Genomic DNA, 115,343 nt, shown 5'->3' on the forward strand with positions numbered 1-115,343 from the left:
TTTAAGACTCGGCCAAACGATTTCAAAAGGAGCCGCTAACACATGCTCTTTTCCGTTTTCATCTTTAAAGTGCTGAACAAAACGGTACTTTCCTACTTTGTAGTTAGGAGTTGCGATATCTAGTTTGAGTGATTTCCCTGGCTTCAGCATGACAGTTTTATCAGGGAACTCTAATCCGTTTAGAACAACTTTGTACCACTTGCCGTCTTTTAAGTGATCCGCCGTATTTTCGTAAGGAATCGTTAAGGTATGCGTCGAATTGTTTTGAATAACAAAAAAGCCAAACTGCGTTTTATCGTATTTTTTACTGACAGCAGATAGCGTAATAGTTCTCCCATCAATGCTTATGGAAGAAGGAATGTTTTTTTCTTGTTTGGGTCCTAGTTCCATTTTTTGACCGTTATAATCGATATAGCCAAAGATACAAAACAAGATAATAAAAATGCCTAGTATTAGTAAAAGTGTTCGTACTATTTTCAAAAGCTTTGCACCACCTTTTTATCACTCTTCAATTATACGGAAAAATTCTCGTTTGAAATAGTATGAATTTACATTTCCTATATCACTTTTTTGAAAGGAATGATTGAATTGAGACAAATTATAGCCATGGGCGGCGGAGGTTTTTCGATGGAGCCGGATAACTTGCTTCTGGATCAATACATACTTTCACAAGCTCATATAGATGTGCCGAAAACCTGTTTTATCCCTACAGCCAGCGGAGATGCCGATAATTATATAGAAAGGTTTTATGAAGCGTTTGAGGAGTTGGTATGTACACCGTCTCATTTATCGCTGTTTTCACCAAACTTTATAGATTTAAAAGCATATGTGCTGCAGCACGATATTTTGTATGTAGGCGGCGGTAATACAAGGAATATGCTTTCTTTATGGAAAGAGTGGGGACTGGATACGATTTTAAAAAAGGCTTATGAAAAAGGAGTGATCTTAGCAGGAATAAGCGCAGGTTCGATTTGCTGGTTTGAAGAAGGCGTCACTGATTCAATGAACAATAAACTGTCTAAAATCGACTGTTTAGGATTTTTAACGGGAAGTAACTGTCCTCACTACGATGGAGAAAGCAATCGAAGACCGTCGTATCGTGAGTTAATTGCAAGCGGGGAAACGAAAGAAGGCTATGCTGTAGATGATGGAGTTGCGCTGCATTTTAAAAATGAGAAGCTATCCGCATCAGTTAGCTCAAGACCAACAGCAAAAGCATATGCTGTTGGTCGAAAAGAGGAAGAAGTAGTTGAACGTGAGCTTCCGGTGACCTATTTGGGTGATCGCAAGCAATAAATGGCTGCTTTCCATGTTTCTCTGTATAAAATGGAGCTTATTCGTACATACATAAGCAGAGATTCTATCTAGGAGGGTACTTCAGTGAGCTATAAACAATACTGGGGAAACATACATGAACAAAGCGATAAGCTGCAGAAGTTATTATCGTCGTATTGGCATCAGTATTCAGATTTTGGAAACTGGCAGTTTTGGGTGGTGCTTGCTTCGCTCGTTCTTCCTCTTGTGTTGTTGTATTTTACCGTAGACCGGACGCGGATCTTTGAGGTGTTTTTCTTCGGTTATACAGTTCACGTGCTTTGGGCATATACGGATACTGCACTTGGAAGAACCGGTTATTTAACACACACGTTTTTCTTAACGCCGCAGCTTCCAAACGCAACGAATATTACCGCTTCTATTTTGCCGGTAGGCTTTCTGCTGCTTTATCAATATTGTACGAATCACCAAAAGAATTTTTATCTGTATACGATTCTGCTGAGCGCTGTTTTTTCATTTGGACTGGCGCCCCTTGAACACCATTTTAAATTTATTGATTCAGGAAAAGGAATGAGCTTATTTTATATTTTTCTGATTGATATCGGAATAACGTTAGTAGCGTATTGGTTCACAAGGCTTCTTGTAAAAGCAAAAGCCGCAGCCTATCGTAAAGTGGAAAAAGAACGTTGAAAAAATGTTTGAAGGTTATTAGTTAGGGGTATACATGTATTTAAGATAAATTGAGGTGAAAAAATTGTATTACTACCGCATTTCAGAAGGGCAAGATGAAACGTACTCTGAGACAATTGTTGTTCATGAAGAACAGTTTGATCAAGGTACGTTTGAAAAAATGGTGAAAGAAGCGATGGTCGATAAGCCTGGCAAAATTGATCAAGTGGACATTGTGAAATATTTAATTGGACATTATCATTTCCAAGTTGCATATATTGAAGCAGCCTTTCATAGTACATATACAGACTAATAATGTTATGTATTCAACAAAAAAAACCGTTGCGTTGGCAGCGGTTTTTTTGTTTCTACCAGTACCGATAGTGATAGGGGCTTTGAGGGTGATAGTAGGGATTCTGAGGCGGAGGATACGTACAAGGAGACGTGTGATGGTAGGCTGGACCAGCTTGTTTTTCCTTTTTATAGTGTTCTTTTTCTCTACATTCGTCCGTTGGTCCAATCACGATGGTTTGATTTTTTAACGGAGCCAGCGTTTTCTTTAGTTGCTCTGGATCTAAGCAGTACGTGTGAGCAAGGACTTCAATAGGCGTTTTATTTAAAATGTCCGATCCAAAAATATATTCCGGGTAAGGGGCGTCAAAAATGGCAAGTAAATGCGTATTGTCTTCAGACGCAATTTCCCAGTGCCACCAGCCTTGAGGGATATTGGCTACTTGACCGGGAGTAATCGGAATATTTGTGACTTCGTTGTTAAACGGATTGATTAATGAAACGACGGCCGAGCCTGCAATGCAGTAGACAAGCTCAGCGGCATTTTGGTGATAGTGCGGTTCGACTACGCGGCTTTTGCTTAAGTAAATATCAAGTAATGATACGTTTCCTAATGTGTTGAGCACATCCCGGCCTAATCGGTTAATGTAATTTTGATCGTTTCGCGTATTAAGTCTGTTTTTATTCACATCAGAAAAGTATTGTACGTTTGGATTATTGTAATCCATATAGGGCGTTGACAAGGGTCTCCAGCTCCTATCCTTGAATTTTTTATGATGCTGTATCGTATGTGAAGAGTTTTATTTCGTGACAGAAGCCTAGGAGGATATGTAGGTAAGGCCTATTTTTGATAACGTGTACAAACATTTGTCCACTGATTTTCATACACTGTAACAGGTTCTTTTTTTACAGAGCCATGATCAATGTCAGACGCATACGACAGATCATTTTAAGGAAAGTGAGTTGCAGAGCTGTTGCTTGATCAATATGAAAAAATAACTAGTACGTATGAAAAGCTAGACGAACTTCACCTGCCGTTTGACAAGCCCGTGTTGGTAGGGATTAAGTGGAACGGAGTGCTGTTTGAGTTTTTAGTGAGATTAAAAAAAGAGTCTTCTCATTTGCTTGTGTTTGGCTCAGGAGGAGGGGCAAGTCAGGAAATGCCTGCAGGCCCTCCATATTTTCAGCGCCATTCGTGGATGAATGAATTCCAAGATTCAATTATTTACTATAACGATCCTACGCTTTATTTAGGGAAGGTGTCGCTTGCGTGGGGACAAGGGACAAGCGATCGTTTTTATTTAAAAGATATTGCGGTTTTAATTGAAAAGTTCATGAAAAAAGCACAGGTGAATTCGTCTAACGTATTGTTTTACGGATCTTCAGGCGGCGGCTTTATGTCGATGTTTTTAGCGGGATACGTAAAAGGAGCAAAAGCGCTTGTCAACAATCCGCAGACTTGCTTGACCAAGTGGCTGAAAACGCCGGTTCGGCAAGTGTTTAATTTATCTTATCCGAACTTGACAGAAGATGAAGTGATCGCCTCATACGGTGAGAGAATCAACGTAGTGAAGTTTTTTCGCCATATTAACTATGTGCCAAAGGTGTATTACTTGCAAAATGGGGCGTTTGAATACGATATGAACAATCACTTGCTGCCGTTTTTAACGGATTTGCAGGATATGCCAGATGACTGTGAAATCAATAATATAAAAGTCGAGCTCTATTATAATCCAAAGCTGAAGCACGCGGCTGTTAGCAAGCAAGAAACGATTGATTATGTGAATATGGCAAAGAAGATATAAGAAAAAAGGCAAGAGTTTATCCTTTAAGGAGCTCTTGCTTTTTTATGTCGAATTTTCTAACTCAATAGATACAAGTAGGAAGTTATGTTGCTTTTTCTTTTGAATATGATAGTGAAGATGAGGTGTAAGGAGGGGAAGTATGGCCGATCAAGATGAGAGAAAAAGATACTTGATGGAAGTTCAGACCTGGCTTGAACAAGTATGTGATCCTGTATTTGAAGAAGCCTTTACAGAAGTAGATATAACGTCATATATCACGCGCACGCAAGAAGACGTTCTTGAATATTTAAGTGAAGAAGATGTGAACGAATATACGTTAGAAGAAATCAATAATGCGGTACGGCACATTGATAAAATCTTAAAAGAGCGGCTTGGAGACGACGGCAGGGAGAGGGAATCGATAGCGCCGGGGCAGCATGAGCTGCCGCCGCTTGGTTATAGTTACTCAGCTCTTGAGCCGTATATTAACCGGGAAATTATGCGCCTTCATCACAGCAAGCATCACCAAAGCTATGTCGATGGATTAAATAAAGCAGAGCTCATGCTGCAGCAAGCCCGTAACACAAATAATTTTGACCTCATAAAACATTGGGAACGGGAAGCTTCTTTTCATGGCTCCGGTCATTATCTGCATACAATCTTTTGGGAAATCATGAGTCCAGAAGGAGGAGGAAGGCCGAGGCGCCAGCTGCTGCAGCAGCTTCAAAAAGACTTTGGCAGCTATGAGAAATTTGTGATGCACTTTTCTCAAGCCGCAAAAAAAGTAGAAGGTGTGGGCTGGGCTATCTTAGTATGGTCGCCGCGTTCGCGAAAGCTTGAAGTCTTGCAAGCGGAGCGCCATCAGCTTCTCACACAGTGGGATACCATTCCGCTGCTCGTATTAGACGTATGGGAACACGCTTATTATCTGCAGTACAAAAATGAACGTGATCCCTACGTTGATAATTGGTGGAAAATCGTTTACTGGCCAAATGTAGAAAAAAGATTTGAGGCAGCCAGAATGCTTCAGTGGCAGCCGTATTAACAAGTATTGCAGGTATTTTAATTTCAAATAAAAAGGCTATGATAAAAGCATTTTAGTTGAAGGAAAATCCGAACGGTGAATTGAGATTCTTGATGGAGAATCCAACTCGTTCGGATTTTTTATTGTTATGACGGTGATATCTGTATACGCTTCTAGCAGTTGATTGGAGAGCAAGACGAAGACTCCTGCGGAAATAGTGGAATAGATGAGACCCCGCAGGAGCGCAAGCGACGAGGAGGCTCATCGGCCACCCGCGGAAAGCGAAGTCTTGCACGGAAATCAACTGCGGTGTAAAAAGTGATTTATATTAAGCTCCTTTAGCTACTTTAACGCATTTATTTATTTTTAAATAAACTATGTTCTAAATAACCAATATAAAAATAAAGTATAAGCCTCTAGAACCAATTAAATGTTACAAATGAAATAATCTAATATAAATGTGTGTAAAAGCACCGTTATATGCCTAAATATGTATGTTTTTGAAATGTTAAGGTGATTAATTTACTAGTTTAAAAGGAAGAATATTTATTTTTACTGTAACTAAACTATCAAACTATTGACATGCTACTGAAATATAACTGTAATATTCATGTGTTATTTTTTATGTATTGGTAGATAAAGGGGAAATCAATTACATGAAAAAGACAATGATTACGTTCAGTTTAGTTCTAATGTCACTGTTCGGTGTGGCAAGTGGTGCATCAGCTGCAACAAATACATATACAGTAAAAAGCGGAGATTCGCTATATAAAATTGCAAAGACATATAAAGTATCGGTTAGTCAGCTGAAACAGTGGAATAACTTAAAGTCAGACAGCATTCATCCGAAACAAGTATTAAAAGTATCTCAAGTAAAATCAAGCACGCCTGCTAAAGCAGCGCCTGCGAAGTCTTCAAACGTTGTGAAAGAATTTAAAGTAACAGCAACAGCGTACACAGCGAACTGCAAAGGCTGCAGCGGAAAAACGGCGATTGGAATCGATTTGAAAAAGAATCCAAATCAAAAAGTTATTTCTGTCGATCCAAAAGTGATTAAGCTTGGTTCAAAAGTATACGTAGAAGGTTATGGCACGGCAATCGCAGCTGATACAGGAGGCGCGATTAAAGGAAATAAAATTGATGTTCTTCTTCCTTCTCAAAAAGAAGCGTTAAAATGGGGAAGAAAAACAGTAAAAGTTCAAATCTTAAAATAAGTATTTCTTAAGAGAATGAGAGCCTTCGTTGAAGGGCTCTCATTTTTTTCTTCATTAAAGGGTATGCTACTTTATATATACTGATGGAAAAGTTTTACGAAAATGATCATATTTGTTGACAAATATTTCGGAAACAGATATATTTATCCGGTATATAATTAAGTTCATTAAATATTCGTGACATAAATTAATAGAATGAACACATAAACTATATTCTTAACCTGTTTGTCATCTGAAGATTTACATACAGATAATTTTAAAGGGAAAGGTCTTGTTAAAATGAATACACAAACACAACAGTCCGATCAAGCCCGAACTCGGTCTATTTTTGGCGTAATGATAATGGGAGCGCTCGTCGCTTTTTTAAATCAAACGCTGATTAACATTGCGCTTCCGCAAATGATGGATCACTTTCAAGTAACGGCGGCTACGGGCAACTGGTTAACAACCATCTTTATGCTAGTAAACGGAATTGTTATTCCAATTACAGCATTTTTAATGAATCGATTTACGACAAGGCAACTGTATATTACAGCAATGGGGCTGTTTACAGTAGGAACACTGCTTTGCGGTATCGCACCGACATTTTCCGTTATTTTAGTGGGACGCGTCGTGCAAGCAGCAGGAGCGGGAATTTTATTTCCGTTAATTACAAACGTTATTTTTACGCTATTCCCGCCTGACCGCCGCGGCTTTGCGATGGGGATTTTTGGGGTAGCAATGAACTTTGCACCGGCAGTAGGGCCGACGCTTTCTGGTTTAATCGTTGAGCACTACTCATGGCGCGTTTTATTCTTTATGATGTTTCCAATTGCACTTATTAACGTAATTGCGGCGATTATTTTAGTGAAAAACGTGACAGAAACAAGCCGACCTAAGCTAGACGTGCTTGGCGTTATTTTGTCAACAATTGGATTTGGCGGCTTGCTTTATGCGTTCGCTACGGGCGGTACAAAGGGTTGGACCAGCACCGAAGTGTTAGCCATGTTCATTGTAGGCGGTATTTCAATTCTGTTCTTTATTTTCCGTCAGTTAAAAATTGATCAGCCGCTTCTTGAATTCCGTATTTTCCGTTACCGTATGTTCACGCTGACAACAATCATTAACGTAATTGTGACAATGGCAATGTTTTCAGGTATGATTTTAATGCCGATTTATATGCAAAACGTACGCGGCTTTTCACCGTTTCTTTCAGGCCTGCTGTTACTGCCAGGGGGAATTGTAATGGGGATTATGTCTCCGATTACAGGAAGACTGTTTGATAAGTTCGGCGCAAGATGGCTTGCTGTTATTGGTTTAGCAATTACCGTTGTGACAACATATGAATTAACAAAGCTTGAAACAACCACAACATTTATGTATGTCATGATTGTCTATACTGTTCGTATGTTTGGGATGTCGCTGCTTATGATGCCGATCTTTACAGCTGGATTAAATGAGCTTGCGCTTAGTCTAAATAAATACGGCACGGCAATGGTTAATACGCTTCGAATGGTTGCCGGAGCTGTAGGAATGGCGTTCTTTGTATCCATTATGATGAATCAAGGTGAAAAACACGTGAAAAACATCGTAACGAATCAGCAAATTTTGCCGACAGATAAAGGCAGTATGGCTGAAGCTGTGAATCAAGGTACAGCAATGGGTATTAACGATGCGTTTATGATCGCAACGATTTTAAGTGTGATCGCGTTTGTTTTAGCCTTCTTTATTCGCAAAACATCACCAAAAGAAGATACCATTACAAATCGTGTGAAAAAAGCAAGCTAATAAAAAATCCGTGCCTTATATGGTACGGATTTTTTTTATGAGTTAAATTTATCTTTTTTATAGTCAATATAAAGCGATCCGTCCGACTGAACCTCAGCGTAAAAGACGTCATCAATTGAGTTGACTCCCGCTTTTTCTAGCTGCTTATGCAGCCAGTTATGGTCTACGTGCAGGTCCTTCAAAGCATCTTCATTCGCTTTCCCATCGTAAATAACGCCGGTTGAAGTGGGAAATAAAAGCGTTTTTGACCATGCGTTTGGCTTTTTATCTTGTTTTTGCATAACGGAAAGGTTTCCGTTGATTTCTAATATGGCGTATTCTACATCTTTTATGGAAAATACGTTTTGCTGCCTCAGCATGCCCAAAAGAGATTCAATATCTAGCCGGACTTGTTTTAATGCCTTTTCCATCACTTTCCCTTGCTTAATCACAATTTTAGGCTCACCGGTAATAAGATGCCGCGCTTTTTTCGATTTCATTCCAATATAGCCCATAGCGATTGTTAAAAATGTCCATCCTAGCAGTGAATAAACTCCTTTATCAATTTCCACTCGCTTATCAGTGGAGAGGGAAGAAGCAATATTACCAATCGTAATCGCCGTAATAAATGTAAATACATTTAACTGGCTGATTTCTGTTTTTCCCATGAGCCGCGTTAAAAGAAGCAGCACAAAAAATGAACAGGCGATTCGAAACGTCGATTCAGCATAGCCCATACATTTCACCCTTCCTTCATTTCATTGTTTTATGTTGTGAAAAAATAGAAATTTTATGCAGTTAAAAGGATAAATTCCATGCTTCTTTCCCAATCGCTTTTGCTTTTGCGCTACAATAAAGAAGCAACGTGTTTAACTAGACAAAAGAAGGTGAAAAGATGAAACCATTTAAAGCCTCAGCCCTACTAGATGTTATTAGTGAACTGTTTTCCGATGAAGCGTCGATTGCTGTTTCAGATCTAGAAACATACGTGTATTACAGGGCAAGTAAACGAATTAATTTAAAAATTAGCCCTGGAGATCACATTAAAAAAGGAACGATTACATATAAAGCATTAGAACGAAAGCAAAAAGTATCGGAATTTATTCACCGAGACGTGTTTGGCACACCTTACTACGGCATGGCCGTACCTTTCTTAGATGAAGGAGATGTTCAAGGATGCGTAACGGCGATTTTTCCCGCGTTAACGAGCGGAAAGTCAGTTGTGACGTTAAAGGTGAACGAGGGATGGATACCGGTTCCTTTCTCAAAAATCATCTACGTAGAAGCGCGTGACCGAAAAACATATGTGTACGCACAGAAGTATACGGGTACGCATAAATACACGTTAAATGAATTTGATTATGTGCTTCCAAAAGAAGAGTTTGTGCGCTGTCATCGTTCCTTTATCGTCAATGTGACGCAAATCCAAGAAATTTATCCTGATACACATTCAACTTTTTTATTAGTGATGAACAATGGAGAAAAAATTCCGGTCAGTCAGTCGTACGCCAGTTATTTTCGAAAGCTGCTTGGGTTTTAACCGTCATTTAGCTTCATTATCATCAAATATGCTGTTTTGTCGCTATTTTTGTCCATTTCATTCCAAAAACTCTTGTGGACGCTTTCTTTACAGTAAAATGGTAAAAAGAGCAAAAACAAGGAGTGAAGAGAATGGAAAACGTACGTAATCGAATTAAGCATGAAGCATTACAGAATCGCGTTGTCTCTGCTGAAGAAGCAGCGTCTTGGATTCAAGATGGAATGACGCTTGGTCTAAGCGGTTTTACACGCGCGGGCGATGTCAAAGCTGTACCGTTTGCGCTAGCGAAACGAGCGGAAACTGAGGCAATAAAAGTCAGCGTGTATACCGGTGCTTCACTTGGGTCAGATGTTGATAAGCTATTTGCAGAAAAAGGCATGTTAAACAAACGCCTGCCGTTTCAAGCGGACCCGACCATGCGTAAAAAAATTAATGAAGGTGAATTTCAGTTTATCGACCAGCATTTATCCCATACTTCTGAATGGGTGCGTTCAGGCGTGTTAGATCCAATAGATTTCGCTATTTTGGAAGCGGTTTCTATCGCGGATGACGGAATGATGATTCCAACAACGTCAATCGGCAATTCGATGGTGTTTGCCGAGCATGCAAAATCAATTATTATTGAAATTAACACAGCGCAGCCAGAGCTGTTAGAAGGTATTCACGATCTGTATGATCCGGGCGTTCAAGGACAGCGTGATGCAATTCCTTTGAAAAAATCTGATGATCGTATTGGTTCGTTAGGCATACCAATTGATTTAGATAAAGTAAAGGGTATTGTATTTACAAATCAGCTAGATTCACCGTCTACGATTGTAGCACCTGACGAAGAAACGGTTGTAATGGCTAAAAATTTGATTTCATTTTTACGCCAAGAAATTAAAGAAGGACGATTAACTGAATCGCTTGCTCCTTTACAATCTGGAATTGGATCTGTGGCAAATGCTGTTTTCCACGGTTTGTTAGATTCGGAGTTTCATGATTTAGAAGTATATTCCGAAGTATTGCAGGACGCCGTGTTTGATTTATTTGACGCAGGAAAAGTTACGTTTGCTTCCTGCTGCTCGATTACGCTTTCAGCGGATAAAATGAAACAAGTTTTCTCTAATTTTGAAGCCTATCGAGATAAACTCATTCTTCGCCCGCAGGAAATTTCAAACCACCCAGAGGTTATTCGTCGCTTAGGACTAATTTCCATTAACACTGCGCTAGAGCTAGACATTTACGGAAATGTTAATTCAACGCATGTGATGGGAACAAAAATGATGAATGGCATCGGAGGTTCAGGGGATTTTGCCCGAAATGCGCGTCTCGGCATTTTTGTAACAAAATCTATTGCCAAAAACGGTGATATTTCAAGCATAGTGCCGTTTGTTTCACACGTTGATCATACGGAACACGATGTGGATGTAATTGTAACAGAGCAAGGATATGCAGACTTACGCGGACTTGCTCCAAGAGAACGGGCAAAGCGCATTATTGAAAATTGTGCACATCCAATGTACCACGACCAGCTTATGGCGTATTACGAAGAAGCGCTCACGCGAGGCGGCCAAACACCGCACGTTCTTGAAAAAGCCTTTTCTTTTCATACGTCTTATCAAAAAAATGGAACGATGAGAGAAACCGTAGCACAAACAAATTAAAAAAACGCTTTGTCTCATGAGGAGACAAAGCGTTTTTCCACTGAGTAAGAAACTTGTTTTTGGTATCTCTTTGAATTACGATGAAAGGGAATACATAAAGAAAACGAGGTAACTTATCTATGAAAGCATTAGTATTTGAAAGGTTTGGAGGACCTGACGTTCTTCACTATCAAGATATACCGAATCCCTCTATTGGTCCAACAGACGTACTAGTAAGAACAAAAGCAATTGGACTTAATTTTGCTGATGTGTACCGAAGAAAAGGGAACTACCACTTAACGGGTACACTTCCGTATATTTTAGGATATGAAGGAGCAGGTGTGGTAGAAGAAGTAGGAGCAGAAGTAAGTCATGTTAACGTAGGAGACCGCATTGCGTTTGCTGACGTTCCTTTTGCAAATGCAGAGCTTGTTGCTGTGCCACAAGATAAAATAATTGTTGTACCTGACGATATTTCGTTTGACACAGCTGCTTCTGTGCTTTTGCAAGGGTTAACGGCTCACTATTTAACACAAGACAGCTACAGCATTCAGCCGGGTGATTATGTACTTGTGCACGCAGCTGCCGGAGGTGTAGGGCAGCTTTTAGTTCAAATTGCCAAGCTATTAGGCGGACAGGTTATTGGCTTAACGTCATCTTCTGAAAAAGCAAAAGCAGCGGCTCAAGCAGGGGCTGACTACGTCTTTTTATACGAAGATAACTGGGTGGAACAAGTGAAAGAAGTAACGAAGCGAGGCGCAGATGTTGCCTACGAATCTGTAGGAGTTACGCTAGAAAAAAGCTTTGAAGCCGTAAAAACAGGCGGAACCGTGGTATTTTACGGAATGGCAGGAGGCGATCCGGCCCCGGTCGACCCACGTATGCTGATGGATACCTCTAAAACGCTTACAGGCGGAGATCTGTGGAACGTGCTTGTATCTTATGAAGAACGCAAAGTACGCTCACAGCAGCTGTTTGAGTGGATCAGTAAAGGTCAGCTTGTGCTAATCGATCCTGTGGTATTTGACTTAAAAGACGGAGCGAAAGCACATGAGCTTCTTGAAAGCCGAAAAAGTACAGGTAAAATTTTGTTAAGACCGTAAAAGAAAAGCCCTTTCGTCAAGGGCTTTTTTCCGTTAGTAAAGGAGAAATCAAGAAGCTGTCTAATATATATAGTAGAGAAGTAGAGTAAAAGAGGTGAAGGTCGATGAAACATGCATTAATTACAGCAGGTCATAAAGGTATCGGCAAAAAAGTAACAGAACAGTTTCTAAAAAAGCAGTATTCCGTTACCGTCCATTTTCGCAGTGATAAAAATAAAGTGCGAGAACTGCAAGAAGAATGGCATCAATATAGTGATAACGTACAGTTTATAGAAGGAGACATAACAAATAAAGAAGATATTGAACATGTCGTTGCGCAGGCTATGGAGCGGTTTGGACGTATTGATGTTTTAATTAATAATGCAGGTCCGTATGTATTTGAAAGAAAGAAATTAATAGAGTACACAGACAGTGAATGGTATGAAATGGTGGAAGGGAATTTAAGCTCTGTTTTTCACTTTGTCAAAGCTGTTGTTCCTATTATGAAAAACCAGCAGTTTGGACGGATTATTACATACGGCTTTCAAGATGTAGAGCATACCCCTGGATGGATGTACCGCGCGGCTTTTAGTGCCGCTAAGTCAGGGCTAGCTTCTCTGACCAAATCGCTTGCTCTAGAAGTAGCGGAATACGGGATTACGGCCAATATGGTCTGCCCCGGAGATATTGTAGGAGACATGAAAGAAAGTGATATTATAAAAGCAAGATTACTAGAAGACAAAGCAACGCCTGTCGGTCGATCAGGGACAGGAGAAGACATTGCGCGTATTATTGAGTTTCTTTGTGATGAAAACTCAGATATGATTACAGGCAGTATTATATCCGCTTCGGGTGGAGTAGACGTTGTTCATAAAAGCAAAAAACAAGCCCCTGGCAGATAATGCAGGGGCTTGTACGTTACAGCAGCGATTCTCCGCCGTCAATAAACATTTCACTTCCGGTAATATGTTTGGACGCGTCAGAAGCTAAAAAGGAAATTAAATCTGCTACTTCTTCAGGCTTAGCCGAGCGTTTAGCAAGCGGTTGATTGCCATTTGGATATTCAATTGGAATCGCGACTTCTTTTAATTTGTCTTCTTGACGGAATGTATTGCTTTCAATATTTGTATCAACTGCTCCTGGACAAATAACGTTAACGCGTATTCCGTATGTAGAAAGTTCAAGAGCTGCCATTTTGCCGAAGGCCATTTGGCCAGCCTTTGAGGAACTGTATGCGCTCATGCCGATGTTTGAAAAGGTACGGTTGCCGTTAATCGAGCTAGTAATAATAACGCTTCCTCCCTGAGCTTTCAAATAAGGAATAGAATGCTTCACGGTTAAAAAAGTACTTGTTAAATTTGTATCAATTGTTTTTGTCCAATCTTCTGGTGATAGTTCTTCAATAGAAGAGAACGTACCGTTGATGCCTGCGTTAATAGAAACAATATGTAATTGACTCCATAGGCTGCTGATCGTTTCGATACTCTCTTTTATACTTTCAGAGTCGGAGACGTCTGTTTTAATGGCTATACACTCTCCGCCGCTCGACATGATGGTCTCTTTTACTTCATGTAGTTTTTCTTCGTCTAAATCTAAAAGAGCAACGCGCGCTCCTTGTTCAGCTAATGTAATGGCTGAAGCACGTCCAATTCCAGACGCCGCCCCCGTCACGAGCGCAACTTTTCCAGTTAATGCAATCATTCGTAACCCCTCCATATAAAAATGTTGTTTCCTTTCTTTAGCCTATACGGAGGAAATAAAAACCTCTTTTAAAATATTTGTGTTTAAATTTGCTAAAAGATGCCAAAAGGAAAAGAGAAAACAGCGGCGAATTATTAATATGACGCCAGAACATGAAAAAGCTAATGTCAAATGAGCCTACTTGAGTAGCTAAAGATATAGCCTGTCTTTTCAGAAGAATGTTTATATAAAATTTTACATCAGAGGGACTTGCAAATCGTTCCTTGAAAGCTTACACTAGTAAAGCACAGAAAAAGGACGGTGTTTTATGAAGAAGAAAGATAATGTGATTCCATTCCCGCAAAGAAGGGAAGCGGCTGCTTATGTTCCCGCTTCTATTAGTTTAGATAAGGATATTGTGGAATTTTTAGAAATTATGAATTTTGAAGATCGCAATGATTTTTTAAATGAAATGATTGATTCATTTTTTAAATATGTAAAAGGTGAAGAAGACGAAGTAAGATAAAAGGTAACGTTAAAGACATCCAACGAGATGTTTTTTATTTTGTGACCAATTGCTTAAAAGGCATGCTTAAGCCTCGTATAGTTATTTATGGTATAGTATACATTAGATACTATCTAGCAGGTGCAAATGCGAGGAGTGATAAGATGAGTGGATTTAAAAAAGACATTCGTGCCGGATTTGAAGAACCACACTCACTAGAACAATTAAAGCATGAAATGGAGCAAAGCCTGTGGAATTTAAGAAAAGATTTGCGAAATGAAAATCGCTCGGAAACGGAAATGGAAATGATTAAAATTTCGCTGCTGTCACTATTTGAGGAACAGGCAAATAAATTGAGTGAAACTGAGCTTTCTGACTACCTTGCTGATTACCACAAAAGAGTCGAGCAGTTATTCGACAGGTATAGCTATAAATAAGACAAGCATCCTTGCGGGGATGCTTGTTTTTATTTGAGCAAAATTCGCTTGTATTCATTGCGCTTCAGAGGTTTGGATACATACCCGTCGGCTTCTAGCTGATAAATAATGGTCGCAGCTGCATATACGCTAAAGGCATGATCAAGACCAAAGTAGTCTTGCAAAGCGGCGACGCTCACTTCCTCTTGAAAGATTTTACTGCGATTCGATAAGACAATAGGGTAGACGTTTTTAACGATTTGCTTTGAAATTTCGAGTGTTAACATATTAAATCCCTCCCGTGTGAATGTACATAACTAAAGGTATTCAGCACGGTGTACATTCATGAAAAAGGGAGCGATTACATTTTTAAAAGATAAAGAAAAGAGGAGTAAATGCCCATAAAATCAAAGGTTTTATCTCTTTGTGGGGCATGTTTGAAAAACGCAGTATTTTTAGTGTATGACAAACATTTTCAAAAGTTCTATGGAATTATTAGGAGCAATTTAACTAAATCCACATATCTTAAAGTATAGCAAATGGAGGTGAAACACATGGGATACTACGGAGGTTACGGATACGGTTGTGGTTATAGCGGCGGTGGCTGCGGCGGCGGTTTCGCTTTAATCATTGTACTTTTCATCTTATTAATCATCATCGGCGCTTCTTGCTTCGGCGGCGGCTGGTGCTAATTATTAAAAAATGAGGACGACGCAACATCCACACTTTATTTCTTCAACTATTTCTTCCACAAAAGGTCTCTTCGGAATGAAGAGACTCTTTTAGTTTACTATTTATAATAACGTGTACAAACTACATGTTAAAAAAATTTATGCGTAGCTCTACATAAAAAAAAGACTCTGACTGAAATCAGAGTCTTTTTACTACTTATGCTTTTTGAACGTTAGCAGCTTGAGGTCCGCGTTGACCTTCTTCAACGTCGAATGTTACAGCTTGACCTTCGTCTAAAGATTTGAATCCTTCGCTTTGGATTGCTGAGAAATGTACGAATACATCGTCGCCGTTTTCGCGCTCGATAAATCCGAAACCTTTTTCTGCGTTAAACCATTTTACTGTACCTTTTTCCATGAATGTTGCCTCCTCGTGTGCTATGCACACATTGTATTACTATCCTTGCTCATGATCAAAATCTTTAAGACGAAAGTATTCACCTATCGATTGTTGCCGAACAAAAATAATTCTTCTTATAGAATAGCAAAAGATAATGATAATTGCAAGGAATGAAGAAAATTTAACGAAGATGTTGTCTTCCTTTAACGAAAGAAAACGAAAATTATACGGCTGAAAATAAGTAAGAAAGAGCGTATCAGGTCACACTATCTCTATATATAAGAAGAAAGGGGTAGTCATATGTTTAAACAAAAAGCTGGAGAAAAACTGATTGAACTGCTAATTGAATGGGGCGTTGATCATATTTACGGCATGCCAGGAGACTCCATTAATTCAATTATTGAACCGCTTCGCAAAGCCCAGGATAAAATTAAATTTATTCAAGTAAGGCATGAAGAAGCGGGAGCTCTCGCAGCAGCTGCATATGCGAAGCTAACGGGTAAAATCGGTGTATGTACGGCTATTGCCGGACCGGGAGCAATTCATTTACTAAATGGCTTATATGATGCCAAATTAGACAAAGCGCCCGTTTTAGCACTTACGGGGCAAGTAGAATCTGACCTCATCGGCAGCGATGCGTTTCAAGAAATTAATTTAGAGAGAATGTTCGATGATGTGGCTGTATATAACCAGCGAGTCATGTCCGCTGAGCAGCTTCCGACTGTAGTTAATCAAGCGATTCGAACAGCTTATGCTAAAAAAGGTGTGGCTGTGTTAACCATTCCCGATGATATTCCTCGTTTTGAAGTTGGATCAGAAGCACGAGAAACATCAAGCATCATTGTCAAGCAAGACATTTTCCCCCATAGAGAAGATCTTGAAAAAGCAAAAGATTTGATTGGTAAAGCGGAAAGTCCGGTTATCCTAGCCGGTCGAGGCACACATGAAATGAGAGAAGAGCTGCTTGCATTTGCAGAAAAAATCGCAGCACCTATTGTCCTTACGCTTCCTGGAAAAGGCGCAATACCGGATGAGCATCCATATTGTCTTGGAGGACTTGGATTAATCGGGACAAAGCCAGCGTATGAAGCAATGCAAGAAGCGGATACGCTTATCATGATTGGGACGTCCTATCCGTTTACAGGCTTTTTGCCAGACCATGCAAAAACGATTCATATTGATATTGATCCTGCACAAATTGGCAAAAGATATCCTGTAGATGCAGGGCTTGCAGGAGAAGCGAAAGCAACGGTTCAGTGGTTTTTAGAAAACGTTGGCCGCTCAGAGCATCGCCAGTTTTTAGAGCAAAGTCAAGAACGTATGAAAAAGTGGTGGAGTCAGCTTGATACCCAAGAAGCAAAAGAAAGCCTACCTATCAAGCCACAGCGAGTGATTCGAGCGCTTCAGCACGTAGCGGCTGATAACGCGGTCTTGTCCGTAGATGTAGGAAACGTCACAGTATGGATGGCGCGTCATTTTCGTATGACAAATCAGCAGTTTGTGATTTCAAGCTGGCTAGCGACTCTTGGATGCGGGCTGCCGGGCGCACTTGCTGGAAAAATTGCTTATCCCGAGAAGCAGGTATTTGCGGTCTGTGGAGACGGCGGCTTTGCGATGACGATGGCAGATTTTATTACAGCTGTTAAATACAATCTTCCGCTAGTTGTGGTGCTATTTAATAACCATAAAATCGGTATGATTAAATTTGAACAAGAAGTAATGGGAAATGCTGAATTCGGCACAGACTTAACAAATCCGAACTTTGCCAGGTATGCAGATATTTGCGGAGGTGTTGGCTACCGAGTAGAAAAAGAAGAAGAGCTGCTGCCGGCTTTTGAAAGTGCTGTTAGGCAAAACAAGCCGTGTATTATCGATGTAATCGTTGATGCAAACGAAGCGCCTATGCCAGCTAAGATTACGCTAGGACAAGCAACGGGTTATGCCAAGCATATGGTGAAAGAATTGTTTCAAGAAGGCAAGCTAGATTTACCTCCTCTATAAAAAAGAGGCCGTGACGAAAGTAGTTTAGTTGAAGAAAGATCCGAACGATGAATCGAGATTCTTGATGGAGAATCAACTTCGTTTGGGTTTTTTTTATTGGCATGGTGAATGTAGTTTTCATGTATTTCGTTGCTTCTAGCAGTTGATTGGAGAGCAAGGCGAAGACTCCTGCGGGAAAAGCGGAATAGGTGAGACCCCGCAGGAGCGTATGCGACGAGGAGGCTCACCGGCCGCCCGCGGAAAGCGAAGTCTTGCACGGAAATCAACTGCGGTGTACCAAGCAACCCATATGAGCTCATGTATCCCATTTGTTCGTCTTCAGATTGGACTGGTGTGGTTATGTCTCAATCTCTTTTTCATGGTGAAATTCATTCAATATGATTAACTATAAAATTATTATGTAAACTAAAATATCTAAAAATGAAAAATAGCTACTATTATAATTTTTGATACAGTGGATGAGCAAAAAAACACAAAATTGGATGGTCTTTTTTTATAAAACTGCTTTAAGATAAGAGAGATAAAGGATAAACTACTAATAAGAAAGTTTAAATGTAAGGACTGACGCCGCATGAACTGGAGACCAGATCGCGCTAGCAAAAAAGCGATTTATAAACAAATTGCAGAATATATTGAAAGCTGTATTTCATCGGGAGCGTTTCCGCCGGATTCTATGCTGCCATCAGAACGAACGCTTGCTGCTGAGCTAAACGTGAACAGAAGCACGGTAGTAGCTGCTTATGAAGAACTGCAGGCACTTGGAATCGTAGAACGTAAAAAAGGAAGCGGCACGCGAGTTAGTTCAAGCATCTGGGGAATTTCCCGTAAACGTATTCCAAACTGGGGGAGATATGTAGAAGACGGTTCATTTTTGCCTAATTTACCGCTCGTACAACGAATAAGAAGCGAAGCTTTGCGAACAGATTTTGTAAACTTAGCCAGCGGAGAATTGGCTCCTAGCTTATTTCCAAGTGAAGATTTTCAGCGAATATTAGCGGGCATGCCGTTTAATGAGCATTTAGGCTATGATCATCCTCACGGCAATGAACGTCTGCGTGACGCTATTGCTGCTCATGTTCATGAGTACCGGAAAATCTCCACCGATGCTAATTCCATTTTAATTACATCAGGTGCACAGCAAGCACTTCATTTAATTGTTCAGTGTTTGTTAAAACCAGGAGATGCAGTAGCGATTGAAGATCCGTCTTATAGCTATTCACTGCCGCTTTTTCAATCAGCAGGTTTACGAACGTTTTTGCTGCCTGTAGATAAAAATGGAGCCAACCCGGAGGACTTAGTAGAATTACATAAAAAGCATCGTATTCGTATGGTTTTTTTAAATCCGTATTATCAAAACCCGACCGGTATTGTGTTATCAGAAGCGCGTCGAAAGCGGTTTTTAGAGCTTTCTTCAGAATACGGCATTCCGCTTATTGAAGATGATCCTTATTCACTCACGGCATTTGACGGAAATGTACATCAAACGCTGAAATCGATGGACGAGAACGGAAATGTCCTCTATATCAGCTCGCTTTCTAAAATCGTGGCATCGGGCCTTCGAATTGGCTGGATAGTAGGGCCAGAGCAAGTGATTCAGCGCCTGGCAGACGCTAAGCAGCAAATTGACTTTGGCCACAGCATCTTTCCCCAGTGGATTGCTTATCAATTCTTAGATTCTCCTACGTTTTCTTCACATATTGAAAAGCTTAGACAAGAGCTCAAAAAGCAAGAGTATGCCCTGTCGTCGAGTCTGAACGAATTGCTCGGATCAAAAGTATCTTTCGATTCACCTCAAGGCGGGATTCACTTATGGTGCAAAGTAAATCAGCCGGTCGATGACTATCGACTATTGGAAGAATCGCTTAAAAGAGGAGTGGCTTTTGTACCAGGAAGCGTGCTGAGTTCTCAAAGCGGAGCTATTCGCTTTACGTTTGGCAGAGGGGAAGAAGAGGTCATTCGAGAAGGAATCAAACGATTTGCAAGCGCCCTAGAGAGTCTGGAATAGCTATAAACATAGGTAAACGTACCGGATGAAAGTTTTATTTTATTATTTCGTATAGATTGTTATGATCTTGTGCTATACTAAGAGTACCATTAACTTTACTTCTGTATTTGTACCGACTGGTCCTGTTGAAAAACAGGGCTTTTTTTTATGTTTGTACACAAAAAAACAGATCCTTTAAAGGATCTGTTTCTGATATGTTGTGTTTCTTATGCTTTTTGAACGTTAGCAGCTTGAGGTCCGCGTTGACCTTGTTCTACGTCAAATGTTACAGCTTGACCTTCGTCTAAAGATTTGAAGCCTTCGCTTTGGATTGCTGAGAAGTGTACGAATACATCGTCTCCACCTTCGCGCTCGATGAATCCAAAACCTTTTTCTGCGTTAAACCATTTTACTTTACCTTGTTCCATAATTGTTGCCTCCTCGTGCGGACTCGCACATTGTGGTACTATTCTTGCTCAAATCTAAAGACGAAAAGTGACAATACTCATACATCCCCACCGAACAAAAATAATTCTCTTACATCTTAGCAGAAATTTCCTATGTTTGCAAGCGCTTTATTTAAAAACCATTCGTATTTTTTAGACAAGTTTTTTATAAATCATGTCTAAAAAATGTCACATTTTGAACATTATAGAAAGGCTATTCTTTGTATTCGCTTTTACTGTAGTTATATAATAATGAAAATATGCTTTTTCTAAAGATAGACGACATGCATAAGAAACGTACATACTGAGTGCTGAAATGGAGTGGTAAAGATGAAGGTGGGTTTAATTGGTTTAGGAAATATGGGATTACCGATGGCGGAAAATATGATAAAGGCGGGTCATGAACTTGTTATTTATAACCGTACTGCTTCGAAGGCGGAAAGTCTTGTGAAAAAAGGAGCAAAGGTTGTGGAGACACCTGCTCAAGCAGCACAAGAAGCGAATCTTGTCTTTACGATTCTTTCAAACGATGAGGCTTTAGAAGAAGTAACGCTTTCAGAAGCCGGTGTACTTGCAGGCCTTCAAGAAGGTGGTATTCACGTCTCAGTGAGTACTATTAGCGTAGATTTGTCGGAAAAATTAACAAGCGCACATGCTGCATCAGGACAGCATTTTGTGGCAGCGACTGTTTTAGGTCGCCCCGACGCAGCAGCAGCAGCGGCTCTCAAAGTAATAGTTGCAGGTAATAAAGAAGCAAGAGAGCACGTTTGGCCGCTGTTTGAATCGATTGGTCAAACTATTTTCACTGTAGGAGACGAGCCTTACTTATCAAATGTAGCTAAGCTTGGCAATAATTTTTTATTAGTATCGATGTTAGAAGCTGTTTCTGAAGCAGTAGTCATGGTAGAACAGTATGGCATGCAAGCGGAGGAGTTTCTTGAAGTGGTTAATAGCTTATTTGCATCTCCTGTGTATAAAAATTACGGCAATTTAATTGCTAAAAGAGACTTTGATCCAGCCGGGTTCAAGCTGGAGCTTGGCCTAAAGGATGTAAATCTGGCTATTGATGCAGCCAAAAAAGTGTCCGCTCCGCTTCCGTTAGGAGAGCTTGTGAAAGGTCATTATGAACAAGGAATCGAAAATGGCTGGGGTCATTTAGACTGGTCCGCTTTACTAAAAACAGTTGAAGCTCTAAAAAAAGATAACTAAAAAGACGAAAAGGAGTGCAGCCCGTGAAAGCGAAAGGAAAGTGGGTATGGATTGTATCCTTGATTTCGATTATTTCGTGTCTGCTGTTTGCAGCGGGACTTGGAATGTCTATTTATGATTATGTTAGCGCCTCAAAAGCTACTGTAAAAGAAATGCCAAAGCCAAAGCAAGAAACAAGCAGCAGTAACAAAAGTACCAAGAATTATACGATTGTTGCTTTAGGAGATTCACTGACAAGAGGAACAGGAGATGCAGCGGGAAAAGGGTACGTTGGGTATTTAAAAGATAATCTTGAAGAAAAAACGAAGAAGAAAATTCTCTTAAGTAACTTTGGAATAAAAGGTCAAACGTCTTCGCAGCTGGCAAGTCAAGTAAAGCAGCACGAAATTCAGCGGCAGGTTAAGTCGGCAGATACCGTACTGATCACCATTGGAGGAAATGACTTATTTCAAGGCGGACAAACGCTGCAGAACTTAAATAAAAACAATATTCAAAAGCTAGAAAATGACTATTTAAAAAACGTAGACAGCATCTTAAAAAGCATCCGGTCGGCCAATAAAGACGCGACGATTTTTTTAATTGGTTTATACAATCCGTTTAGTAACCTGCAAGATGCAAAAACGACAACGGCTATTGTACGAGAATGGAATTACAAAAGCAGTGAATTAAGTGCTAATTATAAGCAAACTGTTTTTGTTCCGACCTTTGATTTGTTTCAGCTAAAGGTAGATGACTACTTATATACCGATAAGTTTCATCCTAATGCAAAAGGCTACAAGCTGATCGCAGAACGTGTAGCATCGCTTATTACGTGGTGAGGGAGGGAATGATATGAGTGAAGTAACGCTTTCAGTAAAAGGACTGAAAAAAGTAATAGGAAAACGAGAAATTATCAAAAATATTGATTTTGAACTAAAAAGAGGCGAAGTGTTCGGCTTTTTAGGACCCAATGGAGCCGGTAAAACGACAACGATTCGAATGCTTGTCGGCTTGATTCGCCCGACCGCTGGTTCCATTTATATTTGTGGATACAGCGTATCGAAGCAGTTTACAAAAGCGATGGAGCATATCGGCTGTATTGTTGAAAATCCTGAGCTGTATCCATACTTAAGCGGCTGGGAAAATCTGCAGCACTTTTCACGCATGATTCCTTCTATGACAGAAGAACGCATTCATGAAGTGGTGGAATTAGTTGGCTTGCAAGAGCGTATCCACGATTTAGTTCGCACGTATTCGTTAGGCATGAGGCAGCGTTTAGGAATTGCGCAAGCGCTTCTCGGAAAACCAAAAGTGCTTATTTTAGACGAGCCAACGAACGGACTAGACCCTTCTGGGATTCGGGATATGCGTAAATTTATTCGTTTTTTAGCTGAAAGTGAAGGTCTAAGCGTCCTAGTATCGAGTCATTTACTGAGCGAGATTCAGCTAATGTGTGACCGAGTAGCGATTATCGCAAAAGGAGAAGTTATTCACACAGAATCGGTGAAGACCCTGTTAACTCAGCAAGAGCGTTTACTGTGGAAGCTAGATCCGCAGCCTGCAGGAATAGACGTTTTAAAACAAGTGACGGACTTTGTGCAAGTGCAGGGGGAGTACGTCACGACGTTTTATGAAGAAGCTGAAGTGGGAGAGTGGAATAAACAGCTCATTGCAGCAGGAGTAACGGTAAAAGAAATGAATCGAAAGCTTCCAACTCTTGAAGATTTATTTATCGAAATGACAGGAGGCGAATCGATTGATTAGTTTGGTTCAAAATGAAATGATCAAGCTCGTTCGAAAAAAGCGCCTGTTAATCGTTACCCTTATTATGGGCGTTTTGATTTCCATGTTTACCTATGCTCAGCTTCGCGAAACACAGCGCCTTCAAGAAAAGCTAGGAACGACCGATTGGCGCAGTACGCTGCAGCAAGAAATTATCGATACGCAAAACCGGCTGAGCGGAAGCCAAATTTCAGATGATTGGCGCAAGCAGCTTGAAATTCGCGTGGCGCAGCAGCAGTATTATTTAGATAACGATATCAATCCTTCGGAACCAGGGGCACCAACGTTTGTGCGAGGATTCATTGAAAACGCCATTCAGCTTTTGCTGCCGCTGATGATTATGATTATTGCAGCGGATTTAGTGTCTTCAGAGTACAGCTTGGGATCCATCAAGGTATTGTTGACGAGGCCTGTGAAACGGTGGAAAATCCTGCTTAGTAAATACATCACGCTCGTCATGTCCGTCTCGTTTTTAATTTTAATGTTTGGCGTTTTGTCGTACCTCATTTCTGGCGTTGTATTTGGATTTAAAGGCTGGACAGCCCCGATTCTTACGGGGTTTAGCGTGCAGGGAAATGATTTAAATACAGCGGACGTCCATTTAATTTCGCAGTGGAGATATATTTTAATGGAGTTTGGCCTTGCTTGGTTTGTATCTTTGGTCGTTGGAACGCTTGCTTTTATGCTGTCCGTTTTAATTAAAAGTACGGCTGCTGGTATGGGTGTGATGCTTGCTTGTTTGATTGCAGGTACGATTTTAAGCAGTATGGTTTCTTCGTGGAATTCAGCTAAGTACTTGTTTATGGTCAATTTAAATTTAACTTCTTACCTGCAAGGCACAGCTCCTCCGACTGAAGGAATGACACTAGGGTTTTCCTTGGGTGTGTTAACCATTTGGGGACTTGCCGGGCTGCTCGTGTCGTTTCTGGTATTTACCAAAAAAGACGTGTACTAATTCCGTATAAGTTGACGATAATCAGGAACGTGCGTTATGATTGTGTTAACAAAAAATACTGTTTTGCTCAAAGGGGAGTAGCTCTTGCAGTAAAGTCGTCATTTCGAGATTATTATCTCCGGCTTTATTGACAATGCAAATTGTTAGCGAGACCTTTGCCAATGTTGCCATTGGTAAAGGTCTGTATAAAAACACCTTTACCACATGTGGTAAAGGTGTTTTTTGTTATTTCAAAAGAAGAGAGGAGCTTAAAAATGTCAAAACTATCGAGACTGTTAAAAAGCCCCGCTGTAAAAAAAGGAATAAAAAAAGCTGTACCCATTATTATGAAAGAGTTAAAGAAACGAAAATCGAAAAGAAGATAGCAGAAAAGAAACTAAGAAAGGTTGAGTGCTAAGTGAAAAAGTGGATGCTAGTCATATCAACTGCTGTTCTTTTTATGGTCGGCGGCTGTTCTTTTCTTGAAGATACAAGCAGTACGCTGAACTACGCAAATGATGCAAAAGATTACGTGAGTGAAGCGCAAAAGTTTGCTGAAGAAATACCGCCTCTAGCGGAAAAGGCTGTTAATGATGACGAGGCAATAAAGAAGCTAGAGCAAAAGCTGCAGGAAATGAAAGGAAAAGCTGAAGAATTTAATCAAACAAAAGCTCCTGACATCGCTTCTGATGTGCACGATCAGCTTGTTCAACAAAACGAAAAAATCATTAGTGGAATTGAAGCGTATGAAGCCAATATAAAGGATGGCAGCTTCAATCCAGAAGCGCTAAAAAACAGTGAATTGTTTCAATCAATTCAAGATGTATCAAGTATTATGAAACAAATTAAAGAATTAGGTCAGTAAGAAAACGCGGTTGAGAAAAAAGTATGTTAACTAAAAAACATCCGAACGATGAATCAAGATTCTTGATGGAGAATCAACTTCGTTCGGATGTTTTTATTTGTAGGTGAACGTAGGTTTCATGTGTATAGATGCTTTAGATTGGATTGATGTAGTAGGTATGTCTTATGACTCAACATCGTTTCTTTGTTATAAATGTAAAATTATATAAATATATCTATTTATTAGAAAGAAAAACCTTTTCTTTCTTTTTTATATCTACGAAATTTTGTTAGAAGCTGTGACAAACTTAATGTCTGCTTTTCGTATCCTATGTATAGTACATATATCCACACCGCTTGAAATAAATTTTTTTTGAATGAAAAGAGGATGTGGGAACGTTGATGTATTAGGTAATAAGACTCATTCTAAAAGGATGATTCATCCAATTAATAAAAACTATAGTCCTTGATTTTGAAGAGGGAAACTAAAAAAATTTTTCGGTTTACAAAAAGCTAATAAAACGCATACAAATGGTTTACTAAAAAATCAAAAAATTTACATCCTTTATAAATCTTTTCTGCTATACTATTTTTGAACAGTTGCTAGATTTATAGCGATGATAACTTACTTGAAAGGTGAATGGTAGATGAAAAAGAACAAAAGTAGTAAAACGAAAAAAATCCTATCCACATCACTGGCACTTTCTCTATTATCTATGCCTCTTTTAACTACACAGGCAGGAGCGGAAGAACGTCATCCTGGACAAAGCTCACAGCAAAGCAAGCATCAAGGCCATAATAAAAAAGATGCGCTTGTGAACATACGTCTGATGGAAACAACCGATGTTCATACGAATCTATTAAACTATGATTATTTCAAAGATGCCTCTTACGAGAAAGTGGGTTTAGCTAAAACCGCTACCTTAATCAAAAACGCTCGAAAAGAAGTAAAAAACAGCTTATTAGTAGATAACGGAGACCTCATCCAAGGAACGCCTCTAGGCACGTATAAAGCCAAGATTGACCCGCTAAAAAAAGGGGAAGTTCATCCTGTATTTAAAGCAATGAATCAGCTGGATTATGATATTGCAACACTTGGAAATCATGAGTTCAACTATGGATTAGACTTTCTAAAAGAAGCGTATAACGACGCGAACTTTCCTTACATAAATGCCAATGTCTACGTTGATGATCATGACAACAACCCGAAAAACGATAAAAATAAATTTATGCCTTATAAAATTATGAATAAAAAAGTCGTCGATGAAAATGGAAAGAAACGAACGATTAAAGTTGGTTTCATTGGCTTTGTACCGCCTCAAATTAACGATTGGGATAAAGCAAACCTTGATGGAAAAGTCATTACAAAAGGCATTGTGGAAACAGCCAACAAATATATTCCAGAAATGAAGAAAAAAGGCGCGGACGTAGTTGTTGCAATGGCTCACTCTGGATTTAGCAGCAACAAGCAAAATACGGAAGACGTTATTTATTCATTAAGTGAAGTAAAAGGCATTGACGCTATTACGTTTTCACACACGCATAAAGTCTTCCCTGCTAAAACGGAAGCTGCGCTAGACGGTTTGTTCCTCGGAGCAGATAAAAAACCTCTTCCTGGAGTTGATAATGCAAAAGGAACGATCAACGGCGTTCCGGCTGTTCAAGCAGGTTACGGCGGAGGGTCACTTGGTTTAATTGACTTAACGTTAAAAGAAGAAAAAGGAAAATGGAAAGTAGTAAGCTCTCAATCGTCCACGCGTGAAACGTATAAAGACGTAAAAGACGCGTCAGGGAAAACGGTTACGCAAAGCACGGTAGAACCGGATAAAGGCGTTGTTAAAGCAGTTCAAAAAGATCACGATGCAACGGTTAAATACGTGAACACACCAATCGGTAAAACGACCGATGATATTCACAGCTATTTTTCTCTTGTGCAAGATGATCCATCTATTCAAGTTGTGACAAACGCACAAAAAGATTACGTAGAAAAATATGTTTCTCAAAACAAGCCGGAATACAAAGACCTGCCGATCTTATCAGTGGGAGCACCTTTCAAAGCAGGAAGGAACGGCGTGGATGAATATACGGAAATTAAAAAAGGGGATTTAACGATCCGAAGCGCTGGCGACCTGTATCTATATGACAACACGTTAAAAGCAGTTAAAGTAAAAGGTTCTGTTGTAAAAGACTGGATTGATATGTCTGCAGGTAAGTTTAATCAAATTACACCGAACAAAACAGAAGAGCAGGAATTATTAAACCCAAGCTTCCCTGTTTATAACTTCGACGTTATTGATGGCGTTCAATACCAAATCGACGTAACAAAACCAGCAAAATACGATGTGAATGGAAACGTGATTCACGGAGATTCAAGCCGCGTTGTTAACTTAACGTATAACGGCAAGCCGGTTGATCCGAACCAAGAGTTTATCGTTGTGACAAATAACTACCGAGCTGGCGGAGGCGGAAACTTCCCTGGTCTAAAAGGAAGCGAGCTTGTGGTGGATTCAGCGGATGAAAACCGTCAAATTCTAATGGACTACATCACCGAGCAAAAAGAAATTACACCAACAGCTGACGATAACTGGTCCATTGCACCAATTAACGGAACGGCTAACGTGACGTTCACAAGCTCACCGCGCGGAGAAAGCTATTTAACTGAAGGAAGCAACATTACGTATACAAATAAAACGGATGACAAAGGATTCGGCATTTACAAAATTAATTTAAACGGCGAATCAAAAGATAATACAAAGGTTCAGCTTTTAGGGATGAACGACCTGCACGGTCAGCTCGATACAGATACAAAAATCAATTCAAATGGCCAAACGCTTTTAGCTGGAAATATGAAATATACAGCAGCAGCTATTCGTAAACAAGAAGCTGAAAATCCGAATACGCTTTTAGTTCATGCAGGAGACATGATTGGCGGAAGTCCGCTAGTTTCAGCGCTGTTTCAAGACGAGCCAACGGTTGAAGTGATGGAATCGCTTGGATTTGATGTAGGCACGCTTGGAAATCATGAATTTGACGAAGGCATTGCTGAGCTTCATCGTATGATTGAAGGCGGAGACCATCCAAAAGGCACAAAAGGATACGACGGCATGAATTTCCCAGTAGTAGCGGCAAATGCTTATGATACTTCAACTGATAAATTAATTACGGAACCTTACGCGATAAAAGAAGTAGGCGGCAAGAAAATTGGATTCATCGGCGTTGTAACACAAGAAACGCCAAGCATGATTGTTCGTAAAGGAAATGAAAACTTAAAAATTACGGACGAAGCAACAGCGATTGATAAATATACGGAAGAGCTGAAAAAGCAAGGTATTAAAGCCATTGTAGTACTTGCTCATAATCCATCTAATCAAAATGGAACGTCTACCGAATTTGATGCAGCCGATATCGCTAAAAAAATTGATGATGAAGTTGACGTGATCTTTTCAGCTCACAATCACGTATACAACAACAAAGTAGTAGATAACAAACTAATCGTTCAAGCTTATTCATACGGCTCAGCGTTTTCTGACGTAGACGTTGAAATCGATAATACGGGTGACATCGTGAAAAAAGATGCAAAAATTGTGACCGTTTATCAAAAAGACTATACGCCAGATCCTGAAGTTTCAAAGATTATGCAAAAATATGAAGACTTAGCAGCACCTATTAAAGCAGAAGTGGTTGGAAATTCATCTACTGCTCTAGCAAAAGGTTATCCATCTAGCGGAGCAACGGGCGATATCGCGCTTGGAAACTTAATTGCTGACGGCATGAAAGCAGAAATGAAAGCTGACTTTGCGTTAATGAATGGCGGAGGCGTTCGTTCACAGCTTGATGCTGGTGACGTGACATACGGTGATTTATTTGCGATTCAGCCGTTTGGCAACGTCTTAAATAAAGTAAAGCTAAGCGGAGCGGATTTAGAAACGGTGTTAAACAATCAAATTACATCATCTGGACTAGATTTCCATATTGCAGGCTTTAACTATACGTGGGATGGAAGCACGAATAAAGTAGTTGATATCAAGCTTCCAGATGGAAGTAAAATTGACAAAGAAAAAGAATATACAGTAGTAGTCAATAACTATATGTATGGAAATGAAAAATACGGGATTGGCGCACTTTCTTCAGATATGGAAGTGGGACCAGAAGATTTACAAGCAACGGTAAACTATATTAAAACACTTAATAGCCCGTTTGAATACAAAGCAGAAGGACGTATTCAAAACGTGGCAGCTGCTAAAACAGCTGAACAGCAAGAGCCTGCTTTGAAAATAGCTCAATAAGCCAAAAAAGACTGTCTCATAACTCGGATTTCCGGTTTAGAGACAGTCTTTTTTTAGTAAGCTGACTTACCTTTTAAACTTTAAATCAACTAATTTATGTCACAACAGCCCACTTAATTTTTGAAACAATCACCAGATTGTGGTATTCTTTCCATGGAAAGAAGATTTACGTAAACGTTAAAAGTGGTATAAAAGATTTCACTATTTTTTCATTTATTTGCGCTATGATATAGAGCTATATAGAGTCTGAAAAAGAATGTGTTCGCTATAGTAAAGGAGTAAATAAACGTGGCTATTAATCTACAAAAAGGTCAAAAAATTGATTTAACAAAAGGAAGAGAAGGCCTATCTTCTATTACGGTTGGATTAGGATGGGATCCTGTAAAAAAACGCAGCTTTTTTGGTTTCGGAGGAAACGGACCAAGTATCGACTGCGATGCATCTGTTCTTATGCTCAATTCGAACGATAAGCTTGTAAGTAACTCAGCCGTTGTGTATTTTGGAAATCGTCACAGTAACTGCGGGAGCGTTAAGCATTCAGGCGATAACCTTACCGGAGCAGGTGAAGGGGACGATGAACAAATTTTTGTTAATTTGAGAAATGTTCCTGGAAACGTACATAAACTTGTGTTTGTAGTCAACATCTATCAGTGTGTTGAGCGAAATCAAGATTTCGGTATGATTAAAAATGCGTTTATTCGAGTTGTGGACAGCGCTAAAAACGAAGAGCTTGTACACTTTAATCTATCTGAAGATCATTCAGGAGCAACCGCTTTATTTGCAGGTGAAATTTACCGAGACGGGAATGAATGGAAGTTTTCAGCAACTGGAGATGCAACGAGAGATACTGGATTGGCTGAAATTGCAAACAAATATACAAAATAAACAATTTGAAAAGAGGGAAACGAAATGGCTATTAATCTTTCAAAAGGACAAAAAGTAGATTTAACAAAAACGAATCCAGGGTTAACAAACGTAGTAGTAGGTCTTGGATGGGATGTAAATAAGTATGACGGTGGAAACGATTTTGATTTAGATTCATCTGTCTTTTTATTAAACGGAGCAGGAAAATGCGCTTCAGAATCTGATTTTATTTTTTACAATAATACGACGGGTGCAAACGGAGCGGTTGAGCATACCGGAGATAACCGTACAGGCGTAGGTGAAGGAGACGATGAGCAGGTTCAAGTAGATTTGAAAAATGTGCCTCAATCTATTGAACGTATCGCGTTTACCATTACGATCCATGAAGGGGAAGCACGCGGTCAAAACTTTGGCCAAGTAAGCAACGCCTACGTTCGTATTTTAAATGCAACAAATGACGAAGAGTTAATTCGTTATGATTTAGGTGAAGACTTCTCGATCGAAACAGCCGTTGTAGTAGGAGAGCTGTACCGACACGGCGGAGAATGGAAGTTTAATGCCATTGGCAGCGGCTATCAAGGCGGCTTGGCGGCACTTGTCAACGACTTTGGTTTAAACACCTAATCATTAAAGTAAGAAAACGTACGGAGGATGTTTTTATGTCAATTTCTTTATCAAAAGGTCAGCGCATTGACCTAACGAAAACCAACCCAGGATTAACAAAAGTAATAGTAGGCCTTGGATGGGATACAAACAAATATGCTGGATCTCAGGACTTCGATTTAGATGCATGTGCATTTTTAGCCAATAAATCAAGTCAGGTTGTAAATGACGAGGAGTTTGTTTTTTACAACAATTTGAAAAGTCCAAATGGCGCTGTGGAGCATACCGGTGACAACCGTACGGGTGCAGGAGATGGAGACGATGAGCAAATAGCCGTTGATTTTTCCCTTCTTCCTGACTACGTTGAAAAAATCGGAATTAGCGTCACGATTCACGACGCAGATGCTCGCGGACAAAACTTTGGACAAGTATCCAACGCGTTTGTTCGTCTGATAGACGCCGAAACAAATGAAGAAGTGCTTCGTTATGATTTAGGTGAAGATTTTTCAATCGAAACAGCTGTTGTAGTGTGCGAGCTATACAAGCACGGAAACGACTGGAAGTTTAATGCCATTGGCAGCGGATTTTCCGGTGGCTTGGCCGACCTTTGCCGCAACTACGGATTATCCGTATAAAAAAGGCATGGGATAAATGAAAAAGAAAGGGTGCTTTAACGAGTACCCTTTCTTTTTAGCATGTATATGTCTGAAAAGAAAGGAGCTGTAAGGCGTGAGTAAACTAATTGATCCTCATATCATTAATCTTAACGAGCAAAATGGAACTTCTCTTTTTTCTCAAGATGTTTCTCTGCGAGGTGACTTTATACAAAATGAGCAGCAAATTTCCTATAAACAAGTGGCAGGAAGATATGTAGGCACCCATCTTGATGCGGACGAGTACGCAGCTTTTCTTTATGAACTTGCGCATTCATCATCATCGATCCTTGTCCTGCACGATAAGCTTGATAAGTCCATTTCAAATGATAGATTAAAAGAAGTACAAACGATTCTTAAAATTAATCAAGAAGAACGCGGTCTTTCTGTCAATCGACTGTTTGCTTTTTTAGAAGGAAAAAAGCTGATCGTGAAGTCAGAAAATCCCGTTATACATAGAAGAATACGCGAAAAATTTATTGAAACCTTAACGTGTTTTAAAGAACAGCATGCAGATGGTTTTATGGACGGGCATTTTCAACGCGTATTAATCGATTTAATAAAGTGGCAGTTGAATCATGTAAAACCTTGGATGGTCGATCAAGCATTTCCTGAGCACGCGCCTCGCATCATGTGGTATGGAGATGCGAATAAAAGCGAGCAGTATTTTCTCTATTATTTGATTTTACTAGGTTTTGACGTCCTTACCTTTCATCCAGAAGGAAAGGATCATTTAAAAGAAGTAGATAAGAATCAGCATTTAACAACGGTTTATACGTTTCCTTCTACTAGCTCGCTTTTACCTTTTCCAACGGATAAACCGGTTCGAAAAGGTACGGTAGCATTTCGAGCGTCTCAAGAAATTGAGCAAGTGCTTCATTCAGAGGAGTCCATGCTGTATAAACCTTGGCAATTTCGTTCGTATTTTCCAACTTCAGTTACTCTTAAAACGACGTATGATGAGATTTTTTTATTAATGAGAGAACGGGCGTTTATTCGCCCTAATTTTGAAGTGTCAAAGCCATATGTACACGTGCCGGTTCTGTTTTCAAAAGTGCTTGGCATTTCCAAAAACCGAAAAGAGTACTGGAGTAAAGTGCATGAGCTCATGCAAACAGAAAATGAGTTAGCTCTTACTGTTGACTCTGTTCCTTTTGCCCAAAAAATAGAAGGAAATAATCACTTTCACTACCAAGGCGCTCTCGGAAGTGATGGGACACTCAGTCCAGATAAAATGATTGAAAGCAACTGGTGGCGCTATAAAGAGCTGCCTATCGGGCTTCAACAAGGGCTAGCTGCAGCTATTTCCAGATACTGTGCACATTCAAAGCTCCTTCGGTTGGATCATGAAGATGCGTATCAGCATCAAATGTACTTGTTTAATCAGTCTTTGAAGCTTCCAAACAACGTGCTTCGCATGCTTCAAAAATTTGATTATACGCAGCACGTCCCTCGGCTCATTATTTATCACGGAAATGAACATGAAACGTTTACGCGTGAAGATGCAGCTTTACTGCTTCTATTAAATGAATTTGGCGTTGACATTGTTCTTTTTAATCCGACCGGTCAAATAGATATAGAAGCGTTTGTCGAAGAAAAATATTTCGATATACATTGGCTAGAAGAAATTAGCTTTAATGAAGAATTCAAAGAGCCGTCGCTCATTCAAAAATGGTTAAAACGAATCTTTTAAAGAAAGAAGGGTTTTTAAATGGCAACCAACGAATTACAGCCTTTAGATGTAAACGAAGCCGAAGAAGTTTTAGAAACAAAGCCTAATGAAGTAAAAGCAAAACTGCGAGAAGAGCCGGAAGTACGTCGCTTAGCAGAACAAATTGATTATAAAAATCAGCTGGCTTTACTTGAGTATGGGAAAGAAACAGCCAATGAAATTTCCTCGTTTTCCGGAAAAGTGCTTAGTACAATTAAATCGTCTAGCATGGAAGAGTCAAGTCAATTATTAAAGCAGCTTGGAAAGATTATGGACAAATTTGATGCAAAAGATTTTGTTGAAGATAAAGGGTTTTTCTCTAAGCTTTTTAAACGCGGTCAAAAAATAGTGGATAAGCTGTTTCAAAAATATGAAACGATGGGCTCTGAAATTGATAAAGTGTATGTAGAGATTACAAAATATGAAACCGAAATGAAGCATTCAACCACGACGCTTGAACAGCTTTATGAGCAAAACTATCAGTATTATATAGAGCTTGAAAAATACATTGTAGCGGGCGAAGTAAAAGTAGAAGAGTTAAAACAAGAGCTAAAGGTGCTTGAAGAAAGAGCGTCGAGTGGAAATCAGCTGGCGGCAATGGAGCTTCAAACCTTAAAAAATGCGGTTGAGCTGATGGAGCAGCGATTATATGATTTAGAAATGGCAAAACAAGTATCTTATCAATCCGCTCCTCAAATCCGTATGCTGCAGCGAGGAAATACAAAGCTGATTGGCAAAATTAATTCTGCGTTTATTACAACGATTCCTATTTTTAAAAATGGACTCATTAACGCAATCGCAGCAAAACGTCAAAATTTAGTAGCCGAGTCTATGAACGAATTAGACAAACGTACAAATGAACTGCTCATTCGCAATGCAGAAAACATTTCACAGCAAAGCGTTAAAATTGCCAAAATGTCGGGTGCGCCCAGCGTAAAAGTAGAAACGATGGAACAAACGTGGAATATTATTATGAAAGGAATGCAGGAAACAAAAGCAATTGAAGAAGAAAACAAACGCCTTCGTGAAGAAGGACTTGTTCGCTTGGAACAATTTCAAGAAAACTTCAAAGCGCTTGAACATAAGATGTAACGAAAAAGCGAGAATCTTTATGATTCTCGCTTTTTTTGCCTATACGTTTGCTGGAAGTCTTAACCATAAGAGATTAGTGAAAAGCGTGAAAGGGTATCAGATATAAAAGAAGTATTATCCAAAATAAGATAGTTATTTCCAGAAAGCGTTTGTACACTTTTATGCTTTTTTCGAATTTGTTTAAACAATCTTTTATAATTTAAGTTAAAAACTTAAAAAAATTAAGCTTTTTAAGTTTTTTAGTGGTTTTTAGTTTTTCTTTGCGCTACAATTAGCTCATATCAAAGTAAAAAAGGAGGGTATTCGGGTGTATCAAGAGCAGCGCATGAGTGCGATTATTGAATACCTTCACACACACCGCACGATTACATTAGACGAAATTTGCGATATGTTTACCGTTTCAAAAGATACGGCGAGGCGCGATTTAGTCAAGCTTGAAGAAAACGGCGAGGTTATGAGAGTTAAAGGCGGAGCGACGCTATCGTCAAGTCATATCATTGATTACAGTGAACGAACGCCTACCAAAGCGAAAGAACAAATTGCTAAAGAAGCAGCTTCGTTAATGTCGGAGGGGTATGACGTGCTTTTAGATACGTCTTCTACCATCGCACTGATGGCGGAGTATATGGATGTAAAGCATGTAACCGTTATTACAAATTCCATTGATAATGTGGATTTGCTCGATCAATATACAGCGTGTGATACGTTTTTGCTGCCGGGCAAGTTTAACGGGAAAAACCGTAACGTCACCGGGCCAAGAACGATTTCTACGTTGCAGGAATACAAAGTAGATCAGCTGTTTTTAGGTACGTGCGGCGTTGGTGCAGCTGGTATTACATCTCCAAGTGAAGAAGAAGCGTTTTTAAAAAGACAGATGATTCAATGCGCAAGACAAGTTATTATGCTTGCGGATCATACAAAGTTTGAACGTGAATTTTTACATCGAGTATGCGATATGAGCGATATTGATATCTTAATCACAAATAAAGAGCCAGAAGCGGATGTAAAAGAAAAAATAGAACAAAATCAAGTGCGGCTTATCGTAACAGATTTTGATAAAGGAGAGGAAACACAATGAAGAAAATAAAAGTAGGATTAGTAGGATACGGATTTTCAGCAACGGTCTTTCACACGCCGCTTTTAAGCGTGTTAGAAGAATTTCATATTTCAAAGGTAATGAGTTCAAATCCTGAAAAAGTAAAGAGTGACTTAGAGGATGTTGAAGTAGTGAGCACTCTATCTGAACTTCTAGAAGATGACAGCATTGATTTAGTTATTATTACAACGCCTAGCGGCATGCACTATGAAATGGTGAAAGACGCACTACGCGCAGGTAAGCATGTAATTGTTGAAAAGCCGATGGTCGTATCAGAAAAAGAAGCAAATGAATTAATTCAATTAGCAAAAGAACAAGATGTTCAATTAAGCGTCTATCATAACCGCAGATGGGATAATGATTATTTGACGGTGAAACAGCTGATTGAAGAAGCGGAATTAGGCGACGTTAAAATGTATGAAGCTCATTTTGACCGCTATCGTCCAGCTGTTCGAGACCGCTGGAGAGAAAATGAAGGACCTGGGTCAGGAGCGCTTTACGATTTAGGATCTCATTTAATAGACCAGGCCTTACACCTTTTTGGAATGCCTGAATTTGTTCAAGCTGATGTATTTGGTCAGCGAGATCATGCACGTACGGATGATTACTTCCACGTAGTGCTTGGATACGGTTCTCTTCGCGTTATTTTACATTCAAGTGCCATTGTGCCAAGCAACGGGCCGCGCTTTCAAGTTCATGGAACAAAAGCAAGCTATATTAAATACGGCATTGACGGCCAAGAAGATATGCTAAGAGCCGGCAAGAAGCCTGTGGACGATACGTGGGGAGCCGACAGCCCTGAACACTACGGGAAGCTGACCACTGGCGAAGGCGAAACGAAAGAAATTCAAACGCTGCACGGTTCTTATGTGACGTATTATCAAAAAATTGCCGACAGCCTGCTTCGAGGAGAAGAGCTTCCGGTTTCAGCAGAAGAAGCTCGTGACGTGGTTAAAGTTATCGAAGCGGCATTTGAAAGCAGCAAAGAAAAACGAGCGGTTTATTTTAACTAAGGAGCGAGAAACAGTGAGTAATCATTCGGCAGAGAAACTGCTTGAAAAAGTAGTTCAGCAGGAAAAAGAACTGATCTTTCATCAATTTACAAATGACCAGGCTTTACAGATCGGAACGGCCCTTATTAATGAAGCAAAAAGTAAAGGGAAAGCCGTTACAGTAAGCATTAAACGAAATGGTCAAACTCTCTTTCAACATGCGATGGAAGGGGCTATTCCCGATCATGAAGAATGGATTAAACGAAAATCAAACACCGTTCTTCGTCACCATCACAGCTCGTACTATATGAAGCTGTACTGCGAGTTAAAAGATCGTTCTTACGCGCAGTTTTACGCAGCGGATCCTCAGGAATTCGAAGCAGTAGGAGGGTCATTTCCAATTTCGGTTAAAAACGTCGGCGTAATCGGAACCATTACCGTATCAGGCATGTCGCAAGAAGAAGATCATGCACTTGTGGCAGATACGATTCGTAGCTTTATTTCGTGAAGAAAGAACTTAGGATAGGAATAGTTTAAGGAAGATCCGAACGATGAATCGTTCGGATCTCTTTATTGGTTTGGTAAACGGAGGTTTCGCTGAGTGATTACCTGCTAAAGTGCTTAATAGCAGAATCATTTAAAGAAAAATCTTCTTTAGTAAGCGCCGTTTGATTCTGTGTTTCGCATTCTTTAGTAGGATGCTCTTCTTTTTTAGAAACAGCAGAAACTTCTTCGTTATTTTCATACGTGTAGTTTGTTGACATTATATTTCACCTCTTGTATCTAGTGTTTGAGGTACAGAAAATAAAATAAGAAGAAATATCAGGAATACCTTGAAAAGAAAAGTATACGCTTTAAATTATTTGAACTCATGCAAGAAATTGTCTACACTAAACACTGATACATAAATCGAGTGAGGAGAACGTGAAGAGTTTATGAAGTTGATTTCGTGGAACGTAAATGGCATTCGCGCTTGTGTGCGAAAAGGATTTTTAGATTATTTTCAAGAAGTGAATGCGGATGTATTTTGTATTCAAGAGACGAAGCTGCAGGAAGGCCAAATTGATTTGCAGCTAGAAGGGTATTATCAGTACTGGAATTATGCCGTGAAAAAAGGGTATTCCGGAACAGCTGTTTTTACAAAGCAAAAGCCTTTATCCGTTTCATACGGTGTGGATAAAGAATCGGAAGACGAAGGACGTATTATCACGCTTGAGTTTGAACAATGCTATGTAGTAAACGTGTATACGCCAAATTCTAAAAGAGACTTAGCAAGGCTTGAAGAAAGGCTTCAATGGGAAGACGATCTGCTCGTGTACTTAAACAAATTAAATAGCCGTAAAGCGGTGATTTTGTGCGGAGACTTAAACGTAGCACACGCAGAAATTGACTTGCGTAATCCGAAGCCAAACCGAGGAAATTCTGGTTTTACAATAGAAGAGCGAGGAAAAATGACGACGCTTCTTGCTAGCGGATTTCTTGATACATTTCGTTATTTGTATCCGAATCAAGAAGAAGCCTATACGTGGTGGTCGTATATGAACAAAGTGAGAGAACGAAATATCGGGTGGCGCATTGATTATTTTATCGTATCCGAGAGAATCAAAGACGTTATTCAAGAAGCTACTATTCATCCGCATGTAATGGGAAGCGATCACTGTCCTGTGATGCTAGAATTAAATGTACCTCATCTATGATATCTTTCTATATAATAGAAGAAAAACGGAAAAAAGGTTGGTTCACGCGAACGGTTGCGGTATAGTAAACATATTAAAAAGTACAGAATGTTTCATGAGATAAAGGGGGAGACAGAGGTGAAGCGAGACTCGCTGCAAACCATTGAACACGAAATTGCGCTGCTTGTTCGTCTAACAACGACGCACAGTCCTAAGCTTGGAAGCTTGGACCGTTCTGAGTATTTACTGTTAAGCGAACTAGATCAGCGCAGTCCGCTCGGGATTAATGCATTAGCTGAAAATTTAAAGCTGAGCTTATCTACAGCTAGCCGGCAAGTATCTGCGCTTGAGACTAAACAGTTTGTTCGTCGCTTTCCGAGTCCAGAAAATGGGCGAATTAGTTTAATTGAAATGACGGATGCAGGGAAAGATATTTTGCAGCATGTACAAAGCAAGCGTAAACAAGCCTATGCTGAAGTGTTAGAAAATTGGTCGGAAGAAGAGGTTTTGGCACTGGAAAAAAGTTTATCACGCTTGAATCTTGATTTTAAAAGATGGCGCAGTAATGGATGTTAAAGCGAATACATATAGATGAACAAAAAGGCTATTGAAAAATAGTCTTTTTAAGTTGAAACAAAGAAGTTGATTTCTTCTTTAAAAGATGTATAATATGTAGTGCTGCTATAACTTGCATGATACAACTTGTACAATAAAATATGTAAGGAATTGTTAGTCTTATGAAAAGAATTTAATAAAAGGAGGAATAAATATGAGTCAGAATAATCCAGCAGTAGCCTCCGACAAACAAGGTTTAAGCGTACCTAAATACTTAATTATGGCGATTTTAACGCTATTTTCAATTGGCCCTCAGTATTTTTTGAATTTATCCTACACGGTCAATCAAGTATTAATTCAAAATCGATTTGATGCGAGTACACAAAGCTTACTATTGCCATCTATTATTTCTAACTTGGCATTTGGACTTGGAGTACCTATTGGTCCGATGCTTGCGAAAAAATATGGCGTGCGTAAAGCATACTTAACGTTCGTTTTAGTCTTTTTAGCAGGTTCGATTATCAACGTTTTTTCCGAAAACGTTGCGTTTTTATCCCTTGGTCGTCTGATTCAAGGCTTAAGCTCAGGAATGCTGTTTTTAACCATTATTCCAGCTGCGCTGATCTCGTTTCCGAATAAAATCCGAAACTTCTTTTTAGTGTTAGCGATCGGCGGACTGTTCGGTTCAACGGCAATTGGAGCCTTTTTAGGTGCTGTATCTCTTAGCATGGATAATTGGCGCTGGGTTTTTGTTTTAGGAATAATAGCTTCTCTTGTCTCTCTGTTTATCGGATATAAGGTATTACCTGCTCATGATCCAACTCAGCAAGAAGATCGACCAGTGGATAAGAAAAGTATCTTTATTCTTAGTCTTATTATGATTTTATTAGTGTATCCACTGTATGAACTAAGATACGAAGGATTTGCTTCTATTCAAGTGTGGCCGTTCTTACTAGCTGCAGCAGGATTAGTTGTCATTTTTGTCTTAGTTGATTTAGCGGCTGAAAATCCGCTAGTACCATTAAAATCGCTGCTAGCCGTAAAACCAGTTGCAGGTACAATTATGGCAATTGGCGGTCATATGGCGTATATTCTAGCCATTGCAGGTATTAATGGCGTCATGCAAAATGTGCAAAATGCATCGTACACCACGCTTTCTTATTTTTATTTATACTTTTTTGTTGGGGTACTGATTTCAGCATTTGCAACGACATTTTTGTATGATAAGTTTGGCCCAGGCTACCTTGGAGCAATTGGATCACTTCTTATTGTCATTGTAGGATTTAGCTGGGTGAACGTATCAGCTGATACATCACTAGTAAGTTTATATGTTCACATTATGCTCTTTGGTATGGGTGTTAGTATGGCACTGGTATCCGGTGCGCTAGGAGCGGCACTAGCCGGAGATTTACATCAAGCTTCCATGCGTTCGATTTCACTGCACTCCATTCGAAATTTATTAGGAGCGATTGTAGCACCTGTGATTGGGTGGTTTGTTGTTCGACAAAACGCGATTTATTATGAAGATTTTCGAGGTCAAATTAGCTCAGTAGATCCTCAGGTGAAGCTGCAGCTGTCTGAAATGATCAAACGCTATATGGGTATGGGAATGAGTCAAGCAGACGCAAAAACATCGGCTGTGACGGCTGTTGTAGCAGGCGCTAAAAAAGCGTCGATTTTACATGCGTATCACAACTTATTTTACATGCTTGGTATTTTAGGCGTAATTATGCTCATTGCTTCACTAAGTAAAGCATGGAGCGGTGAAAATAGAATTCTTGTTCAAAAAGAAGAGGTTCAAGAAGAAGCTGAGCCGCAAGAAGAAAGAAAAATGCTGCCGGCACCTCAAACAGAAGAAACCTCTGTATAATATACTAACTATAGAAAGAAGGAATTCCGATGAGTAAAAGTCGTTTATTGGTTACTAACATTGTTGGAATCATTGTGATTTTATTACTAGTAGGCTTTGGTGGATATTATTTCTACGAAAAAGCAAATTACGTTAAAACAGATGAAGCGCAGGTAGAAGCACCGCTTTCACAAGTCATCGCTTCAGCTAACGGTCAGTTAAGCGAATGGAATGTAAAAGAAGGAGATAGCGTTTCTCAAGGTGATTCTGTTGGAAGCTTAAAAGAAGGCGAAAAATCAACAGACGTAACGTCTATGATTGACGGAACGATTATTAAAAACAACGCATCTCAAAATCAATTAGTAAAAGCTGGCGATGTGTTAGCACAAACAGCTGATTTATCTAAAATCTATATCAATGCAAACATTAAAGAAACAGACCTAGGCGACTTAGAAGAAGGAGACAGCGTCGACATTACAGTAGATGGAGATTCAGGTAAAGTCTTTAAAGGCCATGTTGAAGCAATTGGCCGCGCAACAAACTCAGTGTCTTCTATGCTTCCTGCTCAAAATACAGGAAACTATACAAAAGTAACGCAAAAAGTACCGGTGAAAATTTCAATTGATGATGCATCAGATAAAGTTCTTCCAGGTATGAACGCAGAAGTGAAAATTTCAATTTAATAACGGAAAAAAAGCTGCTTCCTCTAAGGGAGCGGCTTTTTTTATGCCTAAACAAATAAAATAAAAAATGTGCTAAAAAGGGGATGTATACAAAGGAAATGTGTGGTAAGATACTTCTTGTTTGAAATTGGATATCGGTAAAGAAGGTGATGGGATGACCGCGGTCGAAACAAAAAAAGGGCCAAAAGAAAAGCTGAATTTGTTTTTCTTAACGTGGCCGATCTTTTTAGAAGTGTTTCTTTTTATGTTAATGGGGATTGCTGATACCTTTATGCTAAGTGCGCTGTCAGATGATGCCGTATCAGGAGTCGGAGCAGCCAATCAATACCTTCACATTGCGATTTTGGTGTTAGAGGTCATTGGTAACGGAGCGGCAATTGTTGTCTCTCAGTATTTAGGATCAAAACGGTATATGGAAGCGTCAAAGATTTCTGCTTTGGCCGTTACGTTAAATTTAGGAGTCGGGCTAGTCATTAGCGCGGGTTTTCTTTTGTTTTCCAGACATATGATGGAAGCGATGAACTTACAAGGTGACGTACTGATGTATGCACAAAGCTATTTATCCATCGTTGGAGGAGCTATTTTTCTTCAAGCGATTATTAACTCTCTTGCAGCGATTATTCGCGTACATGGCTTTACGAAGCAGGCAATGTTTGTTTCACTTGGAATGAACATTTTTCATATTGCAGGAAACTATGCTTTAATCTTCGGGAAGTTCGGCTTTCCGGAAATGGGCGTGCAAGGAGCAGCGATTTCATCTGCGTTCAGCCGATTCGTTGCCCTTATTGTGTTCTTTTGGCTGCTGTATCAAGTGATGGAATATAGAGTGAAATTTCAGTACTACATTACGCTTTCAAAAGAATATATCGGTAAAATTTTAAAAATCGGTATTCCGTCGGCTTTCGAACAAGTGATGTATCAAGGCTGTCAAATTGTCTTTTTATACTATGCAACCTACCTAGGAGCAGAATCACTTGCTGCGAGACAGTACGCGATGAATATTTCAATGTTCATTTACTTATTTGCCATTGCAATTGGAATGGGTACAGCGATTATTGTCGGCCGTTTAGTAGGCGGAAACGAAAAAGATGAAGCGTACCATCGCGTATGGAAAAGCGTCAAATGGGCCAGTGCCGTAACGATGATGATGGTTGTTCTTGTGATGACATTCAGAACACAGCTGATCAGCGTGTTTACAGACAATCCGCATATCATTGAGCTTGGGGCGACGGTGCTGCTTCTGAGCATTGTGCTTGAAACGGGAAGAACGATGAACATTGTGCTGATTAACTCGCTGCGGGCAGCGGGAGATGCCAAATATCCGGTGTTAATTGGTGCGATGTCGATGGTCATGATGAGCTTGCCGCTCGGTTATTTCTTCGTTTTCCATTTAGACATGGGGCTCGCTGGCATCTGGCTTGCCATCGCAGCCGATGAATGGACGCGCGCAGTTATTATGTTTTTCCGCTGGAAAAGCCGAGCATGGGAAAACTACGGACTTATACAGCACGAACAAACAGCTGAAGAACCAACGCCGGTTCAAGTATAAAACAAAACCTCTGCAGGATGTGCAGAGGTTTTTTGCTGTGTAAAAAAACGAAGTGAAGTTGGTCTTTTTACGCAAAAAGCTTTAATTTGTGGGAAAAAACGGGTATAGGTACAAAGAAATGGTTTTATTCTACTTATTCTTTGTTTTAGATAACGGTATATGGTTGGATGACGTATTTAGACATGAGTCTTTTTTCTCTGATTTTCCATTTTTATCTCAATTCATGAAACTAGAAGCATAAAAAAGAGAGTTTTTTCCTATTTAGCTATAATGAGACAAATTTTATACTTATAATTATTGGATTAAACTCGAAATGTGCGGAACAGGAGGAACGATATGGGGTTAGGAAGCGTATTAGACGGACTGCTGGGTGAAGTATCTGGAAGAGTCTCAGATGTAGAAGGGAAAATTTCTAAGCTAAGAACGGCTAAAAGTAAAATTGAGCATGAACAAGCTGTTTCATTAAAAGAAATTGAACATATCAAAAAGCCTGAGCTGGGAGACAAATGGACGGGTACGTTATCGGATGATTTTGACGAAAAACGTACGGCAGCCTACGACAACATAAAAGGCATTTTAGACGGTGATTACGATGGATACATTCGTGAAATTGAAACAAAGATATGGGCGCTAGAAGCTGAAAAAGGAGCTTTGAGTGGCTTGAACGCCGTTATTGGAGAAGCGGATTCTTTATTAGCTAAAGGTGAAGAAGCCTATGACGCAGTAGAAAACAAGATTAGTGAAATTAGAAGGGGGCTGTTTTCATGACAATTAAGCTTGATCACGCTGACGTTATCAAAAAGCTTGAAGCAGTCAGCACAGCGATTGGAAATTTATCCATTAGCAAAATGCCTGACCTTGGAAAAAACAGCCTTGATACTACAGAGAAATGGGAAGCGCGCGAAGAAGAAATTCAAACGCTCATTTCTACTTATATAAAAGCACTAAACAAAAACGTAAAAGATACAAAATCTAATGTAGACTTACTAAAAGAACAAGACGAATCTATTATCCATTCGTAGCAGCAAAGGGGGATGACTGTGGGAAAGGTATACGATGCAAAAGCACTGTTTGATGTAGCAAAAGACAGGGAAAAAGCCTACGATGAGTTACTCAGCCAGCTGGGTGAACTGAAAAAAGCGCTGCAGGGCGTAGCGGACTTAGAAGGCAGCTTAGAAGGAAAAGGCGCTGACAATATAAAATCTTTTTATAAGCAGCACGTTGATACGGCCGGACAGTGGGAAAACTTAATTAAAATGCAGCAAAGCTATTTTTCAACGCTTCACGTTAAAGCTGAAAAAGCAAAGCTATCAGGAAGCACGATTGTAACTGAATCATTTTTAGAAACGGAGCTAAAAAACGCCAACAGCAATGCTAAAGAAATGGTTGCGCAGCAGCACGACGATCTGCAGAGTATTTTAAACGGCATCGATGATATCGTCTCTATTTCAGCGTTTTCAACGAGTGAGTTTAACGATAAAATAGAAGAAGCAGAGAAAAAACGCACCGATACAATTGAAGCAGTGAACCAGCTAGACGCTGAATGGTCAAAAGAATACAGCGAAATGGATGACTTCTATGCGGTAGTGGATACGCTAGTAAGCGGCTTAGAGCTTGCTACGAGTCAAGGAGGAAGTGTCTATCAGCTTGCCTTTGACGAAAAAGCCTATCACGACAGCGAGCTGTATAAAGTTCAAACAAAGCTAAACGACTATGCAACTTCATATGTTGACTACAACAAGCAGCAAGAAGAAGTATACGAGCTGGAAAAAAAGCAAGAAGAAGAAGCAAACAAGCCGTGGTATGAAAAAACGTGGGACGCGGTTTCTACCTTTACAGGAGAGGTCAGCGGATATTATGATTATAAACGAGCAGCAGAAGGCGTGGACCCTGTTACGGGTGAAAAACTTTCTACCTCACAGCGCGTCGCAGCAGGAGCCATGGCAGCAGCCGGCTTCATTCCGGTTGTCGGCTGGGTAGGAAGAGCCGCAAAAGGCGGAAAAGCCATCTACAAAACGGCTAAAGGCCTAAGCGCAGCGGATCACGCCTTAGACGCCTACAAATCCGCTAAATCCTTCAAAGTCCTGGAGCAAACGGAAAAAGGCCTCTACGGTCTTGTGGCCGCAAACGGGCTAGGAGAATACATGACCGGACGCGACATGTTCGGGAATAAAATTAGTGAAGAGCAGCGTAAAGCAAGCCTTCTGCAAGCATTAGGAATTGCTGGAGCTGGAGCGCTTTCTACGAAGGTAGCGGGGAAAATGGGACAAAGCCTTGCGACCAAAGGAACCGAAAAGCTCAACAACATGCGCAACACGCTTCGCACAAGCGCCGTTGCCAACGTCACAAAGCAAGCCTACCAAAGCGTCAAAAATGCACCGGCATCTTGGACACAGTCGCTACATAAAACGTATAACAACATCCTAGACAGCAGCATGCCACGACTCATGCCAGATCTTGTGCCGGTAGGTCCAGCACTTGCCCAGCAGACGGTGAGGGAGACCTTGCAGAATGTGAAGCAGCAGACGATGCAGATGGTAACGAAGGTGAAATATGATCCGAACCACAACAGCTACCGTGGACCTGACGGAAGGTTTATGTCAGAGAGCGATGTTACAAAGATGGGTGACGAGGTTGAGGTTGAAACGCTTCGGAAAGTTGACGAACCTGTAAAAGTAGAGCCTGAAATTCAAAAGGTTACGGATGAAGTGGTGAAAAATGGTGATGTTTCTAAGAAACCTTACAGTAGCAGTAGACCAAGTTATGGGAAGGGCCAAGTTGAACAGGTATGGGAAAATGCTAAAGATCCTATTAATGGAAAAATCTACGATCCATCAGGTGTCGAAATAGGTTGGGATAAATCTAAACCTAGAAATGGGCAGTGGGATATGGGACATATCCCAGGAGAAAAATATTCTGATATTCACGAATTGTATATGAATGGTACTATTACAAAGAAAGAATTTTTAGAGTGGTACAGGGACCCTGCAAACTATAGACCAGAATTACCAAGCACTAACCGAGGTCATGAGTATGAATAAGGGAGGTAATGATGTAAATGGACATTAACAAGGCTGATTTTTGGACTATAATAAAGTTTGGAAATCTCGAAGAATTTTTAAAAAAGTTGAAGATTGAAAATAAATGTATCGAAGAGGTAATAAACTCGGTTGATAAAAATGGTATTAGTTTACTTGAAAAATCACTGATTAGTAGAAAGTTCGATATAGCAAAGTTTTTACTAGAAAACGATGCAAAAGTTAATATTGTTTCAAATGAAGGATGTAATGAATTGCACTATTTAGCAGCAAATATTAATTATGTAGGTGCTGTTGACTTAGCATATAAGTTAGTTGAAATGGGTGTTGATTTAAATTTAAAAGATAAAAAATTTTCTAATTCTGCAATATTATCTCTGTGTCAAGAAGTATTAAAAGAACGCACAAGGGATGGAAATGAATTACTTTTACACTGTTTGGAAAAACACCCCGATTTTAATGATTCCAATAAATTTGGTTATTCTTTAAAGCGAATAATTGAAGAACGTGGAACTGAGGATATGAAAAAAGTCATGGAGGCGGTTAGTTGAAAACAAGTAGTGGATTAGGCGGTAGCGTTGTATCAAATAATATTCTAAAAAATATAGGGGACTTAAAATGGTGCATTAAAGAAGAACCAGTAAATGATCTTGATAATGGGTGGAGATTTTTGTCTGATATCGATACAGAGGAATTTCTTGCAAATGCATCGAATATGTCAGTTTGCGACTGGGGAACGATTATTGAAATAGAACCTGCTATAATAAATATTTTTGATATGCCTATTGGTACAGATATAACTTTACTAAGCGAAAATAATAAAAAGTATTTTGTTTATACTGATTCAGGAGAAAAGGTAGTTTTTTAAGGTTGTATATTAGTGACTGATACAGATTTGGATTTATTAGTATGAAGTTCCATTAGTGTAAATAAAGGTTAAGGATTAAAAAAATAGATAATATATACTATGAAAATCAGCAAAATATTATTAAACCTTTGATTGGATATAGCCTTTTGAGGGTTTTTTTTAATGTTTTTTATGTTAAAAATGTCTTTTCTTGAATTAAGAAGTTCATGTTGGGTGGTAGACATAGGAGATCGGAGGCAGTTACATTTAGATAAAAATTTTATAAAGAATGTAAAAGAGCCATGCCAATGGAGATAAAGGTAATTTATGATATGAAGGGTGGCTTAAAGCTGAATACAGTTTTGAGTTAATTGTAAGAAAGAGATAATAAGTATTAAGATATAGGAGTAGCTAGAACACAATTAGACGAAAGAATTCTTTTTGATGAAAATTTAGTAGGTGTTGAATTACCCCCCATAGCTGTTTTATTTGCAGGGAACTTTGTTTAGATGATTGCTACCATGTTGAAGAGCCTATTGTATACGTTTGAAATTATGAAGAATCCTTGAATTTAAATCCTGTAACATATATTGTAAGTAACAGCTTTGAAAAATTTCTAAATATCTTAGCAGAATAGGTAGTTTGATAGTATCTAAACTAGAGTGAATACTCATATATTCGTCAGACCTATTTAATTCGTTAGAGAGCACTAATTGTCTACAACAGGCAGCAAGTGCTTTCTTTTATGTGAGGGTATATAATTTCAAAGGGTTTTCATTTTTATTTGTAGTCAAATGAATAGCCTAAGCGCAGCGATCACGCTGCAAATCTGCCAAATCCTTCAAAGTCCTAGAGCAAACCAAAAAAGGCCTTTACGGTCTTGTGGCTGCCAACGGGCTAGGAGAATACATGACCGGACGCGACATGTTTGGGAATAAAATCAGTGAAGAGCAGCGTAAAGCAAGCCTTCTGCAAGCATTAGGAATTGCTGGAGCTGGAGCGCTTTCTACGAAGGTAGCGGGGAAAATGGTACAAAGCCTTGCGACCAAGGGAACCGAAAAGCTTAACAACATGCGCAACACGCTTCGCACAAGCGCCGTTGCCAACGTCACAAAGCAAGCCTACCAAAGCGTCAAAAACGCACCGGCCTCCTGGACTCAGTCGCTACATAAAACGTATAACAACATCCTAGACAGCAGCATGCCAAGACTCATGCCAGAACTTGTGCCGGCTGGTCCAGCACTTGCCCAGCAGACGGTGAGGGAGACCTTGCAGAATGTGAAGCAGCAGACGATGCAGATGATTGAAAAGCCTGTAAAAGCAGAGCGTGTGAGTGAACGTCAAATTCAACAGGATACGGGTGAAGTCAAGCACTTAGATAATATACCTAGAACAAAAGAAATTGAAGTGAAATGTAACTACAAAACTAAATTCGATTCAGAAGAATTTGCAAGACAGTTAAAGGATCAAGAAAAAGGTATGAATGAATTAACCGTACATGAATACCAGGAAAATCGAGAGCGATTTATTGATAAAGGCAGGGAAATAGAGGGAAATGTTGCTCAACAAACAGCTAGAGAAGAAGCTTTATCTGACAAAATTACCGAATTTATGGATAAAGGAAAATCATTTGATGAAGCAGAGGAAGAGGCGAAAAAATGGCTAAAAACCCAAGCGGCACTTCATAATCCAGATCAGGTTGCGGGAGGAAGGCCTGAAATAATAGGAGGAATGGGAGATAAGAGGGTTAATTTATTAAAATTGTTGATAAACAAATAGAGGAAATATCAAAAAATATGACACTAGAACAACTGAAAAATACTTATTTGAATGTAAAGTTAACACATTAAAGGAGGAGTTTGAATGGAACAATATTTAAAAGATTTTAAGTTGCATAATAAAGTTCCTAGTGAACTGATTGAAAAGTATAAAAATATGGTCCCTAAAGAAATAATAGATTTATGGCAGGATTATGGATTTGGAACATTTATGGCAGGTTATTTTAAAAGTGTCAATCCAGAGGAGTACATTGATATCTTACAAGAAAGTAGCCAAAGATACACTGATTCTTTAGTATTATTTGCAACAAGTATGGGGGATTTAGTCATATGGGCTGATGGTTATGTAAGGTTGCTTAATTTTAGGTACGGCTTACTTAAAACACTTATGCCAAACTTTCTATACTTTTTTAAAAGTTTAGATTCGGAAAAATTTCGAGACGAATATTTAAAGTGGAAGCCATATCCAAAAGCAGTAGAAAAATGGGGCGAAATACCTTATGACGAATGTTTTGGATACACCCCTCTATTAGGGCTTGGTGGAGCAGAAAAAGTAGAGAATCTAAAAAAAGTCAAATTAAAGGAACATATTCTTATTATTACTGAATTCATGGGACCAGTACAATAATGTTCAAAGCTATATTACAAAATGAACTATAAGCACTTGACTGCCTTTTAGGCAACAAGTGTTTTTTTGTGAGCCATTTTTTGTTTTTAAATTATCCGATGTGAATGTGAAAAATATCAGAAAGTTAAAGAGAAATGAGGTTGAATTTTTAAAAAAATATTTCAAAAAAACAAGTGTTGACGTTAAAAACATTTATACTGAGAGTAATATGCAAACAAAGAAATTTATAGTTAAATATATTATTGATGGCAAGCATGGCCTTACAGCATTTTATTATTGTTAAAGAAGTAAAAGTAGTATGAAAGAATTTAAAGATTTATTCAGTGAATTGCAGGCTGATATGACATCTAGTATGTAAGGAGGATATAGATGAAACCTAATTATTTTTCAATTTCAATGTACCCCACAGTAGCTTTTAACGAAGAGGAGCTATTAGGTCGTCTTTTGGATGTGTTTGAGTCAAATGAAAAATTTGCTCCTACCCATTGGGGTAACTCTGAAACAGTAAAGGTAGAATATAATCGTCGGGAAATTCTAGAAAAAGTGATTTCAGAGCTTAGAGTATCTGAAGTTCACCTGTATCGTGATAAAGCGGTGCACTATAAAGGGAGTTTTAAAGTTAACTGGAGTCATAGTTCATATTTGGAGTTTGAGTTCCATAAATCAATACCTAAAAAATTATGGTCTGTTTTTTTTGAGTTATCTGATCAAATCGCAGAAATTGTAAAGCCGCGTTATGGAGTGTCGCAAATTTTTTGGAAAGCATCTTATCCATGGAATACTGAATATGAACGCTTACATATGTGGATGAATATGTCTTCACTACCTATACCGGTCAGGTTTCTTCCTAACGGTCCCTTGGGGGTAGGAGCTAGAACATATTTTAGTGGTCATATTTTAGAAATGTTTGATAAGGAATTCCTACTAAATACTCCCGCTGTCGTATCAGAATTAGAATGGGGCGGGGTTTGTATGGATCTTTTACAAAATCCATTAGAAGCTGATAGGGATACATTGCTAGATCGGTGGTTACATGTAATGAAATACTTAGAACCAGCTCAAGTAATAGCTGTGCCAAGTTTTCATGAAAGTCGAATGGTTGTCACGTATTCGCCTAATGTTGCTTGGAAGAAGTATCTAGAAAATTAAAGGAAAGGAATTTGTAATCATGGATGAGAAAAGTAATGAGCGAATAAGGGTTATGGAAATAGTAAATAGATCTCAATATAATGATGAGGTTATAGATCAGGTAGATATGAGTGATTTAGACCTTAGTTTTTCAGACCTGTCAGAAGTAATGGCAAGGCGTATTATGGCAAAACGTGTTGTGTTGAGAGCCTCTTCACTAATGAGAGCAGCGTTTCATGACTGCGATTTTGAGTTAGCTGATTTCAGAAGTTGTAATTTAGAGGAAATTAACATGGCAGATTGTAGGTTTGGCGAAGCGGATTTTTCTAAAGCAAATATGAAATATGCAAAGATAAATATAAGTAGTTGCTTTGAAACTCGTTTTGATGAGGCTGATTTTTCACATGGAGAATTAGTTGGAACAATTTTAAATCATGCTACATTTCGCCATGCAAATTTGTCAGGAATTGATGCGGAACAGGCCGACTGTACGGGAACGGATTTCAGCGGTGCCAATCTGACAGATGGTAAATTTGAAAAAGCGCATTTGGAAAATGTGAATTTATCAGAGGTAGATGCTAGAAATGCTAATTTCACAGAAGCAGATTTTACCGGAGCAATCCTTTTAAATGGGGATTTCACAGAAGCGGATTTTACCGGTGCTAAACTCGACAATGTAGTTTGGACAGGAGCAAATGTAGAAGGAGCTAAGTTTGACGAAAATGTGAAAGAACAAGTGTTGAAAATGATATAGAAGTTGATTTTAAATTGTATGTAAAATTGGCACCTACGTTTTAATGTATGATTTGTCACAGCATGTAAAGGGTGTCACACTCTCACTATAGAACTTGAAACTAAAAGAAAGAATCTCTAGGGATGATATGGGTTGCAAAGTTATGGACTGAGATAATTTATAGAGGGATGAGTAATATTTATTTATGAATATAGAGATTAAAAATAATAGTAAGCCTGCAAATTTGCAAGAGATTCAATCATTTGAAGAAGAGTGGAATATTGAATTGCCCGATGATTATAAAGAGTTTTTACTTAAAACCAATGGCGGCAACCCTACTATACGAAGGAGTCAAACCTTAGACAAAAAAATCACGTCATCTTTAACATCTATACTTCCATTTACTAAAGAAGTGCATAAAAATGTACAGAATGTATTTTTAGCTTTTCATAGTAACCATATAATACCTGATAATCTTCTAATTATTGGCGAAGATCCAATTGATAACAAAATTTGCTTGTCATTATCAGGAGAAGATGCCGGAGCGGTTTATTATTGGAGCTTAGACATAGATAATAAAATAATTGTTACTTTATAGTACATCAAATGGTTTGACTTAGTAAGCGATAATTGGTAACCCAATTATCGCTTTTGGTTTTAAATAAGGATACGGATAAAGCCAAGCATTTAGATGATATACCTAGAACAAAAGAAATTAAAGTGAAATTTACCTACAAAACTAAATTCGATTCATAAGAATTTACAAGACAGTTAAAAGATCAAGAAAAAGGGATGAATGAATTAACCATATATGAATATCAGAAAAATCGAGAGCAATTTATTGATAAAGGTAGAGCGAAAGAAGGAAATGCAGTTCAAAAATAGCTAGACAAAAAGCTTATGTACAAAAGGTAAATGAACTTCAAAGTGAGGGATTACCGTTATCACAAGCAAAGAAAAAAGCTCAGGCATGGTTAGTTACTCAAGCACCCTGACTCCTGACTAGATAGCAGGTGGGAAAGCTGAAATAATAGGAGATAAGAGGATTAATTTCTCTATAGGTAGTTAATGGAGGTCTAGAATCAAGAGTATTGATAAACAAATAGAGGAAGTAGCGAAAAACATGACACCAGAACAATTTAAAAATACGTATTTGAATGTAAAGTTAACACTTTAGGGGAGGAGTTTGAATGGAGCAATATTTAAAAGATTTTAAGTTGCATAGTAAAGTTCCGAGTGAAATCATTGAAAAGTATAAAGAATTAGTACCAAATGAAGTGATAAATTTTTGGAGTAATTATGGATTTGGTACATTTATGCAAGGGTATTTTAAAAGCGTAAATCCAGAGGAATTTATAGAAATCTTGGAGGAGAGTTGTCCAAGATTTAAGGATTCAATCGTATTGTTTGCTACGAGTATGGGAGACTTGATTATTTGGGCGGATGGATATGTTGGATTACTTAATTACAGGTATGGCATAGTAAAGATTATTATGTTTACATTTGAATTTTTCTTTCAAAATATTGCTGATTTAGAATTCAGGGATGAAGATTTATCTTGGCAGCCTTATCCCGAAGCGCTTAAACAATACAATGAGTTAGAGTATGATGAGTGTTTTGGTTATACACCTCTATTAGGGTTAGGTGGAGCAGAAAAAGTAGAGAACTTAAAAAAGGTCAAATTGAAGGAACATATTCTTATTATTACTGGTTTTATGGGGCCAGTAGAGGTATAAGGTTCGTTCTAATGAAGTAGACTTACTACTTATTTTATATTTTACAAGCAGATCGTATAGGAAACACAATAACGAATATATAAATAAAAAAACAAAGTACGAGTGAAATGAGTAGAAAAAGAATTACGAGTCTAGGTGAGATGACATTTTATCATTTTAGTCTAGAAGACCCCTACCTGAAGGAGCGGAACGAGCTTAGCTCAGCGAGTAAGTGGGGGGAAGTTCCATGTATGACAAGTACAAAGACGTATATAAACAAACATGGCATGAGTCAGGTTGTGATGTTAGTTAAAATAGGCATTACCTAGAAACTGAAAACACTGACCAAATACTTGAAATAATTAGCCTAGTGGGTATTATTGTTTCGTATAAGGATATTTATGATGAACGTGATATTGGACTAACATTTGATTGTACATGGGATATAGAAAATGGATTGGGACTTCGTTTATTAGATGAACAGGTGAACGACGTAGGGGGGCATGATGTGACCATCTAAATAAACTGTTTTTTATCCGACAACAATCTATAACCATATTTACAAGAGAAAACACGGTAGAAAATAAAGATAGTTTAATAAATGAATTTAAGCGGATAAATAGGAGTGATTCTAAGTGGATAAGTTGTCTTTTCTGCAACAATACAGAAAAAGTATTGAGTTTGTATCTAATGAAGACTTACTAAATATTAAGAAAGAGAACATCCCGAAAGAATGGCTGGAAGTATTTATAGAAACTGACAAGACTGAGAGGAAAGATAAACTAATTGCTTTATGGAATCGGGTATGTGAAAAAGAATTAAGTCACACGATTTCATATTTAAAAGAGAATTTAGTAGATGTTGAACTCATTATAGATAATGGACAGTACGCCATTCTATATAGCGTGAAGAGTGAAAATGACGAAATTCTTTATTATGAAGGGGGAATACCAAACAAATCAATTTACGATTTAGACATGGAACAAGCTTGGTCAAGTGTTCCGCAATCTATTGTTAAATTTTACGGAAAGTTACATAATGGCTTTTATTATATGCCAAGTCGAGCAATGGGTCTAGTACCGTTAGAGAGAGTAACTTATTTTAAAGAAGATGAATGGGGGATTCTTGATGATTTAGAGCATCCATTAGAAATCAATCTTGATACCACTTATGGATTTTTTGAGAATGGTATGGGTGGATACGTTGCGGTAGATTTGAACAATTGTACGGATAATAGAGCAACACTGTGGTTCACCAATGATCAGCCTGAATATAGTGTTGATTTCTGGGATATTGTAGATGAATGGATTTTAATAGGGTTACAAGATAATTAAAAAATAATGTGTAAATAGACTAAGTAAGTTTATATAGCATATAGCACTTGATTGTCCATAAAAGGAAGCAGGTGCTTTCTTTTATTTGAGCGTAACAATCAGTACAATCATAGAAAAGTTCAAAAATGAATTACGTGTACGTTAAAAAAATGGAAAGATTATTAAATAAACATAAAGAGGATTTTGTGAAAAATAAATTCATTCTTAATTTGCAAAGTGAACGAAAAGTTGGGGTTGTTTTAATTGTTGCTGAAAGAGTATTTTCTGTAATAAGTAAAGGTGATGAAAGATATCCAGCAGGTAGAGAAGCGTTAGACAAATGTTGGTTATGGGGTGAATCTCATACTGTAACTGGAGATGAACTCTATGAGCTTATTGACAATGCAGACTATACAGGGATCTCAGAATTTGCTGAGGAAGAAGAAGACTTGAATATGGCTAGGCTATGGTCACTACTAGTGGATGCCGCCGCTTATACATCTTGGGAAGCTTATAAAAACGAAAAAGTAAAATATGTACCGCAAGCACTGGAAGGTATCGGTGCAGATAGTAGCACTGTCTTTTTGAATAGCGCAGTTGAGACCGGTTTTATCACAGTAGAGGAAATTGAAAGAATGGAATTAGTTTTTTATGATTATGAGTGTACAAGCAATGAAACCTCAATAAAAAGAGAAGACTTTATGAAATTATTTTAACTCAGTGTATGGAACCTATTAAATAAACAGAACGAATGAGTAAGTGTAGACCACTACAGCAAATGGTGAGAACTAACAGTAAGCACACCTCAAAAAGCAGTTAAATGCATTATTTTTAACAGCACGTAATTGTTAAAGGAAAGAAAAAGGCGCTTTTTATGTTTTAGGATAGGAATCAATAGGTCTAGTCAAATTTTATAAGTGCAAAACTATTAAATAGTAATGTATCTTTAGTCTTAACAAGTCATCCCATTTTATTAAGGAGAATGTAAATGAAAATGGAATTAAATATCCAACAAAGAGTTGGAGAATATAGAGTGAAAAGTGATCAGTTATTTGAACAGAAAAATTATCAACAATCTGTTGATGTATTAATCAAAGGGTGGGAAGAGATTCCGCTTCCAAAAGGGTTATATAGTGATACTTATGAGGTGGTAAAAGATATCATTGATACCTTTATCATAATGAATGACTATGAAAGTGCCCAATATTGGCTAACTCATCTATACTCATCAGGCTTTAAACGATTTGATGATGGTGAGAGAGAGTTTATTTCAGGCGTTATTTATTATGAATTGGGATCCCTTTTACTTGCCAAAGAATTTTTTGATATTGCTAATCGAAAATCAGAAGGAAGATTATTTGAAGGGAAAGATACGAAATACATAAAATTACTCAAAAGGTAACCATGTATGAAGGAGGATCACCCAATCGAATAAATCGATTTAATAATTTGAGCAAGGATGCTAAAGTCGAGTATCTATTGTCACTATCTAATTTAATTATCAACAAGATTTCTGAATCTAAAGGATTTGAAGTAGCGGTTGAGTCATTAGAAAAAGCTTGGGAATGGCTAAAATTAAAGGATTTTGACGCAGATAGCCTGTATGTATATTTAGAAAACATAGATGAAACAGATATCATGACTTATATGCAACTGGCCGATGATAAAGATAATGAAAAAGTATGGATATGTATTGGAAATGCTCTGGCATATACAATCTGGGAGGCGTATCAATATGAAAAAGAAAAGTATCTTCCCCAGACTATTGAAAGTGTTGATTATCAGACTGTTCAAAGCTTCATAACAAATTTTGAAAAGGTATATGAGAATAATAGTATCTCAGATAAGCTATTACACTTTCTTGAAGAAAACTATCCAAAGAATGCTGATAAAAGGGTAGATTTAATTTCAATAAAGACTTTTATTGATGAGTCTATTGAGAAATAGATAACTAAGAAACTTCTAAAAATGTGTAATTATTTAGCTATACTTTTAAAAGCAGATTTTAACTTCAAAGATAAGCAGATGAGACTTTTAGATGACAGCTGCTTTTGGTTGTTTTTTTGAGATATTTACATTTTGTATACTTGAATGATGCTTTATTAAAGTTCATGAAGGTAGCATCATCAAGGAATATCAAGTTAATATTTGAATTTTATGAGAAGGACGATGATCAGAAGCCAAATGGATATATCGCCTTTTAATATTACACTTCATCACAATGTTAAAGAGGTATACAAATGGAATGTAAGGATGGTCAATCATTTATCCCTTGCCGGACGATACTGTGCTTTCTGAAAAGGAAGGTAAATGGAGAATGAATTTACCAGAAACGTATAAAGAATTTGTGAAAAAAAACAGCACTGTTAGTAGAAATATTATGGGAAGGTGTACAAGTGACTATGGAAATGTATTATTGTGACGAATGGTCAGATATCAAAAAGAAGCCTTGGAACATTCTTGATGAGCATACTGCATACACATACCACCAAAAACATAAACCCTATACGGTCGTACTAAGGGAAGATGAGAAGCACAAGTATATTATAAATATTACAAATGAATGGGTTTCGGTAGGGTTTTATGATGAACTAATTCGTAAATATTTAAATTATGATTTCGAAGTTATGAGTGAAGGTAAGCTTTTTTTAAGAACAGCCATGTATTGGGAATATGATGATAAAACTAATACAGAAGTAAGTAGTTTGATTTTGAATTTCCGAGAAGATGGTTACATAGCAATGGAAAAGCGTGATTTAAAAAATGGTTCAGTCGAGGAACGCGAAGCAAACAATACCCTTGAAAAAAACTGGGATGTGTTTCCTGAATTTGGCCAATACTTATATTTGTGCAAAGAAGAGCGCTAATTCTTTTGTGAAGCTAGAGTTCATAAGATGTGTCAGCTTAATAGTTGCTACGATATATAAGTATCATAGTGTCTTTTTTTAGTTGTTTGACATGGATTTGAAGAAATATAAAAAAGTTAAAGATAAACAGTTAGGATAACATACCAAATTGAAGATGAAGAACTAGGGATAGCAACAGTTGAAAACCAGTCAGGAGGATAAATTTTATGCAAATGGAAAGCCAGTTACAGGAATTGTATCAAGAAATAGCAGAAACGGTTAATAATATGATTCCAGAAGAATGGGAGAAATTTTATTTTTATGCACAGATTGATGAATCAGGGGGGCGAGTTTACTTTTTTTATAAATCAATTAGAGATAATAGCTACACGTATAGTCTAGATATACCAAAACAATTTAACATATCGGAACTAGAATTTAATAATGAAGAAGATAAGCTTTTTGATCTTAGTGAACAGCTCAGGGAAATCTTTAAAGAAAATAACCAGGAACTATGGTATTCTTTTGCGCTAATGTTAGAGCAAACAGGGAAGTTCTCTGTATCATTTGATTATACAGATTGGTTGAATACAGATTACGGATTTGTAGCACAGAAAAAGATTTGGAAGTATAAATATTTAGATGAAGCACCGGCGGATGAAAAAACTAAAAGTTTAATAGATCAGTATTTAAAAGAATATCCAAATAATCCTATTTAAATAATTATTAAGGCTATACAAATAAAGGAAGCAGTAAGCACAAAGTGAAGATGCGGGATTTTCGAGTACAAATATTTAAGTAGAGAATTAGCGGATGAAAAAGATAAAGAACAAATGATGAAAATGAAAAGATATGAAGAGAATTTTAACAGCAATAATCAATAATTTATAGCATTTGAGTTTTTTAAAAAGGAGGCAAGAACTTATGGATAAGGACGATATTCATTTTCTTCAACAGTTACTTAATAGCACAGATAAGGATTATATAATAAGTTATTTATTGAATACTAATAACGCTCTATTGCTTCATTACTCTGCTGCAAATTATAACTGGAATAGTGGATTTGAAGTGCCAACAGTTATTCTAGAAAATGCAGCTTGTGATTTTGGAACAGGTTTACTGATGTTTCATTATGCAGAAGGGTATCGTATGTGAGAAGATCCTGGTGAGGTTTTAAATTCTCCTTTGGAAAATTGGAAAAAATTTTTAGGGGAAGTTTACAACAAACTCATAAACTTAGAGTTTACATCTCAGGCTATTTCTTTCAATCCTGAATTAACAAACATTCAAAAATATAAATTAAAGAAGAGTAATCCAAACATTCCTGAACTCCTTATTAATAAATCTCCAGGAGATGCGGTTGATATTTTTAAAATATAATGAATTAGTAACTAAACTTAGGTTAATTGATGCATTATAAAAAGAGAAAAGAGTTAGGTCTAAGTCTAAAATACATAAAGGAAACTAAATATCAATATCAAGCAGCTAAATCTGGAAGAATGGTAGGTATAGAATTTGAACGAACTGAAGTCATGAAAAGAGTGGCAGGTGAGACCGTTTTTGTTGGTGTTTCATTAAGGTCAAATGTATCGGAGGTTGCTAAAAGTGGAAAATGAAATGAAGCAATTACATAAAGAAATAGCTGAAACAGTGAATAAAATGATACCAGAAGAATGGGGAAAGTTTTATTTTTATGCTCAAATATCCGAAACGGGCGGAGGCACTTACTTTTTTTATAATACCCTTGAGAATGAAAAGAACTATAAATATAGTTTAGAAATTCCTTGTGAATACGACGATATTGATAAAGAATTTTATAAAATGAAGGATCGAGCTTTATTTGAGTTAAGTAATAGATTAAGAAACGTTTTTAAAGATAATCAGCAAGAACTTTGGTACTCTTTTACACTATCTGTTAATAGCGATGGCAAATTGAAGGTGCATTATGATTATACAAATTGGTTTGACACGGATTATAGCTTTGATGACCAGCTAGTGATTTGGGAATATAAATATTTAGGAACAGAACCAGATGATAGCGAAAGCAAGACTTTAATCAATAAGTATTTAAATGAGTATCCCAATAATCCAATCTAGCATAAATCCAGTATTTGTGATTAAATTCCCACCTCATGAAGGTACTAAATTAACCCTAAAGAATTGCATCAAGGGAATATTTTACAAGCGTAGAATTAAAAGTTTATAAGCGAGGTGCAACATCATATGAAAGAATTTGAAGAGCGATTCAGTGAACTCCAAGCCGATATGATATCAATTTGTATGGAATATATTAACGATAGAGCCGACAAAGTGTATATCTATGCTTCGTGCGAAGGAAACATTATCGCCAGTAAGTTTTTTTACCTTATTAACAATCAATATGTAAAATCTCATCAAGTGAACGACGCCTTAGAGGATGAGGATGAGGATGAAAGATATGATACATCTCCGAAAAGAGGATTTATGGTATTAGATATTTTAAATGAAGATATTGAAAAAATTGAAGCGCTGTGTAAAGAAAATAACAGAGACATGCCAACGGAGATGAAATTAATTTATGATGTGAAGAGCGGCCACTTTACAGCGGAATACAATTACGAGTTGGTTTATACAAATGATGATGTTAAAACCGCTAGTTATAATGCTAATGAGTGGTTTGAAAAGGTGAAACGTAATAGACTTTAATATTTTGCTAGGGCTTCTTAGGCAATTTAACAAGGCAGCAGGAGGAATGTTAGATGAACGAAGAAAAAGTGAATAAGCTATATCAAGACATGGGCAATATCGTAATAGAGACCATTCCGGAAGCGTGTTCTAAAGTTTATCTTTATGGTGAAGTTGTTGATGGTGCCCAAACAGCGTACTTCTATTATTATCCTAATAACAGTGATGAAATTATATACAGTCATGACATTCCTGAAATTTTTGCTGTAAGTGAAGAAGACTATGTTAAACAATGGAACAAATTATTAGACTGCATCCAAGAATTGTGGAACGTGTTTACCGGAAGTGAGAACCAAGAGCCATGGACCAGCTTCACTTTAATTTTTAATCACAAAGAAACGTTTACGATTCAATTTAATTATGATGATCTTTCAGCCGCAGATTCCCATGCTAGGAAGACAATATGGAAATATGAATACCTTGGTATCTTGCCAAAAAGTAAGCTAGGACAAAAGCATCTAAAGAGATATCTCGAGGCTGTAAAAGATAGATAAAAAATGAACAGCTTATAGTGTAATTCATTATGTTAAATATACATATTTCAATAGGGAATGAAAGAATACTACAGAGAAGGAGTACATTCAATGGAAATAAAAAAAGATTCAATCATTTATCCATTACCATCGGATAATTTACTAGCTGAAAAGGAAGCGTTTTGGAGAGTGAAATTACCTCCAGACTATAAACAAATGATAAAAAGAAATAACGGGGCTTCTCCAGAAGCAAAAGCTTTTAAAGTGAAGAGTCATAGCTATGTATTAATAAGGTTTTTATGTATTCTTGAAGCCCCAGAGAACAATGAAGCCGGTACGTTTGATATTGATGTAACATGGACTCAATTAGAGGATCGGCTTACAGATGATGGAGATTTATTGGGAGTAGCTTTATTACCAATCGCGACTTTATTTGCAGGAGATTTTGTGTGTTTAGATTATAGAAATTCAAGAGATAACCCTAGCGTTTGTGTATGGGATCATGAAAATTCTGCTGAGCTTGAGCCGAACACGTACCCTGTTGCAGATACATTCAAAGAATTTTTAGCTATGCTTCATTAATCCGCAGCTAAAGTAGGGCATGAAAATAATTGTGGATTTTTTGAGGCTCTCATAGAAGTAGGCGTGATCAAATAGTAAATGTTGATTCAATTAATTATAAAAAGGGGATACAAATGAAGAAAATCGTAGAATTATTTCATGATATAGATTGTACGTTGTCTCCCATGATAAGTTTTTATAGCGCTTTATCAGATCAAAAATTTTTAAAAGTCTTACACTATTTTTCAGAGGAAACTGGTTATGGAAATGAGTACCACATTTGTACATTTTCAGACGACTTAGAGCCGTGGGAAGAGGGCTATGTTGAAAACGGCATTGAATTTCTAGACGGTACGGGTGACACTGACAAAAGTGTTATTGTCGATTATGAAACGTTTTTAACTTACTTGCACAAAATTTGCCACGTATATATGGAAGATCATGCCCATGATAAAGAAAAAGTGATGGCTCTTTTACATAAAATCAAACAAAATCATAGTAATGAAGACTAGTAGGAGTATATAAAGAAGCAACGAGTCGAGTCTTGCTATAGACAATAAGCTCCCCACACTACAGCGCATCACACCAAGCAGAGAGACGATATATTTTGGAGAGGATTCTACAAGGTAGAAAGTAGAGGGAAAACGAAAAATGGAAACAACTCACATAGCAAAAGCTATTAGAGGTGCTATAAAAGGTCGTCACTTAAATAAAGTAAGAGACTTATTTGAGAAAAATCCAGAAATGTTAACATGGATCACACCTTTTGGCACATGGCTACATGTAGCGACAGCTCATGGTCATTTAGAAATTGTACAATACCTTATTCGTGCTGGAATAGATGTGAATGCACAAGGAGGAACTTTTTCTACCAATGCCTTAGAAAGAGCGGCTGCAAAAGGACATATAGATATTGCTAAGTATCTTATTAACCATAATATTGAACTTGATATTAGTGAACCAGATAGAAATCCGCTGTTTGCTGCCATATATAACGGTCATTTTGAGATGGTTAAACTGTTAGTTGAGAATCATATTAATATATCGATTACATACTCTGGTGAAAATATGAAAGAGATGGATGCCTATGAATTTGCGATTGAACGAGGACAAATAGAAATTGCTGAATATTTAAAACGAAAGCTGAATGAAAAAGTACAAAAGAGAGTGCTTAAAGATTAATTAAATCGTATACAACAGGTCACAAAACTAATAAAAGCAAGGAGGTCCATCTCATGCTAGAACCCATATATGCTGAAAACGTAATTGTCGGAGTGGTACATAAAAAGCAGTTTCAATGGTATGTAACCGATCGAGAGCTATGGTATTTGGATTATGTAAAGTTTGCACAAGCTTTTGAAAATGAAGGTGATTCAGCCGTTGACGAGTACATTGAACCTGAACGAAAAGGGATCGAAGTTCTCAGTAGTGAAAATGCTGAGCTTTTTTTAAAACGTATAGAGTCATATAAAGTAGATGCAGCTACTCTTTTAAAGCTGTTTGAAGATAAAATAGAAAGCGGAGATGGAGAAGACGTATTAGATTTTAGCCCTTCGTTTTTAGTGGACTTTGATCAAAAAACGTTCTACTCACTTTTTCCTGAGCCGGCTTCATTTGAAGAATATGTTCCAAGCGATTGGAAAGGAACGTATGAAGACTTTACAGGTTTGATTCCAAAAATAGAAAAGTATTGGGTAAATAAGGACGGAGAAAATTTATTTGAGCTGTGAAAGTAAACAGAGCATGGAGGGATAATGTTGTTTCGTGTTCAAACGTTCATTAAGCGTCCAGATATTTTGATTACCGATTTATCATCTCTATATGAAAAGGAATCACACTATTTTATCGATATATCAAACGAAGAAGAACTCATTCGTTACGGTAATCAGTTTGATTTTACTTGTCTTGAAGGAGCTATTAAGCTCGAATACTACGGTGAGCCGCTTCTTGATGTATCTGCATGGGATGTTATAGATGGGATGTGGCTTTATTTGTTGGATGCAATGGAGAGTTTAAAAGAGACCGGATATGGAGAGATGAATTTTCCAGATCAACCGTTAGTATTAACCTTAAAATCGGCTTCTGAACAGTTTGTACTGTATACCTTGCATACATCTCCTCCCGTAAAAGCAGTGCTTCCAAAACAAGACTTTTTTATGGTGGTGTTAGGAGGAGCTGAGCAGTTTTTTAAAACGATGGAGAGATGTTTTAAAGGGAACTTTCGGTATTTCAGTGAAATCAAACGTATTGAAGTGTTAAAAAGGCAGTAAGGAAGACGAGGTTACTAGTAAAAGATTACAGGAACTATGGCCACATTGTGACGGCAAGTGTAATTACTCGGCGTGCGCTTCCTTTTTCGAGCTGTTGTCCGATAGCACTTGATGTTTGCACCCAATTCACTTCATCGGGATAATTTGTAATGACTCCGTCGCTTTTTGTTTTCCACAAAAATGAAGCGGGAAGCCGCTTGGTTCCAGACCACGGCGATATTTTCATTCCGGCAGAATGGACTTGGTGGATAAGAGCAGGCGTTAGGATGTCATAAGACGGGTTAAAGTAAGTGGCAAAAGCGGCGAATTGCTGGATTGAATTTGGGTTTGCGTCTCGCTGTGAAGAAGTTAGTATGCCTATAGGAACATTTGGGAGAAGCTCATGCATTTTTTTCATAGATAAAACGTTAAAAGACTGAATGATAACGTGATTGACCTGTCGCTTGTTGATTTCAAAAGCTACTTTTTTTTCAATTCCGGGGTAAAGTTCTGGGGCTTTTAACTCTATTAATATACCGATTTTTCCTTGAAATTCATCTAACACTTGCGAAAGAGTTGGGACTTTTTCATTCGCAAAAGAATCCCCTTTCCAGCTTCCTGCGTCCAAGCGCTGAAGCTCCGCGTACGTTAACTCTCGAACGTGTCCGCTTCCGTTTGTTGTTCGGTCTACGGTACGGTCATGCATAATAACGAGTACACCGTCTTTGCTTTGCTGCACGTCAAGTTCAATGTAATCTGCATTCATTTCTAGCGCTTGGTGAAAAGCAGCCATTGTGTTTTCAGGTGCGTAAGCGGAGGCTCCTCGGTGCGCGATATTTGTAAGTTTTTCTTCTGTGCGTGCAAAAGCAGAAGAAGCGATTGAACAGCATAACAAGGCGACGGTGCTTAGACCAGCTAAATATTTTTTCATCACATTTCTCTCCTATGCGTTGGTATAGAAATAGCGTAACGAAAAAATGTGATGCTGATATAGAGAAAGTGTGTAGAAAACGTTGACATTTCGTAAAGAAAAATAGGGATTTTTTCATGATGATGTTTACAAAAAATGCGTAAACGAATAGGGATTTTAATCAAACGTTAAAGAAACAGCGCTATAATAAAAGGTGTGAAAAAAAGAATAGGAATTTCTTAGAAAATAGTTGTATAATAGGTGAGTCAGTCAATGAAAGGAATGGAACATGGATATTCAGTACATACATGCGTTTACGATGCAAACGAAAGAGGAGTGCCGGACGCTTCAGCAAAAGCTAAAAGCACAAATTGATTTAACATCAGGCGTCAAAATGACGCATATACATAACTGTGCTGGTGTTGATGTTGCGTATTGGGAAGAAAACGGCATATCTTACGGAGCTTGCAGCATTGTAGTGGTTGATTATCAGATGAAAAACGTTGTAGAAAAAGTGCACAGTGTAGGAGAAGTAACCGTTCCTTATCTCCCTGGATTCCTAGCTTTTCGAGAGCTTCCTTTAATTCTTGAAGCGGCTAAAAAACTTCAAATAGAGCCCGACGTGTTTTTATTTGATGGCAACGGATATTTGCACTACGAGCACATGGGAGTAGCCACACATGCTTCGTTTTTTCTCAATAAACCTACCGTTGGAATTGGGAAAAGCTATTTAAAGATCAAGGGACATGATTACGTTATGCCTGAAGATACAGAGGGTGCTTATGAAGATATTGTGATTGATGATGAAGTTTATGGTAGAGTAGTAAGGACAGCCAAAGGGGTAAAGCCTATTTTTCTGTCGTGCGGAAACTATATTGATTTGGACATGTCATATCAGCTTATGATGCATTTTATTTCAAAAGAAAGTAAGCTTCCGATTCCAGTCCGCCTAGCAGATCTGCATACGCATGAGCTGAGGAAAAGGTACCGGCAGTCAATAGGGAAGTAAGCTGTTCATAATGAGTTCATAGTTTCCTTTTATACTGATGGTTGGAATATAGTAGTAGTGTAAAATTATTAAAGAATGAGTAAGGTGATTAAAGGTGAGTTCATTTATTACGAGTATTTTGGATTTTTTAACGAGCCTTGGCTATTTAGGTATTGCGCTCGGCTTAATGATTGAAATCATTCCAAGTGAAATTGTACTAGCCTACGGGGGGTATATGATTTCTCAAGGCATGATTAGTTTTCCAGGAGCAGTCATTGCCGGAATTATTGGCGGAACGATTGCACAGTGGTTTTTATATTGGATTGGAGCCTACGGAGGACGTCCGTTTCTTCAAAAATACGGCAAGTACTTATTTATTCATGATAAGCATATCGATCTTGCGGAAAACTGGTTTAATAAATACGGCGCGGGTGTGGTTTTCTCCGCTCGTTTTGTCCCGGTTGTTCGACATGCTATTTCGATCCCTGCAGGTATTGCTAAAATGCCGTTTTGGAAGTTTACGTCTTTAACCGTGTTAGCGATGATTCCTTGGTCGATTTTATTTATTTACTTAGGCGGAAAGCTAGGGGAGAACTGGGCGAACATTGAAGACGTAGCAAGCAAATATACGCTTCCGTTTGTGGTTGCGGCATTTGTGATTATTGTTCTTTATTTCGTATTCAAACGTACGCGTACAAAGCGCGTATAAGATCGTTTTTGGACTAAAAGCATGGCAAAAAGCCATGCTTTTTTTGCATGCGCAACCAGAAGCTCTTTTATTTGCTCATGACTTCTTCAAGTGCTATTATTTTTCATACGCACTAAAAAAGGAGACGATTTAACGTGGTACAAGAAATTGTATTAAATGATACGCCTATTCAAATTTACAGCTATGAACAAGAGATTGTAAAAGGCAAAACAAAAGTTTCAGTTGATTTTAAAGTAACAAGTGAGGAATATCATGATATTACTACACTTTTATATAAAGGTACTTTTCATGTAAATGTCCCGGAAGAAGATCTCGATTTCCAAGGAACGATTCACCAGTACTCTACGTCTTTTACAAATTTATATGAAAAAGGCCAGGTAGGGGATTTTTCATTAAGTTTAATTGAAGTGAACGAATAAGGAGCAGATGCGTGATGAAAGTAAGTATACTTGACCAATCTCCCGTCTCATCCCATCAGACCCCAGCGGAAGCGTTAGAAGCATCAATGGAGCTGGCCAAAGCGGGTGACAAGCTTGGCTATGAGCGCTACTGGATTGCAGAGCACCATGATTTGTCTGGACTTGCCTGTTCGGCTCCTGAAGTGATGCTTGGCTATATCGGCGCACAGACTAATAGAATTCGAATTGGATCGGGAGCGGTGCTGCTGCCTCACTACAAGCCGTATAAAGTAGCGGAAACGTATAACATGCTCGCAACGCTGTTTCCAGGGCGCATTGATCTAGGGATTGGGCGCGCACCGGGTGGATCGGCTGAAGCAACAAATGCGCTGTCGGATAATTTTTTACAGCAAGTATTTAAAATGCCTGAACTTGTTGAAGAGCTTCTGCAGTTTTTAGACGATAAGTTTCCGGCTGAACATGAGTACGCAAAGCTTTCAGCTTCGCCGCTTCCGCCTGTCTCTCCAGAACCATGGCTGCTTGGCACAAGTAAAAAAAGTGCCGAGCTCGCTGCTAGAAACGGAATAGCCTATACGTTTGGCCAGTTTATGAGTGAACAAGATGGTTCAGCTATTATTGATCAGTACAAACAGGCATTTCAGCCAAGACGGAGCGGAGATCAGCCCTATGCGATTGTCACTGTATCGGTCATTTGCGCTGAAACAACCGAGCAAGCCCATCGCATCGCAACGAGCTCACTCGTATGGAAAATTCAGCAGGATAAAATGGAAGCAAAAGGCGTGCCTTCTATTGAAGAAGCGGCCAGCTATCCGCTTACAGAAGAAGAAGAGAAAAAAATGAAGAAGATGAAAGAAGCCATGATTATCGGAAATCCAGAAGAAGTACACGTCCGTCTTCAAGAAGTTCAAGCACGCTACGGAGCGGATGAACTCATGCTTGTCACCATTACGCATGATCCGGCTGACCGATTAAAATCATATGAGCTTGTCGCAGAGAAATGCAAAAAATAAGAGCCAAATGTCGGCTCTTATTTTTTATGCCCGTAATAGTACTCAAATAAGTGCTGAAATGCTTTTATAGCACGTGAAAAAGAAGCGGTGTTTTGGCGGTCCTCTATTAACCAGCACGTGGCTAGTACAGAATGAGCGTATCCCCACAGTAAAATGCGTTTTTTACTTACGTTCAGTTCTTTTACAAATATATTGATTCGATGGTCAATTGTCTCTGCCACGTTTGTCTTAGGTAAATGATTTAAAAGAAAAGGGATGATTTCGTACTCTTTTTCTCCAATTAACCCTTTTGGGTCAATTATTTTCCATGCTTCACCAGACTGTAAGATGTTATCATGATGCAAGTCTCCGTGAAGCAAAAAAAGCTGCTGAGAAGTGCGGTTTAATTCAGAGAAAACGGCAAGTGCGTGTTGAAGCGTTTCAGAAGAAAGAAAATCAATACCACTTGGATACATTTGTGTATACTCTCGAAGCTGTTTCTCTCTTTTAACGGCTGTTTCGATAGTGGAGTCCGAGTGAGGCATGCGCCACAGAGATTTCATAAGCCTAGCAGCGATTAACGCAGCTTCTTCTTTAGTTGATAAAGAGGAAAGCGGGCATCCGGGAGATAGCTTTTCAACCAGTAAAATACCTTTTTTAGCATCACTGTCCACTATTTTTACCGTGTTCTCACCAGCTAGTGCTGTCAGTGCTTCTTGCTCATGAAGCAGCTCTGAAGGCTCTACAAAAAATTTGACAACTAGTTCGCTTTCATCTGCTTTGCGCGCAGGAGCAACAAAGTGGTAAGAAAGGGGAAAGTGACTGTGAATGGTGATACCCCAGCGCTGTTCGCAGTAGCGAATCAGCTGAGGGAAGTCAGCGAGCCACTTTTGGCTTTTATGAGGGTAAAGGTGAGTAATTGTATCACAAAATGTTTGAGGCAGCGTATACATGCGTTTATCTCCTTTGTCGTTTCCAAATTTTTCTGATAAACTCATCATATACAGCCTACATAGAATCTGTAAAGAAAGAGGAGATCGTACATATGAAGAAAAAGAAGGTGAAATCCCCTTGGGCTCTCGTTGGGTTTCCTATTTATATCATTGGATTTTCACTTTTACTTGCTGGAAGCGCACCTGAGTGGGTAGAAACAGTGAGTAAAATCATGATTGCTCTTGGAATCATTTTGCTTATTATAGCAGGAATTGATCTTAAAAAACGAAAAAAATCAGCACAAGCCTAAAAAACTGCCGTTTGGCAGTTTTTTTATTTGGAGAAAGGGTAACAAGATAACTAGATAAAAATGTTGAATTATTATTCTTTTTGATGTATAAATATAATATAGAAAGCAACGGTATTGAGAGGAGAATGAACGTGTCTTACGTAATAAAAAAAGAGGTTCCGTTATTTGAGCAGTTTGCAGCTCTGCATGAAGCGAGCGGATTACATAAAAGTAAAAAAGGCAATTATACAAAAGAACAGCTGTTTGAAGCGGCAGCCAACAGCTGGTTTAGAGTCGGTATTTATGACAATGACCGATTAATTGCATTCGGCCGTATGATTTCAGACGGAATTTACCAAGCGCTTATTTGCGACGTAATGGTGGATCCCACATACCAAAACAAAGGACTTGGAAAGCAAATTATTCAAGAGCTGTTGACGAAATGCCAAGAAAGCGGAATTGAATCGATTCAGCTATTTGCAGCTAAAGGAAAGCATCATTTTTATAAAAAATTAGGATTTCAAGAAAGAGAAGAAGACGCGCCAGGCATGTCGCTTGTTATGTAAAAAGCTCAGTGATCAATCATACTCACTGAGCTTTTTGTATTATGCCGTTTTTAAAACCGTACTTTTTTGGACTAAATTCCAAGCAACTTTTACTAAATAAACAACAAGCAAAACGTTCAGCATCGACGTAGCAAACATAGAAAACGGATAGGACGTACTGTTTTGCATATTGCTGTCACCGTATAAAACAAAAAAAGTGTTCATAAAAATACTGATGCTAAATCCAAGGGATAAGTAAAGCAAGTTTTTGTCTTTCAAATAAATATAAGCCACTAAAGCAAGCGCTGCTGCTGGAAACAAGTAGCGTTCATGCATGCTTGAAGAAAACGTAAATACCCCGGAAATTTGAATAAGCGCTGCAAGAGCGGCGTATTTAAAGCTGCGCCCTTTTATATAAATAAGCCATGAAAAAATAGTTGTCGCGACGATAAAAATAAGTCCCCACGTATGATAGCTGAAAAGCAGCAGCGTTGCAGAGCTGTCTTTATAGTTTGCGCCTATTAAACTAAAGAAGTTATAGGCGTTAACAGAGGCATACGGGTACTCTCCAATGGTGGATGAGAATAAATCAATAATCCACGTAGGACTTTTTCCTGCTGAAAAAGGCAATAAAATCACTGTAGCAGTGAAAGCAGCAGTGAAAGCAATACCGAAGAAATGCTTCAGTTGCTTCAGGCGAATGAGTTCGAAAAATAAAATAGGCAGGATAATAATCGCCTGCGGCTTCATTAAGACCGCTGCTGTAAAAATAACGGCCGACGCGTAAATTCTTTTTTCCGTAATCATTACAATCGCTAGGACAATAAGCAAAGTGAAAAATGAATCGACTTGTCCCCAAAACGTTGAATTAACTAAAATGGCCGGATTAAATAAATACCCAATTGCTAACAGATAGGCAAAAGAAGGTGCCAAGTATTTACGAGCTAAACGATAGAGTAAATAAGATGTGACGACATCTGCTAAAATAGGCGGAATTTTAATCAACAGCGAAAAATACTGCTGAAAATCCGGTAAACTGCCAACTTTCCCAACGATAAACAAGATATAAATATAAAACGGCGGATAATCGCTTCCGCTTTTAGCATAGAAATTTGAAAAATGATTAGCCGCAACCGATGCCCAGTTTTTGAAAAGCGACGCATCCATATGAGAGCCTACCCACGGAATCAGCGCAATCCGAATAAATAAACCGGTGCCAAGTAATGACCATAAAATAACGCGAGAATGCCCTATCGAATGATGCCATTTCTTTTTCTTTACTAATCCGTAAACGAAAGCTGCTGCTATAAAAAAGCCCACCGTATAAAGAGCGAGCGGCGTTTCATAGTCTTTGTTAGCTCCTTGACTTCCGGCACCGTTATCCATAGATAGATTATGAAAAGGCGTTACGTGTTCTCCGGAATTGCTGGGTGAAGAGGGACCGTTTCCTGAAGGAAGACGATGATCCCTCGAATTATTATCAGGAGCAGATATACCATTCGTAATCTTTTTTAACTGATGACTTTCTTGAATTGAAAATAAATGTTCTTCTCCTTTATAGTGTGATAGTGAAACGATACTGAAAACAAATGCTAAAAGAAAAGCTGCCGTTACGATAAAAGCCGTTCTTTTTTGTAGTATGTTCATATAAAATCCTCCGATGACAATGTATCGAATAAGTAGTAGTGTGTCTCCATACTATAAGGGGAGTTGGTGAAAATAAAGTGAAACTTCTTTAATAAAGAGCGGAAGAGAGAGCATAAAAAAACAAGGCCTTAGAAGACCTTGTTTTTTATATTGCTTATAGTACAGCATCAAACTTATTTACTTTCCACTGTGAACCAGATTTATAAAATGTAACGGTGCGTTTTACACTTCCTCCGTCAACTGTTGGAACCGTAAATTGATAAGAGCGAACATCGGCGCGCTGATAAGTTAGTTTTGCTTTTGCTTTGTTCCACTCTAGCATGCTGAATCCGTCACCGACAGGACGAGCAAGCTTTCCGTTATATGTGATGTAGCGATAATTTGTTAATCCTTTTTGAATAGCACTGTTTGTAAACGTTTCAGATAAGTAGCTTACTAGTTTGCTTTTTGTATTAAAATCTTGACAAAGATATGAGTACTGAGTGCCTTTATAATTAAATGTTTTTTGAGTACATAAATTGCCTTTAGATCCATGAAGTGCATTCCAGAAATGGTTGCTTGCGTTTGCTGCAATTTTTACCGCATTAGTCGTTGATAGATTTTGTGATGCTGCTTGAGCTGTAACTCCTGTGCTTAGTGAAAAGAAAAGAGCAAGTGATGCTAAGATTATTCCAAATTTTTTCATTTCCATTTCCCTCCTACTCATTCATTGAAATATATGTAACATTCATGCTGTTAATATTACAATTGTTACATTTATATTACAATACTTCTTTAAAGAAATAAAGAGTATTTCTTATATATGTTTGAATTATTCCCGTATTTTCTTAAATAAAACGTAGAATTAAAAGAAAACATATAAACAGTATGTCAATTATGTGTCACATATTTCGTCGCTTTACAACTTCGTATATAATAGGAATAAACCGACCAATATGCTGATGTAGATAAATAGGTCAGGCACAAAAGGAGAACGTAGACTAATGGGTGTTTCAGAAGTAACATCAGGAATTATTATTACCACTGCTGTAATTGCTATTGTGATTATTACAGTCGGTGTTTTGGCTACAATGATTGCGATTGCGAAGAAAGCAAATAAAAAGTAAGTGTGTAGAGGAGAGTTAGTATAATAACTAATTCTCTTTTTTTTGAAAAAAACCTATCGCTATTTTTATAATAAAAATGCATAAATAACGCGTGCATTATTCATAGAAAAAAGCAGGAAATTTACGTTTTGAAGCTAATAGATACATAAGGCAAGCTGCGCACTTTCATTATAAAAATAATGGAAGGGGTTCTAACAGACTTCAAGTGATATCGCCTATTTTATGTCATAATGAATGATATTCATTAACACCGCACCTTAGACGCACTTTATGACCAAATAATGAGGAGAGTGGTTGAGTTGCAACGACAAAAAGTAGCAGTGAATGGAGAAAGGTTAAAAAATACGCTTGAACAATTTGCCGAGTATGGACGAACACCTAATAACGGTGTAACCCGCTTAGCGCTATCAGAAGAAGATCGCTTAGCACGAGATTATTTTTGCTCATGCTGCCGGGATCTTGGAATGGATATTAAAATTGACGATCTTGGATGTATTTACGCCACGCTTGAAGGATTAGAAGATAAGCCGCCTGTTGTGATTGGCTCACACATGGACAGCGTAAAAAAAGGCGGAAGGTTTGACGGAATCCTCGGTGTAGTTGCAGGATTAGAGTTAGTAAGAACGCTGGTTGAGCATAATATTAAGCCGAAGGTGCCGATTATGATTGTTAACTTTACGAATGAAGAAGGAGCGCGTTTTGAGCCTTCTATGATGGCTTCAGGTATTTTATCGGGCAAGTTTCAAAAAGACGTTATGATGAAGAAGACAGATGTTGACGGCGTGACGTTTAAGCAAGCCCTTCAATCATGCGGATATGAAGGCGATACGAGTAGCCGTCTTACTGAAGCATCGGCATTTGTAGAATTACATATTGAGCAAGGGCCTATTTTAGAAAGAGAAGCCAAATCAATCGGTGTAGTGGAGTGCGTGCTAGGAATGGTATGCTATGAAATTGAAGTTACCGGGGAGTCAGATCACGCTGGGACGACGCCGATGGATATGCGGAAAGACGCACTTTTTGCAACTAATAACCTGATTGCTGAAGCTCGTCATGAGCTCGGCAGATTGGATTCAAATTTAGTCTATACAATGGGTCGTATGAACGTACTGCCTAATATTCATACGGTTATTCCAAATAAAGTTATTTTTTCGCTTGAAGCGAGACATACGGATGAAGATGTCATTGCATCTGTGGAAAAAATTATTCAATCACTGCCTGATCAAGCAGAGCTGTTAGAAGGCTGCGAAGTGAGGGTGACCAAGCTTTGGGGTCGCGATACCGTGTGGTTTGATAAAACGGTTTGCGATGAAGTGGAAGAGTCGGTTCGTTCGCTTGGGTATTCCTATAAGCGAATGGTAAGCGGAGCTGGACATGACGCACAGTTTTTAGCTAGCTATATTCCGACGGCTATGATTTTTATTCCGAGCGTAAACGGAAAAAGTCATTGTGAGGAAGAGTTCACTCCTTGGGAAGAATGTGAAAAAGGTGTAAACGTACTTTTAGAGACGGTGATGAAGTTAGCTCAGAAGTAATGAGATAAAAGAGTAAACCTGCGGAGGTTTGCTCTTTTTTAGTGCTTAGAAAGACTCGAACTATTGCATTGAACTTTTGGTTTATTATGGATACAATAAATGAGAAGCATGCGGACGGATGTGAAAGAAGGATGTGAAAAAAAGTGAGATGTTCTCACTTAAAGAAATGAAAATTACTATTATTATTGCAGATGATAATTCGTTTATCCGAGAAGGAATGAAAATTATATTAAATACATATGAAGAATTCGACGTTGTCGCTACTTTAAAAGATGGTCAGGAAGCCGTTCAATATTGCAAGAATCATTCCGTCGATATTGCACTGTTAGATGTAAGAATGCCTGTCATGGACGGTGTAGAGGCTACAAAACTTATTTCAGAGTCAACGAAAGCAAAGCCGCTTATTTTAACTACGTTTGATGACGATGAATACATTATTGATGCTGTAAAAAACGGAGCTAAAGGCTACTTGTTAAAAAATACAGAGCCAGAGCGCATTCGAGACGCAATCAAAAGTGTCTTCAACGGCCATACGGTTCTGCAAGATGTTGTGCTTGATAAGATTAAATCAAGTTTAAACGCTGCAACTGAGCGCGAGTCAAAAGCGGATATGACACAGTTTACCGAGCGTGAAACGAGCATTATGACGCTGATTGCCAAAGGGCTTTCGAACAAAGAAATTTCTAAAACACTTTTTATTTCAGAAGGTACCGTAGCAAACTATATTAGTTCGATTTTAAGTAAAACGGGACTTGAGCATCGTACTCAAATTGCTATTTACTATTTAACCGGTAAAGGGAAGTAGGGCTATGGAAGTCGGATTAATGATGACTAAGCTCATCCTTATACTGTTTTTGGCTATTACGTACATTCAGTTTAATTATGTACACTCGATTTCAGCTATTGTGTTAGCACTGCTTCTTTACAGCTGTGTTAACATTGCAGCGTCCATTGTGAAAAAGAGAGTGTTCAAGCGTATGTTTATTGTTAGTTCAATTGTCCTTATTCTATATTGTGCGTATAAACTTCATCCTTTGTTTTTTCTTCTTTTTCCGCTAAACCTTTGTGAGCTTATTGGAGAATCAGTCGTGAAAAAATGGATGGTGCTGCTGCTTGTTTTGCTTCCAATACTGCTTGTTCCCTCTGATATTAGCGCGCTGTATGTGTTAGTCGCTGCGTTTACTTTCTTTATTTATACAGGAGCAGCTCTCTATCAAAAGCGGACAATCAATTATGAACAAAAGCTCGATGAAATGAGAGTAAGTATGCAAAAGCTGCAAAAGCACGTGAATGAAAATAAAGAGTATGTGAGGCAATCTCAATATGCTTCAAAATTAGAAGAGCGAAATCGATTATCGCAGGAAATTCACGATAAGATTGGACATTCAATGACTGGAGCACTTATTCAAATGGAGGCAGCAAAGCACGTAATGAAGCATGATCAAGAAAAAGCGCTGTCTCTTCTTCAAAATGCGATTACAATTTCGAAAGAAGGCATTGAAGAAATCAGGTTAACGTTAAAAAGCATAAAGCCTCCCGCTGAGCAAATAGGAATCAGCAGGCTTAAATTATTTATTGGTGAATTTGAGGCTAAACATAGTATTGCAATGCCTCTTGTATACAAAGGGAATTTGGATCTTATCACTCCTCTTCAGTGGAAAATTATCCATGAAAATATAACGGAAGCTATTACGAATGCCTTAAAATATGCAGAAGCAACGATGATTGCCATTGAGCTTCATGTATTAAATAAAATGGTTAAAGTAGAAGTCAAAGACAATGGAAAAGGCGCTCACTTGTTTCAAAAAGGCCTTGGCATAGCAGGAATGGAAGAACGAGCTGCTTCCATTAACGGGACGGTGATTGTTGACGGGACAAACGGGTTTTCTGTTACCACGCTGCTGCCGATAGGTGAGAAACTTCATACATAAATAATGAGATTTCTCATGGAGAAAAGGTGAACTTATGCACTGACGTAAGTTTGCCTTTTTTTCATAAAATAAGGATATACCAACACACTAGAGGTGAAATGATGAACGTATTATCGATTCAAAAATTAACAAAGAAATTTGGAGATTTTATTGCGGTAGATAATTTGTCTTTACAAGTAGAAGAAGGAGATATATTCGGCTTTTTAGGAACAAACGGAGCAGGAAAAAGCACAACGATTCATATGGTAGCTAGTCTGCTTCAAAGCAATAGCGGCGATATTGAAGTGCTTGGAAAAAATATAAAGAAACACCGAAATTTCGCAAAGATGAACATTGGAATTGTTCCGCAGGACTTAGCGATTTATGAAGATTTGACAGCCTATGAAAATGTGAAGTTTTTTGCAGGTCTCTACGGATTAAGAGGGTCACTTCTTAACGAACGAGTCGAAGAAGCGTTAGCGTTTGTAGGGCTTTTAGATAAACAAAAGGCGTATCCGAAAAGCTTTTCAGGAGGAATGAAAAGAAGGTTAAATATCGCATGCGCGATTGCTCATCGCCCGAAGCTGATCATTATGGATGAACCGACGGTTGGTATTGATCCTCAGTCGCGAAATTATATTTTAACATCTGTAAAGAAGTTAAATGAAATGGGAAGTACAATCATTTATACGAGTCACTATATGGAAGAAGTAGAAGAGGTATGTACAAAGATTGCGATTATTGATCACGGCAAGATTATTGCTGAAGGAACAAAAGAGCAGCTGAAAGCTATTATCACTGATACAAAAGATATTTGGATTGAAGTAAAAGAAGCGGACGATATAGATTGCAGCGGTCTAAAAGAAATTCCAGGCGTAACAGCCGTTACGTATGAAGATGGAATTATTAAAATTAATTCAAGCGCCGAAGTGAATAACTTGAACAAAGTCATTCATTATTTAATGACGCATCATATCGAAATTAAAGCAGTTAAAGAACAAGCCCCTAATTTAGAGACGGTCTTTCTGACGCTCACAGGGCGCAGTCTAAGAGATTTATAAAAGAAGGGAGGAATGAGAAATGAATATTATTGCAATTGCTTTAAAAGAAATGAAAAGTGATCTGCGAGATAAGCGTGCATTTATCTTTATGATTCTCTTTCCACTGGCTCTTGTCCTTATTTTAGGAACAGCTTTGTCTCAAGCCTTTAATAACGATATGAAGATAGACGACAGTTATGTTCTCTATAAAATCGACACAAGTAATGAAGAATCTGCTGCTTTTAAGCAGTTTGCTGCACATGCAGAAAAATCGGGCATTCACTTTAAAGCGCTGAAAAAAGATCAGGATGGAAAAAAAGAAGTAAAAGAGCAGCGTTATACAGCTTATGTAGAAGTGAAAGACGGAGGCATTCATCTCTACGGAAATGAAGAAAACAGCATTGAATTCAACATGGTCCAAGGTATGTTAAGCACTTTTGTGGATAAGTACAATGTGGCGATGGAAGTGGCAAAAGTAAACCCTCAGCAAGTGGATAACCTGCTCCGTGCGTCTAAGCATGACTATATTCAAGAAACATCTCTTCATTCTCAAAAACAGCCAAATTCAATAGACTACTACGCCATTTCAATGACAACTATGATTGTTTTATACGGATCTATCTCAGCGAGTTATTTAATTAGAGGAGAGCGTATGCGAAATACAGCTAGTCGATTAGTAGCCGCACCGATTAAAACCGCTGAAATTTTTGTAGGAAAAATTTTGGGCACTGTTTTGGTTCACGCCATTTGTGTATTAGTGGTCATTATGTCGACTAAATATTTTTTTGATGCCAACTGGGGAGATCATTTACTCTTAGTACTCGTAATGTTAGTATCTCAGATTCTTTTTGCCACTAGCTTTGGATTAGGAGTTAGCTACCTTACGAAGACAGAAGCGGCGTCAAGAGCAATTATTATGGTCGTTATTCAAGTGTCGTGTATTGTGGGAGGAACCTATTTTCAAAATGGATCTGGAGAGGGCTTCGTCAATGTATCACCTTTAACCTGGATGAATAATGGACTTATTAAATTGATTTATACAAATGATATCGGCGCGTCTCTTTCAGTGATCGGGTTGAATGTAGGCTTCTCTATTTTATTTTTGGGCATAGCAATTGTGCTTTTGAGAAAAAGAGAGGGGTTATAACATGAAAAATATCATGTGGCTTGTCACAAATATGCTAAGAAATATGCTGCTTAGAAACAAAAGGACGCTTGTGCTTGTTATTGGTTTGCCTATTGCAGGGGTTTTAATGTCCGTTCTTATTTATGGAAATGCAGGAGGGACTTCGGTGAATATCGGAGTTGTCAATCACGACTCAACGGATATTACAAAAGATACCGTTCAGTTTTTAAAAGGAATGCATAAAACAAATGTTAAAATGCTTACGGACAAAGAAGTGGATCATGAGATTACGTCAAAGAAAGTTGATGCGGTTATTACTTTTGAAAAAGGGTTTTCTGACAGCGTCAAAGCGAACAAACCAGATCATATTACAATCACTTCAATAAAAGGAGCAGAAGTAACGAGCTTTATTAAATCTTATCTGTATCAATATATTGATAATATTTCTGCGCTGAATCAAGCTGCTGAAGGCGACGATGCTGCGTTTAAACAAATGTATGAGAATTATCAAAAAGCGCCATTCCACGTCTCTACGCACGCCCTTGAAGACAAAGGAACCGATCAAAATATTGTCAAGCAGACAATTGGGTATTTAATTATGTTTATGCTTTTTTCTGCGGTAAATTTATCGGCGCTTATCACAAAAGAAAAAGAGCAGCGAACGTATTTTAGACTGTTAGCTTCGCCAGTTAGCGCAAGGCAATATGTGATATCCAATGTTATGACAAATATGATTTTATTAACTCTGCAAGTAATGATTACACTTGTGTGTATTACGACTTTTTTTCACGTAGATATGAACATTCCCGTGTGGCAGCTGTTTTTCATTTTAGTTTTGTTTGGTCTAGTAGCCATCGGCTTGTCTCTTGTAATTATCGCTTTTACAGAAAGTTCAAAAGCAGCGAATGGTCTTCAGACGCTTATCATCACGCCAACTTGTTTACTGTCCGGCTGCTTTTTCCCGCCTGAATTTATGCCGGATGTGATGCAGAAAATAGCCGACTTTCTTCCTCAAACGTGGGTATTAAGTACGTTAAAAAGTGTTCAACAAGGAGCTGATTTAAGCAGCCTATGGTTAAATATCAGCATTTTACTAGCTTTTGCACTTGTTTTTTTCCTGCTGTCTATTTATAAATTAAATCGAAATAATACTGTTCAAAAGTTTATTTAAATGGTAAAGTCAGAGAATACCTCTGGCTTTTTTTGTAATTTTTAAAAAGTTACAAAAAAAGATTGAAAAATATAAGATGAAATTTTAGAATGAAAGAGGAAAGGGGTATACAAAAAGAGAATAAATAGGGGAGAAAAACGAAGTTCATGTTGGTTTTTTGCATAAACAAATGAAATCGCTTACATAAGTCAGCATGAAAATACGGAAGGAGAGATTGTCAGCGAGATAACAAAGGGGGAAAAACAGTGGGAATTTATGAACTACTTGTACCACGCACGGTTTTATATGGAGAAGGATCATTTTCTAAAATTGGAGAACAGGCTGCACTGCTTGGGACAAAGGCATTGCTTATAAGTGATGACGTTATGGTGAAAGCAGGCAATGTAGAAACTTGCCGTCGTTACTTAGCAGAAGCTGGCATGGACTGTGCCGTGTATACAGGCGTAAATTCAGAGCCAACGGATATTCATCTAGATGAAGCGCTTGCCGTATGCAAAACGGAGCAGTGCGATGTGGTTATTGCTTTAGGGGGAGGCAGCTGTATCGATACTGGGAAAGCGGTTGCTGTGATGATGACTAATGAAGGGCATTTACGAACGTATTTTCAAAACCAACAAGATTTTCAAGGTAGCCCTCTTCCTTTGGTCGCCGTTCCTACGACTGCCGGAACCGGCTCAGAAGTGACGAAAGCGACAGTTATTACAGACACGGCGTACGATGTAAAAATGATGCTCGCAAGGCCTCAATTATTGCCTGATACAGCCATTGTTGATCCGTTATTAACTCTATCATGTCCAAAACACGTAACGGCAGCTACAGGAATTGATGCACTCAGTCATGCAGTGGAAGCGTATTTGTCTAAAAAAGCACATCCTTTTACAGATTCACTTGCGCTTCAAGCAATTGAGTTAATCATGAAAAATATCCGTCTTGTGTACAGAAATGGAGAAAATGTTCAAGCAAGGAACGAAATGGCCTATGCTTCTATGCTGGCAGGGATGGCGTTTTCAAACTCATCCGTTGCGCTAGTGCACGGTATGTCAAGGCCAATTGGCGCGTTATTCCATGTGCCGCACGGTATTTCTAATGCGATGCTCCTGCCTGCGGTTTTGGACTATACAAAAGAGGCTTCAATCGATCGTTTAGGTGAAATAGGACAAGCTCTTTTTCCGAACGTATCATATACAAAAAAAGAAGGAGCAGATGTGTTAATTGAAGCCATTAAGCAGCTTTGTATCGACTTAGAGATTCCTAATCTTCAATCGTGGGGCATTGATCGACAGCTGTTTTACGCGGCGGTTGAGAAAATGGCAGCGGATGCGATTCAAAGCGGAAGTCCTGCTAATCATCCGATCGTACCGACGGCAGAAGAAGTTATTCAGCTTTATTACACGTGCTATGAATATGAGTTTGAGTCTGCACTTTATAAAAAATAAGACAAATTGAATAAGGGATGAAAGGGGAAACGTTATGGATTTGCTGATTATTTTGCTGTCTCTGGGGCTTTTGATGCTGGTTGCTTACCGCGGATTTTCAGTTATTTTGTTTGCTCCACTTTGTGCGCTGCTAGCCGTTATTTTAACGGAACCAAGCTATGCACTCCCGTTTTTCTCAAACGTTTTTATGGAGAAAATGGTTGGGTTTATTAAAAACTACTTCCCTGTTTTTCTATTAGGAGCGGTTTTCGGGAAGATGGTTGAAATGTCTGGAGTCGCTGAGTCGATTGCGAAAACAATTGTTAAAGTCGTAGGGGCTAAACGTGCGATCTTGGCGATTGTTTTAATGGGAGCAATCTTAACCTACAGCGGCGTAAGTTTATTCGTTGTTGCGTTTGCAGTTTATCCGTTTGCGGCTAACTTATTCCGCGAAGCGAATATTCCAAAACGATTAGTACCGGGAACGATTGCATTAGGAGCTATTTCGTTTACCATGGATGCACTTCCGGGTACACCGCAGATTCAAAACGTTATTCCAACGACTTTTTTTAAAACAGACATCTATGCTGCTCCGACACTGGGGATTATCGGATCGGTTATTGTCTTTAGCTTAGGTCTTTGGTATTTGGAAAGTCGAAGCAAAAAAGCAAGAAAAGCTGGAGAAGGCTACTACGGATTTAATAATGAACTAGCGGCTGCTGCAGAACTAGAAAAAGAGTCAGTGCCTTCTACAGAACCTAAGTATGAACCTAGCGTAGTAAGACAGATTTTAGCATTTGTTCCGCTCGTGCTTGTAGGGGTTGCAAACAAATTTTTTACTGTTTCTATTCCAAAATGGTATCCAGAGGGTTTTGATTTTGCCAAAATTGGTCTTGAAGCGTTCGGAAAAGTAGATTTAACCGCAGTTGTTGGTATTTGGTCAGTGGAATTGGCACTTGTTATTGGAATTATCACAACGATTGCGTATGATTGGAAGCGAGTGACCACCGGTTTCCAAGCAGGTCTTAACGCAAGTATTGGCGGAGCGCTTCTTGCTGCGATGAACACGGGAGCTGAGTATGGCTTTGGAGGCGTTATTTCATCTCTTCCTGGGTTTGCAGCCGTTCGTGACGGTATTTCACATACCTTTACAAATCCGCTTGTTAATGGAGCCGTTACGACAAATATTTTAGCGGGTATTACAGGCTCTGCTTCTGGAGGTATGGGAATTGCGCTTAGTGCGATGGGAGATAAGTATGTAGAAGCGATTAATCAGTACAACATTCCTCCTGAAGTTATGCATAGAGTTGTAGCGATGGCATCAGGCGGTATGGATACGCTTCCTCATAACGGAGCCGTTATTACACTGCTTGCCATTACCGGGTTGACACACAAACAGTCTTACCGAGATATTTTTGCCATCACTATTATAAAAACGCTTGCATGTTTCTTAATTATTGGAATCTACAGCTTAACTGGACTCGTATAACAAATAAAGAGGCTGAGTTTGGTTGAAGAAAAATCCGAACGATGAATCGTTCGGATTTTTTTATTGTTGCAGTGATTTAGTTGTATATTAAGATTTTTGCTCTAAAACAGATTCTTTGACTTTCTAAACTGTAAGTATTATGATTACACTACTTTCTAGAATACTATATGCTGTTACATTAACTTTTAGCGTGTTTATGAAGAAAGGAGAATGACTGTGAAGCTATTTGAAGGAAATTTAAAAGTAGGCGACTGGGTCAAAGGAAAGTCTCGCGACGGTGAACTTATATACGGATATATTAAAACGATTAATCCATCTAAAAAAGCAGCACTAATCAACGTTGTGAAAAGTGATGATGAAAAAATGGTCGGCACAACCATTGGCATGATGGATGAAAAAATAGAGAAGCTGCCCCTTCAAAAAACGGCGCACGAAGAGCAAATTCTTTCATTGATTGATCTTGCGCTGCTAACAAAAGACAAGGCTTGGTTTAGTGAATTAACAGATGAATTAAAAAGATTACAAGATAAAAAGCAAGGCTGACATTCCTGATAAGGAATGAAGGCCCTGCTTTTTTTATTATTCATAGGGGAAAAGCAGGAATGGAAAGCAGCTTGCGAGAAGAAGTAAGTGACGACATTAAAAGAAAAGGTGATAAAAGATGAGTAAACGTGTCTTGATTTTAACAGGAGATGCAGTGGAGGCTTTAGAAGTTTTTTATCCGTATTATCGCTGTTTAGAAGAAGATATTCAGTGTACCATTGCTTCTCCAGTGAAAAAGAAGCTCCAAACGGTGGTTCATGATTTTCTTCCAGAGATGGAAACATTCACAGAGAAAACGGGATATAAAATTGATTCTCACGCTTCTGTCGATGAAGTGGATCCCGCCGATTATGATGGACTTATTATTCCTGGAGGACGGGCGCCTGAATACATTCGAATGAACACAAAAGTTCAGGGAATTGCCGCGCATTTTTTAAAAGAAAATAAACCTTTAGGCGTTATTTGTCATGGTCAGCTCGTGTTAACGACGGTTAGAGAGTATCTGCAGGACAGAGAAGTGACAGCGTATCCTGCTTGCCGACCGGAAGTAGAAGCGGCGGGTGCTGTATTTGTTGAACAGACGCTTCACGTAGACAGAAACCTAGTAACCGGACAAGCTTGGCCGGATTTACCTAAATTTATGAAAGAGTTTTTTAACGTGCTAAAAAAAGCTGAAAAAGTGAACGCATAATAAAAAAGCGGGCTGAGAGAAAACCATTCTTTCAGCTCTTTTGATTGATGATAGGTGAGGTGTAAACAACGTGCAGCTTGTGTCTGAACTGTCGAAGAAAATTATAAAAGAAGTACAGCTTGTGATGAAAGAACATGTAATTGTAACGGATATACGCGGAATTATTATTGCTTCTACAGAAGAAAAGCGGGTTGGTTTTTTTCATGAAGGCGCGTGGAACGTGATGCAAAAAAAGCAAAAACTATATATCTCCAAAAAAGAAGCAGCAGATTTAAAAGGAGTTAAGCCAGGAATTAATTTGCCTATCAGTTATCAAGGAGACATTATTGGCGTTATTGGCATTACAGGTACTCCAGAAGCTGTTGAGCCTTTTGCAGACATTATTCGAAGATTAACAGAGTTAATTATTCGCGAAGCCTATTATATAGAAACGAAGGAATGGGAAAATAAAGGAGTGGAAGCTTTTTTTCGTGAATGGATTTATAGCCAGCAGGTAGATGCAGAATTTATTGAACGAGGCCATATTTTAGGAGTACAAGTAGACAGTGCTTATTGCTGCACGCTGTTTCAAATTGATTTATCTCTTTCGAAAAAGAAGCAGCAGCAGGTGCAAGAAATGATTCGCTACTGGTTTGAAAGTCATAAAGCTGAAGGAGATTATATTGCAAATTGGGGATACGATCGCTTGCTTTTACTTAAAGAGGCTGTAGGTGAAAAGGCAAGGCGAGGATTTAAAGAAGAATTAATAAAATGTCAGCAGTATATTCAAGCAAACAACCAAGTTATGATCACTATTGGTGTAGGAAAGCCAGCGGAGCAATTTAATTTGCATGCTTCATATGAAGAAGCGAAAAAAGCGCTTAAAGTAGCTTCAAAACGTCAAGCCGTTGTTTTTTATGAGGAGCTGCTGATGGACATGATGTTAGAAGACGTGTCTGAACCTGTAAAAAAGGAATTCTTGAGTCGAGTGCTTTCTTCCATTCAAAGAGAAAAAGAGCTTCTCGAAACGCTGAAATGCTATTTAGCCAACGATCAATCGTTAAAAAAAACGGCGTTTGATTTACATATTCATATTAACACGCTTCATTATCGCTTGAAGCAAATGAAAGAACTCACAGACATTGATCCAAAAAGCGTAAAGGGCATCACGCTTTTTTACCTTGCGCTGTCTCTATTGGAGTAAGTGCGCCCTTCATTAGATAAACATACAAAAAATGAGTTTTTAAAACGCTATTTTTTAGTTTTTTATCCATAGTCCTTCGTGGCTTCTGCAACTATAATAAGATTAAGAGATATATAAGGAGGAACGTTATGCTTAACGAAGGAACAAAAGCAAAGCTCATTGAAGTTGTAGGATCAGCCAACTTTCAAGATAGCAGTGAAGCAAGACTCGTGTACTCTTATGACGCAACACCTAACTTTCAGTCGCTTCCTGATGCGGTTATTATGCCTGAAAACAAAGATCAAGTGAAAAGAATTTTAATGATATGCAACGAAGATCATGTTCCTATTGTGCCAAGAGGTTCAGGCACAAATTTAAGCGCAGGAACGTGTCCAACGCAAGGAGGAATTGTTCTTACATTTAACCGAATGAATAAAATTTTGGAAATTGATGAAGAAAATTTAACCGCTACCGTGCAGCTAGGTGTTATCACGTTAGACTTAATTAACGCCGTAGAGGCAAAAGGTTTATTTTATCCTCCTGATCCAAGCTCTATGAAAATATCAACCATTGGAGGGAACATTAATGAGTGCTCAGGAGGATTACGAGGCTTAAAATACGGCGTAACAAAAGATTACGTTCTTGGTCTTGAAGTAGTTCTTGCAAACGGCGATTGTATTAAGACAGGAGGAAAGCTGGCTAAAGATGTAGCTGGCTACGATTTAACGAACTTGTTTGTCGGGTCTGAAGGAACGCTTGGCGTCGTGACAGAAGCCATTTTAAAGCTCATTCCAATACCTGAAACAAAACAAACTCTGCTCGCGCTGTTTGAAGACATGGACGCAGCTGCTAAGACGGTTTCAGCAATTATCGCCAATAAGATTATTCCAGCTACGCTTGAATTTTTAGATCAGCCGACGTGCGAAGTAGTAGAAGATTTTGCGCAAGTTGGTCTCCCAACAGATGTAAACGCTGTCTTATTGATTGAACAAGACGGTCCCCCGGAAGTGGTGAGTCGGGATATTGAAATGATCTCACGCATCTGCAGCGAAGGAAATGCTGTATCTGTAAAAGTAGCGGCTTCGCAAGCAGAAGCAGAAGCGTTAAGTACAGCAAGAAGATCAGCTCTTTCTGCTTTAGCGCGAATGAAGCCAACGACGATTTTAGAAGATGCAACCGTCCCGCGGTCTAAAATTAGTGAAATGGTCAAAGCGATTAATGAAATTGCCGTAACATATAACGTTAAGATCTGTACGTTTGGTCATGCAGGAGACGGAAATCTGCATCCGACTTGTTTAACAGATGCGCGTGACAAAGAAGAGCTTCACCGCGTTGAACAAGCTTTTGAAGCGATTTTTCATAAAGCCATTGAGCTTGGAGGAACGATTACAGGTGAACACGGAGTCGGAGAAATGAAAGCACCGTATTTAGCATTGAAGATGGGCGGAGAAGGAGTAGCTGCGATGAAAGCAATCAAGTATGCTTTGGACCCGCAAGGAATTATGAATCCAGGGAAAATTTTTGCTAAAGACACGAGAAAAAGGGTGGTGGTTCGTTCATGACGGCAACAAAAGACATTCAGCAAGCGTTCAAAGAACGGTTAGATTATGACGAGTTAATGAATTGTATGAGATGCGGTTTTTGTTTGCCAAGCTGTCCCACGTATGGACAAACGAATCAATATGAAGCAGCGTCACCGCGCGGAAGAATTGCTTTGATGAAAGGAGTGGTAGACGGACTTATTGAACCTGATGAATCCGTTGAAAAGCAATTAAATCTTTGCCTTGGCTGCCGAGCGTGTGAGCCTGTTTGTCCTTCGGGTGTGAAGTACGGACACTTATTAGAAGAAGCGCGTGATATTATTCAGCAGAAAAAAAGGCATAAATGGCCGGTGAAAGCGCTCAGGCATATGGTGTTCGAACAGCTTTTCCCGCATAAAGAACGATTAAAAAATGTACATTCTCTGCTTGCTTTCTATCAAAGAAGCGGCTTGCAAAAAGCTGTTCAAAAAACAAACATACTAAATGTCCTGCCCGGTAATTTAGCACAAATGGAAAAAACGCTTCCGCCTGTGCTAACAAAAAAAGAAATGAAGAAACGACCTTTTTTATTTGAAGCAGAAGGAACAAGAGAGCGTACGGTTGCTTTTTTTACAGGGTGTTTAATGGATACGATGTTTATGGAAACAAACAACGCGACGATTGCACTTTTACAAAAAGCGGGGTGTAAGGTCGTCATACCAGAGGTGCAGACGTGCTGCGGCGCACTGCATGCGCATGGAGGAGAAAAAGATCAGGCAAAGAAGTTAGCGAAGCAAAATATTATGGCGTTTGAATCCATTCAAGCGGATGATATTGTTCTTAATGCAGGAGGCTGCGGTGCGCTGTTGGTAGAATACGATCATTTATTAAAAGAGGAACCGGAATGGAAAGAAAGAGCAGCTGCTTTTTCTGCCAAAGTCAAAGATTTTTCAGAGATTTTATTGCAGCAGCAGTTTGTGGAAAAACAAAAGTTATCGCTGCCAAGTCAAATTATTACGTATCAAGACTCCTGTCATTTAAGAAACGTGATGAAAACGTCCAGCGCACCGAGAAAACTGATCCAAGCGATTAACGGAACGGTGTTTCATGAAATGGAAAATGCGGATCATTGCTGTGGCTCAGCCGGTATTTATAATCTAACGGAACAAGAGATGTCTATGCAAATTTTAGATTATAAAATGGAAAAAGTGAAAGAAGCCCATGCCCATACGATTGTAACAGCAAACCCGGGCTGTCTCATTCAAATGAAGCTAGGGGTAGTCAGAGAAGGAGTAGAAGAAAGTGTAAGGGCCGTTCATCTTGCAGATTTACTTCTTGAAGCAGTAGAAAGCAAATAAAAAGGCCGGACGTGTCCGGCCTTTTTATTATTTGAACAGCTGAGAAACAATTTCGTATGAACGAAGGCGAGCTTTGTGATCGTAAATTTGAGCGTTAATCATCAGTTCATCTGCTTGTGTTTCTTCAATAAACTGTTCCAGCTTGACTTTAATCGTCTCAGGACTTCCGACAATAGAAGAGCCCAGCTGCTGTTGAAGAGAAGCTTTTTCAAAGTCAGTCCATAGTTCATCCATATTATCCACAGGAGCTTTTAGTTTACCCGGTGTGTTTCGAATTAAATTTAGAAACTGCTGCTGCATAGAAGTAGCCAAGCGTTCAGCTTCTCTATCTGTATCAGCAGCGATTACGTTTACACCTAACATTGCATATGGTTTGTCTAACACGTCGGACGGCTTAAAATAACGGCGATACATGTTAAGAGCTGTCATTGTATTATTAGGTGAGAAGTGACTTGCAAATGAAAATGGCAAACCTAGCTGTGCAGAAAGCTGTGCGCTAAAACCGCTTGAGCCAAGCAGCCAAATCGGAATATTTAAACCTTGACCGGGAACAGCTTTAACGCGCATCTGACTTTCTGAAGCCGATTTAAAGTATTCTTGCAGTTCAGCCAGCTGTTCTGGAAAGTCACTGCCGTCGCTTCTGCGGTCGCGTCGCAGCGCCTGTGCTGTCAGCTGATCTGTCCCTGGCGCTCTTCCTAAGCCTAAATCAATACGTCCTGGAAATAGTGATTCAAGCGTGCCAAAATGCTCAGCAATAACAAGCGGAGAATGGTTAGGAAGCATAATACCTCCAGAGCCTACGCGAATACGCGACGTGCCTGCAGCTACATGACCAATTACAACGGATGTAGCGGAGCTTGCGATACCTGTCATATTATGATGCTCAGCTAGCCAATAGCGGTTATACCCCCATTTTTCAGCGTGCTGAGCTAAATCTAATGTATTTCTAAGTGAGTCAGATACAGTTCCTCCTTCAACTACAGGAGAAAGATCTAATACGGAAATCGGAATATTTTTTAATGCCTTACTCATCAATTTCATCTTCTTTCTTTAAAGACTTCATAGGCCTTGTTATTTCAATGGAATACAAGTATTTTAACAATAATCTTTCGAGTTCCAAAATATTTTGCTTCGGTTATTTTCCTTTACGTTATTGTTCTTTATTTACATAAGCTTTTGAGAAACAAAAAGCTTGTACGGTATAAGGCAGAAGCCGCCTCTTTCTATAAAAAGCTGTCATATTTTATAGTAGAAGGGAGGATGAATATGGTTACTTTAAATGAACTAAAAAGCAAGCAGTACGATATGATATACAGTTTAGGCTATAACTGTTTTCCAGGGATATACATGAAAAAACATTCTTTGCGAAAACAAGCCGGCGTGATTGATTGGTGTATTAGCATTTCTCTTTCTCATGTTAACCAGCTGTTGAAAAATCGCTGTAAAGACTTATTTGTATATGAACACTTAACCTATATCAGTTCTTTCGGAGATGGTTCCACGCTTAGACTGCGTGATCAGGTGTATCAAATTGATTCTGCTCATGATTTTCCGTCGTCTATTAATACAGAGACTAACTGGCTTTCATATAATGAAGTCAAAGAAAAATATGAACGGAGAACGGAGCGATTTTTAACGTCGATGGAGACCAGTTCTTGTATACTGTTTATTCGCATGGGCGGAACGTATGAAGAAGCGAAAGAATTAGAGCATATTTTAAAGGGAATGGTCAAAAACGATTTCTATATACTGCTGCTGACAAACAGTGAAAAAGAACTTTTGTCCGAAGCTAACTGGGACTTGCCTTATACATGTGTTTTACATGCACCTATTTTTTCAATGGACGTGCTGCGCGATGATAAAGTATGGGAAGAGCTCTTAAGCGGGCTTGTTATAAAATAAAAGAAACTCTTTTTGTTTAATACGAGAATGAAAAAGCTCGTTTTTTTCATAGACTTTGTTATATCTGTGTATCAAAGGAGATGAAAAGATGGAGTCCAATGTGCGGAAGGTGATAAAAGAAATTGTATTGCTGCTGCTAGAACAAGACCAGCGCTGGAATGAGTATCTAGTACAGCTGGAGGATTTGAAAATACAAGTGGATTTGAATAGTTCCGCATATGAAGTTCTGAGAAAGATGACGGGTAATTACGAAGTGCTGCTTGAACATATGGATCTCATTCAGCAGTTTGAAAATCATTCTAAAAGTGAAACGGCGCTGAATGACTTAGTTACTATCGTTATGAAGCATTACTCATTAAAAAATTCATAAGCCTGCTTTGTGCAGGTTTATGGAGTTTAAGCTCTCAATGGAATTCGGTAGAGATAATCGTTTATAATAAGTACATATGGTGATGAAAGGGTGATCGATATGGAAGAGAAACAAGAAATTGTACCCGTTCGGACAGAGGAAACAGCCAAATATTATTCGGAAGAAAAATTTTGGGACAAGCTTAAAAAGTTTGGTAAAAAAGCGGGAGCAAACGTTGTTTATGCTGTATTACTTTTATACTATACGCTGCAAAAACCTGATATTCCCCCAAAAGCAAAAGCAGTCATTATAGGAGCGTTAGGTTATTTTATTCTTCCTTTAGATTTAATTCCGGACTTTGCAGCAGGAGTTGGATTTACAGATGATTTAGGAGCTCTGGGGCTTGCATTGATTCAAGTTGCCATGTACATTGATGAAGGTGTTAAACTGAAAGCAAAGGAAAAAATTAAAACGTGGTTTTCAGAAGAACACAATTTTTCCATTATTGATGCTAAAATAAAGTAACGTTATGATCTACATGTAATTATTAAATAAAGTAAGCAAAAGAAGGTGATAGATGAATCATCTTCTTTTTAATCGATAATTTATAGGTCTTTTTGACTATTTTAATCCGTTTTATGTAAAAAAAACAGGATTAAAATATTTTTTTCACTAAAAGTTTAAGCAATGTAATTGAATAATTCCCCTACAAATGTTAAGTTAAAACATGTTCATAAATTCGTCACAGAAAGCAATATACAAATAAGTAAGATTGTTTGTAAAAACTTTGTGAAATTATGGAACTTTTTAACTGAGAGTTTCAAACTCTTAGAGATTCTTCCTCATCAATCAGAAGTAGCTTTCTTTCGTCACAAGATTAAGCATCTTTCATTTGAAGGTGTTTTTTTTCAGCCTAAGTAAGCCAACAACATGATTGTATGACAAGTTTTTACTAAGGTTGTAGAGTTACTTTATTGTATGACAAGTTTTGTGTGATTTGATTTAACTAAATGAACAGCTTCGAAGTAAATAAATGATTGCAGAAAAACAAAGTCCATGCGTTTTCATGAACCATTATACGTTACTTCATATTTGTAGAGATGTTTAGCAAAAAGGGAGATGAATGGCCTGACGTAAACAATATCCATAGACAAGCCTTAGAAGATAATTATCTTTCTAAGAAAGCAAATTTATATGATTGATTCTAATCTAAACAATGGAGTGTTCAAAAATGGAAATTAGTCAAATCTTTATTATTTTAACCCCAATCTTTTTCGTTATTTTGCTAGGTTATTTAGCAGGGTATTTCAAAAAGTTCGATGCAACAACATCTAAAGGGTTAAATACGCTTGTAACAAAATTTGCGTTACCTGCACATCTATTCGTTGGTATTACAACAACATCAAAACAAACGCTTATTGAAAAATGGCCGTTTTTATTAGCATTAGTTCTTGGTATTATTGGATTTTATGTTCTTTTCTTACTTGTTGCAAAATATGTATTCAAATACTCACTAACAGGCGCGTCTATGTTCTCTTTAAACTCTACGCAGCCAACGTTTGCGTTTATGGGTATTCCCGTATTAGGTAGCTTGTTTGGCGCGGATGTAGTAGCAATTCCAATCGCCATTACGGGTATTGTAGTAAATGCGATGCTTGATCCTTTAGCAACTATTATTGGTACGGTTGGACAACGCGAAAGAAGTGAAGGGGATTCAGAAGAAAGCTTATTTAAAGTAACGATTAAATCAATCTTACACGGTCTTTCTGAACCATTAGCTTGTGTTCCGTTAATCGCAGTAGTATTAGTATTATGTGGATTCCAATCTCCAGATTTATTATCAAGCAGTTTAAATCAAATTGGCTCAATTACATCAGGTGCGGCTCTATTCGCAGTTGGGGTAACAATTGGTATTCGTAAAATTCAATTTAGCCCATCGGCATTTGGTATTGCGATTTTGAAAGTGGCTATTCAGCCGCTTGTAATGTTAGGAATTGCAACAGCAATGGGTCTATCATCAGCTGATATCGTAAAATTAGTATTATTAGTAGCGTTCCCAGGTTCAGCTGTAGCAGCGATGATTTCAGTTCGCTTTGACAGCCTAGCTGGTGAAACAGCTTCAGCATTCGTACTTAGTGCCATTATGTCACTTGTTACATTACCGCTGTTAATTTCTTGGTTAATGTAATCACATATATGGATATAGAACAAAAAAGGCTTTGCTATTTTAGCAAAGCCTTTTTTTGTGCATCTATATTTAAAAAAGCTTTAAAAATTCTTGAGCGATTTTGGGAAGATAACTGTCGGTACGCCACGTAACTAAAGGCTCAATTACAAATGGATTATCTTCTATGTTTAAAATTTTAATATGTTCTAGTGAAAAAGAAGATAGCATCGAATAAGGAACAACAGCAGCACCGAGGCCGCGACATACTAAATTAAGAAGCATCGCTGAGTCGTGGCATTCGCATAAAATGTTAGGTGTTATATCCGTCTTTTCAAATTCCTTTATAATGCGATTGTATATGCTTATTTCCCGATTTGAACGAAGAAGAATGAGAGGGAGAGAAGCAATTTCAGCGACTGAAATCTTTTCTGATGTATAACCACTTTCTTTGGGAACGGCTACAACAAAAACATCTGGTGCAAGTGTTTTTGTTTTGACATGTTTATAAGGTAAGTCAGTAGTAGTGACTGCTACATCGATTTTTCCTTCCGTTAATAATTCGTTTAAGTGAGCTGGTTCGTTTTCATAGATGTTAAATGTGCTGTTTGGATACTGTTTTTGAATAAGAGTTAGCTTATCGAGAACCGTTGATGCACAGTAGATCGTACATCCGATTTCAAGCTTTTCATTTGTTGCGTTTTTACATTCCTGTACTTCCAATACTGATTTTTCGACCCTTTGCACAATTTCTTTCGCTCGTTTTAAAAAAAGCTCACCTTCTACCGTTAACAATAAGCGCTTGTTATTATTTCGTTCAAAAAGTAAAAGGCCCAGCTCATTTTCGAGCTGTTTTAGCTGCCTGCTTAAAGGAGGCTGAGCCATATGCAGGCGCTTTGCTGCTTTGGTCACATTTAATTCTTCAGCTATGACAATAAAATAATGCAGCTGTCTTAATTCCACTGTATTCAACTCCATACTTTAAAGGTATTATTATATATTTTATCAATATTTTAATTGTATGGAAAATGAGTGTAAAGTTAAATGTGTAACCAAAGCAGAGAGGAGAAAGAGAGATGAAAATAGCTGTAGGAATCACAGGAGCCACAGGAGCTATTCTAGGTATTCGAATTTTAGAGCTTTTGAAGAAGACTTCTGTTGAAACGCATTTAGTCATGTCGACTTGGGCTCATGCCACAATTAAGTTAGAAACACCGTATAGCGTTCAGCAAGTAGAAGCGCTAGCAGATTATTGTTATTCATATCAAGACCAAGCAGCAAAAATTTCGAGCGGTTCTTTTCGTATAGATGGAATGATTGTTAGTCCTTGCAGCATGAAAACATTAGCATCTATTCGAATGGGCTTAGCAGACAACTTAATAGCGAGAACGGCAGATGTGATGTTAAAAGAAAGAAAGCCACTTGTGCTACTTCCTCGAGAAACGCCTTTGAATACGATTCATTTAGAAAACATGCTGGATCTTTCAAAAATGGGCGCTATCCTTGTGCCTCCTATGCCAGCATTTTATAACAAGCCTGAAACGATTGATGATCTTGTCACCCATATTGCTGTTCGAACGTTAGATCAATTAGGAATTGAGCTTCCTGAGGCAAAAAGATGGAATGGAATTAAACATTTATCACAAGGAGGAAAATAAACATGGCTTATAAAGACTTTAGAGATTTCCTTAATACGCTACATAAAGAAGGGCAGCTACTGACGATTACAGATGAAGTGCAGCCTGATCCAGATTTAGGTTCAGCAGGTCAAGCCATCAGTAATTTAGGCGACCAAACGCCGGGATTATTATTTACCAATATTTATGGGTACAACAACGCAAAGGTAGCCCTAAACGTAATGGGTTCTTGGTCAAATCACGCGTTAATGATGGGAATGCCTAAATCAACTCCTGTAAAAGAACAGTTCTTTGAGTTTGCTCAGAGATATGAAAAATTTCCTGTTAAAGTAAAAAGAGAAGAAACGGCGCCATTTCATGAGTGTGAAATTAAAGATGATATTAACTTATTCGACCTTTTACCGTTGTTTCGCTTGAATCAAGGAGACGGAGGCTACTATCTAGATAAAGCGTGCGTTATTTCTCGTGATCAGCATGATAAGGCGCATTTCGGTAAACAAAACGTAGGTATATATCGTATGCAGGTCAAAGGGAAAGACCGTCTAGGCATTCAGCCCGTGCCACAGCATGATATTGCCATTCACTTGAAACAAGCCGAAGAAAAAGGTGAAAACCTCCCTGTATCCATTGCTTTAGGATGTGAACCCGCGATTGTCACAGCAGCTGCTACGCCGCTTCATTACCATCAATCAGAGTATGAAATGGCAGGAGCTATTCAAGGTGAGCCATACCGAATTGTGAAGTCTCAGCTTTCTGATTTAGATGTACCTTGGGGAGCAGAAGTGATTTTAGAGGGAGAAATCTTAGCTGGGGAACGTGAGTATGAAGGTCCTTTTGGTGAATTTACAGGTCATTACTCCGGTGGCAGAAGCATGCCTGTTATCAAAATCAATCGTGTATACCATCGCAAAGATCCTATTTTTGAAAGTCTCTATATCGGTATGCCTTGGACAGAAACAGATTATTTAATTGGAATCAATACAAGCGTTCCTTTATATCAGCAGCTAAAAGAAGCATATCCTGAAGAGATTGAAGCGGTGAACGCGATGTATACTCACGGTCTCGTTGCTATCATTTCAACGAAAAGCCGATACGGAGGGTTTGCTAAGGCGGTTGGTATGAGGGCATTGACTACGCCGCATGGATTAGGATATTGCAAGTTAGTTATTGTAGTAGACGAAGATGTGGATCCGTTTAATTTACCGCAAGTCATGTGGGCGCTATCGACAAAAATGCACCCAAAACATGATGTTATAACCGTGCCTAATCTTTCAGTTCTGCCACTTGATCCAGGATCTGAGCCGGCTGGTATTACAGATAAAATGATTTTGGATGCTACAACACCGGTTGCACCTGAAACAAGAGGCCACTATTCTCAGCCTTTAGATACACCACTTGAAACTGAAAAATGGGAAAAAATCTTAACGAATATGATGCAAAAATAAACAAGGAGGAATCGACATGCATACTTGTCCAAGATGTGAAGCCAAACAAGCGAACTTAGTATCTAAATCACCAGTTGAAGGAGCCTGGGAGATTTACTTATGCAACGTGTGTTTGTTTACCTGGCGTTCTTCTGAACCTGAGACGATCACCAATCCTGAAAAATACCCTCGACCATTTAAAGTGAATCCAAAAGACGTACCGTTGGCAACGCACGTGCCTCCTGTGCCACCCCGATCTTAATCAGCAAAGGTGGTAAGTAAAATGAATAAAGCAGAGCTGCCAAGAGCCGTGCGGGTATTTTTAAATGGAAAAGATCTAGAAAGAAAGCAGCATGATGCGATGTTGCTATCTACAGTGACATCCGAGGGTTTTCCTCATGTAGCAATGATTAGCGCAGGAGAGCTAGTAGCTATTAGCTCTTCACGCGTCAAGCTGTTAGTATGGAAAGATACAACATCTTCAACAAACATGATACAGAATCATAAGGCAACCGTTACATTAGTTGTTGAAGGAAAAGCTTATTACATTAAATTTTGCCTAAAAAAAGAAGCTCCTGTGTCATCAGGCTATGAGCTATTTACGGGAGAAGTAGCCGCTGTTAAAGAAGATTCCGCAAAATATGCAGTTTTAACATCAGGAATTCAATTTCAGCTTCATGATTCCAAAGAGGTACTGAGCCGCTGGAAACAATCAATTGAGGCTGTTCTTTCTACCGAAAAAACCGATTCTTAAAAATAAGAATCGGTTTTTTAGCTGTAGTGAAATTTTTTTAAATAGCATGCTAGCTGAACTTTTAATAGGTGTTCACTGTTTGTAAATGATATGTTCATTTTTTCTTCAATTTTTTTCAACCGCTGATAGAGTGTATTAACATGAATATGAAGCTGCTTAGCTGTAAGTGAAGCAGAGCGGTTATTATCGAAATACGCTTCTAGCGTTTGCTCTAAAGGTTCGTCGTTTAAATGATTGTTCTTAAGAGGGAGAAATACTTCATCAATAAAGGTTTTGACTTCTTCTTTTGATTGATTAATAAATAGCCGGTTAATTCCTATTTCCTCATACAACATGCATCCATCTTGCTGCTGAGACAGAAGGTAAGAGACAGCTTTTTCAGCTTCACTATAACTTTTTCCTATTTGAGTAAAGTGAGAATAACGACTTCCAACCCCTATTTTCACATGACATTCATTGTAGTAACGCCATTTTGAGAGTAAATCCTCTAATTGTTTGATAATAGCATGATGTTTTTCATAAGGGTCAAGCGTAAATACAATGGTTACTTTGGTGTCAAATCCGTATACGACCGGTGCTTTTGAAGTGAAAACAGATTTGATATCAGACACAAGGCGATGAAGATGTAAGTTTAAGAGCTGCAGATCAGCTTGTGAACGAATGGTGATGAGAGTGACTAGAATATGCTTTTTTGTATCAATGTTTAACTCATTTGCTTTTTGATACAGCAAAGTGGTGTCATAACATGCTAAGTATTCACTAAATAGTTCATGCGTTCGCTTGTAAAATAAATCGACTAACGTTTGTTTTTTCAGCATTTCTAGTGCAATAACAGAGCTACTTTGTTCGAGTGCCACTTGATCTAAAGGGGAAAGGTCTCCTTGATTTGCCTGCATAATAAGTAACCCTAAGAGCGTGTCAATGCCGTGTATGGGGTGAATATAAACACTGTTTGCCTCAATAGTATAAAAACAAGGCTTTGTATGTGAAAGAAAATGTGTGTGGAATTCAGCTGTTTTTGTGTCTATATCAAAGAATTTCAAGAAGCCATAGGTCTTATTATCAACAAAATCTACAATGGTGACAGGAGATGTAACCATTCGGCGCAATTCGGTAAGTATTGGTTCAATTCCTTTACTTTGAAGTGAAACATTCATGAATGTGCGGTGAATTTGATCGCGGCGTATTAAAAGTTCATTTTGTTTTTTAACATCTTCAAAAAGCGCTGAGTTTAAGAGAGCAATCGATACTTGATCGGAAAAGCTTTCTAACAGCTCTTTATCCTCTTCATTTAAAAGAGGGGTTGTGCCGTTTTGATAAATAATGAGTACGCATACCGTTTGTTCTTCCATACAAATTGGGACAGAAATGATAGATTGAATGTTTGTAAACGTATAGGACTGATTAAGATAATGAATATTATCGTCAGTCATAGTAGAAGAATCGCGTAATATATCCTCTAAGTTCGTATACATATAGCTTTTATTACGCTGAAATGTCTTTCCGATAATTCCTTCCCCAACTTTCATTTTCATGTTTTGAATTTCACTGTTTGGACCCCCTGACCAGGCGCGAGGCAAAAGAAATTGAGTGGAAGAATCAAACATCCACAGCACGCCCATATCCGCAACAGAAATAACTGAAAGAGCATTTTCTAGAATTCTTGTTAATAGATAATCAGAGTCTTGTAAAAGTGAAATTTCCTTAATACTTTTCATAAGTACGTTCAAAATGTGCTCATGCCGCTCTAGCTTTTTTTGCAGCACGTAAGGAGAAAAGTTAGCCGATAGCTGTTTGATTTGTTGTGGTGTCCAGTGATGCTTAGCAAATATGCGAACGACAAACGCATAGCGATTTGGAAAGGATAAGTAAATTTCTTCGAACTCTTCATATGCGATATGCTTTTGAAAGGAATCACTGCCGTTATGTAGGCTAGTGGGAGGAGCATAAAGTAGAGATGAGCATGAGGAACTGGAAAAAATTATGTTGAAATTTGCAGAATCAACACTTGCCCAAATTTGATACGAATTGTTTTTGATAACAGATGTAAGATAACCTTTCATATTAGCTAATAAATCATTCACGTTAACAACCCCTTATAGACTACTTAATGTAAAAAAATACATATTTATAGTTCTTATTATATAGAAATACACATTGAAAAAATAGTCAGAATTTTTTAATATTTATATAACGAACCAATTTGTTACAAAACATTACATTAAATGGAATAAAAAGGAGATGAGCGCGTTTATGCTAGCAAGGTCGAACTGGAAATACGTCATTTTATTTTTATTATTTTTAGGCTGGTCGCTTGGAAACTTAGATCGTTTTATTATTAATTACGCTATTTTAGATATCTCGAAAGATCTACACCTTAATGCTTCTTCTACGGGCATCATCTTAAGTAGCTTTTTTGCAGGATACGCACTGATGCAAATACCTGGTGGGTGGCTAGCAGACCGCTTTGGATTTAAAAAAGTCATTACAATTGCCGTGCTTTTATGGTCTTTGTTTACGGTTTTTACTGGAATGGCCTGGTCTTTTGCTTCTATTATTATCATTCGCTTTTTATTTGGTTTAGGGGAAGGGAGTTATTTTCCATCCGCATCGAAAGGAATCGCAGGGTGGTTTCCTCAGCAAGAACGCAGTAGAGCCATGTCCTTTTTGTTATCGTCAGGTACGATTATGGGCGTGGTTACACCAATTCTAGCGACGCAGCTGATGCAAACGATAAGCTGGAGAAGTATCTTTTATATCATAGGAGCCATCGGACTCGTTATTACAGTTCTGTTTGTTTTTTTACTGAAAGAAAAGCAGCAGAGAGAAAAAACAGAGACTTCTGCTATTCCTGCTAAGCAGATGACATTAAAAGAAATTATCAAAACTCCGATGATTTGGAATTTATTTATTGCATACTTCAGTATCTACGCCATTAACTGGGGGCTCATGTCGTGGATGCCTACATATTTAGCCGAAGTAAGGCATCTGAATTTAACGGATATCGGTTTTCTTTCCGCTATCCCAGCATTTGTAGGCATTATCGGAATGTTTGTTAGTGGCTTTGTTTTAGACAAGCTTCCGGACGGAAAAGACAAGACGATAGCGGCGGTGTTTGGTTTACTGATGGGTATTTTTCTTTGCTTCATGGCCATTTCACCTAGCGTAGGCATGTTTATCGTTTTTCAAAGTGCAGTCACCTTGTTGTTTTCGTTTAATGTGATTTTAATCGCTTCAGCTCCTTTAAAAATGTTGCCTGAATCAGTGGTCGGTTCAGCAAATGGTTTTATCAATACAGGAGCTCAAGCAGCCGGCGTATTAACACCGATGCTCATTGGCTTTTTAGTACAATCGTTTGGCGGGTCGTATAATGCAGCCTTTGCTTTATTAATTATCTGCGCTCTTGTCTGTGCTATTTCGTTGTTTTCGATTCGACCTGCAAAAGTGGTAGTGGACGCACAAAATGCTGTTAAATAATGAAGAAAAAGGAGAGTGTCTCATGGATATTATTAAAGAAGTTGAACAACTTATTGAAAAAAAGCGAAACGAGCTAACTCAAATCAGTGATCAAATATGGGAATATGCAGAAACGAGGTTTGAAGAGTATAAGTCGGCACAGCTGATTTGCGACATGTTAGAAAAAGAAGAGTTTACGCTTCGTACACATATTGCTAACCTTGAAACAGGTTTTATTGGAAGTTACGGGAGCGGTTATCCGATCATCGCTATTCTCGGTGAATACGATGCGCTTACCGGGCTTAGTCAAAAAGATAAGTGCGCAGTAGCAGATCCGGTCAAAAAAAACGGAAATGGCCATGGGTGTGGACATAACCTACTTGGCGTAGGGTCACTAGCAGCTGCACTTGCTGTCAAAGAATATTTAAAAGAAAAAAATGTCCCGGGGACCGTTCGATACTATGGATGTCCAGCCGAAGAAAGTGGTTACGGAAAGACGTATATGGTACGAGAAGGATTTTTTCAAGATGTAGACGTCGCGTTTTCATGGCATCCCGCTACCGTTAATGGTGTTATGCATACGTCATCGAATGCGGTTATGCAAGCAACTTTTAAATTTAAAGGAAGAAGCAGTCATGCAGCTGCTAGTCCTCACCTTGGCAGAAGCGCTTTAGACGCTGTAGAGTTGATGAATATTGGTGTGAATTATATGCGTGAACATATGATAGATGAAGCGCGCGTACACTATGCCATTACAAACAGCGGAGGCATTTCTCCTAATGTTGTTCAAGCAGAAGCGGAAGTGATGTACTTAATTCGTGCTCCGAAGCCATCTCAAGTAAAAGAACTTTATGAACGGGTTGTGAAAATTGCAAAGGGAGCGGCTTTAATGACTGAAACACAAATGGAACAGGAAATTCAAGGAGCCTGCGCTAATCTAATTCCAAATCAAACAATGGAGCAGCTGATGCATAAGCAAATGATGCAGATAAATTTGGCTGAAGTGAAACACGAAGAAATGGCTTTTGCCAAAGCTATTTACGAGTCTACATCCGCCGAAGATAAAGAAGCAGCAAAAAAACAAGTGGGTTCACTGCTAGACAGAGCTTTAGCGGATCATCCAGTCTTCAACCAAATTGCTCCTATGTCTAAAAATGTTTCCTTCATGACAGGATCAACGGATGTCGCAGACGTTAGCTGGAATGTTCCCACTGCACAGTGCGTGACTGCAACGTGGGCTTATGCTACGCCGTTTCATACATGGCAAGCTGTTGCTCAAGGGAAAACGGAGTATGCCCACGATGCGATGTTATTGGCTGGAAAAGCCATCGCGGCTACGGCGATTGGAATGATAGAAAATCAAGAGTTGATTAGTCAAGCCAAACAAGAGCTGGAGGATAGGCTAGAAGGGGAAAGCTATGAATGTCTTGTGCCTTCACATATACAGCCACCTAATTACTCAGAAAGTGAGCAGGAAAAGTATAGCGTGGTATAAAAAACGAGGCGGGGAAAAACGTATTTTCGTGTAAGAAAAATCCGAACGATGAATCGTTCGGATTTTTTTATTGTTAGGTTGAACACAGGTTTCATTTATCACGTTTGTTCGTCTTTAGATTGGATTGATGTAGTTATGGCTTAATCTCTTTTTTGTTTTCATTAAAAATAAATGGTTAAAAATATATCTCTTTGCTGAACCTAACCCTATCTAATTGTTTAGGAAAAGAGGTCAAAAAAACATGAGAGCATATAAAGTAGAAAAAGATGGGTCAATTTCAACTTCACTAAAAGGAAAATCAGTTTTATCCACTTCTTATTTAAATAAAGGTTCTGCTTTTACTGAAGAAGAAAGAGAAAACCTTCATCTGCAGGGACTTCTTCCTCCAACGGTTTTAACGTTAGAAGAACAGGTGAAGAGAGCATATGAGCAGTTCAAAAAAGCACCGAATGATCTTCAAAAAAATAATTCGTTGAATGATCTACATAACCGGAACGTTGTCTTATTTTATCGTTTATTAACCGATCATTTAAGTGAAATGCTTCCCATTATTTACACGCCTACTGTAGGTCAATCCATCCAAGAATACAGCCATGAATACCATCGACCTGACGGACTATATTTATCCGTAAATGAAGCGGATCGATTAAGTGATGCAATTGAAAACTTAGGACTTGACGGTGAAGATATTGATTTGCTCGTTGTAACGGATTCAGAAAGTATTCTCGGCATCGGGGACTGGGGGGTAGGAGGGATAAATATTGCAGTTGGAAAGTTAGCGGTCTATACAGCTGCTGCGGGAATTGACCCAAGCCGCGTACTGCCTGTTGTTCTTGACATGGGAACCAATAATAAAAAGCTTCTTGAAGATCCTTTGTATTTAGGAAATCGTCATGAACGAGTAAAAGGAGAAGACTATAATCGTTTTATTGCTCAATTTGTAAAAGAAATAACGACCAAGTTTCCTAAAGCGCTTCTTCATTGGGAGGATCTTGGGAATATTAACGCACGTCACATTATGAAAGAATACGGCGATAAAATTTTAACGTTTAATGATGATATTCAAGGAACCGGAGTGATTACTCTTGCAGCCGTTTTAACAGCGGTGCGCATTACAGGAACGCCCCTAAAAGATCAGAGGGTTGTTGTATTTGGACCGGGATCTGCTGGAATTGGGAATGCTGATCGTATTCATAGTGCGATGATGCTTGAAGGGCTGTCTGAAGAAGAAGCATATGATCGTTTTTGGGCATATGATTACAGAGGTCTGTTAACCGAAGATATGGAAGATTTAGCTCCTTTTCAACAGCCGTATGTTCGCCAAAATGAAGAGATTAAAGAATGGGAAAAAGACGATGAAAATAAAATTTCACTGTTGGAGCTTGTCAAGCAAGCGAAGCCAACGATTTTAATTGGAACGTCAGGCGTCACGGATGCTTTTACTGAAGAAATCATTAAAGAAATGGCAAAACATGTAGAGCGCCCGGTGATTATGCCTCTTTCCAACCCTACTAAACTTGCTGAAGCTGTTCCGGAAAATATTATAAAATGGACGGAAGGAAAAGCCCTGATTGCAACGGGAAGTCCATTTGAACCCGTTGAATATAACGGGCACACTTATGAAATCGGACAGGCTAATAATGCGTTTGTGTTTCCGGGTCTTGGTTTAGGTGCCATTGTGGTTCGCGCTCAAAAGTTTACTGAATCTATGTTTGCAGAAGCAGCCAATGCAGTAGCGCGTATAGCAGAAACAGACACAAAAGGAGATACGCTTCTTCCCAACATTAAAGATCTTCAAAAAGTATCAAAGGCGGTTGCTATAGCAGTTGCTGATGCTGCTGTAAAAGATAACGTAGCAACTGTTATCAAGCAAAATGTAAATGAACTTGTAGAAGCAGCGGTATGGCAGCCTGTTTATAAACCGGTTAAGGCAAAAGATGAATGAGGTGAATGATAAATGAGCATAGGTCAAATTTTTCTCATTCTCGCGCCTATCTTTTTTGTCATTTTGCTTGGTTATTTAGCAGGGCACTTTAAAAAATTTGATAAGCAAACGTCTAAGGGGCTCAACACATTAGTAACGAAGTTTGCGCTTCCTGCACACTTATTTGTAGGTGTAACGACAACGCCAAGAAAAACACTCATAGACGAATGGCCGTTTTTATTAGCGCTGATTTTAGGAATCGTCGGGTTTTACCTCATTATCTTGCTTGTCGTGAAGTATGCAGGGAAGAATACGTTAACTGCCTCTTCTATGTTTGCCTTAAACTCAGCTCAGCCAACGTTTGCTTTTATGGGCATTCCAGTACTCGGAGGATTGTTTGGTGCAGGCGCCGTAGCGATTCCAATTGCTATAACAGGAATCGTGGTGAATGCGATTTTAGATCCGCTGGCAACGATTTTAGGAACCGTTGGACAACGGGGGCGAAAAGAAGGGCAAGAGAAAACAAGTTTATTTAAAGTAACGGTTCATTCCATTTTGCATGGTTTATCTGAGCCTTTGGCATGTGTACCGTTAATTGGAGTGATTTTAACCCTTTGCGGTTTTCAGTCACCTAAACTTTTACAGGATATGCTTGATCAAATCGGAAGTATTACATCGGGAGCAGCTTTGTTTGCGGTAGGAGTAACGATTGGAATTGGAAAAATTAACTTTAGTAAAGGGGCGCTTGGGATAGCCGTCTTAAAAGTAGCGGTTCAACCCATCGTTATGCTCGGAATTGCAGTATGGATAGGGTTGTCTTCAGATGAAGTGACAAAAGCTATTTTACTGGTAGCTTTTCCTGGGTCTGCTGTAGCAGCGATGATTGCTTTGCGGTTTGAAAGCTTGGAAAACGAAACGGCATCTGCTTTTGTTATTAGTGCTATTTTATCGTTGATTACGCTGCCGCTTCTTATTTCTTGGCTTATGTAAATAAAAAAACGAAAGAGGAGAATTCCTCTTTCGTTTTAAGACGGATTAATAAGCTAATGCAAATAATCCTTTGATATGAGATAAGTAACGAACGTTACTTGCTTCTTTCATAAGTGATGCTGGTAAACCTTTTAATTGCGTTTTGTTTCCGCCGATTGTACCAATTGCATCTTTGCGTCCAAGACTTCCTAGTGTACCAGAGAAGACAGGAACGAATGATTCCATTGCTCCACCGCGAATAGCTACTGCTAAGTTCACGCCTACAACTTCACCCATTTGCCAAGCTAATTGAGCAGTAGGTGGGTAAGGGCGACCTTCTGGACCCATTACAACCGCTGAGTCACCAGCAAGGAATACATCTTTATGAGATGTAGATTGTAAGAATTCATTTACAAGTGCACGACCGCGGTTTACTTCGATACCTGAGTTAGCAACTACAGAGTTACCTTGAACTCCGCCAGTCCATACCATTGTTTTTGTTTCAATTTTGCTGCCGTCTTTAAGTTCAACAGTTGTAGCATCCATTTTTGTTACAGGTGTACCAGTAACAAATGTAACGCCACGTTTTGTTAAGCTTGATTGAGCGCGCTCTACTAATTCAGCAGGGAAGCCTGGAAGAACTGTAGGAGCTGCTTCTACACAGTATAGAGAAATTTCTTTTGGATCAACACCGTGTTTTAGACATAGGCTTGGCATTAAGTCAGCGTATTCACCAACAAGTTCGATACCTGTTAATCCACCACCGCCGACTACGATTGTACCGTCAGCTTTATTTTTTGTTTTGCTGTATTCAGCGATACAAGCTTCTACGTGTGCACGTAAACGGTTTGCATCATTTACTGATTTAAGAACGAAGCTGTGCTCTTCTAAACCAGGGATACCGAAGTAAGCAGTTTCACTACCTAAAGCTGTAACAAGGTAGTCGTAGCTTAATTTTGTACCATCTTCAAGAGATACTTCACGTTGATCTGGTGAGATTTCTTTTACCGTTGCAATTTTTAAATCAACGTTGTAGTTTTTAAGTAATTTATCAAGTGGTAAAGCTACCGCTTGTTCAGAAACGCCGCCTACAGCTAGACGGTGTAATTCTGTAATGATTTGGTGAGTAGCAAAACGGTTCACTACTGTAATTTTTGCTTCATCCGCACTTAGGTGTTGGCGAGCTGTCATTGCAGTTAATAAACCACCGTAACCGCCGCCTAAAATTAAAATATGTTTTGACATAGTCGATCCTCCGTCCACACTTTTTAATGAAAATTATTTTTGTTTTTCGTTTGTAATGTCTAAATACGCTTGTGCAAAGCGGAATAGTTTTTGAGCTTGTGGATCTTTAAGCATGCGTAATAAACCGAATAAACCGATTGAATTAGAAGCATTTGCTTCTGCACGATCGTTTGCTTCGATTGCAGTAGCTGCAAGACCTTTTACTGTTCCTTCTACCGGCTCGATAAATTCTTTTACTCCACCAAGTAGATCTTCTTTTAATACGTCGTCAGTTAATAATGATTGCGCAACGTCGTAAGTTTTTGTAAGCACCGTTACCATTTCAGATAATTTTGGTAAATTATCTACAAGAACAGTAAGAGCTTCTTGTACTTCAGGCTTTAACAATTGATCTAACACATCCGCTTGACCTTTGTTAACTGCCGCTTCTGTTTGTACAGCAGCATTTTCCTCTGCAGCTGATTTTTGAATAGTTGATTGAGACATGAAAAGTCCTCCTTTGCTGGATACTGTTGCATATGTAGTTCCTAGTTATCTGCTAGACTTTCAAACTACATTGTGAAGTTGTGAAATCTTGCACATAATTCTATTTTAATTTTAATACGAGATAAAATCAACTCATTTCGTTGAAAAAATAAGTGAAGAACCTCGTAACCCTTTGTTTAATAAAAGTTTATAAAAAATAAAGCGAATAATTGCCTAGGTAAATAAAATTAAAATAGGGAACTAACATGATTCCTCTTCCTACGATAAAACAAATAACGTCATATTTCAACACATACGAACTTAATATTCTATAAGTATTAAAAAGATAGGGCGCATTTACTATTTAAAGAGTTTTCAAAAAATTACATTGACTTACTATAGTGTTCTACATATAATCAGAATATAACATCTTATGTAAGGAGATATAACATGGTTGTAGTGGATGAACTTTATCATAATGTGGTCATTACGTTGCCTCAATTAAAATTAATTGAATTTATAATGAAGTTAAAAGAAGCTAAAGCACAAGAAATAGAAGATATAAAAACGAAAATTAGTAAATACGAAGAGAAGAAACGTGCTGAAGAAGCTTGGTATCAATCACTATCAACGTTTCGTAAATTTTTTACCGGGCGTCCTTTAAGTCAGCATCAAGCGGTCGAGTATATGGTATACGTAAAGGAGCGCTTTAAAAAAATTGATCACCTTAAAGCACAAATGCGAGAACTTCATGAAGTTCTTGAATTAATAAAAGCGGAAAATGAAGAAACAAGTGAAATTACGCTTTCGCCTGCTATTGTACAAGAAATAAAACGATTAAAAAGCAGTGGAGGCGTTGGGATATGAGTGTTAATGAACTAAGTTTAGGGATAAATACAACGTGGGTCGTGTTAACAGCGGCGATGATTTTGTTAATGGAAGGCGGCTTTGCCTTGCTAGAGGCAGGTTTTGTCCGCTACAAAAATAGCGTGAATATTATTATGAAAGTATTCGCTGATATTACAATAGGAACGCTTTGTTTCTATTTAATTGGTTTTGGATTAATGTACGGTGATGATTTAGGTGGAGTTGTCGGTAAAAGCGGTTTTGCGCTCTCAGGTAATTTATCGCACCTTGACATTCCAATTGGGCTTGAAACGTTTTGGCTGTTTCAATGTGCATTTGTTATTGCGGTCATTTCTATCGTTTCTGGAGCGGTGGCAGAACGAATTAATTTCCGCGCATATCTTTTATATGCGATTTTAATGACTACATTTATTTATCCTATAGCCGGCCACTGGATTTGGGGAGGCGGATGGATTAGTAAGTTAGGGATGCTTGATTTTGCCGGTTCGGCAGTTATTCATGCTCTTGGCGGTTTTTCAGCTTTAGCAGCTGCAATAATGATTGGACCGAGAAAAGGGAAGTTCACGAAAAATGGAATTAGTTCTGTTTCTCTTCCAAGCAATTTGCCGCTTGCATCAGTGGGTGCTTTTTTATTATGGTTTGGATGGTTCGGGTTTAATGCAGGAAGTACGCTAAGTGCTACTGACGTTAGAATTGGTCACATTGCTATTGTCACAATGTTATCAGCAGCAGCAGGCGGAGCAGCTACTTTATTTTATACTTTATTTCGCTACAACCGTTCAGATGCACCTTCTGTGATAAATGGATCACTTGCCGGACTGGTTGGCATTACGGCCGGGTGCGCTTTTGTTAACACACCATCTGCTATTTTTATTGGAGCTGTATCTGGTTTATTAATGATGGCAGCTACAAACTGGCTCGAAGCACGTCAAATCGACGATCCTGTAGGAGCTTTTCCTGTACACGCTGCTTCGGGAATATGGGGCACGTTGGCTGTAGGCTTGTTTTCTACAGACGGCGGTGTGTTTACAGGAGGGAGCTGGACATTATTTGGCGTTCAACTTCTTGGGTTAATCGCTCTATGCGCTTGGGGATTTGTTACGACGTGGATAGGGTTAAAGGTTATTTCCTTGGTGGTTCCGCTTCGATCTACGGAAGAAGAAGAAGAAGTGGGCTTAGATATCAGCTACCACGGTATCATGGCAGCTCATCAGGCTCCTGAATTTATTGAATATGAAAACTACTATGCGGAAGTAAAAGAAAAAGCCGCAGATTCGTAATAAAAGGCCGCGCTTTATAACAAAAGGGCGGCCTTTTTATGTGAAAAAAAATAGATTAAAATACTTGGTTTAAATGATTGAAAAGTCAGAATATTTGTGTTATATTATAAAAAAGCCAAGGAGTTGATTTCTTATGAAAAAGAATTTACTTAATTCACCGCAAAAATCCAACGGAAAGGTGCTTGATGCATTATTCGCTGAGATGATTTTAGACAAGGCGATTGCAGAATTTCGTAAAGCACAGCTAAAAGAAGAAATCGACCGCACGCTATTGATGAAAAATAAAGAAGAGTTTTTAAAACTCTCATCAGAACTTAAACAAATTTCTTAATTACTTACTATACTTCACACACCATCTATTTTAGATGGTGTGTTTTATTTTTGATACCTACTAAAAGGGATTAATTAGTAATAATTATGAATATATTCCTGTTTAAAACTTTATTTACATTAATTGTATTGACTTCTTTTATGGATTTTTTTAACATAAACAAGAATTAAAGAGGAGGGGTTTGGTTGGGACATCTATTATTAGTAGATAGCTTGATTGCGGGTATTGTTTGCATTGTGTTAGGAATTTTATTTAGAGCTCATAAAACAAGTAAATTTTTGTATGGCATAGGGATTGTGTTTGGTCTTATTTTTGTCATCGGGACGGTCACTCATTCTCCATCTAATACAGAAACTTCATCAGTTACAGCTGAGAAAGTAGAAGCAAATCAAAAAAACAGTAAAGACACGTCAGAACTTAAAGCTCTCGTTACTAAGGGAATGACAGATAAGGAATTTCAAAAAGAAAAAGAGAAAGCCGCTTTTCAACAGTCAGACTTAATTGTGTTAGGTAACGGAGAAGTCGGATATGTGATCAAAGCTGAAGACGGTTACGTTGTAGCTGATACGAATGGCGAAACCATTTCAAGCGTTGAAACGTTTAAAACGGCTGATGAAGTAGAACAGTATGAGTTAAATGAAGTTAAGAAAGTACATAAAGATGTAAGGACAGTCGATGCTCATTATACGGCTTCAGATTTAGAAAGCTTAGAAGATTTTGATCAAAAAATTAATGAAGTGCTGAAGCGCGTTAATCTTACAAAAAAAGAGTTTAATGAACTAAAATTAAAGGATGTTAAAACATTAACTTCTCATGAAATAGAAGTAATGAAGACTATACGTGACTCTGTTTCTCCTCTTACAAAAGATACGCTGCTGCAAAAAACGATTCCTGCTAAAGATATTGAAAAGTATGTAGATGGCTCTTATACAGCAGTGGGAGGATATGTAGCTAAAGCTGAAGATGTTCATGATATTACTTCGTACAAAGATTTTGTTGAAAGCTTACGTTTAGATTACACCGATGGCTCAGGCAAAAGGCCGTTTCCTGAAGAAGGATCGACGTACGGTGTAATCAAATTTAAATCGCAAGCGGTAAGCCACGTTGATATTCCCTACGGAACTGTGTTGGGAGGGAAAACAACAGATGGACCTCCATGTACGCTTAATGGATTTACAGGATCTCGAAACGGGGAAACCGTTCCAGAGTTCAAATTTGATAACTATTATCCACCAGCAAACGGAGCGGAACTATACCAAGTGGTAAATGGGGAAGAAGTACTTTTAGCTACCTATGTGGCAGAAGAAAAACGATTTGTACCAGCGGTTGCTAACCCAATGTAAAGGACTGGTTTTTTGTGATTCGAAAAGGTTTGCATGCAGCATATAATGAACGAGATTACGAATGTTATGAAACGGAAAACGGATGTGTAAAGCTGATTAGCTATGAGAAAGGCGATGTAGCAAATGGATTCATTCCATACAATGACACGACTTTTACAAAAGAAGTTCCTCGTGATGCTGTTGAAGAAGTGTTTTTTGTAGCTCCGTATGCTACTTATCAAAATGAAACGTTTGGTGTGTCAGATGCTTCTGATCGTCGAGTGCTTTTGACCACATCTGAAAAAGAAAAAGCTGATAAATATCATTTTCAACGAACGGATAAATATCTATACGAAAAACATGTGTTAAGAGAAGAAGTGAAGTTAATGGAGAAAAAAACTCCTTACTCATAAGGCGCCATAATAAAAAGAGGATGCACTCGCATCCTCTTTTTATTTAATCAATTTTCTTGAAGTGTTTCTGTTCGTATTATCATTTGTACGAAGGAAGGTAATGACAAGACCGATTAATCCTCCTACAATAGCAGGAACTACCCAGCCGAGACCCACTCCATACATAGGTAGAATCGATGTAAACAGATCGTTTACTGCCGCAATTTTGAATCCAGCAGCATTTAAGCCATCAAATAAACTAACGATAAACGTGAACAGAAGGCTTACTTGGTAGACTTCTGAACGTCCTTTAAATAAAGGGTGTAAGAATGTTAAAGCAATTAACACAATAGCTAACGGATAAATAGCTGTTAAGACCGGAACCGAAATAGCGATTAATTCCGTTAAACCAAAGTTTGCTACAACGGCGCTGAATGCTGATAAAATGACAGCAATCAACTTATAAGAAACACTTGGAAACAGCTTATGGAAAAAGGATGAACAAGATGTTACAAGGCCTACACTTGTTGTTAAACAAGCAACGGTAATCATCAGGCCTAAAAGAATTCCTCCGTAAGAGCCAAAGTAGTAATTTGATACTTCAGCCAAAACTGTACCTCCGTTATCAAGACGTCCAAGCTCTGATACGCTTGAAGCACCCATATAGGACAATGCACTATAAATAAGAGCTAAAATAACGGCAGCGATAGCCGTAGCTTTTGCACAAATTGTGATAATTTGTCGGTTAGTTTTTGCTCCTTTTTCTTTAATTGCATTAATAATAATAATTCCAAAAACAAATGATGCTAGTGTATCCATTGTTAAGTAGCCTTCTTGGAAGCCTTTAAAAAATGCGTGTGTTGTATAAGCTTCGCTTGGTGCTTCAAATTTCCCAATTGGGTTCACAACGGCTACAACTACCAATATTCCAATAAACGTTAATTTAATAGGTGTTAAAACTTTTCCTACTAAATCGACAATTTTCGCAGGATTTAGCGAAAAAAAGCAGGTAATAGTAAAGAAAATTACCGTGAAAATGATAAGGGGAAGGTGCCCTGGATTTTCTGATAAAAAAGGCTTAACGCCAATTTCGAACGAAACGCTTCCCGTTCTTGGCATCGCAAAAAGCGGTCCGATTGCCAAGTATAAAATCGTAGTAAAGATAATACCGAAAGCTGGGTGTACGCGACTAGCTAAAGACTGCAGATCCTCTTTTCCGGAAAAACCAAATGCGAGAACGCCTAGAAGAGGCAGACCTACACCCGTTACTAAAAATCCAGCGTTTGCTGACCAAATATTGCTTCCAGCAGACTGACCTAACATTGCAGGGAAGATTAAATTACCTGCGCCGAAGAATAGGGCAAAAAGCATAAAGCCAATAACCACTATAAATGAAAAAGGAACTTTGTTTGACACATTAAAACCTCCAAAATTATAAATGCTTTTTATTATCGTGTTGAATAATTAAAATTTTCAGAATTTTATATTCGAATAATAAAAATAAACATGTATCGTATTATACTAACCTAAAATGCATATTTCAATATAAAATTTTATTTTTTTAATTTATTCGCTGAAATAGCAAAAATAGAAAAATACTTAGCAAAAAAATCTCAATATACAACAATTATTTGATATGATAAAACAGAACCGTGGCTTTTAAAAATTCGCATGTGCGGCCTAGCATCCTTTTAGTAAAGAACTGTTTACATAAGGTGCTGTAAGGATGTATATTTATACACGGTTCGCGGAACCGCATATGCTCGATGGATGAAAGTCAACTGTGCGAAAGGAGCAAGAAAGTGAAAAGGTTAGGTCTAGCAACTCAGATTCTAATTGGACTGATTTTAGGCGTAGCTGTAGGTGCTATCTTTTACGGAAGCGATACAGCCATTTCTATTTTACAGCCGGTTGGAGACATATTTATTCATTTAATTAAGATGATTGTCGTACCGATTGTGATTTCAGCATTAATCGTAGCGGTCGCAGGAGTAGGCGATATCAAAAAATTAGGTAAGCTTGGCGGAAAAACAATTCTTTATTTCGAAATTGTTACAACCATTGCTATTGTAGTAGGGATTATTGCCGCGAACTTATTCCACCCTGGTGCAGGGGTTGACATGGGACATATTGAAAAAAGCGATATTTCTCAATATGAGGCAACGGCAAAAACGTCTGAAAGTACAGGGATTGCTCAAGAGCTTCTTCATATTGTTCCAACAAACGTGTTTCAATCGGTAGCAGAAGGTGATCTTTTACCAATCATTTTATTTTCCGTACTGTTTGGTGTAGGCGTAGCTTCGATTGGAGAGAGAGGAAAACCTGTTTTAGCCTTTTTTGAAGGCGTCTTGGATGCAATGTTTTGGGTAACTAATTTGGTGATGAAATTTGCTCCAGTAGGTGTATTTGCACTTATTGGTGTTAATATTATAAAGTTTGGTGTCGGATCACTTATTCCATTAGGAAAATTAGTGTTCGCCGTTTACTTCACCATGATTTTCTTTGTGCTTGTGGTTCTTGGAATTATTGCTAAAATGGCTGGAACAAGCATGTTTACGCTCATAAAAGTGTTAAAAGACGAGCTGCTTCTTGCTTTTACAACGGCAAGTTCAGAAGCCGTTTTACCGTCTCTTATCAAAAAGATGGAAGACTTCGGTTGTTCTAAATCGGTTACATCGTTCGTTATTCCAACGGGCTACACGTTTAACTTAGATGGTTCAACCATTTATCAGGCGCTGGCATCGCTGTTTATTGCTCAAATGTACGGCATCGACCTTTCCATTATGGATCAAATTCAGCTCCTTCTTGTGCTAATGTTAACCTCAAAAGGAATGGCTGGTGTACCAGGGGCATCGTTTGTAGTTGTACTTGCTACACTTGAATCTATGGGCTTCCCTCTTGAAGGCATGGCATTTATTGCAGGAATTGACCGCATTCTTGATATGATGCGTACCACAGTTAACGTAGTAGGAAATGCTTTAGCTGCCATTGTGATGTCGAAGTCTGAAGGCGAATTTGATAAGCAAAAATCATTAAACTATACAAATGGATTAAAGAAATCAAACATAGCTTAAAACAAAAAAGCCGGGCAGCTGCCCGGCTTTTTTGTTTGGATCTGCCTGTTATCTTTTTTGAAACATATGGTAAAATAAAAGAAATGAGAGACAAAGGAAGTGTCATAATGACGGAAACTGTTCAGTTAATTAAAAAGCTTGTTTCGATTCCCAGTCCTTCTGGAAATACAGAAAAGGTGATTTCATTTGTCGAAGACTATGTAAAAGAGCTAAATATTCAAACGTATCGCAATCGAAAAGGGGGCTTAGTCGCTACTATTCCCGGTAAAGATACAGATCACCACCGCATGCTGACGGCTCATGTTGATACATTAGGTGCTATGGTAAAAGAAATCAAATCGAGTGGGCGTCTAAAAATCGACCTGATTGGAGGGTTTCGCTACAATTCTATTGAAGGAGAATATTGTGAAATTGAAACTTCATCAGGAGAAGTATTTACAGGAACCATTCTTATGCATCAAACATCTGTTCATGTGTATAAAGATGCAGGGAAAGCTGAGCGGAATCAAGAAAATATAGAAATTCGATTGGATGAAAAAGTACATAGCGCAGAAGATGTTCGCAGCCTTGGAATTGAAGTTGGCGACTTTGTTTCGTTTGATCCTCGTGTAGAAATAACAAAAAGGGGTTTTATTAAATCTCGTCATCTCGATGATAAAGCAAGCGTAGCTTTATTGCTTCAGCTCATGAAAACAATTCAAGAAGAACAGATCGAACTGCCATACACTACGCATTTTCTCATTTCAAATAATGAAGAAATTGGATACGGAGGAAATTCGAATATTACGCCTCAAACAGTAGAATACTTAGCAGTTGATATGGGTGCTATGGGAGATGGACAATCTACTGATGAATACACTGTGTCTATTTGTGTAAAAGATTCAAGCGGCCCATATCATTACGGTTTGAGAAAGCATTTGGTGGAGCTAGCTAAGCAGCATGATATTCAGTACAAATTAGATATTTATCCATTTTACGGATCAGATGCTTCTGCTGCTATTCGTGCGGGACACGATATCGTACACGGCTTAATTGGTCCAGGAATTGATTCTTCTCATGCGTTTGAGAGAACGCATCAAGATTCATTGAATCATACGTATAAGCTTCTCTATTACTATATTCAGTCGAACATGGTTCTGCTTTAAGAAAGGGATATTTAATTAGTGTATTTTTATGCAAAATAAAGAACAGGATGGGATTACGATGTCTGTTCTTTCCTTTCTTAAAAAAGAAGCCAGCTGTCCGGCTTCTTTTTTTTAATAAATACTATATATTTTTTACTGGTGGAGCAATAGGTGATTAAAAAAGCACCTTTTTAAAGAGATACAATACTGCTTAAACCTTTTGTACATTTTGTTCATTTACAGAAGTTAAAATGTTTTTAAATTTTTAAAAGTTTCTTGTGACAAGTTTTGTAGAATGGGTTTTCAAAAGGAAATGGTTTCGTCATAATGTGGATATAGCGATCACTACAATAATCGGAGGCGAATCTTTTCATGTGGGTACTGACGGTATATGCTGGAAAAGAAATGAAAATGTTTGAATTTGAAACTGAAAAGCAGGCGAGAGAAGCTTTTGCCAAAACAAATGGCTGTAAAGTTCTTTCAGAAGTCGTGTATTATAATGATCCTCATTTAACATTGGTAGCTATATAAGTAGAAAAACAAGAGCTGATTTTTTGCTCTTGTTTTTTTATGGCTCTTTATATCCTATAAAAAGAATAGAGTTGAAATAAAAAAAAATGTACGCTATGATATGGTAGTTACTTCTATTATTCTGATAGTTTAAAAGGTTCATATATATCAAACAGCAACAGTAAAGATGCCAAGAAGGCTTAATAGGGAAACTGGTGAAAGACCAGTACTGCCCCCGCAACTGTAAGTGTGGACGAACGAGTATAACCACTGTGGAAGAATCACGGGAAGGTTCTCAAGTAGAATGATACACAAGTCAGGAGACCTGTCTTTATTGTGAAGTTTCTATTTCTCCGGGGAGCGGGAAGGGAAACGTTGGCTTAAAGTGGCATTCGTGTACACTCTTATTCTGACGTTTTACCCGCTCGCATATTAGCGAAGCGGGTTTTTCTCATGTCGCAAAACTACATATCGTGCAAAAAAGGTGCGCAATGTTTACATTGCGTTAAATGGGAAGTCTGGTGTGAAGCCAGCGCGGTACCCGCCACTGTGAAGATGAGCTGATTGCATATGCCACTGTATTCGGGAAGGCGCAATCAAGTGATGAATCGAAGCCAGGAAACCAGCCTTTTTCTAATGCGAAGCTTACCCTACGGGATATAGGTGGAAGTGCAAAAACTTAGTTTGAATTTTTCTGCGCCTCTATCAATGATAGAGGCGCTTTTTTTAGTAAAGGAGCGAATGAGTGTGACGACGTGGAACTTAAATGGAACAAAACATCACGTATTGATTTGTAATGGAAGCAGCTGTATGAGAAAAGGTGGAGAAGAAGCCACCCAAGCTATTCGAAATAAAGTGACGGAACTGGATTTGGATGAAACGGTTCATACAACGCGTACACGCTGTAATGGACGATGCAAAGATGCTCCTGTAGCTATTGTGTATCCTTCAGGAGATTGGTACAAGCAGGTCACTGAAACCGTGGCTCACCGGATTGTCGAAGAACATTTAGCAGGAGGCTGCAGTATAAAGGAATCGCTTATTTATGAATATGATCAAAATGGTTTCGTTTCTCCGGAAAACAGTGACTCCATAGAAGGAATTGACAAAGTAAAAAGTAACGCATAAAGGAGGAGCTAGCATGAAAGGTAAACTGTTAGTTATCGGATTTGGGCCGGGAAGCTTTGAACATATTACACAGCGAGCAAGAGAAGCCATTCAAGAAAGTGATATGATCATCGGTTACAAAACCTATGTGGAATTAATTCAAGGACTGTTAACGAATCAGCAAATTATTAGTACAGGAATGACCGAAGAAGTAAGCCGTGCACAAGAAGCTGTAAAGCAAGCGGAAGCAGGAAAAACCGTGGCTGTCATTTCAAGCGGAGATGCAGGAGTATATGGAATGGCAGGCCTTGTGTATGAAGTGTTGATTGAAAAAGGCTGGAAAAAAGAAACGGGCGTAGAGCTGGAAGTAATTCCTGGCATTTCGGCTATCAATTCATGCGCATCTCTCCTTGGAGCGCCCGTGATGCACGACGCTTGTACAATTAGTTTAAGTGACCACCTTACGCCTTGGGAACTAATTGAAAAAAGAATCGAAGCAGCTGCACAAGCAGATTTTGTAGTGGCTTTTTACAACCCAAAAAGCGGAAGACGAACAAGACAAATTGTTGAAGCACAGAGGATTTTATTAAAGTACCGTTCTCCTGATACGCCTGTTGGTCTTGTGAAAAGCGCTTATCGTGACCGTGAAGAAGTCGTAATGACCAACTTAAAAGACATGTTAAATCATGAAATTGGCATGCTGACTACCGTTGTTGTCGGGAATTCATCTACGTTCTTTTACGACGATTTAATGATTACCCCGCGCGGGTATCAGCGGAAATATACCCTCAACCAAACGGAGCAGCCGCTAAGACCGCATCAGCGACTTCGAAAAGAAGCAGAACCATGGGCTCTCGATCAAGAAGAGACTGTAAAGCAAACAGCTTCAGCTATTGAAGCAGTTCAGACCAAACCAGAAGAACCAGCAACTTCACGAGCTCTTGCAGAAGAAGCGCTTCAAGCAATTTTAGGTGAAACCACTTCTGCGGTCGTACATCAGCCAATAGAGTCAATTTTCGAAGTGGCAGTTAGCCCAGGACTTGCCAATAAGAAATTCACACCTGTTCAAATGACCACACTAGCAGAAGCTGTTGGTGAAAAAGGTACGATGGAGTATACACCTGACCATCAAATCAAACTGCAAATCCCAACGACTCAGCCAGATGTGATTATTAAAAAGCTCCAAGCAGCTTCCTTTTTACTATCTCCGGTCGGAGATGTGTTCACAATCAAAGCGTGTGATTTTTGTGACGGAGAAAAAAGTGATGCTATTCCACATACGGAAGAATTACAAAAACGTCTCGGGGGAATGGAC

At 38.5% G+C, this 115,343-nt stretch carries 122 protein-coding genes, 3 pseudogenes and 2 riboswitches (2 of these 127 cut by a window edge); of the genes and pseudogenes, 107 read left to right on the top strand and 18 right to left on the bottom strand.

Annotated elements, in window-relative coordinates; genetic code table 11:
- Positions 1-480: the 5' portion of an immunoglobulin-like domain-containing protein gene (locus AC2YJL_RS10525; RefSeq protein ID WP_230932779.1), read on the bottom strand. Its footprint begins 24 nt before the window's first position; only the first 480 of its 504 coding nucleotides appear in the window; the start codon lies at positions 478-480; its stop codon lies off the left edge, out of view.
- Positions 481-588: 108 nt separating this feature from the next.
- Here AC2YJL_RS10525 and AC2YJL_RS10530 point away from each other — a divergent pair, with 108 nt between their 5' ends.
- The 3 genes from AC2YJL_RS10530 (at position 589) to AC2YJL_RS10540 (ending at position 2,257) form a co-directional block, all read left to right on the top strand.
- The gene (locus AC2YJL_RS10530; RefSeq protein WP_407818925.1) at positions 589-1,296 is read left to right on the top strand and encodes a Type 1 glutamine amidotransferase-like domain-containing protein; all 708 of its coding nucleotides are present in this window, start codon (positions 589-591) and stop codon (positions 1,294-1,296) included.
- Positions 1,297-1,380: 84 nt separating this feature from the next.
- Positions 1,381-1,965 (top strand): hypothetical protein, encoded by a 585-nt coding sequence (locus AC2YJL_RS10535; RefSeq protein ID WP_230932777.1) that lies wholly within the window; start codon positions 1,381-1,383, stop codon positions 1,963-1,965.
- Positions 1,966-2,020: 55 nt separating this feature from the next.
- Positions 2,021-2,257, top strand: a complete 237-nt coding sequence (locus AC2YJL_RS10540) for a hypothetical protein (protein WP_224357852.1) — start codon at positions 2,021-2,023, stop codon at positions 2,255-2,257.
- A gap of 55 nt (positions 2,258-2,312) precedes the next feature.
- On the opposite strand, the gene AC2YJL_RS10545 is transcribed toward AC2YJL_RS10540, so the two are convergent.
- Entirely contained in the window at positions 2,313-2,978 is a 666-nt protein-coding gene (locus AC2YJL_RS10545; protein ID WP_407818926.1) for a cupin domain-containing protein, read from the bottom strand.
- A gap of 231 nt (positions 2,979-3,209) precedes the next feature.
- Between AC2YJL_RS10545 and AC2YJL_RS10550 the strand changes: the two genes are divergently transcribed.
- The 5 genes from AC2YJL_RS10550 (at position 3,210) to AC2YJL_RS10570 (ending at position 8,024) form a co-directional block, all read left to right on the top strand.
- Positions 3,210-4,040, top strand: coding sequence for a glycosyl transferase family 2 (locus AC2YJL_RS10550; protein ID WP_407818927.1), 831 nt, complete (start codon positions 3,210-3,212; stop codon positions 4,038-4,040).
- Between the two features lie 139 nt (positions 4,041-4,179).
- Positions 4,180-5,064, top strand: coding sequence for a superoxide dismutase (locus tag AC2YJL_RS10555; RefSeq protein ID WP_014459734.1), 885 nt, complete (start codon positions 4,180-4,182; stop codon positions 5,062-5,064).
- Positions 5,065-5,223: 159 nt separating this feature from the next.
- Positions 5,224-5,358, top strand: a complete 135-nt coding sequence (locus tag AC2YJL_RS10560; protein ID WP_258232111.1) for a hypothetical protein — start codon at positions 5,224-5,226, stop codon at positions 5,356-5,358.
- A 341-nt stretch (positions 5,359-5,699) separates the two neighbouring features.
- A complete protein-coding gene (locus AC2YJL_RS10565) occupies positions 5,700-6,257 on the top strand; it encodes a 3D domain-containing protein (RefSeq protein WP_014459735.1) in 558 nt (185 codons plus the stop codon).
- A gap of 279 nt (positions 6,258-6,536) precedes the next feature.
- Positions 6,537-8,024 carry a DHA2 family efflux MFS transporter permease subunit gene (locus tag AC2YJL_RS10570; protein ID WP_181170475.1) on the top strand — a complete coding sequence of 496 codons (1,488 nt, stop codon included), beginning with the start codon at positions 6,537-6,539 and terminating at the stop codon, positions 8,022-8,024.
- Between the two features lie 35 nt (positions 8,025-8,059).
- Here the strand turns inward: AC2YJL_RS10570 and AC2YJL_RS10575 are convergent, their stop codons facing one another.
- On the bottom strand, positions 8,060-8,740 hold the full coding sequence (locus AC2YJL_RS10575) for a DUF421 domain-containing protein (RefSeq protein WP_155010092.1): 681 nt from the start codon (positions 8,738-8,740) through the stop codon (positions 8,060-8,062).
- Between the two features lie 158 nt (positions 8,741-8,898).
- On the opposite strand from AC2YJL_RS10575, the gene AC2YJL_RS10580 reads away from it, so the two are divergent.
- From AC2YJL_RS10580 to AC2YJL_RS10595, 4 genes are all read left to right on the top strand, one after another.
- Positions 8,899-9,543, top strand: a complete 645-nt coding sequence (locus AC2YJL_RS10580) for a LytTR family DNA-binding domain-containing protein (RefSeq protein ID WP_155010093.1) — start codon at positions 8,899-8,901, stop codon at positions 9,541-9,543.
- Between the two features lie 131 nt (positions 9,544-9,674).
- On the top strand, positions 9,675-11,189 hold the full coding sequence (gene scpC / locus AC2YJL_RS10585; RefSeq protein WP_487374732.1) for a succinyl-CoA:acetate CoA-transferase ScpC: 1,515 nt from the start codon (positions 9,675-9,677) through the stop codon (positions 11,187-11,189).
- A 119-nt stretch (positions 11,190-11,308) separates the two neighbouring features.
- Complete coding sequence (locus AC2YJL_RS10590) at positions 11,309-12,271, top strand: quinone oxidoreductase family protein (protein WP_423145292.1); 963 nt, start codon at positions 11,309-11,311, stop codon at positions 12,269-12,271.
- Between the two features lie 104 nt (positions 12,272-12,375).
- Positions 12,376-13,152: an SDR family oxidoreductase gene (locus tag AC2YJL_RS10595; protein ID WP_014459741.1), complete on the top strand. Its 777-nt coding sequence runs from the start codon at positions 12,376-12,378 to the stop codon at positions 13,150-13,152.
- A gap of 16 nt (positions 13,153-13,168) precedes the next feature.
- Here the strand turns inward: AC2YJL_RS10595 and AC2YJL_RS10600 are convergent, their stop codons facing one another.
- Positions 13,169-13,951: an SDR family oxidoreductase gene (locus AC2YJL_RS10600; protein WP_487374733.1), complete on the bottom strand. Its 783-nt coding sequence runs from the start codon at positions 13,949-13,951 to the stop codon at positions 13,169-13,171.
- 307 nt (positions 13,952-14,258) lie between these two features.
- Here AC2YJL_RS10600 and AC2YJL_RS10605 point away from each other — a divergent pair, with 307 nt between their 5' ends.
- Both AC2YJL_RS10605 and AC2YJL_RS10610 read left to right on the top strand, forming a co-directional pair.
- Positions 14,259-14,456, top strand: coding sequence for a hypothetical protein (locus AC2YJL_RS10605; RefSeq protein WP_014459743.1), 198 nt, complete (start codon positions 14,259-14,261; stop codon positions 14,454-14,456).
- Positions 14,457-14,599: 143 nt separating this feature from the next.
- Entirely contained in the window at positions 14,600-14,872 is a 273-nt protein-coding gene (locus AC2YJL_RS10610) for a hypothetical protein (protein WP_230932769.1), read from the top strand.
- Positions 14,873-14,901: 29 nt separating this feature from the next.
- Here AC2YJL_RS10610 and AC2YJL_RS10615 read toward each other — a convergent pair whose 3' ends face one another.
- Positions 14,902-15,138: a hypothetical protein gene (locus tag AC2YJL_RS10615; protein WP_013057410.1), complete on the bottom strand. Its 237-nt coding sequence runs from the start codon at positions 15,136-15,138 to the stop codon at positions 14,902-14,904.
- 267 nt (positions 15,139-15,405) lie between these two features.
- Here AC2YJL_RS10615 and AC2YJL_RS10620 point away from each other — a divergent pair, with 267 nt between their 5' ends.
- Complete coding sequence (locus AC2YJL_RS10620) at positions 15,406-15,543, top strand: YjcZ family sporulation protein (protein WP_098113090.1); 138 nt, start codon at positions 15,406-15,408, stop codon at positions 15,541-15,543.
- A 196-nt stretch (positions 15,544-15,739) separates the two neighbouring features.
- Here the strand turns inward: AC2YJL_RS10620 and AC2YJL_RS10625 are convergent, their stop codons facing one another.
- Complete coding sequence (locus AC2YJL_RS10625; RefSeq protein WP_013057408.1) at positions 15,740-15,940, bottom strand: cold-shock protein; 201 nt, start codon at positions 15,938-15,940, stop codon at positions 15,740-15,742.
- Positions 15,941-16,222: 282 nt separating this feature from the next.
- Between AC2YJL_RS10625 and AC2YJL_RS10630 the strand changes: the two genes are divergently transcribed.
- The 3 genes from AC2YJL_RS10630 to pdxR all read left to right on the top strand — a co-directional run bounded on the left by AC2YJL_RS10630 (position 16,223) and on the right by pdxR (position 19,928).
- Positions 16,223-17,923, top strand: coding sequence for a pyruvate oxidase (locus AC2YJL_RS10630; protein WP_251568288.1), 1,701 nt, complete (start codon positions 16,223-16,225; stop codon positions 17,921-17,923).
- Positions 17,924-18,065: 142 nt separating this feature from the next.
- Entirely contained in the window at positions 18,066-18,308 is a 243-nt protein-coding gene (locus AC2YJL_RS10635; protein WP_195696817.1) for a hypothetical protein, read from the top strand.
- A 186-nt stretch (positions 18,309-18,494) separates the two neighbouring features.
- On the top strand, positions 18,495-19,928 hold the full coding sequence (gene pdxR, locus AC2YJL_RS10640) for a MocR-like pyridoxine biosynthesis transcription factor PdxR (protein WP_034651371.1): 1,434 nt from the start codon (positions 18,495-18,497) through the stop codon (positions 19,926-19,928).
- A 206-nt stretch (positions 19,929-20,134) separates the two neighbouring features.
- Here pdxR and AC2YJL_RS10645 read toward each other — a convergent pair whose 3' ends face one another.
- Positions 20,135-20,335 carry a cold-shock protein gene (locus AC2YJL_RS10645; RefSeq protein WP_013057405.1) on the bottom strand — a complete coding sequence of 67 codons (201 nt, stop codon included), beginning with the start codon at positions 20,333-20,335 and terminating at the stop codon, positions 20,135-20,137.
- 348 nt (positions 20,336-20,683) lie between these two features.
- On the opposite strand from AC2YJL_RS10645, the gene AC2YJL_RS10650 reads away from it, so the two are divergent.
- The 14 genes from AC2YJL_RS10650 to AC2YJL_RS10715 all read left to right on the top strand — a co-directional run bounded on the left by AC2YJL_RS10650 (position 20,684) and on the right by AC2YJL_RS10715 (position 36,905).
- Complete coding sequence (locus AC2YJL_RS10650; protein ID WP_230932768.1) at positions 20,684-21,562, top strand: NAD(P)-dependent oxidoreductase; 879 nt, start codon at positions 20,684-20,686, stop codon at positions 21,560-21,562.
- Between the two features lie 23 nt (positions 21,563-21,585).
- On the top strand, positions 21,586-22,380 hold the full coding sequence (locus AC2YJL_RS10655; protein ID WP_230932767.1) for an SGNH/GDSL hydrolase family protein: 795 nt from the start codon (positions 21,586-21,588) through the stop codon (positions 22,378-22,380).
- 13 nt (positions 22,381-22,393) lie between these two features.
- Positions 22,394-23,305 carry an ABC transporter ATP-binding protein gene (locus AC2YJL_RS10660; protein WP_098333044.1) on the top strand — a complete coding sequence of 304 codons (912 nt, stop codon included), beginning with the start codon at positions 22,394-22,396 and terminating at the stop codon, positions 23,303-23,305.
- The gene (locus tag AC2YJL_RS10665) at positions 23,298-24,278 is read left to right on the top strand and encodes an ABC transporter permease (protein WP_014459751.1); all 981 of its coding nucleotides are present in this window, start codon (positions 23,298-23,300) and stop codon (positions 24,276-24,278) included. The genes AC2YJL_RS10660 and AC2YJL_RS10665 overlap by 8 nt, the downstream gene beginning before the upstream one ends.
- Positions 24,279-24,675: 397 nt before the next feature.
- Entirely contained in the window at positions 24,676-25,122 is a 447-nt protein-coding gene (locus AC2YJL_RS10670; protein ID WP_028408237.1) for a DUF6376 family protein, read from the top strand.
- 625 nt (positions 25,123-25,747) lie between these two features.
- The gene (locus tag AC2YJL_RS10675; protein WP_487374734.1) at positions 25,748-29,386 is read left to right on the top strand and encodes a multifunctional 2',3'-cyclic-nucleotide 2'-phosphodiesterase/3'-nucleotidase/5'-nucleotidase; all 3,639 of its coding nucleotides are present in this window, start codon (positions 25,748-25,750) and stop codon (positions 29,384-29,386) included.
- A gap of 288 nt (positions 29,387-29,674) precedes the next feature.
- Positions 29,675-30,271 carry a TerD family protein gene (locus AC2YJL_RS10680; RefSeq protein WP_487374735.1) on the top strand — a complete coding sequence of 199 codons (597 nt, stop codon included), beginning with the start codon at positions 29,675-29,677 and terminating at the stop codon, positions 30,269-30,271.
- Between the two features lie 24 nt (positions 30,272-30,295).
- On the top strand, positions 30,296-30,874 hold the full coding sequence (locus AC2YJL_RS10685; protein WP_487374736.1) for a TerD family protein: 579 nt from the start codon (positions 30,296-30,298) through the stop codon (positions 30,872-30,874).
- A 35-nt stretch (positions 30,875-30,909) separates the two neighbouring features.
- The gene (locus AC2YJL_RS10690; protein ID WP_025751617.1) at positions 30,910-31,488 is read left to right on the top strand and encodes a TerD family protein; all 579 of its coding nucleotides are present in this window, start codon (positions 30,910-30,912) and stop codon (positions 31,486-31,488) included.
- Between the two features lie 94 nt (positions 31,489-31,582).
- Positions 31,583-33,199, top strand: a complete 1,617-nt coding sequence (locus AC2YJL_RS10695) for a YceG family protein (protein ID WP_025751618.1) — start codon at positions 31,583-31,585, stop codon at positions 33,197-33,199.
- A gap of 18 nt (positions 33,200-33,217) precedes the next feature.
- Positions 33,218-34,309: a toxic anion resistance protein gene (locus tag AC2YJL_RS10700; protein ID WP_050690657.1), complete on the top strand. Its 1,092-nt coding sequence runs from the start codon at positions 33,218-33,220 to the stop codon at positions 34,307-34,309.
- Positions 34,310-34,616: 307 nt separating this feature from the next.
- Positions 34,617-35,387 carry a DeoR/GlpR family DNA-binding transcription regulator gene (locus tag AC2YJL_RS10705; RefSeq protein ID WP_028408243.1) on the top strand — a complete coding sequence of 257 codons (771 nt, stop codon included), beginning with the start codon at positions 34,617-34,619 and terminating at the stop codon, positions 35,385-35,387.
- On the top strand, positions 35,384-36,418 hold the full coding sequence (locus AC2YJL_RS10710) for an oxidoreductase (RefSeq protein ID WP_230932762.1): 1,035 nt from the start codon (positions 35,384-35,386) through the stop codon (positions 36,416-36,418). The genes AC2YJL_RS10705 and AC2YJL_RS10710 overlap by 4 nt, the downstream gene beginning before the upstream one ends.
- Positions 36,419-36,431: 13 nt before the next feature.
- Positions 36,432-36,905, top strand: coding sequence for a heme-degrading domain-containing protein (locus tag AC2YJL_RS10715; RefSeq protein WP_230932761.1), 474 nt, complete (start codon positions 36,432-36,434; stop codon positions 36,903-36,905).
- A 97-nt stretch (positions 36,906-37,002) separates the two neighbouring features.
- On the opposite strand, the gene AC2YJL_RS10720 is transcribed toward AC2YJL_RS10715, so the two are convergent.
- The gene (locus tag AC2YJL_RS10720) at positions 37,003-37,161 is read right to left on the bottom strand and encodes a hypothetical protein (RefSeq protein WP_168769257.1); all 159 of its coding nucleotides are present in this window, start codon (positions 37,159-37,161) and stop codon (positions 37,003-37,005) included.
- Positions 37,162-37,332: 171 nt separating this feature from the next.
- Between AC2YJL_RS10720 and AC2YJL_RS10725 the strand changes: the two genes are divergently transcribed.
- The 33 genes and pseudogenes from AC2YJL_RS10725 (at position 37,333) to AC2YJL_RS10885 (ending at position 62,763) form a co-directional block, all read left to right on the top strand.
- Positions 37,333-38,094: an exodeoxyribonuclease III gene (locus tag AC2YJL_RS10725; protein ID WP_014459763.1), complete on the top strand. Its 762-nt coding sequence runs from the start codon at positions 37,333-37,335 to the stop codon at positions 38,092-38,094.
- A 117-nt stretch (positions 38,095-38,211) separates the two neighbouring features.
- Complete coding sequence (locus AC2YJL_RS10730) at positions 38,212-38,649, top strand: MarR family winged helix-turn-helix transcriptional regulator (protein ID WP_014459764.1); 438 nt, start codon at positions 38,212-38,214, stop codon at positions 38,647-38,649.
- A gap of 193 nt (positions 38,650-38,842) precedes the next feature.
- Positions 38,843-40,498 carry an MFS transporter gene (locus AC2YJL_RS10735; protein ID WP_230932760.1) on the top strand — a complete coding sequence of 552 codons (1,656 nt, stop codon included), beginning with the start codon at positions 38,843-38,845 and terminating at the stop codon, positions 40,496-40,498.
- Between the two features lie 29 nt (positions 40,499-40,527).
- Positions 40,528-41,160 (top strand): HlyD family secretion protein, encoded by a 633-nt coding sequence (locus AC2YJL_RS10740; RefSeq protein ID WP_025751627.1) that lies wholly within the window; start codon positions 40,528-40,530, stop codon positions 41,158-41,160.
- 154 nt (positions 41,161-41,314) lie between these two features.
- Positions 41,315-42,709, top strand: coding sequence for an MATE family efflux transporter (locus AC2YJL_RS10745; protein WP_014459767.1), 1,395 nt, complete (start codon positions 41,315-41,317; stop codon positions 42,707-42,709).
- A gap of 336 nt (positions 42,710-43,045) precedes the next feature.
- On the top strand, positions 43,046-43,477 hold the full coding sequence (locus tag AC2YJL_RS10750) for a YwqH-like family protein (protein WP_013057382.1): 432 nt from the start codon (positions 43,046-43,048) through the stop codon (positions 43,475-43,477).
- Positions 43,474-43,731: a YwqI/YxiC family protein gene (locus AC2YJL_RS10755; protein ID WP_013083474.1), complete on the top strand. Its 258-nt coding sequence runs from the start codon at positions 43,474-43,476 to the stop codon at positions 43,729-43,731. Before AC2YJL_RS10750 ends, AC2YJL_RS10755 begins: the two co-directional genes overlap by 4 nt.
- 18 nt (positions 43,732-43,749) lie before the next feature.
- The gene (locus tag AC2YJL_RS10760; protein WP_251568279.1) at positions 43,750-45,750 is read left to right on the top strand and encodes a T7SS effector LXG polymorphic toxin; all 2,001 of its coding nucleotides are present in this window, start codon (positions 43,750-43,752) and stop codon (positions 45,748-45,750) included.
- Between the two features lie 17 nt (positions 45,751-45,767).
- Positions 45,768-46,298 (top strand): ankyrin repeat domain-containing protein, encoded by a 531-nt coding sequence (locus tag AC2YJL_RS10765; protein WP_251568278.1) that lies wholly within the window; start codon positions 45,768-45,770, stop codon positions 46,296-46,298.
- Positions 46,295-46,615 carry an immunity protein Imm33 domain-containing protein gene (locus AC2YJL_RS10770; RefSeq protein WP_014459771.1) on the top strand — a complete coding sequence of 107 codons (321 nt, stop codon included), beginning with the start codon at positions 46,295-46,297 and terminating at the stop codon, positions 46,613-46,615. Before AC2YJL_RS10765 ends, AC2YJL_RS10770 begins: the two co-directional genes overlap by 4 nt.
- Before the next feature lie 888 nt (positions 46,616-47,503).
- On the top strand, positions 47,504-48,373 hold the full coding sequence (locus AC2YJL_RS10775; protein WP_251568276.1) for a polymorphic toxin type 15 domain-containing protein: 870 nt from the start codon (positions 47,504-47,506) through the stop codon (positions 48,371-48,373).
- A gap of 84 nt (positions 48,374-48,457) precedes the next feature.
- Positions 48,458-49,000 carry a T6SS immunity protein Tdi1 domain-containing protein gene (locus AC2YJL_RS10780; RefSeq protein ID WP_230932757.1) on the top strand — a complete coding sequence of 181 codons (543 nt, stop codon included), beginning with the start codon at positions 48,458-48,460 and terminating at the stop codon, positions 48,998-49,000.
- A 369-nt stretch (positions 49,001-49,369) separates the two neighbouring features.
- Positions 49,370-50,149: a hypothetical protein gene (locus AC2YJL_RS10785; RefSeq protein WP_230932756.1), complete on the top strand. Its 780-nt coding sequence runs from the start codon at positions 49,370-49,372 to the stop codon at positions 50,147-50,149.
- A gap of 19 nt (positions 50,150-50,168) precedes the next feature.
- Positions 50,169-50,882, top strand: a complete 714-nt coding sequence (locus AC2YJL_RS10790; RefSeq protein ID WP_230932755.1) for a pentapeptide repeat-containing protein — start codon at positions 50,169-50,171, stop codon at positions 50,880-50,882.
- A 184-nt stretch (positions 50,883-51,066) separates the two neighbouring features.
- Complete coding sequence (locus AC2YJL_RS10795; protein ID WP_251568274.1) at positions 51,067-51,459, top strand: SMI1/KNR4 family protein; 393 nt, start codon at positions 51,067-51,069, stop codon at positions 51,457-51,459.
- Positions 51,460-51,653: 194 nt separating this feature from the next.
- The gene (locus tag AC2YJL_RS10800) at positions 51,654-51,746 is read left to right on the top strand and encodes a hypothetical protein (RefSeq protein ID WP_226555440.1); all 93 of its coding nucleotides are present in this window, start codon (positions 51,654-51,656) and stop codon (positions 51,744-51,746) included.
- Positions 51,747-52,051: 305 nt separating this feature from the next.
- A complete protein-coding gene (locus tag AC2YJL_RS10805; RefSeq protein WP_025751635.1) occupies positions 52,052-52,597 on the top strand; it encodes a T6SS immunity protein Tdi1 domain-containing protein in 546 nt (181 codons plus the stop codon).
- 316 nt (positions 52,598-52,913) lie between these two features.
- Positions 52,914-53,096, top strand: a pseudogene (locus AC2YJL_RS10810) (DUF6985 domain-containing protein); the annotation flags it as partial.
- A gap of 115 nt (positions 53,097-53,211) precedes the next feature.
- Entirely contained in the window at positions 53,212-53,910 is a 699-nt protein-coding gene (locus AC2YJL_RS10815) for an SMI1/KNR4 family protein (RefSeq protein ID WP_251568272.1), read from the top strand.
- A gap of 149 nt (positions 53,911-54,059) precedes the next feature.
- Positions 54,060-54,605, top strand: coding sequence for an Imm6 family immunity protein (locus AC2YJL_RS10820; protein WP_226701296.1), 546 nt, complete (start codon positions 54,060-54,062; stop codon positions 54,603-54,605).
- Between the two features lie 272 nt (positions 54,606-54,877).
- A complete protein-coding gene (locus AC2YJL_RS10825) occupies positions 54,878-55,291 on the top strand; it encodes a hypothetical protein (protein WP_251568270.1) in 414 nt (137 codons plus the stop codon).
- A 2-nt stretch (positions 55,292-55,293) separates the two neighbouring features.
- Positions 55,294-55,836 carry an Imm6 family immunity protein gene (locus AC2YJL_RS10830; RefSeq protein ID WP_230932751.1) on the top strand — a complete coding sequence of 181 codons (543 nt, stop codon included), beginning with the start codon at positions 55,294-55,296 and terminating at the stop codon, positions 55,834-55,836.
- A 455-nt stretch (positions 55,837-56,291) separates the two neighbouring features.
- A complete protein-coding gene (locus tag AC2YJL_RS10835) occupies positions 56,292-56,756 on the top strand; it encodes a hypothetical protein (protein ID WP_195696836.1) in 465 nt (154 codons plus the stop codon).
- Between the two features lie 212 nt (positions 56,757-56,968).
- Entirely contained in the window at positions 56,969-57,454 is a 486-nt protein-coding gene (locus AC2YJL_RS10840; RefSeq protein WP_251568371.1) for an antitoxin YezG family protein, read from the top strand.
- A gap of 205 nt (positions 57,455-57,659) precedes the next feature.
- Positions 57,660-58,115, top strand: a pseudogene (locus AC2YJL_RS10845) (DUF4274 domain-containing protein).
- 225 nt (positions 58,116-58,340) lie between these two features.
- Complete coding sequence (locus AC2YJL_RS10850) at positions 58,341-58,832, top strand: immunity protein YezG family protein (protein WP_230932748.1); 492 nt, start codon at positions 58,341-58,343, stop codon at positions 58,830-58,832.
- A gap of 126 nt (positions 58,833-58,958) precedes the next feature.
- Positions 58,959-59,420 (top strand): DUF600 domain-containing protein, encoded by a 462-nt coding sequence (locus AC2YJL_RS10855; RefSeq protein ID WP_487374737.1) that lies wholly within the window; start codon positions 58,959-58,961, stop codon positions 59,418-59,420.
- Between the two features lie 53 nt (positions 59,421-59,473).
- Complete coding sequence (locus AC2YJL_RS10860; protein WP_487374738.1) at positions 59,474-59,953, top strand: antitoxin YezG family protein; 480 nt, start codon at positions 59,474-59,476, stop codon at positions 59,951-59,953.
- A gap of 90 nt (positions 59,954-60,043) precedes the next feature.
- On the top strand, positions 60,044-60,514 hold the full coding sequence (locus AC2YJL_RS10865; RefSeq protein ID WP_033579207.1) for an SMI1/KNR4 family protein: 471 nt from the start codon (positions 60,044-60,046) through the stop codon (positions 60,512-60,514).
- Between the two features lie 113 nt (positions 60,515-60,627).
- Positions 60,628-61,005, top strand: a complete 378-nt coding sequence (gene cdiI / locus AC2YJL_RS10870) for a ribonuclease toxin immunity protein CdiI (protein ID WP_047751848.1) — start codon at positions 60,628-60,630, stop codon at positions 61,003-61,005.
- A 139-nt stretch (positions 61,006-61,144) separates the two neighbouring features.
- Positions 61,145-61,675 carry an ankyrin repeat domain-containing protein gene (locus tag AC2YJL_RS10875; RefSeq protein ID WP_487374739.1) on the top strand — a complete coding sequence of 177 codons (531 nt, stop codon included), beginning with the start codon at positions 61,145-61,147 and terminating at the stop codon, positions 61,673-61,675.
- Between the two features lie 53 nt (positions 61,676-61,728).
- A complete protein-coding gene (locus AC2YJL_RS10880; protein WP_487374740.1) occupies positions 61,729-62,223 on the top strand; it encodes a hypothetical protein in 495 nt (164 codons plus the stop codon).
- A 24-nt stretch (positions 62,224-62,247) separates the two neighbouring features.
- Entirely contained in the window at positions 62,248-62,763 is a 516-nt protein-coding gene (locus tag AC2YJL_RS10885; protein WP_487374741.1) for a hypothetical protein, read from the top strand.
- Positions 62,764-62,797: 34 nt separating this feature from the next.
- On the opposite strand, the gene AC2YJL_RS10890 is transcribed toward AC2YJL_RS10885, so the two are convergent.
- Positions 62,798-63,673: a glycerophosphodiester phosphodiesterase gene (locus AC2YJL_RS10890; protein WP_098249548.1), complete on the bottom strand. Its 876-nt coding sequence runs from the start codon at positions 63,671-63,673 to the stop codon at positions 62,798-62,800.
- A 268-nt stretch (positions 63,674-63,941) separates the two neighbouring features.
- On the opposite strand from AC2YJL_RS10890, the gene AC2YJL_RS10895 reads away from it, so the two are divergent.
- The 4 genes from AC2YJL_RS10895 (at position 63,942) to AC2YJL_RS10910 (ending at position 66,778) form a co-directional block, all read left to right on the top strand.
- Positions 63,942-64,661, top strand: coding sequence for an endonuclease V (locus tag AC2YJL_RS10895; RefSeq protein WP_487374742.1), 720 nt, complete (start codon positions 63,942-63,944; stop codon positions 64,659-64,661).
- 94 nt (positions 64,662-64,755) lie between these two features.
- On the top strand, positions 64,756-65,349 hold the full coding sequence (uptA, locus tag AC2YJL_RS10900) for an undecaprenyl phosphate transporter UptA (RefSeq protein ID WP_014459791.1): 594 nt from the start codon (positions 64,756-64,758) through the stop codon (positions 65,347-65,349).
- Between the two features lie 134 nt (positions 65,350-65,483).
- Positions 65,484-65,768 (top strand): DUF3219 family protein, encoded by a 285-nt coding sequence (locus AC2YJL_RS10905; RefSeq protein ID WP_014459792.1) that lies wholly within the window; start codon positions 65,484-65,486, stop codon positions 65,766-65,768.
- 14 nt (positions 65,769-65,782) lie between these two features.
- Positions 65,783-66,778, top strand: coding sequence for an LLM class flavin-dependent oxidoreductase (locus AC2YJL_RS10910; protein WP_487374743.1), 996 nt, complete (start codon positions 65,783-65,785; stop codon positions 66,776-66,778).
- 17 nt (positions 66,779-66,795) lie between these two features.
- On the opposite strand, the gene AC2YJL_RS10915 is transcribed toward AC2YJL_RS10910, so the two are convergent.
- A complete protein-coding gene (locus AC2YJL_RS10915; RefSeq protein ID WP_487374744.1) occupies positions 66,796-67,758 on the bottom strand; it encodes an aminoglycoside phosphotransferase family protein in 963 nt (320 codons plus the stop codon).
- 44 nt (positions 67,759-67,802) lie between these two features.
- On the opposite strand from AC2YJL_RS10915, the gene AC2YJL_RS10920 reads away from it, so the two are divergent.
- Positions 67,803-68,000, top strand: a complete 198-nt coding sequence (locus tag AC2YJL_RS10920) for a hypothetical protein (RefSeq protein WP_014459795.1) — start codon at positions 67,803-67,805, stop codon at positions 67,998-68,000.
- A gap of 125 nt (positions 68,001-68,125) precedes the next feature.
- Positions 68,126-68,545 (top strand): GNAT family N-acetyltransferase, encoded by a 420-nt coding sequence (locus AC2YJL_RS10925; protein WP_302892265.1) that lies wholly within the window; start codon positions 68,126-68,128, stop codon positions 68,543-68,545.
- A 39-nt stretch (positions 68,546-68,584) separates the two neighbouring features.
- Here AC2YJL_RS10925 and AC2YJL_RS10930 read toward each other — a convergent pair whose 3' ends face one another.
- Together AC2YJL_RS10930 and AC2YJL_RS10935 are read right to left on the bottom strand one after the other, a co-directional pair.
- Positions 68,585-70,171 carry an MptA/MptB family glycosyltransferase gene (locus AC2YJL_RS10930; RefSeq protein WP_316910068.1) on the bottom strand — a complete coding sequence of 529 codons (1,587 nt, stop codon included), beginning with the start codon at positions 70,169-70,171 and terminating at the stop codon, positions 68,585-68,587.
- A gap of 154 nt (positions 70,172-70,325) precedes the next feature.
- Positions 70,326-70,862, bottom strand: a complete 537-nt coding sequence (locus tag AC2YJL_RS10935) for an IseA DL-endopeptidase inhibitor family protein (protein WP_014459798.1) — start codon at positions 70,860-70,862, stop codon at positions 70,326-70,328.
- Positions 70,863-71,154: 292 nt separating this feature from the next.
- Here AC2YJL_RS10935 and AC2YJL_RS10940 point away from each other — a divergent pair, with 292 nt between their 5' ends.
- The 14 genes from AC2YJL_RS10940 to AC2YJL_RS11005 all read left to right on the top strand — a co-directional run bounded on the left by AC2YJL_RS10940 (position 71,155) and on the right by AC2YJL_RS11005 (position 86,237).
- Positions 71,155-71,277 (top strand): hypothetical protein, encoded by a 123-nt coding sequence (locus AC2YJL_RS10940; RefSeq protein ID WP_013057357.1) that lies wholly within the window; start codon positions 71,155-71,157, stop codon positions 71,275-71,277.
- A gap of 299 nt (positions 71,278-71,576) precedes the next feature.
- The gene (locus AC2YJL_RS10945) at positions 71,577-72,812 is read left to right on the top strand and encodes a Zn-dependent hydrolase (RefSeq protein ID WP_195696847.1); all 1,236 of its coding nucleotides are present in this window, start codon (positions 71,577-71,579) and stop codon (positions 72,810-72,812) included.
- A 166-nt stretch (positions 72,813-72,978) separates the two neighbouring features.
- Positions 72,979-73,617 carry a response regulator gene (locus AC2YJL_RS10950; RefSeq protein ID WP_028408271.1) on the top strand — a complete coding sequence of 213 codons (639 nt, stop codon included), beginning with the start codon at positions 72,979-72,981 and terminating at the stop codon, positions 73,615-73,617.
- Positions 73,618-73,621: 4 nt separating this feature from the next.
- The gene (locus AC2YJL_RS10955) at positions 73,622-74,743 is read left to right on the top strand and encodes a sensor histidine kinase (RefSeq protein WP_195696848.1); all 1,122 of its coding nucleotides are present in this window, start codon (positions 73,622-73,624) and stop codon (positions 74,741-74,743) included.
- A gap of 101 nt (positions 74,744-74,844) precedes the next feature.
- Entirely contained in the window at positions 74,845-75,783 is a 939-nt protein-coding gene (locus AC2YJL_RS10960; RefSeq protein ID WP_043982960.1) for an ABC transporter ATP-binding protein, read from the top strand.
- 19 nt (positions 75,784-75,802) lie between these two features.
- Positions 75,803-76,909 (top strand): ABC transporter permease, encoded by a 1,107-nt coding sequence (locus AC2YJL_RS10965; protein WP_195696849.1) that lies wholly within the window; start codon positions 75,803-75,805, stop codon positions 76,907-76,909.
- A gap of 1 nt (position 76,910) precedes the next feature.
- Complete coding sequence (locus tag AC2YJL_RS10970; protein WP_487374745.1) at positions 76,911-78,059, top strand: ABC transporter permease; 1,149 nt, start codon at positions 76,911-76,913, stop codon at positions 78,057-78,059.
- 245 nt (positions 78,060-78,304) lie between these two features.
- Complete coding sequence (locus tag AC2YJL_RS10975) at positions 78,305-79,495, top strand: iron-containing alcohol dehydrogenase (RefSeq protein WP_195696850.1); 1,191 nt, start codon at positions 78,305-78,307, stop codon at positions 79,493-79,495.
- A gap of 34 nt (positions 79,496-79,529) precedes the next feature.
- Complete coding sequence (locus AC2YJL_RS10980; RefSeq protein WP_487374746.1) at positions 79,530-80,963, top strand: GntP family permease; 1,434 nt, start codon at positions 79,530-79,532, stop codon at positions 80,961-80,963.
- A gap of 210 nt (positions 80,964-81,173) precedes the next feature.
- Positions 81,174-81,506 carry an IDEAL domain-containing protein gene (locus AC2YJL_RS10985; RefSeq protein WP_244658464.1) on the top strand — a complete coding sequence of 111 codons (333 nt, stop codon included), beginning with the start codon at positions 81,174-81,176 and terminating at the stop codon, positions 81,504-81,506.
- Between the two features lie 118 nt (positions 81,507-81,624).
- Positions 81,625-82,197 (top strand): DJ-1/PfpI family protein, encoded by a 573-nt coding sequence (locus AC2YJL_RS10990; RefSeq protein ID WP_487374747.1) that lies wholly within the window; start codon positions 81,625-81,627, stop codon positions 82,195-82,197.
- Between the two features lie 70 nt (positions 82,198-82,267).
- Positions 82,268-83,380: a CdaR family transcriptional regulator gene (locus AC2YJL_RS10995; protein WP_251568245.1), complete on the top strand. Its 1,113-nt coding sequence runs from the start codon at positions 82,268-82,270 to the stop codon at positions 83,378-83,380.
- A 128-nt stretch (positions 83,381-83,508) separates the two neighbouring features.
- Entirely contained in the window at positions 83,509-84,921 is a 1,413-nt protein-coding gene (glcD, locus tag AC2YJL_RS11000; protein ID WP_487374748.1) for a glycolate oxidase subunit GlcD, read from the top strand.
- Positions 84,918-86,237, top strand: coding sequence for a (Fe-S)-binding protein (locus AC2YJL_RS11005; RefSeq protein WP_195696854.1), 1,320 nt, complete (start codon positions 84,918-84,920; stop codon positions 86,235-86,237). Before glcD ends, AC2YJL_RS11005 begins: the two co-directional genes overlap by 4 nt.
- 27 nt (positions 86,238-86,264) lie before the next feature.
- Here AC2YJL_RS11005 and AC2YJL_RS11010 read toward each other — a convergent pair whose 3' ends face one another.
- Positions 86,265-87,269 carry an LLM class flavin-dependent oxidoreductase gene (locus AC2YJL_RS11010; RefSeq protein ID WP_251568238.1) on the bottom strand — a complete coding sequence of 335 codons (1,005 nt, stop codon included), beginning with the start codon at positions 87,267-87,269 and terminating at the stop codon, positions 86,265-86,267.
- Between the two features lie 234 nt (positions 87,270-87,503).
- Between AC2YJL_RS11010 and AC2YJL_RS11015 the strand changes: the two genes are divergently transcribed.
- From AC2YJL_RS11015 to AC2YJL_RS11030, 4 genes are all read left to right on the top strand, one after another.
- Entirely contained in the window at positions 87,504-88,139 is a 636-nt protein-coding gene (locus tag AC2YJL_RS11015) for a DUF1796 family putative cysteine peptidase (protein ID WP_144634404.1), read from the top strand.
- 88 nt (positions 88,140-88,227) lie between these two features.
- Positions 88,228-88,509: a hypothetical protein gene (locus AC2YJL_RS11020; RefSeq protein ID WP_195696857.1), complete on the top strand. Its 282-nt coding sequence runs from the start codon at positions 88,228-88,230 to the stop codon at positions 88,507-88,509.
- Positions 88,510-88,608: 99 nt separating this feature from the next.
- Entirely contained in the window at positions 88,609-89,013 is a 405-nt protein-coding gene (locus tag AC2YJL_RS11025) for a YkvA family protein (protein WP_013057340.1), read from the top strand.
- Positions 89,014-89,719: 706 nt separating this feature from the next.
- The gene (locus AC2YJL_RS11030) at positions 89,720-90,676 is read left to right on the top strand and encodes an AEC family transporter (protein WP_025751675.1); all 957 of its coding nucleotides are present in this window, start codon (positions 89,720-89,722) and stop codon (positions 90,674-90,676) included.
- Positions 90,677-90,745: 69 nt separating this feature from the next.
- Here AC2YJL_RS11030 and AC2YJL_RS11035 read toward each other — a convergent pair whose 3' ends face one another.
- The gene (locus tag AC2YJL_RS11035; RefSeq protein ID WP_487374749.1) at positions 90,746-91,615 is read right to left on the bottom strand and encodes a LysR family transcriptional regulator; all 870 of its coding nucleotides are present in this window, start codon (positions 91,613-91,615) and stop codon (positions 90,746-90,748) included.
- 110 nt (positions 91,616-91,725) lie between these two features.
- Here AC2YJL_RS11035 and AC2YJL_RS11040 point away from each other — a divergent pair.
- From AC2YJL_RS11040 to AC2YJL_RS11055, 4 genes and pseudogenes are all read left to right on the top strand, one after another.
- Positions 91,726-92,310: pseudogene (locus tag AC2YJL_RS11040) on the top strand (non-oxidative hydroxyarylic acid decarboxylases subunit B); the annotation flags it as partial.
- Between the two features lie 2 nt (positions 92,311-92,312).
- Positions 92,313-93,734 (top strand): non-oxidative hydroxyarylic acid decarboxylases subunit C, encoded by a 1,422-nt coding sequence (locus AC2YJL_RS11045; RefSeq protein WP_487374750.1) that lies wholly within the window; start codon positions 92,313-92,315, stop codon positions 93,732-93,734.
- Positions 93,735-93,750: 16 nt separating this feature from the next.
- Entirely contained in the window at positions 93,751-93,975 is a 225-nt protein-coding gene (locus AC2YJL_RS11050) for a non-oxidative hydroxyarylic acid decarboxylases subunit D (RefSeq protein ID WP_013083432.1), read from the top strand.
- A gap of 21 nt (positions 93,976-93,996) precedes the next feature.
- The gene (locus tag AC2YJL_RS11055) at positions 93,997-94,467 is read left to right on the top strand and encodes a hypothetical protein (protein ID WP_487374751.1); all 471 of its coding nucleotides are present in this window, start codon (positions 93,997-93,999) and stop codon (positions 94,465-94,467) included.
- A 17-nt stretch (positions 94,468-94,484) separates the two neighbouring features.
- Here AC2YJL_RS11055 and AC2YJL_RS11060 read toward each other — a convergent pair whose 3' ends face one another.
- A complete protein-coding gene (locus AC2YJL_RS11060; RefSeq protein ID WP_487374752.1) occupies positions 94,485-96,551 on the bottom strand; it encodes a helix-turn-helix domain-containing protein in 2,067 nt (688 codons plus the stop codon).
- 169 nt (positions 96,552-96,720) lie between these two features.
- Between AC2YJL_RS11060 and AC2YJL_RS11065 the strand changes: the two genes are divergently transcribed.
- The 4 genes from AC2YJL_RS11065 to AC2YJL_RS11080 all read left to right on the top strand — a co-directional run bounded on the left by AC2YJL_RS11065 (position 96,721) and on the right by AC2YJL_RS11080 (position 102,332).
- A complete protein-coding gene (locus tag AC2YJL_RS11065) occupies positions 96,721-97,944 on the top strand; it encodes an MFS transporter (protein ID WP_028408291.1) in 1,224 nt (407 codons plus the stop codon).
- Between the two features lie 22 nt (positions 97,945-97,966).
- On the top strand, positions 97,967-99,418 hold the full coding sequence (locus AC2YJL_RS11070) for a M20 family metallopeptidase (protein WP_487374753.1): 1,452 nt from the start codon (positions 97,967-97,969) through the stop codon (positions 99,416-99,418).
- 241 nt (positions 99,419-99,659) lie between these two features.
- Complete coding sequence (locus AC2YJL_RS11075; RefSeq protein WP_487374754.1) at positions 99,660-101,363, top strand: NAD-dependent malic enzyme; 1,704 nt, start codon at positions 99,660-99,662, stop codon at positions 101,361-101,363.
- Between the two features lie 12 nt (positions 101,364-101,375).
- A complete protein-coding gene (locus tag AC2YJL_RS11080) occupies positions 101,376-102,332 on the top strand; it encodes an AEC family transporter (RefSeq protein ID WP_487374755.1) in 957 nt (318 codons plus the stop codon).
- A gap of 45 nt (positions 102,333-102,377) precedes the next feature.
- Here AC2YJL_RS11080 and AC2YJL_RS11085 read toward each other — a convergent pair whose 3' ends face one another.
- The gene (locus AC2YJL_RS11085) at positions 102,378-103,556 is read right to left on the bottom strand and encodes an NAD(P)/FAD-dependent oxidoreductase (protein ID WP_013057328.1); all 1,179 of its coding nucleotides are present in this window, start codon (positions 103,554-103,556) and stop codon (positions 102,378-102,380) included.
- Positions 103,557-103,589: 33 nt separating this feature from the next.
- Complete coding sequence (locus AC2YJL_RS11090) at positions 103,590-104,042, bottom strand: DUF1641 domain-containing protein (RefSeq protein ID WP_013057327.1); 453 nt, start codon at positions 104,040-104,042, stop codon at positions 103,590-103,592.
- Positions 104,043-104,471: 429 nt separating this feature from the next.
- Here AC2YJL_RS11090 and AC2YJL_RS11095 point away from each other — a divergent pair, with 429 nt between their 5' ends.
- The 5 genes from AC2YJL_RS11095 (at position 104,472) to AC2YJL_RS11115 (ending at position 108,234) form a co-directional block, all read left to right on the top strand.
- Positions 104,472-104,888, top strand: coding sequence for a hypothetical protein (locus AC2YJL_RS11095; protein ID WP_230932726.1), 417 nt, complete (start codon positions 104,472-104,474; stop codon positions 104,886-104,888).
- Complete coding sequence (locus AC2YJL_RS11100; RefSeq protein WP_102812824.1) at positions 104,885-106,168, top strand: ammonium transporter; 1,284 nt, start codon at positions 104,885-104,887, stop codon at positions 106,166-106,168. Before AC2YJL_RS11095 ends, AC2YJL_RS11100 begins: the two co-directional genes overlap by 4 nt.
- Before the next feature lie 133 nt (positions 106,169-106,301).
- Positions 106,302-106,499: an IDEAL domain-containing protein gene (locus AC2YJL_RS11105; protein WP_013057324.1), complete on the top strand. Its 198-nt coding sequence runs from the start codon at positions 106,302-106,304 to the stop codon at positions 106,497-106,499.
- Between the two features lie 185 nt (positions 106,500-106,684).
- Positions 106,685-107,842 (top strand): hypothetical protein, encoded by a 1,158-nt coding sequence (locus tag AC2YJL_RS11110; RefSeq protein WP_230932725.1) that lies wholly within the window; start codon positions 106,685-106,687, stop codon positions 107,840-107,842.
- A gap of 14 nt (positions 107,843-107,856) precedes the next feature.
- Positions 107,857-108,234, top strand: a complete 378-nt coding sequence (locus AC2YJL_RS11115; protein WP_195696869.1) for a hypothetical protein — start codon at positions 107,857-107,859, stop codon at positions 108,232-108,234.
- A gap of 39 nt (positions 108,235-108,273) precedes the next feature.
- Here the strand turns inward: AC2YJL_RS11115 and brnQ are convergent, their stop codons facing one another.
- Positions 108,274-109,629: a branched-chain amino acid transport system II carrier protein gene (gene brnQ / locus AC2YJL_RS11120; protein ID WP_195696870.1), complete on the bottom strand. Its 1,356-nt coding sequence runs from the start codon at positions 109,627-109,629 to the stop codon at positions 108,274-108,276.
- Between the two features lie 386 nt (positions 109,630-110,015).
- Between brnQ and AC2YJL_RS11125 the strand changes: the two genes are divergently transcribed.
- The 5 genes from AC2YJL_RS11125 to cobJ form a co-directional block, all read left to right on the top strand.
- Positions 110,016-111,287 (top strand): cation:dicarboxylate symporter family transporter, encoded by a 1,272-nt coding sequence (locus AC2YJL_RS11125; protein ID WP_230932724.1) that lies wholly within the window; start codon positions 110,016-110,018, stop codon positions 111,285-111,287.
- A 107-nt stretch (positions 111,288-111,394) separates the two neighbouring features.
- Complete coding sequence (locus AC2YJL_RS11130) at positions 111,395-112,432, top strand: M42 family metallopeptidase (protein WP_230932723.1); 1,038 nt, start codon at positions 111,395-111,397, stop codon at positions 112,430-112,432.
- A 351-nt stretch (positions 112,433-112,783) separates the two neighbouring features.
- Complete coding sequence (locus AC2YJL_RS11135) at positions 112,784-112,942, top strand: hypothetical protein (RefSeq protein WP_013057318.1); 159 nt, start codon at positions 112,784-112,786, stop codon at positions 112,940-112,942.
- 147 nt (positions 112,943-113,089) lie between these two features.
- Positions 113,090-113,268, top strand: a riboswitch (cobalamin riboswitch).
- Positions 113,269-113,386: 118 nt separating this feature from the next.
- Positions 113,387-113,566, top strand: a riboswitch (cobalamin riboswitch).
- 102 nt (positions 113,567-113,668) lie between these two features.
- Complete coding sequence (locus AC2YJL_RS11140; protein ID WP_016764370.1) at positions 113,669-114,049, top strand: (2Fe-2S) ferredoxin domain-containing protein; 381 nt, start codon at positions 113,669-113,671, stop codon at positions 114,047-114,049.
- A 13-nt stretch (positions 114,050-114,062) separates the two neighbouring features.
- On the top strand, positions 114,063-115,343 hold the 5' portion of the coding sequence (cobJ, locus tag AC2YJL_RS11145) for a precorrin-3B C(17)-methyltransferase (protein WP_195696873.1). It continues 342 nt past the right edge of the window; only the first 1,281 of its 1,623 coding nucleotides appear in the window; it begins with the start codon at positions 114,063-114,065; its stop codon lies beyond the right edge, outside the window.

The organism is Priestia sp. SRI_019 (assembly GCF_057586255.1).

Excerpts from the sequence above, each read along its gene's own strand:
- AC2YJL_RS10745 (WP_014459767.1), top strand. The coding sequence starts at position 41,315 with ATGACCGCGGTCGAAACAAAAAAAGGGCCAAAAGAAAAGCTGAATTTG.
- AC2YJL_RS10555 (WP_014459734.1), top strand. The coding sequence starts at position 4,180 with ATGGCCGATCAAGATGAGAGAAAAAGATACTTGATGGAAGTTCAGACC.
- AC2YJL_RS10940 (WP_013057357.1), top strand. The coding sequence starts at position 71,155 with ATGGGTGTTTCAGAAGTAACATCAGGAATTATTATTACCACTGCTGTA.
- AC2YJL_RS11020 (WP_195696857.1), top strand. The coding sequence starts at position 88,228 with ATGGAGTCCAATGTGCGGAAGGTGATAAAAGAAATTGTATTGCTGCTG.
- AC2YJL_RS10765 (WP_251568278.1), top strand. The coding sequence starts at position 45,768 with ATGGACATTAACAAGGCTGATTTTTGGACTATAATAAAGTTTGGAAAT.
- AC2YJL_RS10880 (WP_487374740.1), top strand. The coding sequence starts at position 61,729 with ATGCTAGAACCCATATATGCTGAAAACGTAATTGTCGGAGTGGTACAT.
- AC2YJL_RS10720 (WP_168769257.1), bottom strand. The coding sequence starts at position 37,161 with ATGTCAACAAACTACACGTATGAAAATAACGAAGAAGTTTCTGCTGTT.
- AC2YJL_RS10890 (WP_098249548.1), bottom strand. The coding sequence starts at position 63,673 with ATGAAAAAATATTTAGCTGGTCTAAGCACCGTCGCCTTGTTATGCTGT.
- AC2YJL_RS11065 (WP_028408291.1), top strand. The coding sequence starts at position 96,721 with ATGCTAGCAAGGTCGAACTGGAAATACGTCATTTTATTTTTATTATTT.
- AC2YJL_RS10645 (WP_013057405.1), bottom strand. The coding sequence starts at position 20,335 with ATGGAACAAGGTAAAGTAAAATGGTTTAACGCAGAAAAAGGTTTTGGA.
- AC2YJL_RS10710 (WP_230932762.1), top strand. The coding sequence starts at position 35,384 with ATGAAGAAAATAAAAGTAGGATTAGTAGGATACGGATTTTCAGCAACG.
- AC2YJL_RS11025 (WP_013057340.1), top strand. The coding sequence starts at position 88,609 with ATGGAAGAGAAACAAGAAATTGTACCCGTTCGGACAGAGGAAACAGCC.
- AC2YJL_RS10930 (WP_316910068.1), bottom strand. The coding sequence starts at position 70,171 with ATGAACATACTACAAAAAAGAACGGCTTTTATCGTAACGGCAGCTTTT.
- scpC (WP_487374732.1), top strand. The coding sequence starts at position 9,675 with ATGGAAAACGTACGTAATCGAATTAAGCATGAAGCATTACAGAATCGC.
- AC2YJL_RS10625 (WP_013057408.1), bottom strand. The coding sequence starts at position 15,940 with ATGGAAAAAGGTACAGTAAAATGGTTTAACGCAGAAAAAGGTTTCGGA.
- AC2YJL_RS10895 (WP_487374742.1), top strand. The coding sequence starts at position 63,942 with ATGGATATTCAGTACATACATGCGTTTACGATGCAAACGAAAGAGGAG.
- AC2YJL_RS10885 (WP_487374741.1), top strand. The coding sequence starts at position 62,248 with ATGTTGTTTCGTGTTCAAACGTTCATTAAGCGTCCAGATATTTTGATT.
- AC2YJL_RS10860 (WP_487374738.1), top strand. The coding sequence starts at position 59,474 with ATGAACGAAGAAAAAGTGAATAAGCTATATCAAGACATGGGCAATATC.
- AC2YJL_RS10855 (WP_487374737.1), top strand. The coding sequence starts at position 58,959 with ATGAAAGAATTTGAAGAGCGATTCAGTGAACTCCAAGCCGATATGATA.
- AC2YJL_RS10570 (WP_181170475.1), top strand. The coding sequence starts at position 6,537 with ATGAATACACAAACACAACAGTCCGATCAAGCCCGAACTCGGTCTATT.
- AC2YJL_RS10840 (WP_251568371.1), top strand. The coding sequence starts at position 56,969 with ATGGAAAGCCAGTTACAGGAATTGTATCAAGAAATAGCAGAAACGGTT.
- AC2YJL_RS10910 (WP_487374743.1), top strand. The coding sequence starts at position 65,783 with ATGAAAGTAAGTATACTTGACCAATCTCCCGTCTCATCCCATCAGACC.
- AC2YJL_RS10750 (WP_013057382.1), top strand. The coding sequence starts at position 43,046 with ATGGGGTTAGGAAGCGTATTAGACGGACTGCTGGGTGAAGTATCTGGA.
- AC2YJL_RS10590 (WP_423145292.1), top strand. The coding sequence starts at position 11,309 with ATGAAAGCATTAGTATTTGAAAGGTTTGGAGGACCTGACGTTCTTCAC.
- AC2YJL_RS11055 (WP_487374751.1), top strand. The coding sequence starts at position 93,997 with ATGAATAAAGCAGAGCTGCCAAGAGCCGTGCGGGTATTTTTAAATGGA.
- AC2YJL_RS11050 (WP_013083432.1), top strand. The coding sequence starts at position 93,751 with ATGCATACTTGTCCAAGATGTGAAGCCAAACAAGCGAACTTAGTATCT.
- AC2YJL_RS10965 (WP_195696849.1), top strand. The coding sequence starts at position 75,803 with ATGAATATTATTGCAATTGCTTTAAAAGAAATGAAAAGTGATCTGCGA.
- AC2YJL_RS11075 (WP_487374754.1), top strand. The coding sequence starts at position 99,660 with ATGAGAGCATATAAAGTAGAAAAAGATGGGTCAATTTCAACTTCACTA.
- AC2YJL_RS10835 (WP_195696836.1), top strand. The coding sequence starts at position 56,292 with ATGGAAATGTATTATTGTGACGAATGGTCAGATATCAAAAAGAAGCCT.
- AC2YJL_RS10675 (WP_487374734.1), top strand. The coding sequence starts at position 25,748 with ATGAAAAAGAACAAAAGTAGTAAAACGAAAAAAATCCTATCCACATCA.
- AC2YJL_RS11105 (WP_013057324.1), top strand. The coding sequence starts at position 106,302 with ATGAAAAAGAATTTACTTAATTCACCGCAAAAATCCAACGGAAAGGTG.
- pdxR (WP_034651371.1), top strand. The coding sequence starts at position 18,495 with ATGAACTGGAGACCAGATCGCGCTAGCAAAAAAGCGATTTATAAACAA.
- AC2YJL_RS10685 (WP_487374736.1), top strand. The coding sequence starts at position 30,296 with ATGGCTATTAATCTTTCAAAAGGACAAAAAGTAGATTTAACAAAAACG.
- AC2YJL_RS10600 (WP_487374733.1), bottom strand. The coding sequence starts at position 13,951 with ATGATTGCATTAACTGGAAAAGTTGCGCTCGTGACGGGGGCGGCGTCT.
- AC2YJL_RS10630 (WP_251568288.1), top strand. The coding sequence starts at position 16,223 with ATGTTTAAACAAAAAGCTGGAGAAAAACTGATTGAACTGCTAATTGAA.
- AC2YJL_RS10575 (WP_155010092.1), bottom strand. The coding sequence starts at position 8,740 with ATGGGCTATGCTGAATCGACGTTTCGAATCGCCTGTTCATTTTTTGTG.
- AC2YJL_RS10580 (WP_155010093.1), top strand. The coding sequence starts at position 8,899 with ATGAAACCATTTAAAGCCTCAGCCCTACTAGATGTTATTAGTGAACTG.
- AC2YJL_RS10990 (WP_487374747.1), top strand. The coding sequence starts at position 81,625 with ATGAGTAAACGTGTCTTGATTTTAACAGGAGATGCAGTGGAGGCTTTA.
- AC2YJL_RS10785 (WP_230932756.1), top strand. The coding sequence starts at position 49,370 with ATGAAACCTAATTATTTTTCAATTTCAATGTACCCCACAGTAGCTTTT.
- AC2YJL_RS10985 (WP_244658464.1), top strand. The coding sequence starts at position 81,174 with ATGACTGTGAAGCTATTTGAAGGAAATTTAAAAGTAGGCGACTGGGTC.
- AC2YJL_RS11070 (WP_487374753.1), top strand. The coding sequence starts at position 97,967 with ATGGATATTATTAAAGAAGTTGAACAACTTATTGAAAAAAAGCGAAAC.
- AC2YJL_RS10620 (WP_098113090.1), top strand. The coding sequence starts at position 15,406 with ATGGGATACTACGGAGGTTACGGATACGGTTGTGGTTATAGCGGCGGT.
- AC2YJL_RS11005 (WP_195696854.1), top strand. The coding sequence starts at position 84,918 with ATGACGGCAACAAAAGACATTCAGCAAGCGTTCAAAGAACGGTTAGAT.
- AC2YJL_RS10955 (WP_195696848.1), top strand. The coding sequence starts at position 73,622 with ATGGAAGTCGGATTAATGATGACTAAGCTCATCCTTATACTGTTTTTG.
- AC2YJL_RS10960 (WP_043982960.1), top strand. The coding sequence starts at position 74,845 with ATGAACGTATTATCGATTCAAAAATTAACAAAGAAATTTGGAGATTTT.
- AC2YJL_RS10800 (WP_226555440.1), top strand. The coding sequence starts at position 51,654 with ATGAATGAATTAACCATATATGAATATCAGAAAAATCGAGAGCAATTT.
- AC2YJL_RS10700 (WP_050690657.1), top strand. The coding sequence starts at position 33,218 with ATGGCAACCAACGAATTACAGCCTTTAGATGTAAACGAAGCCGAAGAA.
- AC2YJL_RS10610 (WP_230932769.1), top strand. The coding sequence starts at position 14,600 with ATGAGTGGATTTAAAAAAGACATTCGTGCCGGATTTGAAGAACCACAC.
- AC2YJL_RS10780 (WP_230932757.1), top strand. The coding sequence starts at position 48,458 with ATGGAACAATATTTAAAAGATTTTAAGTTGCATAATAAAGTTCCTAGT.
- AC2YJL_RS10595 (WP_014459741.1), top strand. The coding sequence starts at position 12,376 with ATGAAACATGCATTAATTACAGCAGGTCATAAAGGTATCGGCAAAAAA.
- AC2YJL_RS10875 (WP_487374739.1), top strand. The coding sequence starts at position 61,145 with ATGGAAACAACTCACATAGCAAAAGCTATTAGAGGTGCTATAAAAGGT.
- AC2YJL_RS11010 (WP_251568238.1), bottom strand. The coding sequence starts at position 87,269 with ATGAGTAAGGCATTAAAAAATATTCCGATTTCCGTATTAGATCTTTCT.
- AC2YJL_RS10920 (WP_014459795.1), top strand. The coding sequence starts at position 67,803 with ATGAAGAAAAAGAAGGTGAAATCCCCTTGGGCTCTCGTTGGGTTTCCT.
- AC2YJL_RS11045 (WP_487374750.1), top strand. The coding sequence starts at position 92,313 with ATGGCTTATAAAGACTTTAGAGATTTCCTTAATACGCTACATAAAGAA.
- AC2YJL_RS10915 (WP_487374744.1), bottom strand. The coding sequence starts at position 67,758 with ATGATGAGTTTATCAGAAAAATTTGGAAACGACAAAGGAGATAAACGC.
- AC2YJL_RS10615 (WP_013057410.1), bottom strand. The coding sequence starts at position 15,138 with ATGTTAACACTCGAAATTTCAAAGCAAATCGTTAAAAACGTCTACCCT.
- AC2YJL_RS11090 (WP_013057327.1), bottom strand. The coding sequence starts at position 104,042 with ATGTCTCAATCAACTATTCAAAAATCAGCTGCAGAGGAAAATGCTGCT.
- AC2YJL_RS10565 (WP_014459735.1), top strand. The coding sequence starts at position 5,700 with ATGAAAAAGACAATGATTACGTTCAGTTTAGTTCTAATGTCACTGTTC.
- glcD (WP_487374748.1), top strand. The coding sequence starts at position 83,509 with ATGCTTAACGAAGGAACAAAAGCAAAGCTCATTGAAGTTGTAGGATCA.
- AC2YJL_RS11135 (WP_013057318.1), top strand. The coding sequence starts at position 112,784 with ATGTGGGTACTGACGGTATATGCTGGAAAAGAAATGAAAATGTTTGAA.
- AC2YJL_RS10755 (WP_013083474.1), top strand. The coding sequence starts at position 43,474 with ATGACAATTAAGCTTGATCACGCTGACGTTATCAAAAAGCTTGAAGCA.
- AC2YJL_RS10820 (WP_226701296.1), top strand. The coding sequence starts at position 54,060 with ATGGAAAGATTATTAAATAAACATAAAGAGGATTTTGTGAAAAATAAA.
- AC2YJL_RS10650 (WP_230932768.1), top strand. The coding sequence starts at position 20,684 with ATGAAGGTGGGTTTAATTGGTTTAGGAAATATGGGATTACCGATGGCG.
- AC2YJL_RS11085 (WP_013057328.1), bottom strand. The coding sequence starts at position 103,556 with ATGTCAAAACATATTTTAATTTTAGGCGGCGGTTACGGTGGTTTATTA.
- AC2YJL_RS10775 (WP_251568276.1), top strand. The coding sequence starts at position 47,504 with ATGACCGGACGCGACATGTTTGGGAATAAAATCAGTGAAGAGCAGCGT.
- AC2YJL_RS10795 (WP_251568274.1), top strand. The coding sequence starts at position 51,067 with ATGAATATAGAGATTAAAAATAATAGTAAGCCTGCAAATTTGCAAGAG.
- AC2YJL_RS11080 (WP_487374755.1), top strand. The coding sequence starts at position 101,376 with ATGAGCATAGGTCAAATTTTTCTCATTCTCGCGCCTATCTTTTTTGTC.
- AC2YJL_RS10935 (WP_014459798.1), bottom strand. The coding sequence starts at position 70,862 with ATGGAAATGAAAAAATTTGGAATAATCTTAGCATCACTTGCTCTTTTC.
- cdiI (WP_047751848.1), top strand. The coding sequence starts at position 60,628 with ATGAAGAAAATCGTAGAATTATTTCATGATATAGATTGTACGTTGTCT.
- AC2YJL_RS10925 (WP_302892265.1), top strand. The coding sequence starts at position 68,126 with ATGAACGTGTCTTACGTAATAAAAAAAGAGGTTCCGTTATTTGAGCAG.
- AC2YJL_RS10740 (WP_025751627.1), top strand. The coding sequence starts at position 40,528 with ATGAGTAAAAGTCGTTTATTGGTTACTAACATTGTTGGAATCATTGTG.
- AC2YJL_RS10865 (WP_033579207.1), top strand. The coding sequence starts at position 60,044 with ATGGAAATAAAAAAAGATTCAATCATTTATCCATTACCATCGGATAAT.
- AC2YJL_RS10690 (WP_025751617.1), top strand. The coding sequence starts at position 30,910 with ATGTCAATTTCTTTATCAAAAGGTCAGCGCATTGACCTAACGAAAACC.
- AC2YJL_RS10790 (WP_230932755.1), top strand. The coding sequence starts at position 50,169 with ATGGATGAGAAAAGTAATGAGCGAATAAGGGTTATGGAAATAGTAAAT.
- AC2YJL_RS11130 (WP_230932723.1), top strand. The coding sequence starts at position 111,395 with ATGACGGAAACTGTTCAGTTAATTAAAAAGCTTGTTTCGATTCCCAGT.
- AC2YJL_RS11015 (WP_144634404.1), top strand. The coding sequence starts at position 87,504 with ATGGTTACTTTAAATGAACTAAAAAGCAAGCAGTACGATATGATATAC.
- AC2YJL_RS11100 (WP_102812824.1), top strand. The coding sequence starts at position 104,885 with ATGAGTGTTAATGAACTAAGTTTAGGGATAAATACAACGTGGGTCGTG.
- AC2YJL_RS11095 (WP_230932726.1), top strand. The coding sequence starts at position 104,472 with ATGGTTGTAGTGGATGAACTTTATCATAATGTGGTCATTACGTTGCCT.
- AC2YJL_RS10805 (WP_025751635.1), top strand. The coding sequence starts at position 52,052 with ATGGAGCAATATTTAAAAGATTTTAAGTTGCATAGTAAAGTTCCGAGT.
- AC2YJL_RS10660 (WP_098333044.1), top strand. The coding sequence starts at position 22,394 with ATGAGTGAAGTAACGCTTTCAGTAAAAGGACTGAAAAAAGTAATAGGA.
- AC2YJL_RS10950 (WP_028408271.1), top strand. The coding sequence starts at position 72,979 with ATGAAAATTACTATTATTATTGCAGATGATAATTCGTTTATCCGAGAA.
- AC2YJL_RS11030 (WP_025751675.1), top strand. The coding sequence starts at position 89,720 with ATGGAAATTAGTCAAATCTTTATTATTTTAACCCCAATCTTTTTCGTT.
- AC2YJL_RS10830 (WP_230932751.1), top strand. The coding sequence starts at position 55,294 with ATGTATGAAGGAGGATCACCCAATCGAATAAATCGATTTAATAATTTG.
- AC2YJL_RS10735 (WP_230932760.1), top strand. The coding sequence starts at position 38,843 with ATGAGTCAGAATAATCCAGCAGTAGCCTCCGACAAACAAGGTTTAAGC.
- AC2YJL_RS10725 (WP_014459763.1), top strand. The coding sequence starts at position 37,333 with ATGAAGTTGATTTCGTGGAACGTAAATGGCATTCGCGCTTGTGTGCGA.
- AC2YJL_RS10605 (WP_014459743.1), top strand. The coding sequence starts at position 14,259 with ATGAAGAAGAAAGATAATGTGATTCCATTCCCGCAAAGAAGGGAAGCG.
- AC2YJL_RS10980 (WP_487374746.1), top strand. The coding sequence starts at position 79,530 with ATGGATTTGCTGATTATTTTGCTGTCTCTGGGGCTTTTGATGCTGGTT.
- AC2YJL_RS10825 (WP_251568270.1), top strand. The coding sequence starts at position 54,878 with ATGAAAATGGAATTAAATATCCAACAAAGAGTTGGAGAATATAGAGTG.
- AC2YJL_RS10970 (WP_487374745.1), top strand. The coding sequence starts at position 76,911 with ATGAAAAATATCATGTGGCTTGTCACAAATATGCTAAGAAATATGCTG.